This window comes from Lysinibacillus sp. EB106-09-02-XG168 (genome assembly GCF_058791475.1).
This window is the reverse complement of sequence record NZ_JBYTDN010000003.1, coordinates 2,247,966-2,363,308: the sequence shown is the minus strand read 5'-3', so window position 1 is coordinate 2,363,308 and position 115,343 is coordinate 2,247,966. Positions and strand designations below refer to the sequence as shown.

109 protein-coding genes, 6 pseudogenes, 2 riboswitches and 1 other annotated feature are annotated in these 115,343 nt (G+C 35.1%); of the genes and pseudogenes, 35 read left to right on the top strand and 80 right to left on the bottom strand.

Translation table 11 applies throughout. From position 1 onward, the window contains the following. Nucleotides 1-274: 274 nt before the first annotated feature. Both AC3WSO_RS12485 and AC3WSO_RS12480 read right to left on the bottom strand, forming a co-directional pair. A complete protein-coding gene (locus AC3WSO_RS12485) occupies nucleotides 275-424 on the bottom strand; it encodes a transcriptional regulator (RefSeq protein WP_492531168.1) in 150 nt (49 codons plus the stop codon). 138 nt (nucleotides 425-562) lie between these two features. Next, nucleotides 563-1,148 (bottom strand): annotated as a pseudogene (locus AC3WSO_RS12480) (Tn3 family transposase); the annotation flags it as partial. Between the two features lie 131 nt (nucleotides 1,149-1,279). On the opposite strand from AC3WSO_RS12480, the gene AC3WSO_RS12475 reads away from it, so the two are divergent. From AC3WSO_RS12475 to AC3WSO_RS12460, 4 genes and pseudogenes are all read left to right on the top strand, one after another. Continuing rightward, on the top strand, nucleotides 1,280-2,536 hold the full coding sequence (locus tag AC3WSO_RS12475) for an MFS transporter (RefSeq protein ID WP_492531167.1): 1,257 nt from the start codon (nucleotides 1,280-1,282) through the stop codon (nucleotides 2,534-2,536). Between the two features lie 428 nt (nucleotides 2,537-2,964). Continuing rightward, nucleotides 2,965-3,142 (top strand): annotated as a pseudogene (locus AC3WSO_RS12470) (helix-turn-helix domain-containing protein); the annotation flags it as partial. Nucleotides 3,143-3,205: 63 nt separating this feature from the next. Further along, a complete protein-coding gene (locus AC3WSO_RS12465; RefSeq protein ID WP_492531165.1) occupies nucleotides 3,206-4,168 on the top strand; it encodes a helix-turn-helix transcriptional regulator in 963 nt (320 codons plus the stop codon). A 74-nt stretch (nucleotides 4,169-4,242) separates the two neighbouring features. Then, complete coding sequence (locus tag AC3WSO_RS12460) at nucleotides 4,243-4,875, top strand: type 1 glutamine amidotransferase family protein (RefSeq protein WP_492531163.1); 633 nt, start codon at nucleotides 4,243-4,245, stop codon at nucleotides 4,873-4,875. Nucleotides 4,876-5,082: 207 nt separating this feature from the next. On the opposite strand, the gene AC3WSO_RS12455 is transcribed toward AC3WSO_RS12460, so the two are convergent. The 4 genes from AC3WSO_RS12455 to AC3WSO_RS12440 form a co-directional block, all read right to left on the bottom strand. After that, nucleotides 5,083-5,337 (bottom strand): hypothetical protein, encoded by a 255-nt coding sequence (locus AC3WSO_RS12455; RefSeq protein WP_492531161.1) that lies wholly within the window; start codon nucleotides 5,335-5,337, stop codon nucleotides 5,083-5,085. A gap of 639 nt (nucleotides 5,338-5,976) precedes the next feature. Then, the gene (locus AC3WSO_RS12450; RefSeq protein WP_492534341.1) at nucleotides 5,977-6,279 is read right to left on the bottom strand and encodes an NUDIX domain-containing protein; all 303 of its coding nucleotides are present in this window, start codon (nucleotides 6,277-6,279) and stop codon (nucleotides 5,977-5,979) included. A 259-nt stretch (nucleotides 6,280-6,538) separates the two neighbouring features. Further along, a complete protein-coding gene (locus AC3WSO_RS12445; protein WP_492531159.1) occupies nucleotides 6,539-7,039 on the bottom strand; it encodes a DinB family protein in 501 nt (166 codons plus the stop codon). A 78-nt stretch (nucleotides 7,040-7,117) separates the two neighbouring features. Beyond that, on the bottom strand, nucleotides 7,118-8,221 hold the full coding sequence (locus AC3WSO_RS12440; protein WP_492531157.1) for a Gfo/Idh/MocA family protein: 1,104 nt from the start codon (nucleotides 8,219-8,221) through the stop codon (nucleotides 7,118-7,120). Between the two features lie 242 nt (nucleotides 8,222-8,463). On the opposite strand from AC3WSO_RS12440, the gene AC3WSO_RS12435 reads away from it, so the two are divergent. Next, nucleotides 8,464-9,330 (top strand): LysR family transcriptional regulator, encoded by an 867-nt coding sequence (locus AC3WSO_RS12435; protein WP_492531156.1) that lies wholly within the window; start codon nucleotides 8,464-8,466, stop codon nucleotides 9,328-9,330. Nucleotides 9,331-9,391: 61 nt separating this feature from the next. Here the strand turns inward: AC3WSO_RS12435 and AC3WSO_RS12430 are convergent, their stop codons facing one another. Next, on the bottom strand, nucleotides 9,392-10,369 hold the full coding sequence (locus AC3WSO_RS12430; protein WP_492531154.1) for a tyrosine recombinase XerC: 978 nt from the start codon (nucleotides 10,367-10,369) through the stop codon (nucleotides 9,392-9,394). Nucleotides 10,370-10,729: 360 nt separating this feature from the next. Beyond that, on the bottom strand, nucleotides 10,730-11,143 hold the full coding sequence (locus tag AC3WSO_RS12425) for a hypothetical protein (RefSeq protein ID WP_492531153.1): 414 nt from the start codon (nucleotides 11,141-11,143) through the stop codon (nucleotides 10,730-10,732). 168 nt (nucleotides 11,144-11,311) lie between these two features. Here AC3WSO_RS12425 and AC3WSO_RS12420 point away from each other — a divergent pair, with 168 nt between their 5' ends. From AC3WSO_RS12420 to AC3WSO_RS12410, 3 genes are all read left to right on the top strand, one after another. Beyond that, complete coding sequence (locus AC3WSO_RS12420; protein WP_492531152.1) at nucleotides 11,312-12,802, top strand: circularly permuted type 2 ATP-grasp protein; 1,491 nt, start codon at nucleotides 11,312-11,314, stop codon at nucleotides 12,800-12,802. Continuing rightward, entirely contained in the window at nucleotides 12,756-13,721 is a 966-nt protein-coding gene (locus AC3WSO_RS12415) for an alpha-E domain-containing protein (RefSeq protein WP_492531150.1), read from the top strand. The genes AC3WSO_RS12420 and AC3WSO_RS12415 overlap by 47 nt, the downstream gene beginning before the upstream one ends. Before the next feature lie 61 nt (nucleotides 13,722-13,782). Continuing rightward, nucleotides 13,783-14,637: a transglutaminase family protein gene (locus tag AC3WSO_RS12410; RefSeq protein WP_427484036.1), complete on the top strand. Its 855-nt coding sequence runs from the start codon at nucleotides 13,783-13,785 to the stop codon at nucleotides 14,635-14,637. Nucleotides 14,638-14,795: 158 nt separating this feature from the next. Here the strand turns inward: AC3WSO_RS12410 and bioF are convergent, their stop codons facing one another. The 11 genes from bioF to metK form a co-directional block, all read right to left on the bottom strand. Further along, nucleotides 14,796-15,965, bottom strand: a complete 1,170-nt coding sequence (gene bioF, locus AC3WSO_RS12405; protein ID WP_492531149.1) for an 8-amino-7-oxononanoate synthase — start codon at nucleotides 15,963-15,965, stop codon at nucleotides 14,796-14,798. Nucleotides 15,966-15,968: 3 nt separating this feature from the next. Continuing rightward, nucleotides 15,969-16,700, bottom strand: a complete 732-nt coding sequence (gene bioW / locus AC3WSO_RS12400) for a 6-carboxyhexanoate--CoA ligase (RefSeq protein WP_492531147.1) — start codon at nucleotides 16,698-16,700, stop codon at nucleotides 15,969-15,971. Next, nucleotides 16,681-17,184: a hypothetical protein gene (locus tag AC3WSO_RS12395; protein WP_492531145.1), complete on the bottom strand. Its 504-nt coding sequence runs from the start codon at nucleotides 17,182-17,184 to the stop codon at nucleotides 16,681-16,683. Before AC3WSO_RS12395 ends, bioW begins: the two co-directional genes overlap by 20 nt. Before the next feature lie 322 nt (nucleotides 17,185-17,506). Next, nucleotides 17,507-18,055 carry a GNAT family N-acetyltransferase gene (locus AC3WSO_RS12390; protein WP_492531143.1) on the bottom strand — a complete coding sequence of 183 codons (549 nt, stop codon included), beginning with the start codon at nucleotides 18,053-18,055 and terminating at the stop codon, nucleotides 17,507-17,509. A gap of 104 nt (nucleotides 18,056-18,159) precedes the next feature. Further along, complete coding sequence (gene queE, locus AC3WSO_RS12385; RefSeq protein WP_492531142.1) at nucleotides 18,160-18,888, bottom strand: 7-carboxy-7-deazaguanine synthase QueE; 729 nt, start codon at nucleotides 18,886-18,888, stop codon at nucleotides 18,160-18,162. After that, the gene (gene queD, locus AC3WSO_RS12380; protein WP_492531140.1) at nucleotides 18,881-19,354 is read right to left on the bottom strand and encodes a 6-carboxytetrahydropterin synthase QueD; all 474 of its coding nucleotides are present in this window, start codon (nucleotides 19,352-19,354) and stop codon (nucleotides 18,881-18,883) included. The genes queE and queD overlap by 8 nt, the downstream gene beginning before the upstream one ends. 3 nt (nucleotides 19,355-19,357) lie before the next feature. Continuing rightward, entirely contained in the window at nucleotides 19,358-20,017 is a 660-nt protein-coding gene (queC, locus tag AC3WSO_RS12375; RefSeq protein WP_492531138.1) for a 7-cyano-7-deazaguanine synthase QueC, read from the bottom strand. A gap of 348 nt (nucleotides 20,018-20,365) precedes the next feature. Then, nucleotides 20,366-20,412: riboswitch (PreQ1 riboswitch) on the bottom strand. A 377-nt stretch (nucleotides 20,413-20,789) separates the two neighbouring features. Next, complete coding sequence (gene speE, locus AC3WSO_RS12370; RefSeq protein ID WP_492531136.1) at nucleotides 20,790-21,644, bottom strand: polyamine aminopropyltransferase; 855 nt, start codon at nucleotides 21,642-21,644, stop codon at nucleotides 20,790-20,792. Beyond that, entirely contained in the window at nucleotides 21,644-22,078 is a 435-nt protein-coding gene (speD, locus tag AC3WSO_RS12365) for an adenosylmethionine decarboxylase (RefSeq protein ID WP_082172725.1), read from the bottom strand. The genes speE and speD overlap by 1 nt, the downstream gene beginning before the upstream one ends. Continuing rightward, nucleotides 22,075-23,571 carry an aminotransferase class I/II-fold pyridoxal phosphate-dependent enzyme gene (locus AC3WSO_RS12360; protein ID WP_492531134.1) on the bottom strand — a complete coding sequence of 499 codons (1,497 nt, stop codon included), beginning with the start codon at nucleotides 23,569-23,571 and terminating at the stop codon, nucleotides 22,075-22,077. The genes speD and AC3WSO_RS12360 overlap by 4 nt, the downstream gene beginning before the upstream one ends. Beyond that, complete coding sequence (gene metK / locus AC3WSO_RS12355; RefSeq protein ID WP_492531132.1) at nucleotides 23,571-24,746, bottom strand: methionine adenosyltransferase; 1,176 nt, start codon at nucleotides 24,744-24,746, stop codon at nucleotides 23,571-23,573. The genes AC3WSO_RS12360 and metK overlap by 1 nt, the downstream gene beginning before the upstream one ends. Before the next feature lie 981 nt (nucleotides 24,747-25,727). Between metK and AC3WSO_RS12350 the strand changes: the two genes are divergently transcribed. Together AC3WSO_RS12350 and AC3WSO_RS12345 are read left to right on the top strand one after the other, a co-directional pair. Then, nucleotides 25,728-26,411 (top strand): GntR family transcriptional regulator, encoded by a 684-nt coding sequence (locus AC3WSO_RS12350; RefSeq protein ID WP_492531130.1) that lies wholly within the window; start codon nucleotides 25,728-25,730, stop codon nucleotides 26,409-26,411. 21 nt (nucleotides 26,412-26,432) lie between these two features. After that, nucleotides 26,433-27,050: a sterol desaturase family protein gene (locus AC3WSO_RS12345; RefSeq protein ID WP_492531128.1), complete on the top strand. Its 618-nt coding sequence runs from the start codon at nucleotides 26,433-26,435 to the stop codon at nucleotides 27,048-27,050. Between the two features lie 199 nt (nucleotides 27,051-27,249). Here AC3WSO_RS12345 and AC3WSO_RS12340 read toward each other — a convergent pair. The 4 genes and pseudogenes from AC3WSO_RS12340 to AC3WSO_RS12325 all read right to left on the bottom strand — a co-directional run. Then, nucleotides 27,250-27,375: pseudogene (locus AC3WSO_RS12340) on the bottom strand (HTH domain-containing protein); the annotation flags it as partial. 99 nt (nucleotides 27,376-27,474) lie between these two features. Beyond that, nucleotides 27,475-27,795 (bottom strand): annotated as a pseudogene (locus AC3WSO_RS12335) (helix-turn-helix domain-containing protein); the annotation flags it as partial. 79 nt (nucleotides 27,796-27,874) lie between these two features. Beyond that, the gene (locus AC3WSO_RS12330; protein WP_492531127.1) at nucleotides 27,875-29,671 is read right to left on the bottom strand and encodes a M3 family oligoendopeptidase; all 1,797 of its coding nucleotides are present in this window, start codon (nucleotides 29,669-29,671) and stop codon (nucleotides 27,875-27,877) included. Nucleotides 29,672-30,526: 855 nt separating this feature from the next. After that, on the bottom strand, nucleotides 30,527-31,402 hold the full coding sequence (locus AC3WSO_RS12325) for a tyrosine-type recombinase/integrase (RefSeq protein ID WP_492531125.1): 876 nt from the start codon (nucleotides 31,400-31,402) through the stop codon (nucleotides 30,527-30,529). Nucleotides 31,403-31,769: 367 nt separating this feature from the next. On the opposite strand from AC3WSO_RS12325, the gene AC3WSO_RS12320 reads away from it, so the two are divergent. Continuing rightward, a complete protein-coding gene (locus tag AC3WSO_RS12320; RefSeq protein ID WP_492531123.1) occupies nucleotides 31,770-32,564 on the top strand; it encodes an enoyl-CoA hydratase/isomerase family protein in 795 nt (264 codons plus the stop codon). 46 nt (nucleotides 32,565-32,610) lie between these two features. Here the strand turns inward: AC3WSO_RS12320 and AC3WSO_RS12315 are convergent, their stop codons facing one another. Next, nucleotides 32,611-33,426 carry a hypothetical protein gene (locus AC3WSO_RS12315; RefSeq protein ID WP_492531121.1) on the bottom strand — a complete coding sequence of 272 codons (816 nt, stop codon included), beginning with the start codon at nucleotides 33,424-33,426 and terminating at the stop codon, nucleotides 32,611-32,613. A 221-nt stretch (nucleotides 33,427-33,647) separates the two neighbouring features. Here AC3WSO_RS12315 and AC3WSO_RS12310 point away from each other — a divergent pair, with 221 nt between their 5' ends. Next, on the top strand, nucleotides 33,648-34,823 hold the full coding sequence (locus AC3WSO_RS12310; RefSeq protein WP_492531119.1) for an aminotransferase class I/II-fold pyridoxal phosphate-dependent enzyme: 1,176 nt from the start codon (nucleotides 33,648-33,650) through the stop codon (nucleotides 34,821-34,823). Nucleotides 34,824-34,854: 31 nt separating this feature from the next. On the opposite strand, the gene AC3WSO_RS12305 is transcribed toward AC3WSO_RS12310, so the two are convergent. The 8 genes and pseudogenes from AC3WSO_RS12305 to AC3WSO_RS12270 form a co-directional block, all read right to left on the bottom strand. Then, nucleotides 34,855-35,322 carry an NUDIX hydrolase gene (locus AC3WSO_RS12305; RefSeq protein ID WP_492531117.1) on the bottom strand — a complete coding sequence of 156 codons (468 nt, stop codon included), beginning with the start codon at nucleotides 35,320-35,322 and terminating at the stop codon, nucleotides 34,855-34,857. Between the two features lie 27 nt (nucleotides 35,323-35,349). Beyond that, complete coding sequence (locus AC3WSO_RS12300) at nucleotides 35,350-35,550, bottom strand: hypothetical protein (RefSeq protein ID WP_492531116.1); 201 nt, start codon at nucleotides 35,548-35,550, stop codon at nucleotides 35,350-35,352. Between the two features lie 624 nt (nucleotides 35,551-36,174). After that, the gene (locus tag AC3WSO_RS12295) at nucleotides 36,175-36,414 is read right to left on the bottom strand and encodes a DUF2798 domain-containing protein (protein WP_492531114.1); all 240 of its coding nucleotides are present in this window, start codon (nucleotides 36,412-36,414) and stop codon (nucleotides 36,175-36,177) included. A 284-nt stretch (nucleotides 36,415-36,698) separates the two neighbouring features. Then, a pseudogene (locus tag AC3WSO_RS12290) lies at nucleotides 36,699-36,993 on the bottom strand (YunG family protein). Nucleotides 36,994-37,347: 354 nt separating this feature from the next. Further along, nucleotides 37,348-38,559: an MFS transporter gene (locus tag AC3WSO_RS12285; protein ID WP_492531112.1), complete on the bottom strand. Its 1,212-nt coding sequence runs from the start codon at nucleotides 38,557-38,559 to the stop codon at nucleotides 37,348-37,350. 73 nt (nucleotides 38,560-38,632) lie between these two features. Next, entirely contained in the window at nucleotides 38,633-39,160 is a 528-nt protein-coding gene (locus AC3WSO_RS12280; RefSeq protein WP_492531110.1) for a TetR/AcrR family transcriptional regulator, read from the bottom strand. Between the two features lie 273 nt (nucleotides 39,161-39,433). Next, entirely contained in the window at nucleotides 39,434-40,633 is a 1,200-nt protein-coding gene (locus AC3WSO_RS12275) for an AI-2E family transporter (protein WP_492531108.1), read from the bottom strand. 64 nt (nucleotides 40,634-40,697) lie between these two features. Then, nucleotides 40,698-41,648 carry an LCP family protein gene (locus AC3WSO_RS12270; RefSeq protein WP_492531106.1) on the bottom strand — a complete coding sequence of 317 codons (951 nt, stop codon included), beginning with the start codon at nucleotides 41,646-41,648 and terminating at the stop codon, nucleotides 40,698-40,700. 175 nt (nucleotides 41,649-41,823) lie between these two features. On the opposite strand from AC3WSO_RS12270, the gene msrA reads away from it, so the two are divergent. Both msrA and AC3WSO_RS12260 read left to right on the top strand, forming a co-directional pair. Next, on the top strand, nucleotides 41,824-42,345 hold the full coding sequence (gene msrA, locus AC3WSO_RS12265; RefSeq protein ID WP_492531104.1) for a peptide-methionine (S)-S-oxide reductase MsrA: 522 nt from the start codon (nucleotides 41,824-41,826) through the stop codon (nucleotides 42,343-42,345). 862 nt (nucleotides 42,346-43,207) lie between these two features. Continuing rightward, nucleotides 43,208-43,555, top strand: a complete 348-nt coding sequence (locus tag AC3WSO_RS12260; RefSeq protein WP_492531102.1) for a VOC family protein — start codon at nucleotides 43,208-43,210, stop codon at nucleotides 43,553-43,555. A 166-nt stretch (nucleotides 43,556-43,721) separates the two neighbouring features. Here the strand turns inward: AC3WSO_RS12260 and AC3WSO_RS12255 are convergent, their stop codons facing one another. The 3 genes from AC3WSO_RS12255 to AC3WSO_RS12245 all read right to left on the bottom strand — a co-directional run bounded on the left by AC3WSO_RS12255 (nucleotide 43,722) and on the right by AC3WSO_RS12245 (nucleotide 47,319). Then, a complete protein-coding gene (locus tag AC3WSO_RS12255; protein WP_492531101.1) occupies nucleotides 43,722-44,231 on the bottom strand; it encodes a hypothetical protein in 510 nt (169 codons plus the stop codon). A gap of 182 nt (nucleotides 44,232-44,413) precedes the next feature. Continuing rightward, the gene (gene recQ / locus AC3WSO_RS12250; protein ID WP_492531099.1) at nucleotides 44,414-46,183 is read right to left on the bottom strand and encodes a DNA helicase RecQ; all 1,770 of its coding nucleotides are present in this window, start codon (nucleotides 46,181-46,183) and stop codon (nucleotides 44,414-44,416) included. Between the two features lie 8 nt (nucleotides 46,184-46,191). Then, a complete protein-coding gene (locus tag AC3WSO_RS12245; RefSeq protein ID WP_492531097.1) occupies nucleotides 46,192-47,319 on the bottom strand; it encodes a TcaA NTF2-like domain-containing protein in 1,128 nt (375 codons plus the stop codon). 397 nt (nucleotides 47,320-47,716) lie between these two features. Between AC3WSO_RS12245 and AC3WSO_RS12240 the strand changes: the two genes are divergently transcribed. The 3 genes from AC3WSO_RS12240 (at nucleotide 47,717) to AC3WSO_RS12230 (ending at nucleotide 48,867) form a co-directional block, all read left to right on the top strand. Continuing rightward, on the top strand, nucleotides 47,717-48,058 hold the full coding sequence (locus AC3WSO_RS12240; protein WP_492531095.1) for a hypothetical protein: 342 nt from the start codon (nucleotides 47,717-47,719) through the stop codon (nucleotides 48,056-48,058). Nucleotides 48,059-48,178: 120 nt separating this feature from the next. Continuing rightward, complete coding sequence (locus tag AC3WSO_RS12235; RefSeq protein WP_492531093.1) at nucleotides 48,179-48,442, top strand: hypothetical protein; 264 nt, start codon at nucleotides 48,179-48,181, stop codon at nucleotides 48,440-48,442. Nucleotides 48,443-48,471: 29 nt separating this feature from the next. Continuing rightward, nucleotides 48,472-48,867, top strand: coding sequence for a hypothetical protein (locus tag AC3WSO_RS12230; RefSeq protein ID WP_492531092.1), 396 nt, complete (start codon nucleotides 48,472-48,474; stop codon nucleotides 48,865-48,867). A gap of 351 nt (nucleotides 48,868-49,218) precedes the next feature. Here the strand turns inward: AC3WSO_RS12230 and ybiA are convergent, their stop codons facing one another. The 6 genes from ybiA to AC3WSO_RS12200 all read right to left on the bottom strand — a co-directional run bounded on the left by ybiA (nucleotide 49,219) and on the right by AC3WSO_RS12200 (nucleotide 55,326). Further along, nucleotides 49,219-49,698 carry a riboflavin biosynthesis intermediates N-glycosidase gene (gene ybiA, locus AC3WSO_RS12225; RefSeq protein ID WP_492531090.1) on the bottom strand — a complete coding sequence of 160 codons (480 nt, stop codon included), beginning with the start codon at nucleotides 49,696-49,698 and terminating at the stop codon, nucleotides 49,219-49,221. 193 nt (nucleotides 49,699-49,891) lie between these two features. Further along, nucleotides 49,892-50,458 (bottom strand): DUF6434 domain-containing protein, encoded by a 567-nt coding sequence (locus AC3WSO_RS12220; RefSeq protein ID WP_492531088.1) that lies wholly within the window; start codon nucleotides 50,456-50,458, stop codon nucleotides 49,892-49,894. 116 nt (nucleotides 50,459-50,574) lie between these two features. Further along, nucleotides 50,575-51,246: an MFS transporter gene (locus AC3WSO_RS12215; RefSeq protein ID WP_492531086.1), complete on the bottom strand. Its 672-nt coding sequence runs from the start codon at nucleotides 51,244-51,246 to the stop codon at nucleotides 50,575-50,577. 10 nt (nucleotides 51,247-51,256) lie between these two features. Next, a complete protein-coding gene (locus tag AC3WSO_RS12210; RefSeq protein ID WP_492531084.1) occupies nucleotides 51,257-51,745 on the bottom strand; it encodes an MFS transporter in 489 nt (162 codons plus the stop codon). A gap of 147 nt (nucleotides 51,746-51,892) precedes the next feature. Continuing rightward, nucleotides 51,893-53,566 carry an arginine--tRNA ligase gene (gene argS / locus AC3WSO_RS12205; protein WP_492531082.1) on the bottom strand — a complete coding sequence of 558 codons (1,674 nt, stop codon included), beginning with the start codon at nucleotides 53,564-53,566 and terminating at the stop codon, nucleotides 51,893-51,895. A gap of 118 nt (nucleotides 53,567-53,684) precedes the next feature. Beyond that, nucleotides 53,685-53,904 (bottom strand) — a binding site (T-box leader). A 567-nt stretch (nucleotides 53,905-54,471) separates the two neighbouring features. Further along, nucleotides 54,472-55,326, bottom strand: a complete 855-nt coding sequence (locus tag AC3WSO_RS12200) for an excalibur calcium-binding domain-containing protein (protein ID WP_492531080.1) — start codon at nucleotides 55,324-55,326, stop codon at nucleotides 54,472-54,474. A gap of 513 nt (nucleotides 55,327-55,839) precedes the next feature. Between AC3WSO_RS12200 and AC3WSO_RS12195 the strand changes: the two genes are divergently transcribed. Next, a complete protein-coding gene (locus AC3WSO_RS12195; protein WP_492534339.1) occupies nucleotides 55,840-56,193 on the top strand; it encodes an FtsW/RodA/SpoVE family cell cycle protein in 354 nt (117 codons plus the stop codon). 299 nt (nucleotides 56,194-56,492) lie between these two features. On the opposite strand, the gene AC3WSO_RS12190 is transcribed toward AC3WSO_RS12195, so the two are convergent. Both AC3WSO_RS12190 and AC3WSO_RS12185 read right to left on the bottom strand, forming a co-directional pair. Further along, nucleotides 56,493-57,179: an SH3 domain-containing protein gene (locus AC3WSO_RS12190; RefSeq protein WP_492531078.1), complete on the bottom strand. Its 687-nt coding sequence runs from the start codon at nucleotides 57,177-57,179 to the stop codon at nucleotides 56,493-56,495. 500 nt (nucleotides 57,180-57,679) lie between these two features. Then, nucleotides 57,680-58,000 (bottom strand): hypothetical protein, encoded by a 321-nt coding sequence (locus AC3WSO_RS12185; RefSeq protein WP_492531077.1) that lies wholly within the window; start codon nucleotides 57,998-58,000, stop codon nucleotides 57,680-57,682. A 467-nt stretch (nucleotides 58,001-58,467) separates the two neighbouring features. On the opposite strand from AC3WSO_RS12185, the gene AC3WSO_RS12180 reads away from it, so the two are divergent. The 3 genes from AC3WSO_RS12180 (at nucleotide 58,468) to AC3WSO_RS12170 (ending at nucleotide 61,234) form a co-directional block, all read left to right on the top strand. Further along, entirely contained in the window at nucleotides 58,468-58,962 is a 495-nt protein-coding gene (locus AC3WSO_RS12180; protein WP_492531075.1) for a serine hydrolase domain-containing protein, read from the top strand. 139 nt (nucleotides 58,963-59,101) lie between these two features. Continuing rightward, nucleotides 59,102-59,356 carry a serine hydrolase gene (locus AC3WSO_RS12175; protein WP_492531074.1) on the top strand — a complete coding sequence of 85 codons (255 nt, stop codon included), beginning with the start codon at nucleotides 59,102-59,104 and terminating at the stop codon, nucleotides 59,354-59,356. Between the two features lie 273 nt (nucleotides 59,357-59,629). Continuing rightward, complete coding sequence (locus AC3WSO_RS12170; protein ID WP_197140750.1) at nucleotides 59,630-61,234, top strand: ABC-F family ATP-binding cassette domain-containing protein; 1,605 nt, start codon at nucleotides 59,630-59,632, stop codon at nucleotides 61,232-61,234. A gap of 92 nt (nucleotides 61,235-61,326) precedes the next feature. Here the strand turns inward: AC3WSO_RS12170 and AC3WSO_RS12165 are convergent, their stop codons facing one another. Together AC3WSO_RS12165 and AC3WSO_RS12160 are read right to left on the bottom strand one after the other, a co-directional pair. Further along, a complete protein-coding gene (locus AC3WSO_RS12165; protein WP_492531072.1) occupies nucleotides 61,327-62,670 on the bottom strand; it encodes an MFS transporter in 1,344 nt (447 codons plus the stop codon). A gap of 43 nt (nucleotides 62,671-62,713) precedes the next feature. Further along, nucleotides 62,714-64,273, bottom strand: a complete 1,560-nt coding sequence (locus AC3WSO_RS12160; RefSeq protein ID WP_492531071.1) for an AMP-binding protein — start codon at nucleotides 64,271-64,273, stop codon at nucleotides 62,714-62,716. A gap of 169 nt (nucleotides 64,274-64,442) precedes the next feature. On the opposite strand from AC3WSO_RS12160, the gene AC3WSO_RS12155 reads away from it, so the two are divergent. Continuing rightward, on the top strand, nucleotides 64,443-65,048 hold the full coding sequence (locus AC3WSO_RS12155; RefSeq protein WP_492531069.1) for a TetR/AcrR family transcriptional regulator: 606 nt from the start codon (nucleotides 64,443-64,445) through the stop codon (nucleotides 65,046-65,048). Nucleotides 65,049-65,193: 145 nt separating this feature from the next. Here AC3WSO_RS12155 and AC3WSO_RS12150 read toward each other — a convergent pair whose 3' ends face one another. After that, nucleotides 65,194-65,667: a DinB family protein gene (locus AC3WSO_RS12150; protein ID WP_492531068.1), complete on the bottom strand. Its 474-nt coding sequence runs from the start codon at nucleotides 65,665-65,667 to the stop codon at nucleotides 65,194-65,196. A 477-nt stretch (nucleotides 65,668-66,144) separates the two neighbouring features. Between AC3WSO_RS12150 and AC3WSO_RS12145 the strand changes: the two genes are divergently transcribed. Then, nucleotides 66,145-66,951 carry a S1C family serine protease gene (locus tag AC3WSO_RS12145; protein ID WP_492531066.1) on the top strand — a complete coding sequence of 269 codons (807 nt, stop codon included), beginning with the start codon at nucleotides 66,145-66,147 and terminating at the stop codon, nucleotides 66,949-66,951. A gap of 341 nt (nucleotides 66,952-67,292) precedes the next feature. Here AC3WSO_RS12145 and AC3WSO_RS12140 read toward each other — a convergent pair whose 3' ends face one another. Next, on the bottom strand, nucleotides 67,293-67,493 hold the full coding sequence (locus AC3WSO_RS12140; protein ID WP_004230088.1) for a cold-shock protein: 201 nt from the start codon (nucleotides 67,491-67,493) through the stop codon (nucleotides 67,293-67,295). A gap of 224 nt (nucleotides 67,494-67,717) precedes the next feature. Next, a complete protein-coding gene (locus AC3WSO_RS12135; RefSeq protein WP_492531064.1) occupies nucleotides 67,718-67,999 on the bottom strand; it encodes a DUF1033 family protein in 282 nt (93 codons plus the stop codon). 127 nt (nucleotides 68,000-68,126) lie between these two features. Here AC3WSO_RS12135 and AC3WSO_RS12130 point away from each other — a divergent pair, with 127 nt between their 5' ends. The 3 genes from AC3WSO_RS12130 to AC3WSO_RS12120 all read left to right on the top strand — a co-directional run bounded on the left by AC3WSO_RS12130 (nucleotide 68,127) and on the right by AC3WSO_RS12120 (nucleotide 71,355). Beyond that, nucleotides 68,127-69,854: a methyl-accepting chemotaxis protein gene (locus AC3WSO_RS12130; RefSeq protein ID WP_492531062.1), complete on the top strand. Its 1,728-nt coding sequence runs from the start codon at nucleotides 68,127-68,129 to the stop codon at nucleotides 69,852-69,854. 41 nt (nucleotides 69,855-69,895) lie between these two features. After that, a complete protein-coding gene (locus AC3WSO_RS12125; protein ID WP_197140733.1) occupies nucleotides 69,896-70,177 on the top strand; it encodes an acylphosphatase in 282 nt (93 codons plus the stop codon). Between the two features lie 470 nt (nucleotides 70,178-70,647). After that, the gene (locus tag AC3WSO_RS12120; protein WP_492531060.1) at nucleotides 70,648-71,355 is read left to right on the top strand and encodes a hypothetical protein; all 708 of its coding nucleotides are present in this window, start codon (nucleotides 70,648-70,650) and stop codon (nucleotides 71,353-71,355) included. 1,011 nt (nucleotides 71,356-72,366) lie between these two features. On the opposite strand, the gene AC3WSO_RS12115 is transcribed toward AC3WSO_RS12120, so the two are convergent. Together AC3WSO_RS12115 and AC3WSO_RS12110 are read right to left on the bottom strand one after the other, a co-directional pair. After that, the gene (locus AC3WSO_RS12115) at nucleotides 72,367-73,074 is read right to left on the bottom strand and encodes a DNA alkylation repair protein (RefSeq protein WP_492531058.1); all 708 of its coding nucleotides are present in this window, start codon (nucleotides 73,072-73,074) and stop codon (nucleotides 72,367-72,369) included. Nucleotides 73,075-73,146: 72 nt separating this feature from the next. Beyond that, a pseudogene (locus AC3WSO_RS12110) lies at nucleotides 73,147-73,296 on the bottom strand (MBL fold metallo-hydrolase); the annotation flags it as partial. 388 nt (nucleotides 73,297-73,684) lie between these two features. Between AC3WSO_RS12110 and AC3WSO_RS12105 the strand changes: the two are divergent. After that, complete coding sequence (locus AC3WSO_RS12105; protein ID WP_079562266.1) at nucleotides 73,685-73,807, top strand: YjcZ family sporulation protein; 123 nt, start codon at nucleotides 73,685-73,687, stop codon at nucleotides 73,805-73,807. Between the two features lie 420 nt (nucleotides 73,808-74,227). On the opposite strand, the gene AC3WSO_RS12100 is transcribed toward AC3WSO_RS12105, so the two are convergent. Next, nucleotides 74,228-74,461 (bottom strand): hypothetical protein, encoded by a 234-nt coding sequence (locus tag AC3WSO_RS12100; protein ID WP_492531056.1) that lies wholly within the window; start codon nucleotides 74,459-74,461, stop codon nucleotides 74,228-74,230. A gap of 264 nt (nucleotides 74,462-74,725) precedes the next feature. Here AC3WSO_RS12100 and AC3WSO_RS12095 point away from each other — a divergent pair, with 264 nt between their 5' ends. Then, nucleotides 74,726-75,034, top strand: a complete 309-nt coding sequence (locus AC3WSO_RS12095; protein ID WP_492531054.1) for a hypothetical protein — start codon at nucleotides 74,726-74,728, stop codon at nucleotides 75,032-75,034. 133 nt (nucleotides 75,035-75,167) lie between these two features. On the opposite strand, the gene AC3WSO_RS12090 is transcribed toward AC3WSO_RS12095, so the two are convergent. The 4 genes from AC3WSO_RS12090 to AC3WSO_RS12075 form a co-directional block, all read right to left on the bottom strand. Further along, the gene (locus AC3WSO_RS12090; RefSeq protein WP_492531052.1) at nucleotides 75,168-75,950 is read right to left on the bottom strand and encodes an ABC transporter ATP-binding protein; all 783 of its coding nucleotides are present in this window, start codon (nucleotides 75,948-75,950) and stop codon (nucleotides 75,168-75,170) included. Nucleotides 75,951-75,967: 17 nt separating this feature from the next. Beyond that, nucleotides 75,968-76,951, bottom strand: coding sequence for a FecCD family ABC transporter permease (locus tag AC3WSO_RS12085; protein ID WP_492531050.1), 984 nt, complete (start codon nucleotides 76,949-76,951; stop codon nucleotides 75,968-75,970). Beyond that, nucleotides 76,948-77,955 (bottom strand): FecCD family ABC transporter permease, encoded by a 1,008-nt coding sequence (locus tag AC3WSO_RS12080; RefSeq protein WP_492534338.1) that lies wholly within the window; start codon nucleotides 77,953-77,955, stop codon nucleotides 76,948-76,950. Before AC3WSO_RS12080 ends, AC3WSO_RS12085 begins: the two co-directional genes overlap by 4 nt. Nucleotides 77,956-78,037: 82 nt before the next feature. Then, nucleotides 78,038-78,940 carry an ABC transporter substrate-binding protein gene (locus tag AC3WSO_RS12075; RefSeq protein ID WP_492534336.1) on the bottom strand — a complete coding sequence of 301 codons (903 nt, stop codon included), beginning with the start codon at nucleotides 78,938-78,940 and terminating at the stop codon, nucleotides 78,038-78,040. 620 nt (nucleotides 78,941-79,560) lie between these two features. On the opposite strand from AC3WSO_RS12075, the gene AC3WSO_RS12070 reads away from it, so the two are divergent. Together AC3WSO_RS12070 and AC3WSO_RS12065 are read left to right on the top strand one after the other, a co-directional pair. Continuing rightward, nucleotides 79,561-80,211: a 5-bromo-4-chloroindolyl phosphate hydrolysis family protein gene (locus tag AC3WSO_RS12070; protein ID WP_492531048.1), complete on the top strand. Its 651-nt coding sequence runs from the start codon at nucleotides 79,561-79,563 to the stop codon at nucleotides 80,209-80,211. Beyond that, entirely contained in the window at nucleotides 80,208-81,272 is a 1,065-nt protein-coding gene (locus AC3WSO_RS12065) for a toxic anion resistance protein (RefSeq protein ID WP_492531046.1), read from the top strand. Before AC3WSO_RS12070 ends, AC3WSO_RS12065 begins: the two co-directional genes overlap by 4 nt. 118 nt (nucleotides 81,273-81,390) lie before the next feature. Here the strand turns inward: AC3WSO_RS12065 and AC3WSO_RS12060 are convergent, their stop codons facing one another. The 9 genes from AC3WSO_RS12060 to AC3WSO_RS12020 all read right to left on the bottom strand — a co-directional run bounded on the left by AC3WSO_RS12060 (nucleotide 81,391) and on the right by AC3WSO_RS12020 (nucleotide 94,482). Continuing rightward, nucleotides 81,391-81,588, bottom strand: a complete 198-nt coding sequence (locus AC3WSO_RS12060) for a DUF6501 family protein (RefSeq protein ID WP_079562258.1) — start codon at nucleotides 81,586-81,588, stop codon at nucleotides 81,391-81,393. 818 nt (nucleotides 81,589-82,406) lie between these two features. Beyond that, entirely contained in the window at nucleotides 82,407-83,138 is a 732-nt protein-coding gene (locus AC3WSO_RS12055) for an amino acid ABC transporter ATP-binding protein (protein ID WP_492531045.1), read from the bottom strand. 12 nt (nucleotides 83,139-83,150) lie between these two features. Then, entirely contained in the window at nucleotides 83,151-83,876 is a 726-nt protein-coding gene (locus AC3WSO_RS12050) for an amino acid ABC transporter permease (RefSeq protein ID WP_492531043.1), read from the bottom strand. A 179-nt stretch (nucleotides 83,877-84,055) separates the two neighbouring features. Next, nucleotides 84,056-84,922, bottom strand: a complete 867-nt coding sequence (locus AC3WSO_RS12045) for a transporter substrate-binding domain-containing protein (RefSeq protein WP_492531041.1) — start codon at nucleotides 84,920-84,922, stop codon at nucleotides 84,056-84,058. A gap of 117 nt (nucleotides 84,923-85,039) precedes the next feature. Next, nucleotides 85,040-85,225, bottom strand: a riboswitch (Lysine riboswitch). 542 nt (nucleotides 85,226-85,767) lie between these two features. Continuing rightward, a complete protein-coding gene (odhB, locus tag AC3WSO_RS12040) occupies nucleotides 85,768-87,003 on the bottom strand; it encodes a 2-oxoglutarate dehydrogenase complex dihydrolipoyllysine-residue succinyltransferase (protein WP_492531039.1) in 1,236 nt (411 codons plus the stop codon). A 94-nt stretch (nucleotides 87,004-87,097) separates the two neighbouring features. Continuing rightward, nucleotides 87,098-89,920 (bottom strand): 2-oxoglutarate dehydrogenase E1 component, encoded by a 2,823-nt coding sequence (locus tag AC3WSO_RS12035; protein WP_492531037.1) that lies wholly within the window; start codon nucleotides 89,918-89,920, stop codon nucleotides 87,098-87,100. Nucleotides 89,921-90,152: 232 nt separating this feature from the next. After that, nucleotides 90,153-91,538 (bottom strand): HAMP domain-containing sensor histidine kinase, encoded by a 1,386-nt coding sequence (locus tag AC3WSO_RS12030; protein WP_492531035.1) that lies wholly within the window; start codon nucleotides 91,536-91,538, stop codon nucleotides 90,153-90,155. Continuing rightward, on the bottom strand, nucleotides 91,535-92,209 hold the full coding sequence (locus AC3WSO_RS12025; protein WP_492531034.1) for a response regulator transcription factor: 675 nt from the start codon (nucleotides 92,207-92,209) through the stop codon (nucleotides 91,535-91,537). The genes AC3WSO_RS12030 and AC3WSO_RS12025 overlap by 4 nt, the downstream gene beginning before the upstream one ends. Before the next feature lie 257 nt (nucleotides 92,210-92,466). Next, complete coding sequence (locus AC3WSO_RS12020) at nucleotides 92,467-94,482, bottom strand: diguanylate cyclase domain-containing protein (protein WP_492531032.1); 2,016 nt, start codon at nucleotides 94,480-94,482, stop codon at nucleotides 92,467-92,469. Between the two features lie 542 nt (nucleotides 94,483-95,024). Between AC3WSO_RS12020 and AC3WSO_RS12015 the strand changes: the two genes are divergently transcribed. Continuing rightward, nucleotides 95,025-95,573, top strand: a complete 549-nt coding sequence (locus AC3WSO_RS12015; RefSeq protein WP_492531031.1) for a GNAT family N-acetyltransferase — start codon at nucleotides 95,025-95,027, stop codon at nucleotides 95,571-95,573. Between the two features lie 223 nt (nucleotides 95,574-95,796). Here the strand turns inward: AC3WSO_RS12015 and murG are convergent, their stop codons facing one another. Next, nucleotides 95,797-96,873: an undecaprenyldiphospho-muramoylpentapeptide beta-N-acetylglucosaminyltransferase gene (murG, locus tag AC3WSO_RS12010; protein WP_492531029.1), complete on the bottom strand. Its 1,077-nt coding sequence runs from the start codon at nucleotides 96,871-96,873 to the stop codon at nucleotides 95,797-95,799. A gap of 473 nt (nucleotides 96,874-97,346) precedes the next feature. Here murG and AC3WSO_RS12005 point away from each other — a divergent pair, with 473 nt between their 5' ends. Beyond that, on the top strand, nucleotides 97,347-98,726 hold the full coding sequence (locus tag AC3WSO_RS12005; RefSeq protein ID WP_492531027.1) for an MATE family efflux transporter: 1,380 nt from the start codon (nucleotides 97,347-97,349) through the stop codon (nucleotides 98,724-98,726). A gap of 267 nt (nucleotides 98,727-98,993) precedes the next feature. Here the strand turns inward: AC3WSO_RS12005 and AC3WSO_RS12000 are convergent, their stop codons facing one another. The 4 genes from AC3WSO_RS12000 to AC3WSO_RS11985 form a co-directional block, all read right to left on the bottom strand. Then, a complete protein-coding gene (locus tag AC3WSO_RS12000; RefSeq protein WP_492531025.1) occupies nucleotides 98,994-99,671 on the bottom strand; it encodes a CAP domain-containing protein in 678 nt (225 codons plus the stop codon). A 348-nt stretch (nucleotides 99,672-100,019) separates the two neighbouring features. Further along, nucleotides 100,020-100,922 carry a CobW family GTP-binding protein gene (locus tag AC3WSO_RS11995; RefSeq protein WP_492531022.1) on the bottom strand — a complete coding sequence of 301 codons (903 nt, stop codon included), beginning with the start codon at nucleotides 100,920-100,922 and terminating at the stop codon, nucleotides 100,020-100,022. 81 nt (nucleotides 100,923-101,003) lie between these two features. Further along, nucleotides 101,004-102,515, bottom strand: a complete 1,512-nt coding sequence (locus AC3WSO_RS11990) for a lmo1851 family serine protease (protein WP_492531021.1) — start codon at nucleotides 102,513-102,515, stop codon at nucleotides 101,004-101,006. A 385-nt stretch (nucleotides 102,516-102,900) separates the two neighbouring features. Beyond that, on the bottom strand, nucleotides 102,901-103,662 hold the full coding sequence (locus tag AC3WSO_RS11985; protein WP_492531019.1) for a GNAT family N-acetyltransferase: 762 nt from the start codon (nucleotides 103,660-103,662) through the stop codon (nucleotides 102,901-102,903). Between the two features lie 322 nt (nucleotides 103,663-103,984). Between AC3WSO_RS11985 and AC3WSO_RS11980 the strand changes: the two genes are divergently transcribed. Then, nucleotides 103,985-104,137 (top strand): hypothetical protein, encoded by a 153-nt coding sequence (locus AC3WSO_RS11980; protein WP_492531017.1) that lies wholly within the window; start codon nucleotides 103,985-103,987, stop codon nucleotides 104,135-104,137. A 31-nt stretch (nucleotides 104,138-104,168) separates the two neighbouring features. On the opposite strand, the gene AC3WSO_RS11975 is transcribed toward AC3WSO_RS11980, so the two are convergent. The 8 genes from AC3WSO_RS11975 to fabZ form a co-directional block, all read right to left on the bottom strand. Then, a complete protein-coding gene (locus AC3WSO_RS11975) occupies nucleotides 104,169-104,909 on the bottom strand; it encodes a polysaccharide deacetylase family protein (protein ID WP_492531015.1) in 741 nt (246 codons plus the stop codon). Between the two features lie 721 nt (nucleotides 104,910-105,630). Beyond that, a complete protein-coding gene (locus AC3WSO_RS11970; RefSeq protein WP_492531014.1) occupies nucleotides 105,631-105,873 on the bottom strand; it encodes a hypothetical protein in 243 nt (80 codons plus the stop codon). Between the two features lie 11 nt (nucleotides 105,874-105,884). Further along, entirely contained in the window at nucleotides 105,885-106,358 is a 474-nt protein-coding gene (locus AC3WSO_RS11965) for a hydroxymyristoyl-ACP dehydratase (protein ID WP_240518308.1), read from the bottom strand. Nucleotides 106,359-106,533: 175 nt separating this feature from the next. Further along, on the bottom strand, nucleotides 106,534-107,454 hold the full coding sequence (locus AC3WSO_RS11960; protein WP_492531012.1) for a D-alanyl-D-alanine carboxypeptidase family protein: 921 nt from the start codon (nucleotides 107,452-107,454) through the stop codon (nucleotides 106,534-106,536). 88 nt (nucleotides 107,455-107,542) lie between these two features. Then, entirely contained in the window at nucleotides 107,543-108,634 is a 1,092-nt protein-coding gene (gene vanS, locus AC3WSO_RS11955; RefSeq protein WP_492534334.1) for a vancomycin resistance histidine kinase VanS, read from the bottom strand. A 25-nt stretch (nucleotides 108,635-108,659) separates the two neighbouring features. Beyond that, nucleotides 108,660-109,355 carry a VanR-ABDEGLN family response regulator transcription factor gene (gene vanR / locus AC3WSO_RS11950; protein ID WP_492531010.1) on the bottom strand — a complete coding sequence of 232 codons (696 nt, stop codon included), beginning with the start codon at nucleotides 109,353-109,355 and terminating at the stop codon, nucleotides 108,660-108,662. 209 nt (nucleotides 109,356-109,564) lie between these two features. After that, nucleotides 109,565-110,326, bottom strand: a complete 762-nt coding sequence (locus AC3WSO_RS11945; RefSeq protein WP_492531008.1) for a glycosyltransferase — start codon at nucleotides 110,324-110,326, stop codon at nucleotides 109,565-109,567. Nucleotides 110,327-110,850: 524 nt separating this feature from the next. Beyond that, complete coding sequence (gene fabZ / locus AC3WSO_RS11940) at nucleotides 110,851-111,276, bottom strand: 3-hydroxyacyl-ACP dehydratase FabZ (protein ID WP_492531006.1); 426 nt, start codon at nucleotides 111,274-111,276, stop codon at nucleotides 110,851-110,853. A 484-nt stretch (nucleotides 111,277-111,760) separates the two neighbouring features. On the opposite strand from fabZ, the gene AC3WSO_RS11935 reads away from it, so the two are divergent. Together AC3WSO_RS11935 and AC3WSO_RS11930 are read left to right on the top strand one after the other, a co-directional pair. Beyond that, a complete protein-coding gene (locus AC3WSO_RS11935; RefSeq protein WP_492531004.1) occupies nucleotides 111,761-112,381 on the top strand; it encodes a LysE family translocator in 621 nt (206 codons plus the stop codon). Between the two features lie 115 nt (nucleotides 112,382-112,496). After that, complete coding sequence (locus AC3WSO_RS11930; RefSeq protein ID WP_492531002.1) at nucleotides 112,497-112,649, top strand: hypothetical protein; 153 nt, start codon at nucleotides 112,497-112,499, stop codon at nucleotides 112,647-112,649. A gap of 483 nt (nucleotides 112,650-113,132) precedes the next feature. On the opposite strand, the gene AC3WSO_RS11925 is transcribed toward AC3WSO_RS11930, so the two are convergent. The 3 genes from AC3WSO_RS11925 to AC3WSO_RS11915 form a co-directional block, all read right to left on the bottom strand. Further along, nucleotides 113,133-113,675 (bottom strand): GNAT family N-acetyltransferase, encoded by a 543-nt coding sequence (locus AC3WSO_RS11925; protein ID WP_492531001.1) that lies wholly within the window; start codon nucleotides 113,673-113,675, stop codon nucleotides 113,133-113,135. Between the two features lie 77 nt (nucleotides 113,676-113,752). Continuing rightward, nucleotides 113,753-114,631, bottom strand: a complete 879-nt coding sequence (locus tag AC3WSO_RS11920) for a GNAT family N-acetyltransferase (protein ID WP_492530999.1) — start codon at nucleotides 114,629-114,631, stop codon at nucleotides 113,753-113,755. 539 nt (nucleotides 114,632-115,170) lie between these two features. Continuing rightward, a complete protein-coding gene (locus AC3WSO_RS11915) occupies nucleotides 115,171-115,341 on the bottom strand; it encodes a hypothetical protein (RefSeq protein WP_492530997.1) in 171 nt (56 codons plus the stop codon). Nucleotides 115,342-115,343: the final 2 nt, after the last annotated feature.

Sequence of the window (115,343 nt, the reverse complement as noted above, 5' to 3'; positions counted from 1 at the left end):
TATCAAATCTTCAAAGGTGAATGTCTTCTACTGAATGAAGAAAAAATTTCGTATCCAGTTTTATATAAAGAAATTCGCATCCCCTTTCCTTTGTTATATAACAGATTAATTATTTTTTAATAATATATAACAGTTTCTTTGGTACGTCAATAAATTATCTGATATTTCTTTCAAATAGTTGAAAGCCCAGTCCATTTTAATTAGTATGGCTGGGCTTTTCATAAAATATTCACGTCGGCGTCCGTTCTAATCACATCCTTTAATCTTAAACCTTTTAAATACCTAGTTGTTTTGCTTGCATATTATAAGCTGAAAGTTGCTGCTGTGATAACTTTAGCACATAATAGCGGAAAGAAATTGGCTCTAACCCATAACGTTCACACATCTCACAATAAAACTCATAACCATCACGATACTTTGACATTTGAATTCCTCCTAAAAACAAACTGTTTTATAACAGTTGTTATTATTTCTTTTTTAATATATAACAGATAATTCGTTTCGTCAAGCTTTACAATTTGGGGTACCTTCAGGAAAATGCGGATTTACAACGCTAAGCCTTTCTCTCTGGCATATAATCTTCGATTGATAAACTAACTGATAACCTCGTATTTCCCTTCGTTTGATTCCATGTATCCTCTGAAAACAAATATTTCTCAAAATCTCTTTATTGTCTACTGCCCACAATGGATACATCACCAGCCCGAACATGTTCCCTTAGTTCTGTTAAGACAGCCATTTCATAATAATGACGATTGATTGTACCGTCATCCTCATATAAGTGTTTTTCCAACGCTTTGAGATAAAGTCCACAGGTGAGTCGTCAGGTACTTTTCGCTTTCCAGATTTCCTCGGATAATCTCTACAGATTGTATAAGTGATTCATTTCCCTTTGTAGAATGAAATTCCAATACCTTTAATAGCGTTGGCGTGTATTTTCTAAGTGAATAAAATCGTTTTTGCAGTAAGTCTAAATAATCATAGTCGGCAGGACGTGAGAGCTTATGAGCTTCTTCTACCGAAAAGACAAAAGAATTCCATCCAATAACGAATTCTAAAACCTCAAATATGTCTAATTTTTCTTCTTTTACTTTGATTAAAGCTTGTCCGGTGTTCATAAAGTGTATAACCTTTCCACCCATCTTTTTACAGGTTTTGGAACATTTTATAGCTTGGTAAATATTAACGTGTTATCATTTGATTAAAAGGGAGTTATTTAATTTTGTTCGTCAATCGGGCCATTTTATCGAATAGCTTGCATATATAGGAGTACATCATTATGAGGTTAAATATTATTAATAAAGATTTCTCGTCAATGTGGTTATCTAATTTACTATCCATTTTGAATGGAAGATTCAGAGAACTAGTTATACCATTAATTGTGTTGGGTTTAACTAATTCCCCTTTAGTAACAGGACTGGTTGCACTTTCGCAACAGCTTGGAACAGTATTACTTGCGATTCCTATAGGCACATGGGTAGAGAAGAAAAACAAAGTCCGAGTAGCCAGAATTTGTCATATTATCTATGGCATTGGTATTTTCACACTTGCTTATTTGATAATATTAGAACAATTAAACGTTGCAGTAATCACCTTTGTTTTATTCTTTATGGGTATAGTATCTTTAATTAGTGGTACTGCTTTTTCGGCAATGATCCCTAGTGTTGCAGGAAGAAAAAAGTTATTAGAAGCCCATACGAGTTTAGAAGCTGCCGATGCGATTGTCACTTTAATTGGACCGGCAATTGGTGGTTTTTTATTAGCGAAAACAGGATCATTCATAACATTAAGTATCTGTGCTACGTTGTCCTTATTATCAGCACTCTTTATTTCGTTAGTTCGAAATAGAGAAATACAACCCCAACAAAGTATTGAAATGGCAACTAAAGAGAAAAAAGCAAACTTTTTCAGGCAAACGGTAGATGGACTGAAATACCTTATTGTTAATACGCAACAATTAATTAATACTATTGTTTTAAGTACGTTAGGCTTTTCTACAATATTTATTGTTCTAACTGTTCTACTCCATGCAAGGATATCTTTAAATTTTTCTGAAGAACTCATAGGTATTTTATTATCAAGTGCCGGTATTGGAAATATCATAGGTGTTTTAATAATGAAATGGTTTAAAAATAGGAATTGGCTATTACTACTGTGTTCATTTCTGATTATCTCTTCTGTTGGCGTTTTTGTTATTTTTTCAACAGAAAACTTTATATTAATGTGTTTAGGAATGATAATATTTGATGGTGCACTATCAATGGCATTTGTGGTCCAAGTATCTGTGCATCAAGGGATTACGCCAAATAACTATTTGGCGAGGGTAAAAAGCGCTACATATGTTATAGGTGGTCTATCTACAATGTTGGGAACGTTTTTAGCTGGTGCTATTCCAGAATTTTCATCATCAAGAATTGCACTAGGAATTGGAGTATTCGTACTAGCAATACCAGCATTGTATTTGCTTAAGTTTCGAAAACTTGGTGTGAAACTCAGTAAAATAAAAACGATTAGTATGAATAGTAATGTAGAATGATTTCACTAATTTAAAGTAATGAGATCATTTCTAGAAGAATCAAAAAAACGATTGGGCAAGTGGCCAATCGTTTTTTTGCCTATTATTCAGTTGTAACGATAAAATCGCCACGGCGAATTAATGCAAATAGAGTGCCAAGTCCTAACAAAGTTGCTACAAGGATAAATGCTACCTTGACATCCCAAAGCTCTGCAATTGCTCCGAAACTTAATGTTCAAATACCGAATAAGAGTGATATCATAGTACTTTGAACGGCGTAAATTTTAGGAAGCTCGTCAGTAATTGCAAATTTTTGAAGCATTGTCTCACTTACAATGCCTTTTAATTGTTGAACAACTCCGTTCAGAATAACAATTAGAATTGAAATCCACAGAATGGTTGTTACTCCGAAAAGAAGAGTAACACCGCTAATGCCAAATGATAACACAATACCTAAGAAAGAAGGAAAGTTTAAAGGTCGGTTAAAGAAGTACCATAAAAATCATGCAGGAATGAATTATGCAATAAAGCTTTATAAAGAGGAGATATGACTGAAAATCAATTTGTGAAATTACAAATCTGTCTAGGGCCTCATTATATAGAAAGCTATCGGAAAGGAACAGTTGATGAGTTATACCCAAAATCGGAAATATATAATAGAAAATAAATTTTATATAGAGGTGGAATTATATGCCTAAAATTGACAATATGTTAGCAATTCTATGGATGCTTCGTTCAGGTGAAAAAATTACTGCAAAACAAATTTCAGAAAAGTTAGAGATGAATATAAGGACTGTGTATCGTTATATTGATACAATTTCAACAAGTGGCGTACCTATAATTTCAGAACCAGGACATAACGGTGGATACACTTTATTGAACAATTTTATTGAGGCTCCTCTTTTTTTTGATTTTGAGGAGCAAACTGCATTATTTCACGCTGCTGTTTTTGCAGAAGAAGCGGGATATTATGGAGGTGAAGCACTAAATAGGGCTATTTCAAAACTAAGTAAATACTCAAATCAAGAGCAGGAAACAAAGATAAACCAACATTTAACTAGTCTTGAAGTAATAAGTCGATTAAGTTCACTCTCTATGGAACCTTTTTTGAAGGAGTTGGAGCATGCCGTAGCTGACGGGTACTCAGTAAAAATTCTTTACCTTAAAAGTGGCGAAAAGCAATTAAATTATAGATTGGTCGATCCGTATAGAATTATCTATTGGAATAATAAGTGGTATGTGATTGGATTTTGTCACCTTAGGAATGATATCCGTAGTTTTAGAGTAGATCGAATTGAAAGTCTAATGTTAACCGAAAATAAGTTTAACCGGCCAGAAAATTTTTCAGCACGTGACTTTTTTATAAAAGGTCTTCTTCCACCTATAGAAGATAAGGAAGGGATTATTTCTTTGGTTATTAATGGGGATAAAAATGTAATGGCTGATATTTGCCAACATTGGTTTTTAGGACATTATTTACAAGAACGGACTTCAAATCAAGCAGTTTTTCTTCTTGAAAAAGATATGATACATACATATGTACCTTATTTACTTTTACCATACAATAAATCTATTAAAGTTATTGAGCCAATAAGTCTTAAGAAAAGACTTATTGAAGTTCTGTCGGAATTAATAAAATTTCATCAAGTATGATAACTTCCCTGACGTTAACTGTCAGGGAAGTTATCTTATAATACCTATATCAATTGTGATTGGAGTGTTATTGGATGCAAACAAAAAGAGTTTTTCTATATGTATTTAATACAATGTCGGACTGGGAATATGGATATTTAATTGCTGAACTAAACTCAGGAAGATATTTCAAAAAAGATTTAGCACCTTTAAAAGTAATTACAGTAGGAGCTAATAAAGAAATAATTACTACTATGGGAGGACTGAGCATAAAACCAGATATTTCCCTTGATGAATGTACTCTTGAGAGTAAAGATCTTTTAATTTTACCAGGAGGGACTACTTGGAGTGAAGAAATTCATCAACCTATCTTGGAAAGAATTGGCCTAGCTTTAAAGCTTGGCACTATTGTTGCTGCAATTTGTGGTGCAACTGAGGGCCTCGCGAATATGGGATACTTAGATACTAGAAAGCATACAAGTAATAACTTAGAATATACTAAAATGGTATGTCCTAACTATAAAGGAGAAAAGTTCTATGAGTTGGGATCTGCGGTATCTGATGCGAATTTAGTTACTGCATCAGGAATAGCTCCTCTGGAATTTGCAATGGAAGTACTGAAAAAAATAGATGTATTTACACCGGATGCATTACATTCATGGTATAACCTAAATAAGACTCATAAACCTGAATACTTCTTCCAGTTAATGAATTCAATAAATAAGTAACTGAAAAGCTCTATTTCTCTATTTTGGTTTGGAGAGAAGTTGGGCTTTTTAATTTGGAATTTCCATGTCGTTGTAAATCCGCATTTTTCCTAACGCTACCCTAATTTTAAAATATCCTTGAAGTATTACTTTAATGGAATAATAAAAGCCATTGTTTTGAAAAAGATTAATCAAAACAATGGCTCTATTTAATGTTGAATATTTAATTCAGTCAAGTAACTCTACCGTTACTTTTAGTTTTATATCTACTGGATGCTCTTCCTCTATTACTCGGTAAGTTATGACATAAGCTCGTTTGGAGAATCCTTCAAATACCTTTTCAATACTTTCGTTACCGTTCAAAATACCATTTTCAATTTTCCACGTTTTGTATTTTGTAATAAAACCTTTTCGTTCCAGTATTTGATACGGACACTTTAACTGGAAAATCCACCTCATAAGTAAAATATGATTTACTTTCACCTAAGGGAGACGATACTTCTTCATTAATTACAAACCCTATTTATTTACCGCTTTTCTCCGTATTGGTGATATCTACGACACCAGGTTTATCGTCTTTTTCCTTTTGTGTGCTATCCAAAACAACAAGTTCATTTATTACAGCCTCTGAAGTTGCATTTTTAGAGGCTACTTCTGTTTTAGATGAAAATATAGTACACCCTTATAAGAGAATAATAGAAGTGCATATAATAACTAACTTATAAATTCTCACAACTTCTCCTAATCAAAAATTGGAAATAATACTAATTATACTATAAAGTCAGAAAAAGAAGGAAAGGCTTTTGCCCTTTCCTTCTTACTATGTGTCTATTTATGCTGTTTGCACGACATTGGACAATCTACTAAAAATTTTTCAATAGTCGGAAGATCATTTTAGGGATAAAAATTAAAATGTTCCAGATAATCTCTAAGGCGATTGAATTTTTAATTTCTACTAATATTTTTTTAATATAGTATCGTGTTTTGCTTTTTTTTATTCTTTGTATTAATTCTTTAATATAATTTCGAGCTTTGCTTTTTTTCATTCTTTGTATTTAGTCTCCAGGAAGTTCTTTAGCTCTTAGTAATTTGATCATTTTATATTCTTAAACAAATCATCCGTTAGTTAAAAGTAATAAAAAATGGATGTTTTTCTTTATCTAAACATATTAAAAGTTCCTCTTGATAAATTTTATTATTTATCATTTTTAATGCCTCTTCAATAATAAAAAATCCGACTTCCAAACTTTCTTTACTGGTTTTTAGTTTTTCAGTGACAGGCGTTCCCAACCACCATATATTACAGATATTATTACTTATTTCCTGCGAAACGCCGCAAAAACCAATAATGTCAATGTCTATTCCAGTTTCTTCTTTGACCTCTCTAATTACAGCATTTGGGACAGTTTCATTTTCTTCTACAATTCCACCTGGCAGTTCTCATCCTCGAACTGGATGCAACTTTAGCAAAATCATATTATGTTTATTTATAACGACAGCGCCTGATGTAATCGTATATTTACTCATTTAATCATACCTTATAATAATTCTTATAGTAGATTGTCAACAACAATTAATTTTAAAAAATAGCAAGTATCATACTATTTGGTGCATTTAAATCACCAATTTTCATTATTACATTTGATTTTCACTTTTATTTAAAATATTAAATCAAGTTTATAAACTACATCAATGCTTTGATTTCTTTTATTTGTTCAATATGTCGTTGTTCATGAATAGAAACTAGTTCTACCCATTGATCGAGGGGTAGATCGCCAAGAAAAGGATGTTTAAAGGATTTTTCTGCTAACAAAGATGGATCTTCAATTGTATCAAGGAAAGATGTAAATTTTCCTCTCGATTCGTCAAGTAACTCAATAATTTGTTGAACTGTAAAAAAGTCTTCAGCTGGTACAACAAATTCTGGTGCTGGGACTTTCTTTGTTCTATCTGCGATAATATGAATATTTTTACGTTCCGCTTGCTTACTATCTTCTTGTTTTAATGCCCACGCAATCAGTCTTATAAAAGATGCCTCTGTTAAAGTTAAGTGATGGCAAACCTGTGCTATACTCCAACTGTTTGCATCAGGCTTAGCGTTGAATTGACTATCACTTAATAGTTTGATCTCCTCTACTAAGTTAGTTCTTGTTTCACATAGTTGGTCGTTAATTAATTGACTCATATGATATCTCCTCCACTAAGTGTTTTTTTACTCCCTTTTCTGTATATGTTTAATACGATGTGAAGTATTCTATATTTTTTATATCATTATTCGCTTTCCGGTCCTTGCAGATTTTCGAACTGCATCTAACAATCGATGTAGTTTGACAGCGTCATTAAAATCCGGAATTTGCCTTGTACACTCAAATATATCTTTTGCCAACAGCGTATACGCTTGATTCACATAGCTTATAGCGCCATTATTTAGTTCTGATGGCATTTTTAGTTCTTCATATAAAACATCTTTAGAATTAAACAAATTATTAGGGTGTAACATTTTTTCAATGATAAGGTTACCAAATTGAACATGGCCATAGGAATTTTTTTGTGTTAAGCGAAATGCACCCTTTTCTCCCCTAATTTCTAATTGAAAAGCTGGATAAACTCCGCCTTGGATATGTACAGATGCTGAAGTACCATTAATGAGGGTCCCTTGTATCAATATTTGATCAGCTGTATTTTTTACGGTTGCCTTGCCTGTTTCTTGTATGAATGCTTCGTTATAGTGGTTATTCATTGTAGCGGATAGCTCTTCAAAATCACCTAAAATATAACAGAGTACATCTAGTGAATGTCCACCGTTAATGGACAGAAGGGTTGCTCCATTGTCTTCGTGTAAAAGATAGCGGCTTTTTTCATCTGTTACTCCCCCTTTTCCTTGTGTTGCTACTTGCATAGTACAGGAAATGACATTACCGATATCCCCCTGCCGAATTGCTTGTTTTAAATAATTTACTTCTGGAGATTGCCTTCCCTGAAGTCCGATTGCATGATGAATATTTCTTTCGTCTGCCAATTGAGCCATTTTTTCTGCTTGCTTCGTATTAATAGCTAGTGGCCATTCACAATAAATATGTTTATTTTCTTCTAATGCAGTCATCACAGCATCATAATGATGCGGGACCTTGATACTCACAACAACTAAGTCGACATCTTTCGTTTGAGCTAATTCCTTATAATCTGTAAAAGCAAGAGGAGCATTTAAGATTTTAGCACTTTCCTTGGCTGTGTCCAAATTCGAAGTACCAATTGCTGTTATTTTGAAATAAGGATTGTTCTTTAGTGCTGGAATATGTGTTTGACTTGCCCATTGATTATTCAAAGATCCACCTATAATCCCTACATTAATAATTCTATTTTCCATTAACTATTCCTCCAAAACATTATAAATACTTTTATCTAGCGTTCAGTAATAGTGAAATCGAAGCGGCATTTACAAGACCTCATTTCAATATATAAAGATGAACTGCTCGTAAAATCCTGATTAGTACCCCCGCTGTTGAAAGTTTCACTAAACCTTTATACAAAGTATAATGAAAAAGAGGCATCATATTAAATGTTTATTCGTGATGTTGCTATCACTTTTTTTGATGGATGTGAATGGAAATGGATATAGAAAACATGAAAGCGTTTGTGTCAGTTGCAGAATTGAAAAGTATATCTGCTGCTGCTAGTAAATTAAATCACCTACAATCGAATATGACGGCAAAAATAAAAAAAATTGAAAACCATTATAATCAAGAATTATTTATTAGAAATTCTAAAGGTGTAACATTAACGAAAGATGGAGAAAAATTATATCATCAATTTAAGAAAATATTATTTATTTGGGAAGAAACAGAAAATGTGATGAAAAAACATGATGAAACACTTCGAGTTGGAACGATGACTTCAATGGGAGGAGCTCAAATCTCACCAGCTTTAAATAAGCTTTATCAAACATATCCTAATTTATCGGTAACATTAAAAACGGGTTCAACAGAGTATATAGAAAGTCAAATTTTGCTAGGAAAAATTGATCTAGCATATACGATTGGGTCATTAAAGAATAACAAAATAAAGTATAAAAAAGTAGCTATAGAAGAAATGGTTGTCATTGGTCAAGGTATTAATCGGTGTACAATATTCGAGGATTATATAAGTGGAAAAAACATACTTGTCCTATCTGATAATTGTTTGTATCTTTCAATATTACAGAATATGTATAGAAGTTTAAATTTTACTCAAGGAGAAATAATTGAAGTGGGAGATCCACAAAGTTTATTACAATTTGCCATGATGGGTATGGGAATTTCTTTAGTTTCTAAACGTATAGCAAGAAGATACAACATTGAGCAATACTTAGATGTACCTTTACCATTTAGATTCGTTGATTTATATTTAATTACTCGTTTAAACCACGAATTTACGCCAATTGAAAGACAGTTTATTGAGCTAACAAACTCTATTGATGAAATGAAAGCTAACAACTGATAATAGTGCCAAAAAGCCGATTCCTACAAGTAAGCAAAATCGGCTTTTTTAGTTGCCTATTTTATTCAATGAATTGCTCTTTACTACGAACAATATTGAATGGATTGTTTTCGAGTACATGTTGCAGCTCTTCATTTTCAATATGTGTATAGATTTGTGTTGTTGCCACACTTGAGTGCCCCAGTATGTGCTGAAGACTTCTAATATCCGCTCCTGATTTATACATCATCGTTGCAGATGTATGTCGTAGCTTATGAGGTGTCAGTCGTTCTTTTTGGAGACCAGATTGTTGATTAATTCGTTTAACGATTTTAGCGACGGTTTGACGAGTAAATCGTGTTCCCTTTTGTGAGATAAATAGGGGCTCCTCTCCCTCACCTTTATATGTTGTCTTTCCGCTATTTTCATAATCTGCAAGTGCCTGTACACAGCTATCATTCAAATAAACAGTCCGTTCTTTATTCCCTTTCCCGACAACCGTTAAGTAGCGCCCTTGTATGGATGACTTATTTAACTGACAAAGCTCTGTCACACGAATTCCTAAATTTAAGAAAAACATCATCATACAATAGTTTCTTGGTGAAGCACGATTTGGCTGGATTCCATCGATAAATCGTGTGGCTTCCTCGATATTCATATAGATTGGTCTTTTTCGTCCAATTTTTGGTGTTTCTAATTCATCTGCCGGATTTTCTTCTATAAGACGACGTTTCCCTTTCAAGTATTTAAAAAATGACTTCAACGTTGCTACTTTACGCGCTCTCGCTGATGCAGAATTTCCACGCTGCACCTCGCAATATTCCATAAATAAATATAGATCTTCTAATGTCAACTCTCGAATTTCTTCTATTGAAATAGTAGAAATATCTATTCTCGTTAAATCTGATAGTTCATGATCATTCTGAATGGCTATGTAAAAACGGAAGAATAATGTCAAATCATATTCGTATTCTTTTCTAGTACGTTGAGACTTCCCTTTAATCGTCGTTAAATAAACTAAGAAATCTCTCATTATTTTTGGTAGCTTAGGCTTTTCCATTAAAATCACCTCTATTTGTTCTATTTTACCACGAAAAAACGTTCCCAAATATAAATTTGGGAACTTTATAGTGAAATATATGCCCTTTTTTATATTCTGGAACAAGCGTTCTATTTATGGACGATTAAAAAAGGTGATTCTCTTTTGAAGGAAAATCACCTTTTTTAAAAGTTTTTATGAAAGTTTCATTTTTTAGGCATAAAGTGCAAAAAAAATGAATATTTAAATCTAGTGGACTAAATGAACTATGCGCTGTGAGACGATTCGAAAAATGAAAAGATGGATAACTATACGTGTCGATTCTTCTCACAACGCGAATGGGATTATTTGTATTTTTGTCGATTTCGGTATAAAAACCGTTTACTTTACAAAAATACTATACGTCCCATCAACTTGTTTTGCTAGAGACCAGTTTGTTGAGAGCATATGTTGAAGTTTACCGATAACTTCCTCATCACAAGTCAAATTCTGGATTCCTGTTTCTAATAATTGATAATCCCTACCTTCTTCTAATTGGAAACGAAGATACAGTAAACGTTTAATGCCTGGCAAAGTTACATATTTGATTCTGTAATTACCATGCAGAGCGTCTAAAAATAATTGTTCCCCTTCTTGGTAAAGTGCCATTGTTTCGGAAAATTCATAGTTTGGTACTTTTTCCTGCCAAACTGATACATCCCCTGTTTGCAATGTGCACACAATTTCCTCATCTGTAAAATCTAATTTTGAAAGCTTGTCTAGTTCATAAGCTTGCATTAAATTAATGTTTGTCATTTTTACTAGCTCCTTTTATGTATTTATCTACATTCCTCTAAAAATGATGAGATAAATGCGAATGTAGTTCCTTTTCAATTGGTTTTACTACAATTTCGCCAAGACGAAATTGATTCTTACTAAGTGTAACACGTTTTCTCTACTACTTAAATTCGGAGGGCGATCCATATGATGAAGTTCTATGAATCTGGTATGTTTTTTGATGAGATGTTCGAAGGTAATCAACCGAAGCCTCATTATAGGTCTTTCCACCATAAGCTCAATGTTTTTACTAAGGAGCAATTAGATGAAAAATATCAGCAAGCACAATCAACATTCCTTAAACAAGGCATCACTTTTACCGTATATGGTGCACAAGGTGGAACAGAACGGACAATGCCCTTTGATTTTATACCCATTATTATTCCACATGAACAGTGGCGCGAAATAGAAGCTGGTATGAAGCAACGTGTAAAAGCGTTAAATTGTTTTCTACATGATGTTTATCATGAGCAATCTATTTTTGAGGATGGGCTTATTCCGAAAGAGCTCATTGAAAACAATCCGTATTATTATAAAGAAATGCTTGGTGTCAAAGTACCTATCGATAATCATATTTTTTTAGCTGGTATCGATTTGATTCGTGATGAAAATGGTGTTTATTACGTGTTAGAAGATAATTTACGCAATCCTTCAGGTATTTCCTATGTTTTTCAAAATCGATCTGTGATGAAAGAAGTGTATCCTGAATTTTTCTCTAAACATACGATCCAGTCACTCGACAAACAAATGGCCTTTATGAAGAAGGCACTTCTTGCTCACCGGCCACCTTGTATGGAACCAAATAGAGAACCTAAAGCTGTCCTTTTAACAGCCGGCATGCATAATTCGGCCTATTACGATCAAGTTTTTTTAGCACAGCAGCTCAATATTCAGCTTGTTGAAGGCCGTGATTTAGTGGTCCGAGATGATAAGGTGTACATGAAGACTATCTATGGGTTAAAGCAAATAGATATTATTTATCGTCGAATTGATGATGATTTCCTTGATCCTGTTGTTTTTCGTGAGGATTCTTTACTAGGAGTTCCGGATATTATGGATGCTTATAAAGCTGGAAATATTGCTATTTTAAATGCAGTTGGTAACGGTGTTGCTGATGATAAAGCGATGTATGCCTATGTACCAGATATGATTCGTTACTATTTGAATGAGGAACCTATTTTACGCAATGTGAAAACTTATCATCTAGCTGATGATCGTCAACTAGCTTGGGTTCTTGAGCATATAAGAAAGCTTGTTATAAAAAATGTTAGTGCATCTGGTGGCTATGATATGCTTATTGGTCCGCATGCGAGTGATGAAGAAATCGCTATTTATAAAGAGAAAATTATGGAAAACCCGCATCAATACATTGCACAGCCAACGATTAGTCTGTCTAGAGCACCAGCTTTCCAGGAAGGAAGATTCTATCCCTGTCATGTCGATTTGCGTGTATATGTGATGAAGGGTGAGGATATGTATGTGCTTCCTGGCGGTTTATCGCGTGTAGCATTAAAAGAAGGATCTTTAGTCGTAAATTCTTCACAAGGTGGAGGAGCAAAAGATACGTGGATTTTAAAGGAGGAATTGCAGTATGCTAAGTCGAGTAGCCGATGCACTATACTGGATGGCACGATATAGTGAACGCTCACAATCGAATGCACATATATTACAAGTACAGCTGTTGAATATGTTGGAGCAATCTGGCAAAGAAAATGAATACATCGATCATTGGGAAGCGGTGTTGAATATTTGCGCCTCGAAGGAAGAGTACTTGACCATATATGAGTCGATTCGAGTTAATCCACTTATCGAATATCTACTTTTTTCTACTAATAACTGTAACGCTCTTCATGTTACTTTATGTGCCGTTAGAGAAAATGCGCGTGTAACTCGAGATAGCATTCCCATTGAGCTTTGGGAATTGCAAAATGACTTTTATTTATCGTTACAGCAAGAACTATTGGAACGTGAAAGACCCATTCCACTTATCGTTCTTAACTCTTTTTTACAAAATGTTCGTAAAACCTCATTAACTGTGACAGGGCTTATCGAAGGCTCGATGAATCGGGATGTACCTTTTTATTTCATGCAAGTTGGGAAATGGTTAGAGCGTGCGGAAAAAACGATTCGTATGGCTTTAATTATACTGGAGCAACATAAGGAAATAACTATCTCCTTAGTAGAAGCGGACGGTTCGTTTTTACTTGATTTGTCGGAGGCGACGGAGTCTTATTTACAAAAGCATCGCCAACCTAACTTACTATGTGTGCTTCAATATTTATTACAAGATAAGCATTTTCCACGTTCAGTAATGTTTTGCTTACAAAAATTAGAGGAAGCATTTATTTATTTAGAAAACGATCCTCTTTCAGCTAGATTTTTAGAGCTTCATGCTCCATTAGAAAATTTATTGTTTGCCATCATGAATGTAGATGTTTGGAATAGTACCTTAGAAGAAACTATTTTATTAATGGAGGAAAAATTGTGTCAATGTATTGATTTAGGCAATACATTTTCAGCAATTTATCATTTATATGAACCCAGCGTACAACCTTGAAAAGAATCAACGACAGCTCCCTATCAACAAGCAAGTCAGTAATTCAAAGGAAGCGGACACTATGAAATTTGAAATTCAACATACTAATATTTTTCAATATGAGTCTGAAGTCGATCAAAGCTTAAATACAATCCGCTTAAAGCCAAGAGGCGATGAGCGTCAGCGCTTATTATCCTATCGCATTGCCATTACACCTTCATCTTTAACGCGTGAGCATACAGATATATGGGGCAATACGGTTGGCACTTTTTATATACCAGAGCAGCATCAAGAACTAGAAATTCAAACGACCTCTATTGTCAGCATTCAACGTGCACCATTTATTCATCGTATTCAATATTCACCAGAGATGCAGACGATTTTTCACTCGCAATTGTTTTATGAGCATTATTTGCCCTATTTAAAGTTTACACAATTTACGTATATGACAGAAAATCAGTTAGAGGAAGTTTATCATGCCATTGGCCATGCTGAAAATCCTGTACTATTTTCATTAAATTTAATGCAATATTTATATTCGACTTTTGAATATGATCCAGGTGCAACCGATGTGACGACAACGGCAAGTGAAGCCTTTGCCCTGAAGCGCGGTGTTTGTCAGGATTTCACACATGTCATGCTGGCTGTGCTCAGAGCTAAAGGAATACCAGCGCGCTATGTGAGCGGTTATTTATATGTGGATGAAAACTCCGCCTTAATCGGAGATATTGCAACCCATGCTTGGGTAGAAGTTATGATACCAGGAATCGGTTGGATTGGTCTAGATCCAACTAATAATGTTGAAGTATTAGAACATCACATTATTTTATGCATTGGCCGTGATTATTCCGATATAAGCCCGGTTGAAGGTGTTTATTCAGGTGGAAAGCATAATTTAACTGTTAAAGTGAGTGTCAAAGCATTGAATCATTTGTAATAAAAATGGGTATTGGTTTAAATTAAAACCCCTGATTTTTCTATCCTAAGTAGAAGAATTAGGGGTTTTGTTAGGAACTATTGTTTTGAAAATGAATAATCTCAGTAATCCTACGATTATTTCCATTTTTTCAATATTATTAAGTGTTATAAGACTTTTTATACAATACCCATTTCTTTTCCTATTTTCTTCATTTTATTTATAACTGTATTGAGCTGCTCCATTGTATGTGTAGCCATTACTGTAATCCGCAATCGGCTTGACCCTTTTGGCACAGTTGGTGGTCGAATCGCTGGAATAAAGACACCTTCATCCATAAGTTTCTCAGAAAATTGCACAGCTTCACGGGAATCTCCAATAAGAAGAGATATAATTGGTGTTTCCCCCTCATTAACTACAAAACCGGATTCCCCCAATTTTAAACGTAAGTACTTCGCATTATTCAGCAGCTGTTCCCTTCGTTCGGGCTCATTTTGAATAATGGATATCCCTTCTCGCCCGGCTTCAATCGCACTTGGAGATAAACCCGTTTGGAAAATAAATGATCTAGCGTTATTTAGTAAATAGTTCTTAGCAATTGCAGACGTCGCCACAAAACCACCCTCTGCACCAATCGCTTTACTCAACGTGCCCACTGTAAAATCAATCTCTTCTTTCAACCCAAAATAATCTGCAGTACCCCGACCATCAGTTCCTAAGACACCTGTCACATGCGCATCATCAATCATTATGTAAGCATTGTATTCCTTTGCTAGCGTAACTATTTCGGGAAGCGGAGCAATGTCACCATCCATACTAAAAACGCCATCCGTCACGATTAACTTCTTTCCATCTCCACGTGATTGCTTCAATTTATGCTCTAAATCCAACATATTCGCATGTTCATAAACAATTGTTTTTGCTTGACTAAGGCGACAACCATCTATAATACTTGCATGATTCCAAGCATCAGAAAATATAATATCCCCTGCCTTCATCACACTCGAAATCACGCCAATGTTCGCTAAATAACCACTGCTGAAAACAATGGCAGCTTCAGTTTTTTTCAAATCGGCAATTTCAGATTCAAGCTGTTCATGAATATCGAAATTTCCAGTTGTTAATCTCGAACCACCAGCTCCTGTACCGTATTTACTAATACCTTCAGATGCTTTCTTTTTCAACCGAAAATCTGTTGCAAGACCTAAATAGTTATTAGATGAAAAAAGCAAAAATTTCTTACCATTTATGATTACCTCGCTTTCATTGCCATTTGAAAACGAGCGTAACTTCCTTGTCAATCCTTTCTCTTCTATTAATTGTAGTTCCCGTTGAAACCAATGATCCATTTTTTAATCCCTCCTAATGAGAACTGGTACGGTTTCTAAATAGTTTAAAAAAGATTCAAGTTCAACTTCATCAGACACAAAATAAACACGACCTCCGCTTTCACAGCCCTCCCTTTTTAAAGGTGTAATTCTGACATAACCAATGCCACGATTACTTACATATCCAGTCACGTAATCAGGATCGTCAGACCAACATAATTCTACAATTGTAAATGGAGAATTTGCCACTTTCGACGCCAGAGCCAATGCTTCACGTACACGCTCATTAAGGTCTCCACCATCATCTTGCCAATCGATTCGTGATACACGAACACCCCTTTGTCCTCGAGCGTCAAGCCGTAAGCCAGTTTTACTATTTAGGATAATTGCCCCACGGAGATTTTGATTACTACTAAGTTGATGAAAGGCAACATCCAGTGCATGCTCTGAAACACCTAATGAGGTTAGTATCTTTCTAGCTTCACTACGGGCCTTTTCGATTGAAGCCGCCTCAACTGTTGTAATTTCTAATGGTGATATATACTGAATCAGATCAGGCGAAATCTTTTCAACGGTAATTTGAATAAAGTCAGCATCGCCACGTGAATGATTACTTGCTTTGTTCAATAACTGTTTTACAATTGGCTCTATCTGAGATTTACTTCCTATCCGTTCACCACCAGATATATGCTTTTCCCCTAGTTCAGGACTTCTTTCAGCCGCCCGCATTCGGATGCTATAACACGCTTTTAACATGATGATTACCTGCTACTTTCTTATTTATTGTATGTAACATTTTCGTTATGGGATAAACACTAACAGCTGTGATTACCATACCTGGAATAGCCAAAACTAATAACGGTAAAAATGGAGTCCCTAACGTAAAAGCCAAACCAAATCTAGCAATCGTTGTTCCAATTGGGCCTGCCAAAACAAGTACCGGAATTGAAGTCCCATATAAAACAATGAGTAGGCCTACAGTTAATCGAAAAATGAATGCGATCTCCACATTTAATATTGAGTGTATACCTAGTAAAAATAAGATTAAACTTGCAATGATCCCCGCTAGAAAATACCGCTTAAACCCAAACACCGCTGCAATCGCAACTGCAATGGGCGCTGATAATTGAAATTCAGACCCAGGAATACCTGTTGGAATTTTAAACATACCTGTAACGATAATAAGACATGCTAGCAATGAAATCTGAGCAAGATCATATGTAGAAAACTTTCGGATCATTTTATTCCTCCATCTTACCTTTTAAATTAACCTGTAATAACTTTATGTTATTTCCTCCTATTCATAATTTGTGTTAACTTATATTTATATTAAGTTAACACAATTCAAGGCTGAAAAGTAGATATAATGGTAGGATTTTTTATTATTTGTGAAAATGAGGTTTTATTAATTCTCAAACAAAAATGGGCAGTGGCTTAAATTAAAACCCCTGATTTTTCTACGTTAAGCAGAAGAATCAGGGGTTTTATTAATATTTATTGCTTTTTAATCTTCATAAGAGAATGTGTACAAGAAACATCATCCTTCTTGTCTACTTATAAACTTATTTTGCGTTTATAAAGTAAACTAGATGATCCGTCCATTTGTCGTCCTCGAATATGAATCCTTTCCTCGTGCATTCATACACCATTCCAACACTTTCTGCTAACTTTATGGATGCTATATTATCAAGGTTTATGTGTGCTTCTATTCGATGATAATTTAATTTTTTAAACGCTAGATCTAAAGCAGCTTTTACAGCCTCTCTCCCATAACCTTTTCTCCAAAACTGGTTATGAATTGTATATCCAAACCTGGCCCACTGAAATTCTTCCCTCGTAATTGTCGAAAAGTCTATAAAACCAATATGAGTATTATCTTCTTTTCTAAACACTCCAAATACATAGACCTTGTCATCTTCAGCCATTTGATGATGATGAGTAACTAAATCACGAAACCATTCTTTCGTACAGATGCTCATATCTAATTTACCTTGATCGTATTTATGTTGAGAAGGTAAACGATTTTCATATTGGGTTAGCCAAGAAATATAATCATCTTCCTCAAGTAATCGAATAACTAATCTGTCTGTTTCAGTTCTTATTTTATTCAATCGAACACCTCATCTAGAATTACTTCCTATTCTTATATAGATTATTCGACATAAGGTAATCATTTCCTTTCTATTAAAATCTTAAAGCCAGTTTTGTAATGGCACTATACCCCTCTTTTATTCCCCCAAACAAGGGCATGCAACTGTGGCAGTACTCTGACATCTCTGAAATCCTCATCCTTCATCACTCTATCAATCAGCGCATGATATTTATCCAATAAATGTAATATTAATCGTGAATTGTCAGTCGTCGTGAGATCATCATTACCGACTTGAAGATAAAAAGGAATCGTCGGATATCGATGATGAATTTGTTTAGCATACTCGTAATCCTCTTGATTAAAAACGACTAGTTTAAGGGATACATGATGATCACTGTTCCGATTTTTAAGTTTTTCGAAAATATCAGAGAGCACCGAATAGTCTGTAGTCATCCCGGAACTAGGGGGCTTTGGTGAGATTGTTAGTTCATCAATCTCATACATCCATTTTTGCCACCTACTTCCCTGTGTTTCCACGCCGACCTTTATACCGTTTTCATTTAGAATGGCAATGAGACCCTCCAAATTTTGGATAAGTGCAGGGTTGCCGCCTGAAATCGTAACAAATGAAAAGCCGCTGCCTCCGAGACGTTTCAACTCAGACCAAATTTCTACAGCTGTCATTTGGACAATAAGATGCTTTCCGCTGCCATCCCACGTAAACGATGAATCACACCAAGAGCAGGAATAATCACAGCCGGCTGTTCTCACAAACATTGTCTTTTGGCCAACTACCATTCCCTCACCTTGAATCGTCGGTCCAAAAATCTCGATAACAGGTATCTTACTCAACTTCCATCCACTCCCGTCTCGCTTCTGCATAGCTAGTCGGCGTTTCATATAACCGGATAAACTCAACACGCGCTCCGTTATATCTTTGTTCATCCAGCAAGGTCGCAGCCAACTTTTCGTAAATCCAAACAACAATATTCTCTGCCGTCGTATTCATTGGTGGAAGCGTTTCATTTAAATAACGGTGATCCAAATGAATCTCTATTTTTTCTTTCCATATTCTTTTTATATCCCCAAAATCAATCATTAAACCCCGTTCATCTGTGTATCCACTCAGTCCTAATACTACGCGATACGTATGACCGTGCAGATTTTTACATTTCCCCTCATAATTATGTAAATGATGAGCAGCATCGAAGGTAAATTCTTTGCTTACGAGAACGCGCTTTGCATGATAGTTTAATTGATTTCTTTGAATATCTACATCTAGTTTTTGGAGCTTATCGACAATTCTAAAATCTGACATGCCTTAAGACTCCTTCCTGTAGCTCAAATACTCATCAAGCCCTTTTTTTCGCAGTTTACATGCTGGACATTCCCCACAGCCATCTGCTATTACACCGTTATAGCAAGTCAACGTTTTTTCACGAACAAAATCAAGTGCTCCAAACTGATCAGCAAGTTCCCATGTCTGCGCCTTATTCAGCCACATCAACGGTGTATCAATCACAAAGGAATCATCCATCGATAAATTTAACGTTACATTCAAGGATTTAATAAAAACATCTCGACAATCCGGATATCCGCTAAAATCCGTTTCACAAACGCCAGTTACAATATGCTTAGCTCCTACTTGGCTCGCTAAAACGCCCGCAAATGAAAGGAAGAGAAGATTTCGACCAGGTACAAAAGTTGATGGAAGCTCACCATTTTCTCCGTCTTTTACCTTTATGTCTTGTCGTGTCAATGCATTCGGAGCAAGCTGATTCAGGAGTGACATATCAAGAATGTGATGCTTAACACCGAGCTCCTCTGCTATCGCCTTCGCACTTTCAATTTCAAGATGATGCCTTTGACCATAATCAAAAGTTACTGCCTCAACCTCTTGAAAACGTTCTTTTGCCCAGAACAAACAAGTTGTACTGTCCTGGCCTCCACTAAATACAACAATTGCTTTTTCCTGCTTCATGTGTAAAATCTCCTTTGTTTCAAGAAAACAGCATTATAAGAAAAAGTACTGCTTCTTCTTAGTTTTTTTTAGAGGGTAGCTAAATACCTCTTTCTTGATTGAACTATTCAAGCATTTATCGTTAATCCATTTTTTCCGGATTAATTTCGTGGCTCATTAAACAGCATATGAATAATGAGTACTTTTAATCTGTCAGACCTTCTTCATGGCTCCGGCCAGACATAAAAAAACCTCCTTGCAAAATGTTTCCCAACACTTTTCAAGAGAGGTATCACCAATCGTTCTATTAAAACATTAGTAAACACATAAAAAAAGCCACGTCCGATATGGACATGGCATAATTATCATGTTTCCATAGTTTTTTATAGAGGGTATCAGCTATGAACCTCTCCCGTTCTAGTCCGGGCATTCTTTTCTCCAATATAATACAAAAAATAGAACAAAACGTCAATTGGATTTTTAAAAAATCTTTACATAAATACTTCTCTTGAAAACCACTGTTATACTACACTAATCCAGACGAAGTACGTGCATTGCAAAGCAATTTCCTGGACGAAAACTAGTTGTAAAGGAAAAACGAATAATACGATTTCTGAATTAGAATAGTTACTTTCATGAGCTGAGGCAAAAGTGTGTCAACAAAAAACCGAACTATCCAATAAAACGCTCATGAAGTGTTTCGGAATCGTTCGGTTTTTTCTATTTATCTTGTGTTGTTAATCTAGAGATTATTCGGCTTTATAAAGGAATTATTTAGTTATGTCCCAGCCTCTTATTCATCACGATCAAGTGACTCTTTCACAAATGTAGGAAGTGCGAATGCACCTACGTGTAAATCTGTATTGTAATATTTCGTTTTCAGACCAAATTTGTCCCAAGCACCTACTTGAATATCTTTAGTTGGATGTAATGCTTTTGAAGCAAATCCGAATAGCCAGTGTCCCGATGGGTATGTTGGCATATGGAATTGATATACGCTCGCGATTGGGAAAATCCCTTTAATCTTTTTATGTGCTTTGCGCATGTTTTCTGCATACTCGGCAAAGTATGGAGATTCGTGTTGGTTAATTAAAATTCCTTTTTCATTTAATACACGGTAACATTCTTTATAGAAAGCTGTTGTAAATAAACCTTCACCGACTGAAATTGGGTCAGTAGAATCTACTAATATTAAATCGAATGATTGATCAGCAGCATTTTGAACATAAGCTAAGCCATCATCAAAAATCATTTCCATACGTGGATCTTCTTCAACACCAGCAGCTGTAATTGGAAGATATTTTTGGCTCAAACGGAATACTAACTCATCGATTTCTACCATTACTACCTTTTCTACTGATTCGTAACGTAGTACTTCGCGAGCAGTACCTCCATCACCACCACCGATAATTAATACCTTTTTTATATCTGGGTTAGTAGCGAATGCTGGGTGCGTAATCATATCGTGATAAACGAACTCATCTTTTTCATTAACCATCATCAAGCCGTCTAACGTGAAGAAAGTACCAAACTCTTCACTCTTATAAAAATCGATTTTTTGGAACGGAGATTGTTCACTATGAATCTCTTCGTTGTATCCGATTGAAAATTTACAGTTATCGCTCCATTGTTCTGTATACCATTTCATTAAATCACGTCCTCTAATACTTCTTGTTTCACTAGAATTGTATCAATTTCTTGTTCTGCAAATTGGCGAATTTTATCTGCCATTCCACGTGGTACTTCAAATGATTCTGTCTTTTTCGCTTGCAGTTTTTGTTCTAAATATTCTGCTGCCTTCCAAGGACTTACAGAGTCACCACAAGTGTAAACATCTACAGAAGCAAATCCGTATTCTGGCCATGTATGAATCGTTAAATGTGATTCAGCAATAATTACTGCACCCGATACACCATATGGGTTGAAATGATGGAAGCAAGATTCTACAATTGTTGCCCCAGAATAGTCAGCAGCTTCATTCATAAACTGCTCGATTAATGCATTTTGCTCAATAATTTCACTTGGGCAACCATAAAATTCAATTAATACGTGTCTTCCTAATGTTGATAATTCAATGCTCATTTATTTATCTCCCTTACGACTGTAATATAATTTTCTTCTTTCGTTTCGAATAGAACATTCCCAAAATTAAGAAAATAGAAGTTATATAATTCTACTACTTCCTCTGAAATAACTTCACCAGGGATAATTAGTGGTATTCCCGGTGGATAAATCATTAATGAATCTGCACTAATTCGACCTACCGCATCATAAATTAAAATAGTTTCTGTTTCAGCATTACACGCCTGTTGTGGTGTCATTGCTAATTTATTAATTTGATTCGCTGTCACATAAGCTGATTGAATCACATCTTTTTTTGCGTGATTAAGTTCAATATCTTTTAACGCATGTACTAATTTACAGATTGTTTCATTTGTATCAACATGACTAATGACTGCCATTATGACATATCCTTCAGCAAGTTCTAATTGAATGCCATACTGTTGTTTCAATATTGTGTAAACTTCGAAACCAGTTAAACCGAGATCGTTCACACGAATAACAAGTTTCGTCCAATCATAGGCTTGATTGAAATTTTGTTGTACATACTCAGCTTTTAGCACTTCATAACGTGAATTATTTTCAATTTCTTCAATTGCTGCATCAACAATTGACTGTAAATGGCTATAACGTTGTTGTCCATACAACACTAATTCTCTTCGTGCTACATCTAAAGAACTCATTAATAAATAATTTGCACTCGTCGTTTGAAGCATATTTAATACTTTTTGCAAATGCTTCGAATCGATTCGTTTTTCTTGTAGTAGTAGAAGCGAACTTTGTGTTAATGAACCGCCAGTTTTATGCATACTGACTGTTACTGCATCTGCACCAGCACTAATCGCATCGTTAGCATCAGGTAAAAATGTTAAATGCGCTCCGTGTGCACTATCAACAATAACTGTTACATTTTGTTCATGTGCGAGCTTACAAATTTCTTGCAGTTGATTCATCGACCCAAAATAGGTTGGATACGTTACAAGTAAAGCTTTCGCTTGTGGATTTTCTGCAAGTGCCGTTTTTACATTTTCAACTGAAATTCCGTGTGCAATACCAAAATGTTGATCAACTTCAGGTTGAATAAATACTGGTTTTGCTCCGCTTAATATAATGCCGTTCATAACTGATTTATGGCAGTTACGAGGTACAATCAATGTATCGCCCTGTTTACATGTCGCTAAAATCATCGCCAAAATTCCTACAGTAGTTCCATTTACCAAAAAGTAAGCGTAGTCTACATTAAATGCTTGTGCAGCTAATTGTTGAGCTTCTTTAATAACCGATTCCGGGTGACTTAATAAATCAAGCTCCTTCATCGAGTTTACGTCCATTCTTAATGTCATTTCGCCAAGCGTCCATTTTAATGGGTTTTCATGTAGCCCCATTTTATGTCCAGGTACATCAAAAGGCGTAACATCTTGTTTAGTATAATTGACTAAAGCTTCAAATAATGGCATGCGGTCTTGAGTGGCTAAAACTTCCTCAGTAGCCACTCGATTTTGCACGCATTGCATTATTGTCCCAAAGCAACTGTTAAGAGTTGCTCTAATTCCGAAACTTTGTCTGTTTTTTCCCAAGTTACGTTTACATCACTACGTCCAAAGTGACCATAAGCTGCAACTTGTTGATATTGTGGTTTACGTAGATTTAGCATGTTGATAATGCCATTTGGCGTTAAGTCGAATAATTGACGAATCGCTTTTAAAATTTCTTCTTTCGCTACTTTTTCTGTACCAAATGTTTCTAAAGCGATACTAATTGGTTCACTTACACCAATTGCATATGATAATTGGATTTCACATTTATCTGCCAAGCCTGCTGCAACAATATTTTTTGCAACGTATCGCGCTGCGTAAGCCGCTGAACGGTCAACTTTTGTACAGTCTTTACCAGAGAATGCGCCACCACCATGACGAGCTGCGCCGCCATAAGTATCAACAATAATCTTACGTCCTGTTAAACCTGCATCTCCGTGTGGTCCGCCTACTACGAAACGACCAGTAGGATTAATTAAAATGCGGAAGTCTTCATTCATACCAAATTGCTTCGCAACAGCTTGAATTACATTTTCTGTAACGTAATCAATGAATTCTACTCGGTCAAAATCATCATCATGTTGAATTGACATTAAAACAGTATCAATTTTAGGTTGCATACTATCCGTATAATCAATTGTTACTTGTGATTTCATATCTGGTCGAGCCCATTTGAATTGACCATTTTTACGTAACTCAGTTGCACGCTTTACAAGCATATGTGCCATTTCAATTGCTAAAGGCATATAGTTTTCAGTTTCATTAGTCGCAAAACCGAACATAATACCTTGGTCACCTGCACCAACTTCTTTTGTATCGCTTGAAGAATCAACACCCATTGCGATATCAGGAGATTGCGTGTGTACTAAAACTTGTACATTACAGTTATGACCATCAATACCGAACTTATCATCTGTGTAACCAATGCCGATTAGGGTATTACGGGCAATTTTTTCGATATCTAGTTCTGCTTTTGTAGTGATCTCTCCACCAACAATTACTGTGTTTGTAGTTGTGAATACTTCACACGCCACACGTGATAGTGGATCTTGCGATAATGCTGCGTCTAATACTGCATCTGAGATTTGGTCTGCGATTTTATCTGGATGTCCTTCCGATACAGACTCCGATGTGAATAATACTTTTTCTGACAATTTTAACTACCCCTAACAAATTATAGATTTTTAGGGCATAAAAAAAAGCTCACCCAATTTTAAGGAAAGCTTCGAATACTATCAGCTGCTGTTCCTCTTATTGTTCACAAAATTTAATTTTGTGCTCAGGTTCGGCCCACTGGATTCAGTTCATTATGAACTAAATTGTTTGGCCACCGTATCTTCGACCCCTCGTCTCAACGGTTATTAATAAGAGCTATATTATTATGCTGAGACTCATATTAAGTCATAAACTTTTGAGTGTCAATTTATTTTTTAATATTTTTTTATAATGAATCGCTATGAAAGTTAATTCATTTACCCTTTTGAACCAAAAAATACTAAGAGTAACATTATGCAAATGATTAATATTTATTATAAATCTTGAATAAAAATGCATACAAAGGTTTTTTATATTAACAATAGAAAGAACTCCTATTAAATTTGTAAATAGATGTGTCAAATTAACATATTGCTAGCAAATAATTTTTTAAATTACCAAAGAAAATATAGGTATTTTTAGCGTCTTTAATTTCATAGAAATCGCTTAAATTTCTATAATTCAGACTATTATTTTTGATCAATTCTAAGAAGACCATGACGATTCTATGGTTCAAACTTGGTATGTTGATTAACTAATTTTTATCATATTTATTAAACTGCTAGGTTAATTTCCCTTATGGAAACTTCCCCCATATCTTTCCTTATCTTTAAAATCACTATGGACATCAAAGCTATGAAATACGAAATTCATTTGCTTTGCGAAGGCTTATTTAATGCCTTTTCCCCTCTTTCTACCAATTGTTTAATTCAAATAATTTAAATTTATAATGCATTCTACTAAGCATTTTACGGCTTGTTTGATATTACTATTTATAAAATTCGCACATTAAATTGACAGAAAATTGAGAATTAGTATATAATTTTTGGTATTACCACTGTATTTAATTTGTATTACCACATAGTAAAGGGGACGAGGATTTGAAAGAAAAGGAACGCTCCTCAGATAAAATTGAGAATGAATTAATTAGATCAATAGTGGCTGGTGTTTATTCTGTAGGAAGTACTTTACCGCCTGAAAGAACGCTTGCAAAAGAATTTGGTGTTGGTCGTCCGACTATTCGGGAGGTACTTCAACGTTTAGGAAGGGGTGGATGGATAACAGGGAGAAAAGGAATGCCTGCAGTTGTTAATGATTATTGGCGCAATGGGAATTTAACGACACTTGTTAATATTATTGAGAATCATCATACCTTAACAGATGAATTTATCATGTACTTATTAGAATTAAGAAGTACTTTGGCTCCGACTTATATTCGTGATGCTGTCACGTTTAATCAACCTAAAGTGGTTGCTCTCCTTGCCAATCTAGAGCAACTCGAAGATACTGCAGAAGGCTATGCTGTATTTGATTGGGATTTGCAAAAAAGATGTGCTGGCCTTGCAGTCAATCCAATCTTCTTACTCATATTAAATAGCTTCGATTCTATTTATCTGGATATGGCAAAAAGATATTTTTCTATAAAAGAACATCGTCTGTTGTCCTTCGACTTTTACCACAGCTTATTAAATGCTGCATTAAATGGAGATGCAATGGAAACTGAAAGGTTATCTACGACAACAATGGCGAAAAGCTTAGCACTCTGGAAAGATAGAAAAAAATAAAGAGTACTGGAGGCGTGATAAATGAAGTTGAAATATATTAAAGAATATTTTTTCTACCCTGATATATTAATCATGACCTGTCTATTCCTTATTAGTTTTGTATTTATGATTCTACATTTAACCTTTATCGGAATTTTAGGTACTTTTTTTCTGGGAATGATTATGTATTCCTTAGCTGAGTATGTTACACATAGGTTTCTTTTTCATCTTAAACCACCAAAGAATGCATTTTTGTTACAAATGCTTAAACGCTTACATTATGACCACCATACAAATCCGAATGAATTGCATTTATTATTTTTACCCTTATGGTATAGTGTGCCAAACATTGCAATTGCAGCAGCCATTTTTTATTTTCTTTCATCTAGCTTAGTAATGACAAACGCATTTATTGCAGGTATCATGCTCTTTTTATTATTTTATGAGTGGAAGCATTATATCGCCCATCGTCCCCTTCAGCCAATATCTCCATGGGGTCGTTGGATGAAAAAGGTTCATTTATGGCATCATTTCAAAAATGAAAATTACTGGTATGGCGTTACGAACCCAGCCTATGATTTTCTCATGGGTACCTTTAAAAACCAAAAGGATGTTGACCAAAGTAAAACAGTTAAAAATCTAGAGAAACGTGACGACTAGAAAATATAATTATAAAAAATATGCCTTATAGGGGTACCGTCAGGAAAAATGCGTATTTACTGTATTTACAACGTTAAGGAATTTCCATTACTCCATAAGCATTTTTAAGTTATATTCAAAAACCATGCTTTGACATTGTCTAGAGCATGGTTTCATTTAAACTAATATAAATCTGCTAAGTTGATTTTTTCAGCTCATCTGGTTCTAAAATTATAGGTACGCCACTTGTTGAAATGGTATCAATATAACGATACACAGTCCTTATATTCATCTCTAACTTTTCTGAAATTTGTTTTGCAGTAATATTTTCACCTGAACGAAGCATTCATAAAATTGCTAACATATTAGCAATTTTAGGCATATAATTCCACCTCTATAAGGAATTTATTTTCTATTATATATTTCCGTTTTTTAGTATAACTCATCAACTGTTCCTTTCCGATAGCTTTCTATATAATGAGGCCCTAGACACATTTGTAATTTCACAAATTTGATTTACAGTCATATCTCCCTCTTTATAAAGCTTTACTGCATAATTCTACTTCTTTAACCGACCTTTAAACTTTCCTTCTTTCTTAGCCAGTTTAATCCCTTCACGCTGTCGCATACGGATAAGATCACGTTCTAATTGGTTTACACCCGCCATAACCGTAATTAAGAATAGGCTGTAGGGATTTTCTTCTGATAAATCTAGCCATGTAACTTTTAAGGATATTAAATTTGCCTTTTTACTCCGTATGTTATTCTGATATACTAACTACTAAAACAATCCCACTTTGTGTTATATTCCCTCCAGTATTTTATACTTCTTGAAACACTTTACTTTATGAAGAAGTTAATTTTATGAACTCATTAACGTCTTGAACACATAATTTTATCCCTTTTTCCCAAAAAGCTTCTAATGTGATATCTTCTCCTAAGTGTTTCATTACTAAATCTTCTGTTGACATACTTCCTGAATCCCGAAGCAATTTTAAATAGTCTTTTTCAAATTCTTTCCCTTTTTCTTTTGCGTTTGCAAATATACTTAATGCAAATAAATATCCAAATGTATACGGGAAATTGTAAAAAGGAGATTGTGTAATATAATAATGTGGGGTCCAGATCCAGGAATAGATTGAAGCCTTATCAAGCGAACCAGCATACCCTACATCTATTGCTTCTTGCATTATTTCATTTAAGCGTGATGATGAAACAATTCCCTTTTTTCGCTCCTCATAAAATTTCTTTTCAAATAAAAATCTAGAATGAATATTCATAAAATTCATGACGCTACGCTTTAATTTCTCATCAAGTAAAAACAATTTTTCATTAGTAGATCCCGCTTTTTTCATTGCAGCATCTAAAACAATCATTTCAGAAAATGTGGAAGCAGTTTCGGCAATACTCATTGGATACTGTTTATTTAAACCATTAATAGGTTTCATTGCATGATTATGAAAAGCATGACCTAACTCATGTACTAGTGTTAATAGATTTGTAAACGTACCGTCATAGGTCATAAAAACTCTTGATTCATTCGAAAGTGGAAACCCAGTACAAAAAGCAACAGCTGACTTATTAGAGCGATTTTCTGATTCTATCCAACCTTTATGGAAAGCCTGTTTTGCGAAATTCTCTAGTTCTGTTCCAAACTGACTAAAATGCTCCAATATGAAATCAACAGCATCTTCGTATTCTATTTTTTGATCACTCTTTGTAACAGGTGCCCAAAAGTTAAATGATTTCATTTTTTTATGACCATTCATTTTTGCTTTTTGATTTAAGTAGTTAGTGAAGGGGGTTTTGAATTTATTAACCGCAGACCACATTGCATTTAGCGTTTCCTCTTTCATACGATTTTTCATTAAGGGTTCTTCTATTACATTATCTAAGCCACAATTTTTGTAAACTTGTAATCGAAACCCTGCAATATGATTTAATATTTTCGCAAATAATTCTTCGTTTTCTTTCCACTTATTTTCTAAAGCTGTATGAGATTCTTTACGAACTTCTTCGTCAGGATGTGAACGTAAATTTATAGCTTGCCCCACTGATAATTCGTTTTGTTGACCATTTATTTGAACATTAACTCTAATATTGCTTATAAACGAATTATAAAATTGCCCCCAAGCATGAAATCCATCTACCATAAAGTCTGACATTAAATCTTGTTCTTCATCTGAAAGTTTCATTTTAGTATCTTTACGCCATTCATTTAGTATGAAGTTGTAATTTGCTAAAACATCAGTATTAAGTAAATCCACCCACAAATATTGATTCGTTTTTATTAAAGTATTTTTCACTTTTTTCAATGCAGATTCAAAACGAGTCTGTATTGTTGTTATTTTTCCTTTTAATGTTATTGCATGTTGATCCTTAGTATTTTGAGCAAGAAGACAGGTTATAAAAGAATTAGCTTGTGATATATATATTTGGATGTCTCCTATATAATCAAGTAGATCTGCAACTTCTTCTGAATCGTTTATGTTTCGCGGGGTATTAAAAAAATTTAGTTTGTCTTCAAATTTATTGACCTTAACATCTAAAACTTTTATATGTTCACTTAATAGGGATGATTCACTTCCACCTGGGAATAAATCATCTAAGTTCCAAACTTGTAGATATTTTGTTTCTTTCAATTGTTTCTCCCCCTTAAATTATAATAACCCCATAATAATCGAACGTACATTCTTAATCCTATCATATCATAGAGAGTTATTTCATTATTTTACGCATACATTTATTCATTATCTATTTAAGGAATGGATGAAACTGCATTTTATTGATTATGCCTCGGCATTATTTCTCTCCCATAATAAAATACCGCCGTCATCTGCAATTACAAAATAATTGCCACTAAATGAAAACCCATAGCAATACAAAAAACCTCTATAAATGCGGATACAATTTTTATTGTGCCCTTCGACCAAACAGCCCTCCAACGCAGGTTGATAAATTATATCTTCACAAGGGTACAGAGGAGTACTCTTTGTAAACAATCCCCGAATTTATTACTGACTGGTAGTAAGCTCTCACCATATTTGCCTGCCAATTTAATCGTTTATCTTTTAAAACGTCGAAGCCTTCACAAATTAACAATGTTTCATCTAAATCAAAGTCATCTGTATAATCTCTGGATATTTTTTTGCTCTTGCTAAATCTATAATTCCCCTACCAATACTTGATACGACAAGTAATAAATCGGATGATTCATCAAAAACGAAATATTCAAAACGGTCAATACTAAAATTACCCTTAAAAGTTCATCCAGCCGGACTTTTAGCAGAAGGAATTTGTTCTAATATGTTATATGTATCTTTTCTATGTTCCTCAAAAGCCTTACTTTTAAAGTAATTCATGATAACCTCCATTGTAGAACTGTTAAAAAATATACTAAAAAACTATTAATTAATTTATAAAAGCGTGCACAAATTTTCTATTGTTATTTATACACGCTTAATCACAATCCAATACAGACGAAAAACGATCTTTCTTTATTCAAAACGCTCCTGTCTTTCAGTCAGTACCCATTTTCGTACATAGCCCATTTTTTCCTGAATATTTTCGATTGTTTTTTCACTTTGAAACGCCTTTTGCATGACGGTATAGCGCAAATCCGTGGCTCTCACATTTGTGCCAATATCCTTTGATATCGTTTGGAAAATTCGCTCAATTGTTTTTGTAGAGATGGATTTAGATTGACTAGCCTCACTTACCCATACCCATTCTCCTAACTTTTCTTCATGCAATTCTTCGGTTGCTTCATTATAGTGTGCCAGCATGTTCATTAAAATTGAAGTCAGCTTTATTTCTCTACGCCTATTTTGATTAGCAATGTAAATAATCGATGAATCAAACTGAATATGTGACCATTTCATACGGACAAGTTCTGCTGGTTTACATCCTGTCTCCATAAGTAGTTGGACAATGCAGCCGTTTCGTCTTGCTAGCCAAGCATGCTCCATTGTTTTAGCGTATTGAAAATAAGTTGGCCAGACATTCGCAATTTGGATTAATTGCTTCTTTGTCAACAATGTCAAAGCTTCTTTTTGTCTCTTTTTAGGCTGTAAAATAACTTCATAGTCAAATGGATCCACCCATTCCCTTAAAAAGACAAAGTCAATAAAGCCCCGCAAAGTAGCAATTTTATGATTAAACGTGTTGACATTTGTGTAGGTCTCTTTTAAATAATTACTATATATAAATAACAATTCTTTTAAATGATGATCTACATTGAAGTAGTTGTTCTCATGAGCAAACGCTAAAAATTGTTGTCCATCTATATTGTATTGTTTTTTCGTAGCAGCACTTTTCTTCAATGAGTTCAAAAGTAAAAAATAGCTGTTCCATGCTTCCACTAGAGTGACCATCATACGACCTCCTTAATAACTGTGCGTGTTTTATTTAAGTTTACTATATTTTCGGGGCGTCAGTTTATAATTCATTTATATAAATCATAATGTCGGATAATCTGTTGTATACATACACTTTCCCGCTTCTATTATTCAAATGCTCCTTTCAAAATGAAGAAACAAATGATCCTATAGCAGTTTCCCACATCTTTTGTTTTCTTACAATAGTAATTTTCCGAACTTTGTTGTAATACAAATTCTTTACTATGCCTCTATTCTTGTATAACTAGGCTGATTTACATGAAAATTCGTATAATTTAGTGTTTATGTCCGTTTGTGTTATATAATAAGAGTAACAACTATAAATGTAGGGGGCTTTTCAAGTATGCAAGTAAAAACAACTCGACTTGAAGCAGAAGACGCAAAAATTATTTATCAAGAAACAGCTGGGCTAGCTATTATTACGATCCATCGCCCACAGGCTAAAAACGCGCTTACAGCAAATATGTGGGATCAATTAGCTAAAATTGCCTTACAAGTATTAGATAATCCGAAAAATAAAGTATTGATTTTACGCGGCTCTGGTGAAAACTTTACTGCTGGCTCAGATATTAAAGAATTCAACGCCATTTCTCTTGAAAAAGCCGAAGAAGCGTTTGTACATATGGAGAAAACGATTTCCACAATTGAGCGTTTACCAATTCCAACGATTGGCGTCATTAATGGTCCCGCAATGGGTGCTGGTTTAGAGCTTGCATTAGCCTGTGATATCCGCATCGGGTCTGAAAAAGCAAAGCTCGGTATTCCTGTCGGTAAATTAGGGATCACGTTAAATAACAAATTTGCACAACGTTTAGTTCAATTAGTAGGCCCTTCTACAACAAAGGATTTAGTATTTACGGGGCGCATGTTTAAAGCTGAAGAAGCCTTTAAGCTTGGCATGCTTAACTATTTAGTAACTGAAAAAGACTTAAATAAATACATGATTCGTATGGGTAAGCTTGTTGCAGGCATGTCCCCTGAATCTTTACTAGCTGTAAAGCAATCTGTTCAAGAATGTGTGGACAGTGTACCTTCATTATGGCAAGGTTTAACACCGTTTGTCGGAAAGGATTTTGCAGAAGGTTGCCGTGCCTTTGTTGAAAAACGTCAGCCACAATTTACACGTCAATCGAAATAGAAAACAGGTACTCCGCTCGCCCTCTTGGGAATGGAGTACCTGTTTTTTACGATTTTCGCTTTTGTACTACCGACTTAATTTGAAGATGAATTGCATCTAATTCATACCCAAAATGCTGGTGAAATTCCGCCTGTATCTTTTTTTGCAGTGCATACAATCGATCTGGTATGGAATAATTAATAGGTAGCTTTAGCTGTAAAGTAATCGTAGCTTGGACTAGATCGCCTAACGCGAACTGGACATGATCAACTTTGTGCACGATATCTTGCTTTGCACAGCAATACGTTAGTAGCTGCACATAAACATGCTTACCAATTTCAATATACTCTTGTTGAAAATCAGGACGGACAATCGTCGTCTCCCCTATTTTTTCACGCTTTGTAGAGAAAATCTCCTTCCCTTTTTGAACGAGTCGTTTAAAAAAGTTTTGCTCGACTTGTCGGTACGGGATTGGCATCACATGCTTCCCCTGCGTCTGTCGAATAAAGCGAGCTTTTGCAATTTCTTTTTGAGAACGTACATCCTCAACATAGTAATATGTATCGACTGGACCAAGCTCAAGCTGACGAGCGATCGTTTTAGTCATTTTATCGGACGTCCCAATTAGCAAAATCGACTGTACTTTATATGTATCAAGTGCTTTTTTTACTTCATTACGATGTGTATCATCTGTAAAAATGGCTCGACGAACGGCTGTAATCGTATTTTTCTCAAATTTCGCGGAAATTCCAGCTACTTTCACACCATTTACAATAAGAAGGCCATCATCAATTAGAGCCTCTACCCCGATTTTATGGGCGAAAACTAGTGCGCTTGTACTTTTCCCTGTTCCACTTGGACCACTCAAAGAATAAACATCCATGACTGACAGCTCCTTTCCATTTTATGATAGCAGAAACGTTACATTTTTTCCGTCAAAATTATCATTTCCAGTATAAGTTAATTTATTCCTGCTAGGCTATGCATTCATCTTCTCCATTATAGAAATATATTCTTTTTTCAGAATAACTTTCCCTTTATATGCTTTAGTATGATAAAATGTGAACTACTATTCTGTTATACAACTATAAGGAGTGTACTAGTTTGAAAATCGTACCATCTAAAAAAATGTCTTTATTTACAGCAGCAATTTTCGGAGATTTAAAAAATCATGCTAAGCAACAGGAAGCAAAAGGCATGAAAATGATTGATTTAAGCTTAGGTAGTCCTGACCTTCCTCCTCATGCTAAAATTCGCGAGCATTTATCGTATAGAGCGGGTTTAGCAGAATCCTACGGCTATACATTAACAGGCACGCAACGTTTTTATGAAGCCGTTAGTCGCTACTATAAACGTCGTAGTAATGTAGATTTAGATCCCGCTTCTGAAATCATTCAAACGATCGGCTCTCAAGAGGGATTAGTGCATTTACCAATTGCTTTTTGTGATCCAGGCGATATCGTACTATCCACAAATCCAGCTTACGTGGCCTATGATGCAGGAATTCATCTAGCAGGGGCAACTCCTTACTATATGCCTCAAACAGCTGATAACGATTATTTACCAGACTTAGATGCTGTTCCTGAAGAGATTGCGCAAAAAGCAAAACTATTAATTTTAAACTTACCAGGTAATCCTGTACCTGCAATGCCTTCAATCGCCTATTTTGAAAAAGTCATTGCCTTTGCAAAAAAATACAACATTATCGTACTACATGATGCGGCATACTCTGAGTTCTACTTTACTGGTGATGGCCCAATTAGCTTCCTAGCCACTCCTGGCGCAAAAGAAGTTGGGATGGAAATTAACTCATTATCGAAAAGCTTTAGCCTTGCTGGTACACGTATCGCTTATATCGCGGGTAACGCTGAGATGATTTCGATTTTAAAACAATTAAAATCAAATTTAGATTTCGGTATTTTCGAACCAATTCAAGATGCTGCGGTCGTAGCACTTGATAATGCAGAAGAAATTACTGCAGACCTACGTGCAACATTCTCAGAGCGCCATAAAACATTAATGAATGGCTTACATTCATTAGGATGGGATGCCGCTCCTTCTGAAGGTGGCATGTTCGTCTGGGCAAAATATCCGTACGATATTGACTGCACAGAGCTAGCCTTTAAACTAATTGAACAAGCTGGCATCGTGACAGTTCCTGGTACAGTATTTGGCTCGTCTGGACAAGGCTATTTACGTTTAGCGTTAGTACAACCGAAAGAAATGTTGCAAGAAGCAGTTGATCGCTTAGCACAAGTGCAACTAGCACCACAAAAATAATCATCTAAACAACATGAAGCCCCTTCTAACTTTAATCGTTGGAAGGGGTTTTATAGTTTATTATGTAATCCTCAAGTATCGGTTTATCAGGAGGACTAATATTTTGGGGTAAATCATCTAAAGAGAAAAACTGCAGCATTGTTGCCTCAATTTGATCATGAACAAGGTGGCCACTATATTCTTTACATTCAAATGCTGTAACAACATTATAAACTTCATCACCGTGCGGATATTGATAATAAAAATCTTGTCCAGAGTATGTATTGATCAATTTCAGATTTTTTGCCTTTAGTCCTGTTTCCTCAAATAATTCTCGATGGGCAACTTGCTCTACTGTTTCACCTAACTCCATTGATCCTCCAATTAACCCCCAACATCCATTATCAATTCGAAGCTGTAATAAAACCTGCTGACGATTATTAATGATTAAAACAGCGGCACCACACATAATTAATGGTCTAGTCCCAACTACTTTACGCAAATCCTTTATATATCCCATTAAGCCCTCCTTCATTTTAAAACGCTTTTACTCCTTAAAATTGGCGGGGATTTTCTCTAACACATAGTTTCCGGTCCACATTTGTGTTGACACAACCAAGCTTTCACCATGTCTTTCAAAGAAGAGTCCATTACAATCTTGTTGTTTGAAAGTCCAACCATTTTGATCAAGCATTTCTTTAATCATTTCACCAGCTGCGGATATATATTTCCCTTTATCACTTACCATTCTTGGTCGTTTTCGTTCGACAATTTAACCATTCGTGGCTCGGAATCATTTATTTTTTCTATAATTGTCTTTTTACTTATATGTTCTATTGGGAGTGTAGGGAGATAGAGTTTGTTGTTAAATACGAATGCTCCAACAAGGAAAATTATTATTCCGACTGTTAATAACACCTTTTTCATAAAACACACCCAGTTTGTTTTACATAAATACCCTAAATAACCCTATATGCCCTATTTTATACTAGATTTAAATTTGAATAAACACTGATTTAGCATTTCTTTCCAACGTTGTTCAAAACAGAGGGATTTTCTAGTAAAAGTTTATATAGCAATGTTTATCATACATTTTTAAAGAATTCTTTCTTGTTCATAATCTATAAAGCTATTCTCATACACTTTATTTTTTATTCTAACAATAGATAATTTGTTTTTAATATGTTGGGAGAGTAAGAATAAGCAGACTTTCATGGATCAACAATTTGTGCAGATCTATGAAAGTAGCATAAAGAAATTGATACGTGGAACCGATTTACATGATATGTTGTTCTTCTCAAGGATTGGGGGGACTAATGGGGGTTGGACAGTATACCTGATACTATATCCGACGTAGTATTTCACTTTATTCTTAAGCTTTATTCTCAACAAATATAAATATTCTCATTATTCTTTTAACTACAAAAGGTAGTAAGTTAGAAGCTACAAATGCAACTACAAATGCAATCCCCCATGCTTTCATCCATGATTTAAGGAAAAAAGCTGTATATCCAACATTCATTGAAGTCATAACGAAAGAGATAATACAGGATATACCCAAAATCATAAAGATACTAAAAATAAATGGTTCGAATTTTTTATTGATTTTCAAAAATAACACCTTTTCTATTTATTATACGCTATCAAATTTTATCAACATCTAATATTACTGTTTAATATCTAGGTTGTCCAGATTGATTTACTTGGAATCATTTACTACTATAATTGCTTTTCTGTAAATCCCCCTATTGTATATGTGAGTCATGATGTTAGTAAAAGGAATGGATGTATTTTAAGTCATAATTTTATTGATTTTAAAAAAGAATCAGGAAACGGGAAACGATGAATAACCTTGCAAAAAACCTCTGAATAAAAATATTCGAAGGAATGTAATTACTAATCATTTGTTATTTTTTCGTTTACTCTTTGCTTTAAATTATTATATTGTTTGTCATTTGTATCTGCAAAAGCTTCTTCTCTATTAGAAGAACATCCATGTATTCAATAGAACTAGGAAATTGGCTTTCTGTAAAATCATATCGTTTTCCATTGATTTCATTATAAAAATGCATCCTTCTTCAAGTTCTGTCTTTAATATTTCTCCTCCAAACAAATCATTTATCACTAGTGCAGTTACACCACATTGCCTCTTTGCAGGATTCTTTATACCCCACTTAATACTTGATTTTATTGACCAAGATTAATATAAAATATTTTGTATGCTTTCCCCTCCGAAAAATAGCATTCCCCCATCTCCTATTTTAAATATTTATTTCGGACCTTACTTGGTAAATTTCTTTGACTCATCTGTTGGCTTATAGGCAGTTCTATCTCTTCTAGAAACGAGAACGTATAAATAAACTTCATACGCAACTACAAAGCCAATTTTCCCCTAATTAGGTTAAACATGAAATAATCTATTTGAATAAAGATATTTTTGCTTGCCGCAAAAAATTAATCTTCTTAAATAAAATGTAAAATGGGCCATAAACTGATTTTTTCATCTACGACCCATTTTTATTGTGTATCATCATCTTTTCAACTATCAACACTCTTGTTCAATTACTTTTTTCTCCGTCGCATAATAAATCAACGCAATGGCAGGTAAAGCTATGCCAATCAATAATGCTGCTTTCCAGCCAGCCATGGCGTATGCCCATGCTCCTGTCGCAGAACCTATAGCACCGCCAGAAAAAAAAATGGCCATGTATAAACCATTAAGCCGGCTTCGAAACTCTGCGCCCAATGAGAAAATAGCGCGTTGACCAAGGACTAGATTAGCAGAAACCCCCATGTCTAAAAGAATGGCCGAAACTACCAATATTACTATTGCTAATGTCGAGCCGCTTTGAATCATAAGGGGTAGAATGACAGATATGATAACTAAAGCTAAAGCTAATCCTGTAGCTGGTCGAACCCGACCTTTATCAGCAAGACGACCTGCCACAGGTGCAGCAACGGCACCAGATACCCCTACCAATGCGAACAATGCAACTTCTTTTTGCGAAAAATTGAAAATCGGACTAGTCAATAACATAGGGACAGTTGTCCAGAACAAACTAAAAGTTCCGAACACACAAAAGTGATAGATTGCTCTACGTTGTAGGACTGGTGTCGTTTTAAGTAAATGCAACATAGATCTCAGCAGTGTTGGATATTGTGTTGTTGTCATTGGTTGCCTTGTAGGAAGTAACTTTACTAATACAAAAGCCAGAACAAAAATTATTACAGCGGAAATGACGAATATAGCGCGCCAACCAAAAAACTCCGCCACAATACTTGATATGGGACGAGCGAGCATGATACCAAGTAACAAACCACTCATAACATTACCCACATTGCGGCCGCGTGTGGCATCGGGTGAAAGATGAGCTGCATACGGTACTAGAACTTGAGCTGCTACTGAGCCTATCCCGATAAACAGTGAAGTTGTAAGAAATAGCGTAGCACTTTTAACCACTGCAGCAATCGCCAACACGACTGCGGTGAAGAACAATAAAGTAACAACAAGTTTTCTATTTTCCAGGATATCTCCCAACGGAACGATAAATAACAATCCGAGTCCGTAACCAATTTGAGTTAGCGTGACGATGAGACCAGCTGCCCCGGAAGATAATTCAAGTGTAGAACTGATGGGTCCTACTAAAGGTTGCGCATAATAGAGATTAGCAACAATCACGCCACAAGCTATGGCCAGAATTAGTATAATCCACGATGAAACGGGTTTCTCCATTTTTTGTTTTGCGATTAAACTCATCGAAACTCTCCTTCACTTTAATAAAGTCACATCTACTGGAATGATCATTCCGGTAATGTTAAAAAAAATTTGTCTATAGCATCTCAATTACAGTATTCATCATGTCATCAATAATTTTTTTGTTGTTTTTCACCTTGGATACTACTTTGATACTATGATTAAGGTTAAGCAAAAGATGTGATAAAGCCTTAATATCTTTCTGAGCGTCGATTTCTCCCGTCTGTTGCCCTTTGCTTAATAGTTCATAGAAAGACTGTTCTAATTCCTCAAAGCTGTCTCGTATCAATTTACTTAGTTGTTCATCCGGTGAATCCAAACCAATGCTTGCCTTAGTAATCAAACATCCTTTGGGCAAATCATCATCAAATGCAGAAGAAATATGCTGATCAAAATACTGCCGTATTCCAACTTTCGCAGACGGTGCATTTACCAAGAGATTGCGTTTATTTTGATTGAATTTTTTGTATTGCTGTATAGCCTCAATATAAAGTGTCTGTTTGTCCGTAAATGTTTCGTATAAACTTGATCTGCTTAATTCCATAGCTTCTAACAAATCCGGTATACTCGTTGCATCGTATCCTTTTTCCCAAAATACTAACATTGCCTCATGTAGTACGTGCTCCTTGTCAAACTCTTTTGAACGTCCGATGGTAAATTCCTCCTTTCAATAACAATAATATAATCTTTTCGGAACGAATAGTCCAGTATTATTTTTACAACTCAATATTGCGGGCTTCTCCACTTGCCCTATAGTCAATAAATTGCGGGTTTCTAGCACTGGTATCCTTACTCCTTTTGTTCTTTCGTTCTCACACATATATATCTAAGCTCATAAAAAAAACAGCTACTGCAATTTCGCAGTAACTGTCTCCTCTTACACATCATATTTTTGATTCATCTCATCCGTATAACGATTATAACGCTGTTTATATAGTTTAAATAAATGTGTTACTAGCACTTTTAAAATGGCATAACCTGGAATCCCTAAAACGACACCTGGTACGCCAAATAGAGAACCAGCCGTTAATAACACAAATATAATTGTAATTGGATGGATACTTAGTGATTTACCCATAATTTGTGGAGAAATAAACTTCCCTTCAATGAGCTGTACAACCGTCCATACAATGGCTAGTTTAATTAGCATGAATGGCGATGTTACAAGAGCGATAATGACCGCTGGTGTAATGGCGATGACTGGTCCTAAGTATGGAACCACACTCGTGATCATAGCAAGGAAGCCAAGCAATAAGGCGTATTTCATACCGATAATTAAAAAGCCGATTGTCACCATTGCACCTATACACATGGACACTAAAATTTGTCCTTGAATATAGGAACTAATTTGCTTGTCCATGTCATGTAAGATTTCTGTTACTTCTTTACGCATACGTGGCGGACAAATTTTTATAATAAAACTCGGAAGTTTTTTACCATCTTTAAGTAAGTAAAATAAAATAAATGGAACCGTCACTAATGATAGAACAATTCCAGTTAACGCTGAAACGAATCCAGTAATTCCAGATGCTACACCTTGCGCTAAATTCGCAGCCGTATCTTTTACCGTTTCCACCATATCTGTAGTAAAATTCTCTACCATTGAATCATAATTTAAATTAACTTTATCTAAGTACTCGTTGAGACGTGCATTATTGAGAAACTCAGCAATATTTTGTGTAAATGCCATAAAATATCCTGGGAATTCCTGTGCTAAATTAGTAAACTGGTCTCGTAAAAACGGATAGACAAGTACTACTAATAACGTAGTGATGCCAATCAAAATGATATATAGAAGAAAGATACCCCAAACCCTTGGGATCCGCCATCTTTCGAAAAGCCCCAATATCGGACGAAGTAAATAATACCCGATAATGGCTAATACCCCTGGTAGAATAACTACCTCAAATAAAACTTTTAGCGGGGTAAATATAAAGGAAACTTTTTGAAACATAAAAATAACGCACGCTAATAATAATAAAACAATCAATGTAAAAAATAAGTTTTTACCACCGATAAAGCGAATAAACTTCGTTGAAAAGAAATTTGAACGCTCATCTGATCTGTCTTTTTCCATCTAATCACCCCAATACCAATCCTATATCCTTATTTTACAAGATGATGTTGGATTTTGCGAAAAATCACTCTAAAGGAATTCCTAAAAATTTACGTAAAAATTCTTTGTTTTTCTCTACATCCAGAACAATTGAATCACCGACACCTCTAAAGCTTTGGAAATTATAACTACCTTCAATAGGAACTGTTGCTTTTTCTATATTGACTTTACCTTTCGACACCATTTTCAGCACTTGTTGAACCTCTTCTGCTGATGAATAGTCCGTCGTTATATATCCTTGCGCTGCTCCAACGAATTTTGGTAAGTTCAACATATTTTGAGGTGATAAAACTTCATTTTTTAAGGCTTCGATAACCTTTTGCTGACGTGCTACTCGACCAAAATCCCCTTCAGCATCGTGACGGAATCGAGCAAAGCCAAGTAATTCTTGACCATTTAAGTTATGAACACCTTGTTTTAATGAAACCCCGATTTTTTCGGACATATCTTTGTCTACATCGATTTCAACACCATTTGGCGCTAAAATATCTACAAGTGATTCGAAATTTTTAAAATCTATAATGGCATAATGATGAATCGGTAAGCCAAACATATTAGTAATCGTATCTTTTAATAATTGAACACCATCTAAATAGTACGCCGTGTTAAGCTTATAAGATTTATAACCAGGAATATCTGCATAAATATCACGCATGAGTGACACGAGCTTCATATCATTTGTTTTCTTATTCCACGATAATACCATCATTGTATCTGTACGTGATTTTTCTTCACCACGAGTATCGATCCCTAATAATAAATAGTTTTCCACATCGCCATTTACTGTATCGCCCTTGAAATCCTCTTCGGCTACCTTTGTATCACTTGCCAATTTCAGTCCACTTCGATATTGCATAATGGAATAACCTGCAATCACGATGACAAAAAGTAATAACAATGTGAAGAATGCTCGCCCTTTACGCAAACGTCGTTTTTGTGGGCGCTGCGAGCGTCTTGAATAATCTTGCTCTTCCATAACTGTTAACTCCTCTATTTTTTATAGTAATGTAACGATTCCATCTATAGAAAGGTTCATTTTATAGTATGTTGCGAATCCTTTCAATAACTTTTTAAAGGTTATTTTACACCCTTTTTGCCAGGAATGAACCAAATAATGCTATAATATTTTCACAACAGAAAGGATGATGTACATGATCGAGAAAGCTACGTTTGCTGGCGGTTGTTTTTGGTGCATGGTAAAGCCATTTGTTGAATGGGATGGTATACATAAGGTCACTTCTGGCTACATGGGTGGCCATATAGACAATCCTACTTATGAGGATGTCAAAAAAGGAACTTCTGGCCATTTAGAAGTAGTCGAAATTGAATTTGACTCTAGCGTTTTTAGTTATGAGCAGCTCCTTGATATTTACTGGATGCAAATCGACCCTACAGATGCATTTGGTCAATTCCATGACCGTGGTGAATCATATACGACTGCTATCTTTACTTATTCAGACGACCAAAAGCGCATTGCAAAAGCTTCCAAGGAAAAGCTAGCTAACAGTGGGCGCTTTGATAAACCTATTGTAACCACAATTCGCGATGCTAAGCACTTCTACCCTGCAGAAGATTATCATCAGGACTTTTATAAAAAAGAGTCGGAGCATTATCAGAAAGACCGAGCGCTTTCTGGCCGAGATCAGTTCATCACTGAGCATTGGGAGAAATAACTATGAAATTCCATTTTGATTGACGAATCCTCTATTTAACTCAAGGTATAACCGTTTTCGAAATGGATTTTTCTTTTTTTGTTTATGTGTATAAAAAATAACGAACGGTCTATACTATTAAAGATTTCACTTTCAAATCCAATGACAAGGAGGGTTAACCCGATGAGTGGGGCTGACCGGTAACTCAGAAGGACCATCAAAGCTGAATGAAGCTAAAGCACAGTTTCTTAAAAATTTTAAGATCAATGCGGAAGCGAGGCAGTGTGTCATGGAGCACTATAAGTAAGTGAATCAAGCCCGGAATAGTGATATTCCGGGTTATTTTTTTGGTATATCACCTCTTCTGCAGAACTAAGCACGAAGCTGATTCAGGACGCATTTCTGCCAGCGTATAATTGATCTCAAGGTATAGCCGTTGGATTTTTTCCTTTTTACAAACGTGTATAAAAAATATTGAACGGACCATACTATTAAAGATTTCACTTTCAAATCCAATGACAAGGAGGGTTAACCCGATGAGTGGGGCTGACCGGTAACTCAGAAGGACCATCAAAACTGAATGAAGCTAAAGCACAGTTGTCTTAAAAATTTTAAGATCAATGCGGAAGCGAGGCAGTGTGTCATGGAGCACTATAAGTAAGTGAGAATCAAGCCCGGAATATTAATATTCCGGGTTTTTTGTTTTTCTACTGTAGCTTCGAAAAATCCCCTCTTTAGTTATTTTTTGTGGTAATTCATTTAATGGAAATTTATGCTAAAAACAATGTTATGAAAAATTGTACTTAAACTATTCAAGCGGTATAGTTGAAGAAGGAAGTAAACATAAATTCGAAAATTAAAAGTCAGACAGGAGCTAGATACGATGATAAAAGGTTTCGGGGGAATATTTTGGAGAACTAACAATCTTGATGTTATCAAAAAATGGTACAGTGACGTGTTGAAGATGGAAATAGACAATTGGAATGGGACTGTGATTAAACACGAATTAGGAAATGAGACGATCTTTTCATTCTTCAAAGAAAATGACAGTTACTTTCCAATAGAACAACAAGTAATGTTAAATTTCCAAGTACATGATATAGACGAAGCTATTAAGCATCTCGAACATATTGGTGTTCCTCTTGAGAAGGAAATAGAAATAAGTGAATTTGGAAAGTTTATTTGGCTTAAAGATCCTGAAGGTCGACTGATCGAGCTTTGGGAGAAATAGCAGTTTGTAGTACTTTATAAAAAAGGCTGTTTTCTTAAAGATTGTTGCTAAACTAAATCTTGGAAGGACAACAAAAAACAGAGCTAATCTACAAAAAAGCGTAGAAAAAACTCTGTTTTTTATAGTTCTAAACTAAAGCATGCTTTAACCCAATATCAAATAAATGTTAATATAATGGGTATTTAATTTTTTCGTTTAATTTCTCTGTTTGATTTATAAAGGAATCCATATTTGGAGTTATAGTAATATTTAATCCTAATCCTACTTCACGAAGTGTATCCCGCAACTCTTCAAAATTCTTTTTATCCTCTTCGGTTAAATCTACAAATCTATATAATTCATCATTAGGATATTGATTTAATTTAGAATATAACTGTTCCAGAATGTCATTGTCACTTTTAGAAAGCATTCCTAATTGATTTCCAGTAGTCATACCAAGCCAAATCCCATTCAATACATCTCCTAATTCAGTTGTAACCAAATTGGGCTCTGACCAATTATCATCAATTTGATTTGCTATTAAACCTTCCAGTTCTACTAAATTACTCTGTACTTCCGTAACGAAAACTTGCTCTTTAACAAAATTCATTTTTATAATTCCCCAAGCTACAATTGCGATAAGAAATATGTTCAAACCTATGGAAATTCGAAATAGTAATTTTTTCTTTTTACTCAATTTCATCCTCCCCTCTAACAAAATTTCACCTTAAACACCCATAGTTGTTATCGAAGTTATATGAATAGCAACAGTATTTTTGAAAATAGCTTTCTGTTTTTAATGAAACCATTTTGGAGAAAACAAACATAAATAAAAAGGAAGTGCATAATTCTGTTGAATTAAGCACGCCATTTTTCTCTTTAAACTGTTTTCAAAAAAGTCTGCAGAGCGTCGAAGAAACGCTCGCCATATTTTTCAAATTTTACTTCACCAATCCCACTAACATGTCGTAAATCTTCTAGCTCATTCGGTTTTTTGTCACATAAATCACGTAATGTTTTATCAGAGAACACAACAAATGGTGGAACCTTTTCCTCATCTGCGATCTCTTTACGTAATAATCGTAAATGCTCAAATAACGGATCATTGTCTACAAGCTTACGTACTGTAACAGCTTCTTTTCTCATGACTTGTTGATTTCCGAGTAGAACTTCTTTGCCTTCCTCTGAAACATAAATGGTTGGAAACGTGCCATGTTTAACGGCAAGAACGCCCTCAGCAATTAAAAACTCAATAAAGGTAGAGACATCCTTTGAGGAATATTGTCCTTTTAATATGCCGTAGGTAGACAGCCTTGCAAAGCCAAATTCAGTGACCTTTTGATTTTTGGAGCCTATTAACACTTGGGCTACCATCGTCTTACCGAATTTTTGCCCCATCCTTACGACACAGGCTAATACTTTTTGTGCATCTACCGTCACATCTTTCACTTCTCGTCCATCATTACAGTTGCTACAACGACTACAAGGCTCCCCTGGTACTTCGCCAAAATACGTTAAGATGGCATTTTGTAAACAGCCTTCTGTATGGCAATAATCCACCATCGTTTGCAGCTTTCCTAATTCCTGTGCAATCCGTGTTTCATCCTGCGTCTGTTCAATTAAAAAGCGCTGTGTTTGAACATCACCTGATGCATACAGTAAAATACAAGCACTTGGTAAGCCGTCACGCCCTGCACGCCCCGCTTCCTGATAATAGCTCTCCATATTGCGTGGCATTTGATAATGAATGACAAAGCGTACATTACTCTTATCAATACCCATTCCAAATGCATTGGTAGCTACCATAATGCGCGCTTCATCTTTTAAAAAGCGCTCCTGCTCTGACATACGCATGTCCTCTGATAATCCCGCATGGTATTTTGCAACAGCTTCGCCAGAACGACTTAACAGCTCATAGATCGCGTCTACAGCCTTTCGTGTAGCCGCATAAATAATGCCCGCTTCATTTTTATTTTTCATTAAATAATTTTTAATGTAGCGCTCCTTATTTTCACCGATTAATACAGAGAATGCTAAATTGTCGCGTGAAAAACCGGTAATGACAGTAGATTGCTCGTCAATGTCTAATAATTGTCTAATGTCATCACAAACAGCTGGTGTAGCTGTGGCAGTAAGTGCTAAGACAGTTGGCTTTTGCGGCCACAACGTAAATAATTTTTGGATTGCTCGGTAGCTTGGTCTAAAATCATGCCCCCACTGAGATATACAGTGTGCTTCATCCACAGCAATCAAAGGTACAGATAAATTCGATAATACTTGTAAAAAACTTGCACTTTCTAATCGCTCTGGTGCTATATAAAGAAGCTTTAAATAACCCGCACTAGCCAGCTGGATCGTTTCATTCACTTCTTGCGCGGTTAAGGTACTATTAATATACGCCGCTGGAATATTTGCAGCACGTAATGCTTCTACTTGATCTTGCATCAAAGAAATCAAAGGGGATATGACGACTGTAAGGCCATCTAGCATGAGCGCCGGAATTTGATAACAAATTGATTTACCTCCGCCAGTTGGCATCACACAAAGACTTGATTGACCTCGTAATGTTTGTTCAATAATTGGTTCTTGTCCATTGCGAAATGAATCATAGCCAAAATGATGTTGTAGCATTTGTCTTGCTTGCTCCATCCAACTTTTCACTCCTCAGTTGTTAGACGAATAAGCTTATACTCGCCCTGTTCATTTTTATTTATTTCATATACCATCATAGAGTTTGCAAGTGCCTCTTGACCAGCAGAATTTGTTAGGACATATTCTGTTTTGGCACGAACAATAATATTTTGTCCTTCCATGCTGATATTTTTAATCGTCGTATCGGAAAAATATATTTGCGCTTTTTTGGAAGCGTAATAGGCAACCATATTATCCAGTGTGCTTTGTAAATCGTTTGACCCTATGAAAGATTTCATGACACTAGCATCTTGAACCTCAACAGCTGCTCTTAATTGCTTATGAAATGTATCTAAAAATAGCTTTATTTCATCGGTATTAAAAGCAAAAATGTTCTTTCCATATTGATCAATTGCTTGCTGAACGGCTTCCTTATTACCTTGTTCTATATAAGGATACAAGTTTTTGGCTTGGGTTAGCCTATTACTTGGATTCATGCCTCTTTCACACCATTCATCCAATAACATAACAATATCCTTAAATGGCAATACATACGGCTGTGATACACCGTTTTCCTTGCGTTTAAAATAGATGCCAACAAGTTTGCCATTTTCCGCTTCTAGAACAGGACTCCCTATACGTGTATTTTGATTTGCATCTATGTAATAAGCAGCTACATTGTCACTAAATTTTTGAATAGTGTGTGGTAAGCTATCGACATAAACAGCTAACTGATCTAATTCCCCATTAAAAACGGTCGGTACCTTTACCGATACGTTATAGGAAACTTCTAAAATGGCTATATTATTAGCTGTTGATAAATAGTGAACTTCGGCTTCTTTCAGTTTATCATTATTAAATTGTACAAGCGCAGTTGGCTTTGAAGCCACGAGCGCCCCATTTGTCACAATATAAAGTTTACCGTCCTCTTTTTTAACAATAATCCCTGCACCGATTCCGTTCTCCCCAACTACTTTTACTTCCGGCACTATTTTTTCTTGCTGCTTCGTCACAGCCTTTTCCGATTTCACATCGGTCTTTTTACTTTGAACTACCTCTGCCAATGTATCATTGCCACAGCCAGTTAAAAGTAAAGTTGTCGCTCCAAGAATGAGCATCTTTTTCCACATACGTTCACCAAAACTTTCTATCATTCAACTATGCCTTGGAAATTGCGTCCGAAGGCTTTAACTTCTTTCTGTGGACGTGCTAAAAAAATAGCTTCAACCCGTATTCATCTCATCACCTATAGAGGTGGCAAGTTTCATTATTGAAAGTAAGTTAAACATCTTTCTATTCTATCATAAACAAGGTTACGCTACGTTTCAAGTTTACATAATAATATTATTGTTTTTTATGTATTATTAAAATAAAGTTCTTGCCATTTGTTCAATTCGTTCTACCTATAAAAAACGACTCTTTATTATCTTTGATATAAGAATGACTTATCATTTGTGGTTAAAATGATATAAAAAAAAAGACAGGCTTCTCGCTCAAGCAACCTCTTATTATTACATAGACAATGCATTGTCTAATAGAAAGGAAATCTTTATGAACAAAGAATTATTTCTAATGCAACAAATCTATTCAGCCCTTTTTTCTATTGGAAATAAAATCCAAGTACAATCAGATCAATATATAGAAAAATTAACGTCAAGACAATATATGGTCGTTTTAACTATTGCTCATTTACCAGAAGATCAAACAACATTCAACAATATTGCAAAAAAGCTAGGGACTACTAAGCAAAATGTGAAACAAATAGTCACTACGATGAAGGATATGTTGACATTACACCTAGTCCAAATGATAAACGTGCTGTCAACATTACAATTACTGAACGTGGGAAACAAGTTTCGTTCGAGGCAGCTAAAAAAGGAATATATTTTTTAACAGACCTTTTTAAAGATTTCTCTACAAGTGAACTGTAGAAATTGTGGAGTCTATTACTGAAGTTATATCGTTTTGATGGTGATGAACAGGATGGTTTTGAAGAAAACATTCAATTAAATAGTGATGAAAAATAAATTCGAGAAGTTAATTAATATTGAGGAATTTGTCTCGGTTAATGGTGCAGATCATTATTTATTTCATTCTGGTATTAACTATGATAACTCACTATTACTTTATTTACATGGTGGTCCCGGTAGCGTTGAATCGCTTTTTGCCCATGCATTTCAAAATAAGTTAGAAGGATTTTATACGATTGTTCATTGGGATCAGCGTGGTGCCGGAAAAACGCATATTAAAAACCTAGAAAAATATCCGACAATATGAAAAACTGAAGGAACAAATCATGCAAGCGGATGATAAAAAAGCTTGAAACTATCGGAGATTATCCCGGAGAAAAAATTAAATTTGATCGAGCGTTTTTGAAGAAATGTATGAAAATACGTAAACTCCAAACGAAATATGGTTTAGCTGGTAAGAGTGATCTTCCTATATTTATGACTGCCTGTAAAAGACCTATTTTTAAATTTTCGGATCTTCTGGCGCTTTTTAATATAATGAAAGCAAACAGAAACGTACATGAATTTTTAGAAGACTTTGACCTACTGGCTGAACCAGCAGATTATCAAGTCCCCATCTATTATATTTTAGGTGAAAATGACTGGCAGGCTCCCTATAGCATTGCCAAAGAATATTTTAATACCATCAATGCACCCCATTCTGTTTACGGATGCATTATTGCATATTTATAATAATGAGCATCGTATACTCATTTTATAATTGGCTCATTATAGACTTCTTTTCTTCCCAACAACTGACATTTGAATATGGTGGATCTGTAGTAAAATATTCTTTAGCAGTTTTTATCAACTTTTCCATCCAATCTAACTGCTTTAAATTTCACTTTTTTGATTGATTCAATTAAATCATATAGACTATCAAAATCAACTGGTTTCGGTTTCTCATTCAATGTATTCTCCTTACTTTGAACATCACTTCAAAACTTAAATACTATTTACAGTTATACCGCTCTTTTAGCCTGTCATTTATCTCAGACTGACATCTCTCACCACTCTTATCTTCCTTTTATTAATAGATTCCTATTATTTAATACTTTCTCTAACTTTTTCTAGAGTTTTACCTAGTAGATTTAACCCCTTCCATTTTAAAGGATTCGTGGCATCTGGATGATTACAATCTACACCAATACCCCATATCTTATCGTAAGGACTAGCTTCTGCTATTGTTTTATTTTCCGTATTTAATAATACTTGCTTTAATTTCGGGTTTGAAAATTTGTCAACTAATACTTCAAAGTACACCTTTTCACGATTTCGCACCCAAACCTTTTCATCAAATGGAATTTGCCTACTACGACCTAATTTTTTACACTCGTCTGGTGTTTGTGCTCGCATTATTTGCAAGGCGATTTTATCTGCTCCAAACAATTTAGCTTTACGATACATTACAGCTTGTTCACTCCATTTAAAGAGTTGTCCTTGATGCTTAAATGGTGAGTAATAAAAGTTTGAAAATGCATCCTGTTTTCCCCAGAAAAATACAAAGTCTTTAGTTTCTTTCATAATTAATTCCTCCATTTTGTGTACTTTTAATAATATATCTCTTTTATGTAATTATTTGTATCATTCAATTAGTTTAAATCCTTAATAAAAAGCATTTTTGCTTTTGAATTATCAATATATTAACCACGAATATCGTACGTAAAAGATCATATTATAAAATTCTACTGCAATAGAAATTTAAAGATGTAATCAACTAATTATTAGATTTATATTTATTGTTGCCGGGTAGTTTCTTGATTGTATTCCATGCTTCAATCGCTTCTTCACGACTTTTCCCTTGGTTTTTCGGGTCAGAAAAAAAGTCACGAATGAACTGATTATATTCAAATTGGGGTGCAATGTTTTTCTTGTATGAAGGGGCTTTCTTTCGTTCCTCCTCTTTATTCCAAGCGTCTACAACATCACGATAAGTTTTTCCGACGTTGTTTTTAAAATAGTTTTGGATATACGTTGAAAAATGAAATTTTGGGAGTACTGTCTTAAAAAACGCCCTTACATTTTGACTACAACGATGATTTTCGGTAATGACTGTATCAAGACTTAAGTCTACTTGCTGTTCTATTTTCTTCGCTTTTGATTTTCTGACAGGATTCTTAATCTCTCCTGTCTTCAGAAATGTTTCAATCCTATTGGAAATCTCTATTTTAGAACCAGAAGCACTTATTCCGTTTTTTCTACAAAATGATTGCAATTCTTCCTTTAACCAATAAAAATCGTTAAAACTATCTACACTTATATCTTTCGTTAGTTTAGGTCTCATAAAATATACCTCCATTTTACTCCTTCCACATTATAGAACAATAGTTCCTATTTGGCAAAATTAATCACGAAAACAGCATAAAAAAACATGCGCGTACATTCGCGCATGTTTCCACATTATTTTTTCTTAAGAAAAATGATAGTAGCTATAATACCTAGCAGTAATGTGATAAAAATTGCATAAGTAAATGTATGGTTACCTGTCACATCATAGCAATAGCCGATCAGTACTGGGATAATGGCGCTTATCATGAAGCCGCCTGAAAGCACCATAGATGACCAGCTATTTGCTTCCTCGTCATTTCTTGCCTCATCCAATGGTAGTAATAAACCGATTGGAAATAAGCCGCTTAATACAATTCCTATAATGAATACCGCAATCCATAACAAAGTCCCTGAGCCTACCCATAGCAACAGAAAGCCAATAATGCCAAAGACCCCTAAAGAGAAGAGCCAGCCGATTCGACTCGACCATTTTTCCATTAATATAGGGACCAAAATATTCCCAATCATTTGTACAATAGACATAAATGTTAGCATAGAGCTTGCAGCGCCAAGGGAAAAGCCCTTATCCTGTAACATCGGTGCTAACCAGGACATCATGGAAAAGAACAAAGATGTTTGTAAGCCAAAGTAAATTAAAATGGTCCAAGCACGGACATTTTTCCACGGATTTCGTGCTACTTTTTCTGTAAATACAGCTGTCTCTGGTAGCTCTTGATTTTGTATTGTCAGGATCCATATACAAAGAGCAAAAATAGCAAGTATTGCCCAAGAGCCAAGGGCCATCGTCCAGCTCTCATGAATGATTATATAATGGTAATGTTAGTGCTGCACTCAATGTTGCCCCTGTTCCTATTCCAAATGAATAAATACCTACCACCGTAGTAAAACGGCTCGGGAATTTTTTCTTGATATAGGCATTTAATATAGGCCCTATCAGTGCAATGGCAAATCCTGCTGCAAAGCTTGTGACTACAAGTAGTACATAACTTTCTTTTAAAAAGCGAAGGCCATTTGCTGTTGTTAGGATGATTATTAAGAGCGAAATAGCTGTTTTTGTTCCGAGTTTTCTTTGTAATGGGACTGCGAATGGTGCAAAGAGTCCCATACAAAACACCGGAATAGATGTTAAAAAGCTCATTTTCGTATTTGATATATGGAGTGATTCTAAAAGTACATTAAATAGTGGTCCTATTCCTGTGACTGCTGGGCGCATATTGAGCGCAACCAAGAAGATACAAACAACCACAAGTACCATGGAAACACGCCTTTGCTTTTTCTCCATACTTTCTAAGAACCTTCTCTCTATTTATGCGGTTAAAAATTTAACGAAATTTTATAAGACCATTGAATTCTCACTATACCCTTTTACCATTTTTTCTAGTAATGGTCAATTGTAGCTAGCACGATGTTGTAGACACACTTATCGTTCTTACATATTTTTAGGTGCGGCAATTCCTAATAGTGCTAACGACTCTTTTAACACAATGGATACACATAGACAAAATGCTAATCTTGATTTTATTTGGCTGTCATTGATCAATACTTTATTTTGGGCATAATATTTATTAAATTGACGCGCTAATTGTAAGGCGTATTTAGCAATTTGTGATGGATCTACTTGTTCAAAGGCGTTAGCAATTACTTTCGGAAACTGTTCGAGTAATAAAATAACAGGCCATGCTTGCTCACCTAATGTTTCGAGCGATACTTCATAACTTTGTGCATCTGCTTTTGCCAAAATAGATGCGATACGTGCATACGTATATTGAATATATGGCCCTGTTTCACCTTCAAAATTCATCATGTGCTCAATAGAAAACTCAATATCATGAAGACGATCATTTTTTAAATCATTAAAAATGACCGCTCCTACACCAACCTGTTGCGCGATACTCTCTTTATGCAATAGATTTGGATTTTTTTCCTCGATATTTCGCTTCGCTGTAGCAATTGCTTCTGTTAGTACATCTGTTAATAGAATAATCTTTCCTTTACGCGTCGACATTTTTTTACCCTCTTTTAAAATCATCCCAAAAGGTACATGCTGCAAGTCATTTGCCCAATCATACCCCATCTTCTCAATGACCTTAAATAATTGGCTAAAATGAAGTGATTGTTCATGCCCTACAACATAAAATGATTTTATAGGGTCATATTGTTGTTTACGATAAAAAGCAGCTGCTAAATCACGGGTAGCGTAGAGCGTAGCACCATCAGTTTTGGTTATTAAGCATGGAGGCATATTGTCTATTTCAACAACATGAGCACCCTCGGATTTCACAAGCAATTCTTTTTCTTCCAGCTCCTTGACAACAGCAGCCATTTTGTCATTATAGAATGCTTCCCCAGCGAATGAATCAAAGTCAATTCCAAGCAATTCGTAAATGTTTTTGAATTCTTCGAGTGATGCATCTCTGAACCACTGCCAAAGAGCTAACGTCTTTTCATCCCCATCTTCTAATGCTTTAAATGCGGTGCGTGCCTGTTCATTCAGTGAATCATCCTGCTCCGCTTCTACATGGAATTTCACATAAATTTTTAGCAGTTCCTCTATTGGGGCAGCCTCAATCGTCTTTTGATCTCCCCATTGTTGATAGGCGACGATTAATTTACCAAATTGTGTTCCCCAGTCACCCAAATGATTAATGCGAATTGCTTTGTAGCCGTTTTTCTCGGCGATATTGGCCAAAGCATTACCGATCACCGTTGATCGTAAATGGCCCATAGAAAACGGCTTCGCTATATTTGGTGAAGAAAAATCTAGCACTATATTCCCTTTTGACTCTTGTTGAGTCCCATATAAATTTTTCTCTTTTACAATTTTGCTAAGAACTTGTTGAGTAATCGTTGGCTGATGATAAAAAATATTGACATAACCACCTACTACTTGAACTTCTTGTATACAATCGCAGCTTATATTATTTTTTATGTCGAACGCTATAGAGTGAGGGGATCTTCTTAATTTTTTGGCTAACGTAAAGCACGGAAATGCCAAATCCCCTAAGTCCAATTTTTTTGGTTTCTCCAGTAAATGTTGAATTTCAATAACGGACAGCTCATTATTTAATGCTTTAGCTATACTTTTTGCAATTTGTGTATTCATATTCATTCCCCTCTCTATACATAAATCCATTTTCTTGTAGACAAACAAAATGCCCTGATTTTGAGTTGTGCCGCGCACGATTCATACTAAATGAAGATAAAAAAACCCTCGTCTCTAAAATAGAGACGAGAGCATAGTTATCCCGTGGTACCACTCTAGTTGCCATATAATATGACCACTTTCCATTGTTAACGGGGTGACTCCCCGATATTCTCTACTATTAATTCGAGAACCTTCTCCAAAGTGCGTTTCATTTATGGCTCCTGCATTAGGCTCACACCATCCCTAATTCGCTTTCCGGTTGCTCCATAAACTACTCTCTTTTTCATCGAATTTAACTGTAATTTCAAAATATTCTACATGAGCTGCAATTTAAAGTCAATAGTCTAATTACAATCATAGTGCAACACTTGAACTTGTTAATGACTATTTAGTTTCTTCTTCTCTTAACTAACTTCCAGTAGTTTATTATTATATGCAGTTGTTAACTGTTTCGTTCGATTAGTGTTAAAGTCATTTTCAAATAATCGATGGTTTTTAGATAATAAAAGTAAAACCAGACCGAATAAATTTCATGTTGTACAAATAAGTAATAACGAGGAAACTGAAGTCATGGTTACAGACAATCGATTTACCGCACCTACACAACCTGGAGTTTATTATTATTCTTATAGCGTTTGGTGAATGGATGAAAAGGAAGCGAATTTATCTCATGGTGACGCTTTCTTTTGCCTTCGTTTTAGTAGTTGATTAACTATTCCATTGAATGGCAAGGTATTTTCACTTAAACTTTACTTTTAATGAATAAAAAATCTTACTCATCAGAAAAACGCGAGAAATCAACATTTCTAAAATTGATTTCTCGCGCTTTTTAAGGTTTTGGCCAGTTATGTCCCAGCCTTTTTCTATCTTTCACAAGCCCATCCATCGCCATCACGATCATGCTTTTTTTCATACGCTGGGTGATCGCTACCTACTCCATTTGGATAATCTTTACGAAGCTCTGTACAATTTTTATATTTTGACTTACTTCCGCTTGAAGGTTTTGATGAGTTACTTGACCCATTACTAGTTTTAGCTAACGGATTTTGAGAAGTTAAATGTGAATCTATTACATAACCTCCGTACAGTGGAGTTGTTACAAATGACCATCCAGCAATTGTAGAATGCACTAAAACTTCTTCGTTTTTCGAAAGCTCGCCGATATTATCTCCAGAAGGACTAGCGATATTTCTAACAACAAGACCCTGTGTTAATACATATTTAGTTGTTGGTTTAGATACACTCATAAAACTTGTAGTCGCATAACCAATGACATTACCGTATTGTACCAATGACCAACCGTTTCCAACAGAACCGAAGTCTTTCACAACCATTTTATGTTGTAAAGTCGCAACTGTTTTTCCTTTTAATGATGGTGTTTGTTTCACTACCAAACCACTTTTAGAACTAGCTATCTGAATTCCGTACAAAGCATCATCTAATGCAACATCTTTTATATAGCCTTCTATTATTTTCCCATCACTATTTAGATAGGATATACGTGAAAATGAAACATTATGTCCCTCGCTGATTTGTGTTACAAGTGTTCCTTCTTTTACAGTTCCTAATATTTTAGAAGACGCATCGGGTTTTTCATATACTTCTATTGATGAACTTGTAATAACTTTTACTTCTTTAAATGTGCTCGCATCGGCTACCTCTAAATTAAATGCTAAAAGTAACATAATGAATAATGCTGCGATTGTTTTTAGTCTCATTTTATCCTCCAATTATATATAATCTTGAAATCTTCTTTTTGAGTCTGCTTGAAAATAATGTAAAAATACTTATAATTACAACTATATGTATTTCGAAATGAAGTAACTCAGCTATTTTTCACAAGCCAATCCATTTACAATTACAGTCAGACTTTTGTTAAAATTCCCCTCCTTCACATTTATTATACATAAAAAATCCTATAATTGGTTAATCAAGTCACATTTTACAAGAACAAGGACAAATCATTAATTTACGATAAGTGTTGATAAAGGTAACGACATCCATCTTATCCCCAAGCTCTTTCATTTTCTCTGGAATAACACGTTGAACTCCCTCTTTTAGCATCGCAATTATGTTGTTGTGACCAAAGTTTGCTCTAAAGATAAAATCATCAATAGTTATATAACGCTTTCTTCATGTAATATTCTATATGCAGGATTTCTATCTGTATTATGGGAAACAAGAAAGTTATTAAAGTCTCCCTTAATTTCCCGATACCCACACCAACTTGAATATCATCTCCAACTACTTTAACACTTAAAATAAAAGTTAAAATATTACTCACGATTTTACAAACGTATGGGATTATTACAGGGGTTATCGTTGTATGCATTCTTGGCTTCATCTTTTTCCGTATAGCACACATACTAGGTTTCATTCATAACGAATACGGACGTTTATTGATTATAGGTTGCCTTACCTATGTCACAACGCAAATTGTATATCACCTACTTATGCTTTTCGGACTTGTACCCTTTATGTCAATGACAATCCCATTTATTAGCTATGGTGTTTTCCCAATGCTGCTCGGAAGCGTTGCTATCGGCTTGACGCTTAGTATTTATCGTAGAAAACCCTATGTTTAGTGATGAAACATTAAATGTTTTTTAAACAATTTAAAGTGACCTTTTAACAGTCTATCTCATAAAAGGTTACTTTATTTTATAGAAAATATTTTCCCCTTAACTATATGTATCTGAATTAAATGAGAATTTATCAAAAAAAGCTACCCAATTACAGGTAGCTAAAATTTTTTATATTTCACAAGCTCATCCATTTCCATATTGATCATACCTTTATTCATAAGCCTGGTGATTCCGACCTACTTCATTCGGATATTATTTACAGAACTTTGTACAGTTTTTATGTGAAGAAGGATTCGTTTTTAATTTCTTTGAGAAGTTAATTGTGAAGCTTCGACATAACCCTCATAAAACAAAGATGTTATGTAAGACCAACCAGCAATAGTAGAGTGTACTGAAACTTTATCGTCTTTAAAAAGTTCTCCAACTCTAGCTCCAGAAGTACTAGCGATATTTCTTACAACAAGCCCGGTTTTTGATGCATATTTAGTTATTGGCTTAGAGTCACTCATAAAATTTGAAACAGCATAACCAATGACATTCCCATATTGTACATAAGACCATCCATTTCCAACAGAACCAAAGTCTCTCACAACCATATTATGTTGAAGTGTCGCAACTGTCTTTCCATCCAATGAAGGTGTTTGTTTAACTACTAAACCACCATTAGAACTAGCTACCTTAATATCATGTTTAGAATTACCAAGGTAGTAACTATGAATATAGCCATCAATAATTTCCCCCTCATTATCAAGGCAGATTATACGAGAATAGAAAGTATTATGCCAATCACTAATAAATGTTACAAATGTTCCTAATTTTACAGTTCCTAGTACTTTAGATTTCGAATCAGGGCTTTCATATACTTCGACTGGAGATGATGTATTTTGAACAATTTTAACTTCTTTAAATGTGCTAGCTTCAGCTACATCCAATTTGAATGCTAAAAGTAACATTATGAATAATCCTGCGATTGTTTTCAGTTTCATATATTATCCTCCTAATATATATGTCTAGTTAAAATTTTTGGCTATCATTCTTTTTGCGTCTGTTTGATAATATTGTAAGAATACTCATAGGAACAACTATACGTATTTCGAAATAAAGTGACTTATCTATTACTCACAAGCTACCCTGTTTGCCACTACAGTCAGACCGTTTTATTCCCCCTCCTTCTATTATTATACATAAGGTATTCCTTAATTTGTGTAATATAACAATATTTACCGAAAAAAATAGAGATAACCATTATTTAAAAGAATATGATAAACGTTGGTTTTACAATATGTATCAAACATCTTCAAAATATACTGTTTAATTCACACAAAATAACACTAACAATAATTGAAAATCAGATATTTCAATTGTTGAAAAAAATATCTAGAAAACTAATTGGGGATGAAATTCTCAAAATCTTTCCCTTTAAAATGTCAGGACTATATTTCTTCCATAAAAAATCCCTCCTCAAAACACAGTGGAAGGCAAAGACTTATTTTTTATTTTCTAAATAATTACAGAAAGGACAAAGATGATCTCTATTAATATAAATAGCACTGTACATATCTGACCATTGAATATCGTCAGTACAACTTTCGCATTTATCAACATAATTATAAGTTTTCAAACCATTTTCTATTAAGATATGCCATTGTTCATCTGATAATCTTTCAGGTCCGCTTTTTATGGCAAGTATCGATATTCCCAACGCTTCACCATCTTCAAATCTATTTGTTTTAATTAGTTTATCCACATAAGAAATGAATTCAGATTGCTCACTTAAAATTTTTTGTTTTAGCTTTTCCCAATGCATATAACTCCTCTTTTCCTGTACTTTCATTCGACAAAAAGAAAATATTTCCTTTTAGAAATGGCAATAAAAAATATTATAGCATTATTCACATAATTGTGTGTTTACTAAATTAGCCCTCTTGCGTATTCCCAAAAATATATCGCGGATTCACGTTGTATATAAATGCATATTTTATATTTTTTTGGTTTTTATGTATAATTTTATAATATGATTCAAGTGTTTAATAAGCGGTAAATAAATAGATTGTGAGTTATAAATATGAAAAAAACGTTAAAAATTTTCTCTATTACTATTCTTATTATTGTAGTCGTAGCTATAGTAGGTTTGCTATTATTTGGACGTAACAACCATAGTAATTTATCTGGAAGCGTTTCTGAAAAAATCGATCAATATTTGATAAATGAAAATTTCAGGGTACCGTCCTGATCGCAAAGGAAGATGAAGTTTTATTTACAAAAGGTTACGGATTGGCTGCCACTGATTTACCTAATAGCCCAAGCACGCTCTATCAGATTGCTTCATTATCTAAACCATTCACTGCAGTAGCAGTCATGCAACTAGTAGAAAAGGATCTTCTAAACTTAGATCATCCAATTTCGCAATACTTTCCTGACTTTCCGAATGGAGAAACTATTACAATAAGTCATCTACTAAGTCATAGCTCAGGAATTCCGGACTATCTAAAGGGAAACTTTGATTACAGCAAAGAATGGAATCCAATTGATATTGTAAATACCGTTAGTGATTCTGGATTAGAATTCACCCCAGGCACAAGCTTTCATTATAGTAATACTAGCTATGTGATGTTAGGACTTATAATTGAAAAAGTCAGCGGACAGCCATATGCAAATTATATAGAAGAGCATATTTTTGAGCCGAGCAAGATGATTAATTCTTGTTTACAGTTCCGGATGATTTACCGAAAGCGGAAGGACATATTGAGGGTAAAGTCGGACCATTAATGCATAATTCTGCAGCGTATGCAGCTGGGGATATCATTTCTACAGCTGAAGATTTATACCTGTTTGACCGAGCCTTGCGTAATAATGTATTGATAAGCAAAGGATCTTCAGAGCTGATGGATCTTCAGAGCTGATGATTATGACTCATGCTAAAAAGTTTCCGAATCAATATGGATATGGTTGGTATACTCAAGATGTCATGGGGAAAAATGCTGTTGGGCATCCTGGAGGATATCCAAGTGGTTTCCGTCATTATGTTACACGGCTAAATGACAAGGAAATAACAGTGATTGTTCTTAGTAATGAGATGACGACGAATTCAAAAAGAATCAACCGTCACCTTACATCCATCGTTCTTCAGCAGCCAATTTGGATATGGGAAGAGAAACTTTAATTATAGAAGACTTTTCTCAAGTTTGATTTAAAATAATTTAGTGAAATAAAGCCCTTTCACTAGAGAGGGCTTTCATAAAACCTGTTCTTTACAATTGAGACGATTAAATACATAAAAAAGTATATGTATTCACTTTTTTTTAACATTATCCCCTCTCTTATCCCGCTCAAATATTTGACAACACATAACCAAACGTTGATTTAATAATGTTTATAGACTATGGTACATATTTCATGATATACTAGTGCCATTGTGAAAAAAGGAGGAACTTGCATGATTCAAGTAAGTAATGTAGGTCTTCGCTATGGCGATCGTAAACTATTTGAAGACGTAAATATAAAATTCACACCAGGGAACTGCTACGGTTTAATCGGAGCAAACGGTGCTGGTAAATCAACATTTTTAAAAATTCTTTCTGGTGAAATTGAAGCGCAAGAAGGACATGTATCAATGGGTAAGGACGAACGTTTATCAGTTCTTAAACAAAACCATTTTGAATACGATGAATTCAATGTATTAGATACTGTTGTTATGGGGAACAAACGTCTTTGGGAAGTAAAATCTGAAAAAGATGCTATCTACGCTAAAGAAGACTTTTCTGATGAGGATGGCATGCGTGCTGCTGAATTAGAAGGTGAATTCGCTGACCTAAATGGTTGGGAAGCTGACTCAGAAGCAGCAACATTATTAAACGGGTTAGGAATTGGCGACGAGCTTCACTATATGCTAATGGCTGATCTTGAAGGTTCTGACAAAGTCAAAGTATTATTAGCACAAGCTCTATTTGGTAAACCAGACGTTCTATTACTAGATGAGCCTACCAACCACCTTGACTTAAAAGCAATTCAATGGTTAGAAGAATTCTTAATTAACTTTGAAAATACGGTTATTGTCGTATCCCATGACCGTCACTTCTTAAATAAAGTATGTACGCATATCGCGGATTTAGACTTCTCTAAAATCCAATTATATGTTGGTAACTATGACTTCTGGTATGAGTCTAGTCAATTAGCACAAAAAATGATGGCAGACCAAAACAAGAAGAAAGAAGAAAAAATAAAAGAGCTACAAGCATTCGTTGCTCGTTTCTCTGCGAACGCTTCGAAATCAAGCCAAGCGACTTCTCGTAAGAAAATGTTGGATAAAATCGAGCTTGACGACATTAAACCTTCTAGCCGTAAATATCCATTCATCAACTTCCAAACTGGACGTGAGATCGGTAATGATGTTTTAACAGTGGAAGGTCTTACAGCAAGCAATGAAGGCGAAACACTATTTAAAGATATTCGCTTTTCAATGAACAAAGAAGATAAAATCATTTTACTTGGTAATCCAATGGCCAAAACAGCTCTTCTTGATATTTTAATGGATGAAAGAAAAGCAGATGCTGGTACGTTCAAATGGGGCGTAACAACTTCTCAAAGTTACTTTGAAAATGATCACGATAAATACTTCGAAGGTTCAGAGAAATCATTAGTTGAATGGTTACGCCAATACTCTCCTGATGATGAAACAGAAAGCTTCTTACGCGGCTTCTTAGGTCGTATGTTATTCTCTGGTGAGGAAGTAAAAAAATCACCTTCTGTACTTTCAGGGGGAGAAAAAGTACGTTGTATGCTATCTAAAATGATGCTTGCTACAGCAAACGTTGTTTTACTAGATGAACCAACGAACCACCTTGACCTTGAATCTATTCAAGCACTAAACGAAGGGCTTATGCGCTTCAAAGGTGCGATGCTGTTCACATCTCATGACCATCAGTTCATCCAAACAATTGCGAACCGTGTCATCGAAATCCGTGAAGACGGTACAATTTTAGATAAACTATTAACTTATGATGAATTTCTTGAGTGGAAAGATAGCCAAGGCTTAAGCTAATATTAAAGGGGTTCTCCTATTGAAAAAGGAGAACCCCTTTTTTATTGCTATAAAGAGCACTTTTGCTTTCCTTGTAAAAATAATGTCCACAATTACTTTGTCGATGTTGTCATTGCCACTTCCACTTGAGGATCTGACAGCCGTTCATTTCTTTGTACTTTCTCGACAGTTTCTTCATATTGAGTGATTATCCGTGTATCAGGCGAAAATACTGCAAGTAGCAGTGATATTAGAAGCCCGGCTATCATCAATCCACCAAATAAATATGGTGAAGCCCCATACTCTGTTGCTAAAGAAGTCCATAGCATGGGTCCAAAACCGACGATTGCTGCCGCGATTTGATAGCCAAAGGATAGCCCCGTATAGCGAACATTCGCTGGGAATAATTCTGAAAAGAACGTACCTTGCGTCGCGAAAATGGCTGCCCATACGACACCAAGTAATACGACTTGTAACATAAAGAAATACGTTGAACTGATTGGAATCATAACGAAATAAGGAATAGCTAGCAGTAACATTGTGATAAGGCCACCGATATAAATTTTCTTACGTCCTATAAAGTCTGAAAAATAACCCACTAGTGGAATTGTTACAATCATTGTTGCGCAGCTTATTGTTAGAGCAAATAATGCAACATCCCTTGTGTAGCCAATATAGGTCGTCGCATACACTAAAATAAATGACATTAAAAATACATTAAAGAATCCGTCCCCTATTTTTAATCCAATAATACGGAAAATGTCTTTTTTGTTATATTTAAATACTTGGACAATTGGTATCTTCGCTAGTTCACCATTGTCTTTTTTACGTTTAAATTCAGGTGTTTCTTCAATCCCGCTTCGAATCCATATCGCTAATACGATTAAAACTGCACTAAATAGAAATGGTAAACGCCATCCCCATGCCATAAATTGTGCTTCAGTCGTTAATGAAGAAATAAGTGTAAAACTAAATGTCCCTAAAACTAAACCGATTGGAACACCAAGCTGCGGAATAGAACCAAAAAAGCCACGCACACCTTTTGTAGCCGATTCGGTAGCTAGTAACACAGCACCTCCCCATTCACCCCCAAGTGCAATCCCTTGAATAAGTCGCAAAATGACTAATAGCGTTGGCGCGAGTAACCCTACTTGCGCATAGGTAGGTAATAAACCGATCAAAAAAGAACTACCGCCCATTCCAATTAACGTGAGCATAAGCGAGGCTTTCCTTCCGACACGATCTCCCATATGTCCAAAGATTAAACTTCCAATTGGTCGTGCCGCATAGCCAGCTCCAAACGTAGCAAATGCAATTAAAATCGAAATTGCTGGATTGCTCGAAGGGAAAAATAGCGTTGTAAAAACTAATCCTGTTGCAGTTCCATATAAATAAAAATCGTACCATTCAATGATTGAGCCTGCTAAACTTGCTAATAATACTTTCACATTTTTCATATAGCCCCTTCTCTCTACAGTCAAATTTTTTATATCATTCGCTTTAACTAAAAATAGCGTTACGTAAAACATGCTTTTGGATTTTGCCGACTGGTGTGCGAGGGAAATCTGTCACAAATTCAATACAATCTGGCACTTTAAATTTTGCGAGACGTTCCTGACAATGTGCAATCAATGCCTCTTCACTAATTGCAGCGCCAGTCTGTAAAATAACATATGCTTTAATAGCTTCATCACGAATATCATCTGGTACACCGATGACTGCTGTTTCAAATACAAATGGATGCTCAGCTAATACACGCTCCACTTCATTGGCTGCCACATTTTCACCTGAACGTTTAATCATATCCTTTATACGATCAACAAAATAAAAATAGCCATCTTCATCTATTCTGGCGTTATCCCCAGTCATTAACCAGTTGTCTTTATACGTTTCGTTTGTCGCTTGCTCGTTCTTAAAATAGCCTTTCATTAACGTTCTACCTAGGATCCCTTTTACGGCAATTTGACCAATCTCTCCTTGATTTACGGGGACTCCATGTTCATTGACAAGCTGAACCTCATAACCAATGCTTGGTCTCCCAATACTCATATTTTTTCGTGTTCCAAATACAGGATTTATTAGTGGAATCCCAACAGTCTCGGTCAAACCATATAGTTGCAATAACTTCACATCAAATTGTTCTTCGAATTGTATTAATTGGTGTTCTGCTACTGACTGTGCAAAAAGGATAAGTCGTAGCGGATTATCCTTTGCCTCTTTTTCATAATCTTTTGCTAAAATCATACGAATAGGTGCGGCAAATAAAGAGCCAACTGTTCCACCTAAAGCCTTTGCTTGTTTAAAATAACGCGAAGCACTAAATTTCTCCGTAACTGCAATGCCTGCTTCTACCATAATGGCAGACATCGTGGAGTAATATTGCGCATTTCCATGGAAAAGAGGTAGGACAATAAATGTTCGATCTTCAGGTGTTAAAGCGATTGAACGTGCCATTAACTCTCCTGTGTAAATATAATTAGCATGTGTCACTTGAACTCCTTTTGGTTTGGATGTAGTCCCAGATGTATAAAGTAATGCCACAATATCTTCTGTGGAAACCTTTGGGAAATGCATGTAGTTATCGCTCTCATCTTTTATGAGCTCAGAGAAATATAAGACACCATCAGCGTTTTCTTGTTGTCTCGTAATAATAATATTTCGTAAAGTTGGTGTTTGAGACTGTATACTAACAAACTTTTCGATATAATCCTCTTCCGTAATAATAAGAACAGCTTCAGAATGAGCTATAATATAAGTCATCTCATCCGCCGGAGATAAAATATTAGTTGGCACCATGATGCCACCAATTTCAGAAAGAGCGAACCATGCTGTAAAAAACTCCATATTGTTAGGTAAATGCAACACAACATGATCCCCTTTTTTAATGCCAAGTTTAAGAAGTGCATTACTGAAGCACATAACTTCCTGATAAAAATCCCCATAACTTTTTTCGAAATAAATTCCGTTTCGATCCTCAAACCGAATAAAACTTTTTTCAGGCTGTTGCGCAACTCTCTTCCTTAAAACCGAACGCAATGTTCTATTTCCAATTAGATCCATGATCTACACCCCTTTCGAAATAGTTTCATAGACTATAGTCTGTATATTAATCGTCAATGCAAATATTTGTCAATATTATTTCTAAAAATTCTGAAAATAAGCCGGTGACATGAACGACTATTATGCTAAAGTTAAATAGCAAATCTAGTGGAAATTAGGTGATGTAGAAATGAAAATGACAAGAAAACAGCAAGCTCAGGAAACGAAGAAACATATATATTTAACAGCGCTTACATTATTCCAAACGAAAGGCTTTGATCAAGTAACGGTTGATGAAATTGTTCAGCAAAGCAACAGCTCAAAAGGAGCATTTTATGGTCATTTCTCTTCAAAGTACGATATTTTCCTAGAAAAATTTAAAGAAATTGATCATTTTTATGAAGAATTTACGACTACACTGCCCGTACATCTTTCCTTTAAGGAAAAGGTAATTTCATTAATTGATGCACAAATGACATATTTAAAAGATGATTTAGGAATGGATTTAATGCGGTCTGTTTACAAAAGTGGCTTAATTGAAAACGAAAAAAATTTCTTTTCTAATTCTGAACGCAAATTGTATAAAATCTTACATTCATTCATACAAAAAGCAATTAAGGATGGAGAATTATCTGTACAAATAAATGTGCAAGAAACTGTGATTTACATTACTCGTTGTATGCGAGGTTCTTTATATGACTGGTTAGTTTTTGGAAAAGATTTTAATTTGTTGCAAGAAAGTAAAGGCTTTATTGCAATATTTTTAGATGGTTTGCTATTAAATAAGGAACGTTAAAAATTTGAAGCCTAAAACCAACTCTACTTTAAACAAAAATAGGCACTTCCAATTAGGATTGCCTATTTTCTCATTATTTGTAATTGCTTTTCATTTTCACAAAAAATAAAAAAAGACAGATACATTGAGTATCTGCCTAATACGTCTACTTTTGCATTTCTTTCGTTGGTCCCATTACGCCTGGTACTGGTAAGCCTGCTTGACGTAGTAGCACCGTCATTTGTCCACGGTGATGTGTTTGATGATCGATTAGTACACGTAATAATGCACCTCTAGCAATTGGACCAGTGAAGCCTTTTACTTCTTCTAGCAAGTCTTCATCTGATAGCTTTGCCGCTTCCTCTTTCACACCATTTGCTAGTTTTTCGTAAGCAGCTACAATTTCAGCTGCTGTAGATGGAATTGGGTCCTCTTGACGAATCATAGGCACCTGTAAACCTGCTAAATAACTGAAATAACCAGCAGCACCAACTAAATGCCACCCTAACCAGCCTAATGAACTGTGACCTTCTACGATGCTTTGCTCTAGCTTTTCATCTTTTATAGCTTTTAATACTTGAATAGTACCTTGTGCTGATGCTGACCACTCATTTAAAAAATCATCTACTTGTCGATACATCTAAACGCCCCCCATTTTCGTAAATTCATCTCTATCATATTAAATAAGAAACTCTCTTACAAGTTTCCAGCATTAAGTTTACATAATATAATTATTATAATAATTGCCTTTGTCCTGTATACCGAGCAATATTTTTTGTGATTGGCTCCATGCGTCTAGCAAATAGATTATTTTGTAAACGGGTTTTCATAATATTCGTATAACCTATAGACTTCACGTATAATGAAAGTAAAGAACTGAAGAAGTCTCTAAGTGAAATAGCAAATAGCTTGAACTATTCAATCACCGCTGACTTCTTTTAGATTACACGCTCTAAAGGGTACAATGACCACACAACGACATACCCCGTATAGAAAAAATGATGTTGACACTAATATGAAACCGTTTGGCATTAAACCTACCCTACAAAAATTGAATAAGAATTACTTCACAGGCGTCCTGCTTGGGCGCTTTTCATTTTGAGTAAGGAGGGCTTTTATGAGTGACATACATAGAACAACAGATGAAGAACTGACGGAAGAACAATTGATTGAACTTGTCCTCGCTGAACAGGAAAAGGCGTTAGCACAAGAACAAGAAGAACGCCTCAAAGGTAAAAAGCCTAAAAAGCAAAGACCGGTTGTCAAATGGATTGTCTGGAGTATGGCATTTGTGTTATTTTTGAATACATTTGCTCTTATCTTTCAAATTTACTCCATTCCAGCGATTGAATTTTTGAAAGTGTCTGCTCGATTATCAGCACAAGAAGATATAAAAACATATAAAAAGGCTGTTGTAGAGATCTCTACAGGTTCTAGTAAAGGTACTGGTTTTGTGATTTCTTCAGATGGACTTATCGTAACCAATGCACACGTTGTAGAAGATGCACAATCATTACTCGTTGTTTTCCCTGAGGAAGGATTAATGGCGGCCAAAATAGTAGAAAGTTACCCTGAGGTAGATTTAGCATTATTGCAAGTATCCGGTGATGATCTACCTTCCCTTTCACTTGCTAATAATCCGAGCTATAGCAAAAATGAGCATGTGTATTTCATTGGTAATCCACTAGCCTTTACGGGCATCGCAAATAAAGGAACATTACTGGAATCAACATACCTAGAGGATTGGCAGGAACCTGTAATGATGATGGATGCCCCTGTTTATCGAGGAAATAGTGGGAGTCCTGTCATAAATGCTGATGGCGAGGTTATCGGGATTGTCTTTGCAACGACGAAAAAAGATCCATATGGTCGTGTCGGTTTGTTTATTCCGGTTCAAGTGTTACAGCGTGTATTAAGTAAATAATGTTCCGTAGAGTTGCTTATACGAACGATATAAGCAACTTTTTTTATTCAAAATTATTATCTTTTACATTATGCTTGTTCAACAATTTGAGTAAAATTCAACACTTCTACCTTGGCATTATTCTCAGTTAATTGTTGAATAGAATGAGAGCTTATCGTCTCTCTGTCCAACTCTTATAGTAACTTTTGCTTTGTAATTATGGTAGTAACTAAACTCTTTCATATACAAAATCACTAGTATTCATATGTTGTAACTCTCAAATGTTCAAAGCACACAAAAAAAGACATCCTATATAAATAGGATGCCTTAAGTTTAACGGAAGTAATTTTAATTACTGAGAATTAAAGTTTAGTTACGTTAGCAGCTTGTGGTCCGCGGTTGCCATCTACAACTTCGAATTCCACTTTTTGACCTTCGTCAAGAGTTTTGAAACCTTCGCCTTGGATAGCTGAGAAGTGTACGAATACGTCGTTTTCGCCTTCAACTTCGATGAATCCAAAACCTTTTTCTGAGTTAAACCATTTTACTGTACCTTGTTTCATTTAAGAAAACCTCCAAAAAAATAAAAGTGAACAATATGTAATTTCTTCAGCGAATGGAAAAATTCACATATTACAAAGAGTACCGTACTAACGCGATCACTTTTTGTAATATGTGAATTCATGTTTCCGGTGAAGCAATTAAATTGTTATCCTAAGTATAACCATCATTCATAATTTTGTCAAATAAAGAAAAATGTTTTTTTTAAAATGTCAAAATTTTATTTCTATGACTCAGATTTCAAAGCGATAATACCGTGATAAATTTGTACATCATCATCACACGCTTCGCAAAAAGCACTTTCATCCTCTGACCAAAAAGCCCAAAATCCCCCTTCTTTCGTTACTTCATTGTCATAAGTTGATCGGAAGTGTTGCAATTTTCTTTGTAAAGCTGACTCAAATTGCTCTTCTGTTTCGAAGGTTTCATTTGATTGAATAAAAGCCTCCCAGCCCTCAAACTTCCACCAAGGCTCATAATCAGCTTTCATGTAAATGATTGTATACATATTTGCCACATTCCCTGCTGTAATAAGATATTTTCATTTTAGCAAAGACATTTGAAATGTCTATTAAAACACACTTTTATATGCTATTATTACCTTATTATTCATAATTTTTGGAGGTATTTTTTTTATGTTTTCAAGTATTCGACCTAAGGCCGAACTCGATGAATTATTAAAGCGTGGTACAAATTTAAATGCAACGGGCCGTTTTAATAAAACACTAGCATTTAACCATTTCAACTCTCAAGATGAAGAAAATTTAAAAACTCTTTATAAAAAATTAAATGATATCACGCCTTCAATGAACGCTATTTTTAATAACTATTTAAGTGAAATCTCTCTCTCCACTGAGCAAACGATTAGTGAAGAATATATTAATCGATACTTAACTCAATTTTTCTTAGCTACTCGTGATGATGAATATGTAGATGAAACCGTTAAATTTTTCAATTTATTCAGAAAAAACCAATATGAGCCTGGTAAGTTAATCGTCGTCTTCAATCAATTTGCATTTTATATTACTACATACATACTACATAATTTTGGTTTGAAACCTAATAAAGCCTTTGAATACATGAAATCGTTCCAATCTGCAGTCAATGTTGATCAGGAATTGCTCGTTGAAGTATTAACAGAACGTACAATTGAAAATGTAGTTGCTGAAATTTCTTCTTTAATGGATGTTAACGCAAAAATCATGTATATGAAAGATTTAGTTTTTAGCTTAGATAAGCAAAATGAAGAAATTCAATCCTCTACCGCAGCAACTGAAGAAATTGCCGCTTCTATTAATGAGGTTGCACGAATGTCTTCACGTATTTCAGAAAAAACAACTGAATCTGTTGATCACGCCATACAAGGTAAAAATGCCATTGAGCATGCCCTTTCTGAAATCTTTAAAACGGAAGAGACATTTACAACGATTGTTGAGTCCTTTACAGAATTGCAAAAGCGGGTAAATGATATTGAAAATGTTGTATCGTTAATCAACCAAATTGCCGATCAGACGAATTTACTTGCTTTGAACGCTTCTATTGAGGCAGCACGAGCAGGTGAACATGGTAAAGGCTTCGCCGTAGTTGCACAGGAAGTTCGTAAGCTCGCTGAGGGCACAGTATCAGCGCTTAATGAAGTATCTACAAATGTACATCATTTAAAGAGCTATTCAAATGATGTGTCGGTCTCGATTACGGAAACGACAGAGATTATAAGAGAAGCAACCGTTGAAGCTAAAGAATCGTTACCATTATTAAATGCGATTGTTAGTGCCATTGAGGGTATTAATCTGGATGTTACAAATACAGCGGCGATATCAGAGGAGCAAGCAGCAGCTATTGATGAAGTATCCGCAAGAATGATTGAAATTTCTAGTCTTCAAGATGATATTCGTGATTATAGCCATAACACATCTAGTGATATTCACGCATTAGGGAAAGAAATTAACCGATTCCGAAATGACATTATTGCGAATAATAATGTTCAGCTATCGTCTATAGCACTATTACAATTATCAAAAGCCGACCATATTTTATGGAAATGGCGAATTTATAATATGTTCCTCGGTCTTGAAAACGTCCAACCAAGTGATGTTTCATCGCATACAGATTGTCGTCTCGGTAAATGGTATACATCTGCTCGCTCTGTAGAACGTTTTGGGCACTTGCAGGATTATCGTGATTTAGACGCATATCATTTACATGTCCATAAATCAGCGAAGTTAGCAACGGAAGCTTATAAGGTTGGAAATATCGAACAAGCTGAAGTTCATTTAAAAGAAGTAGATCAAGCTTCTAAGCAGGTTCTACATTATATCAATAACTTAATTGCCTATTTAGAACAAGAACGTGTTATGCACTAAGCACAAAGGGGGTACTTTCCCCTTCACTAGGAGGTGTAAGCTTGAATAAGCGAGCGCTAATTAAATTTTTCGGTGACGTATATGGGACTGGCTACCGCTTTTTCATTAAACAAAAAGCAATTGAGCTAGGATTAAAAGGTTACTGTAAACTTAATGATCAAGAACAAATTGAGGTTGAAGTAGAAGGTTCTAAAAAAGCGATAGATGAATTTTTAGTCTTTGTTCAAAAGGGTGTTAGCCCTCAAGCAGATTCCAATTCATTTGCATTAGAGCTTTTTGATGATTTAAAAGGCTATGCACGCATGGACTCAGACATTGTTTAATCTGGCTACTCCTTTTTTGTAGCGTCATTATGGCTAGCTATTGTTGCCAATGAATGAAATCAGTGACGTTGCGGGCTCAAAGTTTATATTTTATTAATTAGGATTGGGGATAATACCCCAGTCCTTTTTATTTTTCTCTTCCATTAAAACCGTTGATGATTCATTGATTCCACCCTATTTCGATTCCTCTTACATTTTTAATACCTAATTTCTAATTATTGTTTTGACTTCTTTTGATATATCTTTTAATAACGGAAAGCATGCACCATCAAGCATTAATTTCTAAAGTGGGTGCATACGCCCCTTCCCTGTTCTGCTGCCCTAATGTATTGGAATTCGTTTTTAGCTGTTCTTTATGATTTTTCATAAATTCTCTTGATTCATCATAAAATAGAAAATATTTGAACAAAAGAGAGAAAATGCAATAAACGTATTTCATGGATAATAACAGAAAGAACGGGGTGATTTACATGAAATTCATAAAAAAATTATGTGTGATCGGACTGTCAGTATGTATATTAAGTATCGTCTTTTCATCTGCCAGCATGGCAACAAAAATCGTTACAGATGAGCACCTGAATTCAGTAAACGAAAAAAACAAAAATGATATTCATAATTACAAAAACGACTCCGCCAAAATTTTAGCACAAGAAACAAAAACGGTGCTGATCAAAACAACAAGAGAAGATAAATCATTATTAGAGAAAAAAACAAAAGAATTTGAAGAAAAAATGAAAATGGAACAAATAGCCTTAATAGAAGAGGGATTGAAAAAAGCAACATCGCTGCAAGATGTAGAAAAAGTAAAAAGTGAAGCAGCTAACTTATTAAAAAAAGAAAAAGAATTGTTTAAAGAAGAAAGTAAAAACTATGTAAAAAAAGTGACTGATACGGAAAAAGTGAACTTAGCGATGATTTCAAGTTCATATAAAACGATTAATGATGACTTTTTCACCTTTAACAAACACAGATTTTATTACTATGATGTAGATAAAAATGAACTGCTTCCAAATGATAAAGTAAATACCATAGAAGAGGTAAGAGCATTTGAAAAAAAACATAAAGAAGATACAACTGTAAAAGATAATCCAATCAACACTTTAATTCTGTTCATTCTCCTAGGATCGTTATGTATCATTCCTCTTATCATAAGCAATAGACAAAAAAACAAAGCATGAGCTTTGTTTTTTTATTTGACCGTATTCGTTTTATTGGGAAATTAACACGTCATTTAAATGATTGTATTTATACTGAATCACTCTCGCACTCGCATTAAAACCATTGAGTCTCAAATTTCTGCAGCTATATGAAGGGATATCACCTTTAGAGTGATTTCATTAAATTTATCCATTAAATGAGATGTTGTCAATTAGACAACTCTTAATTGATTATTTGTGCAGATAAACTATAAACATTGTTATTACTTTCTAGCACCGATTGCTATTTCTATTTCTTGTTCTATTTGTTGCTACATGTTCTCATTCTTCTTTTTATCTATGTTTTATTTAGTCGCTACCGCATTTAAAAGTAATTGTTTGTTGTGATCAGACATAACACGCCATTCTTTAACCGTTACTTTCATTTGCCTCCACATCCTTTCAAATGTTTGCTTCCAAACACTGTATGCAATTGTTGCCGCATGTAGGACACTTTCATATTGATTTATATGCTGTGGTATTTCATAATGTGCTAGGTGAGCACCCATCACAGGGAACAAGAATGGCTTGACTGGTAAGCCAGCTCTTAATATAGATGAGGTCTAGCCTATCTAATCATGTGAGTTAGGCTCTTGCTATCATGCAATTACTCACACACTTGTATAGAAAAGTAGTTAATCATCATCGAAAATGTACATTGTTATTTTGACATTTACAGTGATATTCAATTTTGTCCAACTTCTTTCTCCTAGATTTTCTTAAATTCGAGAAAAACGAAAGCAGATTCTATATTCTAATTATTTTCCATTTTATTCACATTCGCCATTCTAGCAAATAATCTATATGAGATCTACTAATTTAACCATTATAAAACGACAAGACATTCTCTATGCATTTGTCCCTTACTATTCATAGTTCTACCCGCAAATTCCGTTCACTACATCCTCCGTTGGACATTGTAATCACAATAAAAAGCCACACCTTGTTAGATGTGACTTTGGATGTTTTTCGTTCGTCAAAGCAAAGCTAATTTTAACACCTTACATACTTGCGTTTGAAACCGATTCTTCCTCTATCCATTTCTTTTTGAATATTTTCGTAAGCATTTAAAAAACTTGTTTTTTTGTTGTCCCTTTTGAGTTCTACTATACCTGTTTCCTTTGCGGTCTCAATCGCATTTTCATGTAGTGGCAAATACGAAATTCCCACTGTAGATAGGAAATTATTCATAGCAGATTTTGTTCTTCCTGGTGAATCATGAATAGAATTTTTCACCATATCGAGCATACTGGAAATCTTGCTTTCGGAAAATTCATTGTCTTTGCGATTCCCTAAAAGCCAGCAATAGCAACTCCAACCCGCTGACATTCTTAGCTCGTCACCGCTTGCAATCCATTTATCAGCAACGTCTTGGGCAATATCTGACTCTGATAATGTTACTGCCACGACATAATCAGATAGCATATAAAAATACGCACCATCCATCCAACGATCAAAATCCGACGCAGTCATTGCTTTTGGATCTGCAATAATACCTGCAAAATACATTGCATCATAGTTACCTGTAGCATAAAGCTCTTCAGCTAACTGTTGATTTTTTTTTATTTTCTTTGCAATGGGTTTCATAGCACCTGTAGCAACACCAAAAAGTGGCTCATGCGCACCATTGGATATATACATTTTTTTAGTTCGTTCCTTACCAAGGGCTTCAAGCTCCTGCATAACAGTTTCGAAATCCATAATTTTGTACTTCCCTTCTTATCACTCTATGCTTCTCAAGTATACAGAGTGGCCTTATTACGAATCAATTAACTAAGTTTCTGAAATTACTTTTTGAATCTGCTCATTAATTTTATCCTTACTCAGTCCTCCATGGTAACAAATCACAGATTCAATGTCGAGTTCTAGGTATTTTTTCAATGAATGTCGAGCTTCATTTATATCAAGTACTGTCGGTGCATGAAAAACTTCCTTCAGTAAGTGAGTTACCTAGCGAAAGCAAAGCGTCAGCGATGTTGACAACACACGACTGAGTGACCAACATACGTTTGTTTCAAATCCTCTAGCGGATGTCACTCATAAGGAGTAAAGTATGAAGTTCTTGTACTATTTTTTGTCAACTGCAAACAATAAATGCTTAGTCATTATTAATTATTTATCTACCTACAATGAATTCCGAAAGTAAACTCCCACGGATATTGCTTGCTTCGCGAGTATTTACCCTCCTTCTGCGAGTAGTTGGATACTCGCGGAAGCAAGATAAATCTTTTTCTAAGACAACCTATGATAGATATCTCACCCCCCATTTAAAACTATACATATTATAAATTACAGAAAGGAGGGAATTATTATGTCTCAATCTTATGGTAATGGTGGATCTGGTTCTGGCTACGGTTCAGCATTTGCGCTACTTGTTGTTCTATTTATTCTCCTAATTATTATCGGTGCAGCGTTTTTGTATAATTCGTATTAACGTACCTAACATATATCACAGATATTTAATCCATAATATTACAATGATGAACTTCAAACCTCTAATGAATTTTACAAAATAATATATCCTTTTTTCTTTCTAAGGGTCACTACCCTTCGGTGGCCCTTTTAATGAGGCAATAACATGCAAAATAAAAAGCCACTACTCGTTGTGAGTGTGGCTCTTGAAATAGGTCCTAAATTGGACAAATTTTCCTCTCATGAGATTAGATATCCAATGCTCTTTCCAGTTAGAAACTGTTGTTACTAGTCTAAGTCATTATGTAGTCTAGCTTCTTTATTATTGCACGCTAGTAATAACGCACTTCTTGAATCTATCTCCCTCAGAATATGTAACAATCGAAAGTATGAAGCATATTTTAAACCTAAATCAAATTGGATGTGACTTGGTATCACTATTTTATTCAGTTATTGATGTCACAATAGTATTATTGTTATTACAGTTTAGATTATTAGCTTTATATCTTATACTCGTTGAAAGCAACTGCAACATATTTAATTCGTTTGCTAGCTTTTCTAATTCAACTAAACCTTCACTTTGCAAATGACTAACTTCCAACTCTAGTTGGTTTAATGATTTTTGAATTGATTCTATATTTTCCTTATATCTCTCTAAAATAATTTTAGTTTCCAATATCTCAACCTTCTTGTTTGTGTTCTTTAGCATATGGCAGACTCCCTTTCTTCTACATGAAAGCATCTCAAGAATTGGATATAATTAACACTATTATAATGTTGTTTATCTTATTTAACAATCTTAATCTCTTTTAAATGAAATTAAAAAACTATACATAGTTAGATGTGACTATATGAAATATAAAGGACTATCTATAATCGACAAGATAATATAATAATTATTAGAAACGAAATTAGGCAGAACTGTTTAGGGTGATGGCGAATGAAAAAAATTTTGATTGTTGGGATAATCATTATGTTGCTTGCACCATTTTGTACAGTACATATCAAAAAGCGTCTATATGAAAAAAGAATCGAAAACTATTTGATCGAAGATATGTCGTATCGGAAGGAAGCTATCCAACTTATTGAATGGTATTGGCACTTTGCAGGTCTCCCTAGTTATTGGGCGAATGTTATTTTTTCTGGTGAAACAAATGTCGTCTATATTTATTTTGCTTATGATAAAGACCATATAGGGCAAATGAGTACTATACAATTGATGGATCAACTCTTTCACCAAAACAATTAAAGCATTTTAAGCCTTACGATTAAGCTTATCAAAGGCGTGATGTGTATTCAAAGACGCTTTTTCAAAAAGCAAAAAAATAAAAAGATTGAAAACGACTGCTTCAATCTTTTTATTTCAAATGAAACTATTTAATTTAAATAACACCTATTGGGATGCAAATGGGGGCTTGATTAACAGGGCTTTCGATAATTTTTGAATTGAGTCCAAATACATGTTGAATCATTTCTTCTGTAAAAATATCATTAGGCGTTCCCTCTTGATATATTTCACCATCCGCTATACTAATTAAATAATCTGCATAGCTCGCTGCTTGGTTTAAGTCATGAAGCACCATTATTATAGTGTTTTTGTGCTTCTGATTTAATGCACGAAGTAATTCAAGTACTTCTATTTGATGTGCTAAATCTAAGTATGTTGTTGGCTCATCAAGTAGTAATATATCTGTTTCTTGCGCTAACGCCATAGCAATCCATGCGCGTTGTCTTTGACCACCAGATAATGCATCTAATGTGCGATCTTTTAATAAGTCCATTTTTGTAGCTTTTAACGCTTCTTCCACTACTGCCTTATCTTTATCTGAATGCCGTGCAAACAAGCTTTTGTGTGGGTGACGTCCATACAGACATAATTCCTCTACTGTTAAATCTTCCAGTATTTCTGGTGACTGCGCTAAAAAGGCCAGTTGCTTTGCTACTTCTTTTGGAGAATATTGATGAATGTTTTTCCCATTTAGATAGACACTACCTTGTTTAGGTTTCATCAAACGACCTAAGGCATGAAGAATAGTCGATTTTCCACAACCGTTCGCCCCAATGATGATCGTTATTTTCCCTTTTGGAATATTCAAATTGATTCTATCTATAATCGTATTTGTTTCATAAGTCAGTGTTAATTCTTCTGCTGAAAGTTGTGTCATAAAAGTCGATTATCCTTTCACTTATTTTTTTCACGTCTAAGTAAATAAAGAAAATACGGCGCACCAATGAGAGCTGTAACGATTCCAGCTGGAATTTCTACTGGTGGCATAAGTCCTTTTCCTATCGTATCAGCCACTAATAAAAATAAGGCTCCTAAAATAGCTGACATTGTTATAAATCTACGTGCGTTTGTATCAACAAGCCTTTTAGAAAGATGTGGCACTACTAATCCTATGAAGCCTATTGATCCGACAACTGCTACAGAAACACCTGTTAAAATTACACTAACAGAAAGAAAACTATAACGTAATAATTGCACATTTTCACCTAGGCTTGCCGCCACCTTATCACCCAGTCCCAAAATCTCTAATTTTCGAGCAAATACTAGCATGATCGGTAACAAAATAAGGCAAGGGATTAAGAACATGATTTCGTTCCAGCTACGTCCCCATAAACTTCCAGTAAGCCAAAGCAATGTTGTATTAACATTATCAGGGAATTTAACGATAAAAAATTGAATACCCGCTTGGCATATCGCGCTTAGTGCTATTCCTATTAAAGCAAAGGAGTGTGTTTTTGCGCCTTGCTTATAAGCAAAAACTAATAGAATTGTTGCTACAGTGATCGCTCCTAAAAGTGCTGATATAGGTAACATGATTGTCAAAGCATTGGGTAGTAAAATCATAGAAGCAACTGCAAATAAGCTAGCTCCCTTTGTGACACCAACAACATCCGGAGAAGCTAGTGGATTCTTTAATATTATTTGTAAAATTGCACCTGCAACTGCCAAAGATGCTCCCACAATAATCGCAATAACCATACGAGGTAAACGATAGTTAAACAAAATAAAAGAATTACCACTAGAATGTCCTATTAATGTATAAAAAATATCGATAGGTGATATTGATATAGATCCAATTCCTAAACTAATAAAAGAAAACGCGAGCAAAATTATTCCACAAATGCTAATAAGTAAATTAGGCTTTTTCTTTCTAATCATTGCTTTATAAGTCGCTCCTTCCTTACTAAATACAAGAAAAATGAAGCGCCTATTAGAGCAGTAACAATTCCCACCGGTGACTCATAAGGATATACGATAAAATGAGATAAAATATCTGCATATAATAATAAAGTTGCCCCTAAAAGTGCCGAAATTGGGATGACACGGCTATAGTCTGGACCGACAAGTTTACGTGTAATATGAGGTACAATTAAACCAATAAAACTAATTGGACCTACCACTGCAACCGAAGAGCCGGCCAACATAATAACTAGTAACCCTCCAATTAGGCGTATCAACTGGACTCTTTCACCTAAACTAGACGCCATACTTTCTCCCAATGATAATATGGAAAATGAACGCGAGAGTAAAAAGGCAATTGCCAGTCCTATAATGATCCAGGGCGATGCAACTTGTACATGTGTCCAGTCTTTTCCATTCAGAGATCCAACAAGCCAGTAAAGCACATCAGTTGCGCGTTCATTTAAAATAACGATAGCTTGTGTAATGGAAGAAAAGAAAAGATGAATCGCTGTTCCAGCAAGTGCTAGTTTGACATGTGTCATTTTCCTTCCAGAGGCGAATACATATACTGTTAAACCTCCAAGTAATGCACCAATAAACGCTGCATATACGGTCATTGATGGACTCAGAGTTGCAAATAGCAGTGTAGCAGATGCTACTGCTAATGAGGCACCCGCGTTGACACCAAAGATTTCTGGAGAAGCAAGTGCATTTCGTGTAATAGCTTGCATCAGTGCTCCTGCTACTGCTAATGCAGCCCCTACCATCACCGTAAGTATTGTTCGAGGTAAACGTAGTGTTTGAATAATCGTTGTTTCTCTTGATTGATCTATTTGAAAGATTGCATTAAAAATTGTATGGATGTTCATAATAGTCGAACCAACACTAAGGTGTAAAAATAAACCAATTAAAAGTAAAGATAGACTTATAATTGCAACGACCCATATATTCAATGTTCGTTTAGAACCCATTGTTTGTATCACACCTTTAACTGAAAACATATCTAAAAATAAGTAATGCGAGAATGTTGTTTTATCAACACTCTCGCTTTTAGTAAAGAAATTAATCTTTTAATTGTTTAACAAGGTCATCACCAATTGCTTCAGATGAAATAACCCCTCGATAACGAGTCCATAAATCACGATCTACTACAAAAATTTTGTTTTCTTTCACAGCTTTTAAATTTTTCCAAAGAGGATTTGACTTCCAATCATCAATCACCAATTTCCCTTCATTCTGCGCTAACACTAAAATATCAGGGTCGATTGTTGAAAGTTGCTCTAAGTTGATTTCCACATAAGCTTCATTACTTTTTGCAGCAATTTCAAAGCCTAAATTCTCTAAAAGTTCACCATCATAAGAAGAAGCAGTATGTCCTTGGAAAGAAGTATCACGAACAACTGCTGTTAAAATACTTTTTCCTTTTTCATCAGCTAACTCAGCTTTTAAAGCATCCAATTTCTTATCGTGTTCTTTAAGACGTTTCTCAGCTTCAGCCTCTTTATTTACAGCTTTCGCAATTGTTTTGAATGAATCAATATTTTCTGTATATGTTGACTCACGACTTTTCAATTCAATCGTTGGCGCTATTTTTTGTAAGTCCTCATAAATGTTTTTATGACGTTGTACATCCGCAATAATTAAATCTGGTTGAAGTGAGCTAATAACTTCCAAGTTTGGCTGTTCACGAGTACCAACAGAAGTATAGTTTATTTTATCGCCTACAAGCTTCTCAATCATATCCATTTTATTATCATCTGCAATACCAATTGGTGTAATACCAACACCTTGTAAGGCATCCACAAAAGAAAGTTCTAAAACAACTATCTTTTTAGCATTTGTCGGAACTTCTGTCGTCCCCATTTCATGTTTGATACTGTTTGATTCGGTTACATCTTTTGCATCTTTATTTGACGCCTCTTTTGAATTGCAACCTACTAATAAGAAAAGTAATGAAACTACCATTAGTAAGCCAATCGTTTTTTTGTTACATCTAAAAAACACTTGAAAGCCTCCATCAATTCATTTGATAACAATTATCATTCTCTTTTTATAACACCATATTCACTATGTGTAAATAGTTTTATATAAAAAATATTTTTTTACTTAACAATCCCCGAAATATCAATTTTTAACAAAATTTTATTATTTATACTTTATTTTTTAAGTTCGATCCTCATCTCTCACAAAAAATTAGCTAAGAAACATTTCACTAACACAAAATGACATTCAAACTATTGAGAATTCATTACGTTAAAATATGTGCGAAAGTGAAGCAAGACAAACAATTTGCGAATAATATGAATAGCTACGATTTGATTATGCAATAATAAAAAATCTTTAATAGTTAAAGTTTTCAACCTCTCCATGAATATCTGGAACTAGCGATGGCGATTTTTGTTTGGTCCGACTTCTTTCCACTGTGCCTATTAAAAAGATAAGGAAATTCCCTGTTCTAAAGTAATATTATTGAGAAACTTTATAAATAGCAGTAAAATTTATGTAAGCTTTATTTTTCATTGAAACTTTATGTCGATTATTTCGTATAAGAAGATAGACATATTTAAATGCTAGGAGGAAGAAACATGCTCAGTGTCGGACAGTTTTTCTCTAGACATACCGCTAGCCTCTTATTTTCTCTCACAACTGTTTCTATCGCAGCATTTGCGGCAACACCAGGATACTTACTTGGTAGTTTATTGTTCGCTGGAACATACGCGTCAAGTACGACGCTGTTGAAACATAGACAGAAAAAGAACTTCATGCAATTAGCCGGTATAACAAAAGAAGAATACAAACATATTGAAACTCAACTTAAAGCAGCCAATAAAAACATACAAACATTAAGTCAAAACTACTTACGTGTACGTTCTATTTCTGCATTTAAGCAATTACTTGAAATGACACGTATTTCAAAAAATATCGTGAAAATTGTCAAAACAGATCCACGAAAATTTTATAATGTTGAACAGTTTTTTTATGCACATCTCCCATCCGCTGTTGAATTAACGGATAAATATACGATGTTATCAAGGCAGCCTGTGAAAGATAAGGAAATCCAAATTACATTATCTAAAACAAGAGAAACACTAACAGATTTAAATGATACGATTCAAATTGATTTAAAGGATGCGCTTTCCAACGACATCGACCATCTTCAAATGGAAATCGAATTTGCGAATCGTTCCAATGTACGACGAAAAGAACAATTGGAGTGGCGAGGCGATGATAAGTGACGGCAAATGAACACGCATTTCAACTAAATACAATACAAGGTATTTCCCCTCTTGTGCAATCTTATTTAGAGACTACAAATAATGAGACGATGGCGACGTATGAAACGCTATCGCCTCTTGCACAAAGTCGTGCACTTTTATATGCTAGTCAGCTTGACCTGACAAACTTCGAATCAGTCCTGTCCTTAGGGCAAGATTCGCAACGATCACTTTCACAATTTGCTGATCGAATGCTTGCACAAGTAAAACAAAAAGACGTCACAAAAATTGGCCAAATGCTAGACTCGTTAATGCATACATTAGACCGAGTGGACCCTAACGCATTAGAACCAAAAAAACAGTCCTTTTTAAAAAAAATGTTTGGTAAAGTTGAGCCTACTATTAAGCAAACATTAACGGAGTTTGAACGTACTAGTATCCAAGTAGAGCGAATTGGTGTTCAGCTTGAACGTGCACAGCTTCAAATGATTAAAGATGTAGAAATGCTAGAAGAACTGTATGCTCATAATAGAGGATACTTTGAAGAGTTAGCGACTGCTATAGCAGCTGGACAAATGAAGAAGCAGCAAGCCATTGAAGTAGAACTTCCAGAAAAAGTGACAAGTGTACAGGCATCAAAACAGCCACTAGCTGTCCAACAGCTTAATGATTTTGCCGCTCAAATCGAACGTCTAGATCAACGTATTTATGACTTACAAGTTTCTCAGCAAGTTGCCTTACAAACTGCGCCACAAATACGCATGATCCAACAGTCCAATCAAACACTAGCGGAAAAAATAGAATTTTCAATCGTTACACTTATTCCACTTTGGAAAAATCAGTTAGCTATCATGTTGTCTATGCATATGGATCATCGCTACGCGCAGCTAGAGGAAAAATTATCTCGTGCAAATGATCGTTTTACGAGCCCTTCCTTTGCACAGCAAGTATCAAAATTCAAAGAAACACAGCTTGAGCTGAAGTCAGCTATCCAAGATGTATTCGCCCTTCATACAGCTACAGAGCAGGAAAAAGAGCATCTACAAGAAGTTGCTGAATTAAAAACCTTTAAGCAGGGATAATTAAGTTTAATCAACAAAAAAGGGTGGCTCAGAAATCATCTGAACCACCTTTTGGTTTTCATTCAAACCGATTGAATGAAAACTCGGACTCAATTACGCCAAGGCGAAATTGATTTGCTTATTCAAAATAATCTTTATAGTAGCCACCAATATTACCAGTGTTATCGATAATAAAAACGAACTCTTCTGTTTCATTTTTTACATCATATTGTTGCCCTACTGTTAATACGTTTGAAACTAAATATTTTGATGCATTTGTATGCTTACAAGTAACTGTACGTACCGTTGGAGCATCTTTCCATTTTAAATGTAACATAATCTCTCTACCTCTCTTTACTAGCACGAAGCTAATGTATACAGCTTATTTTATAATATTTTTGTACGCTTGTGGAGAAAAAAACCATAGATGACCATATTTTCTCCGTAACTATCCATTTTTTTAACCATATTAATTTCTCATTGGCGTAATAGGTGCTGTCGCACAGATAAACAATTCGTCTGAGGACATGTCTTAATTCAGTAGATATTTCACTGTAGCTCTCATCCCAATACATGCAAAGATGGGGGTCTGAATGAATGGAGATTACTAATAAAAAAATTTACTTCGAGGTGTTAACATGAGCTTTGGTGGTGTACCGCAATGGTTTTTTATCCTGGCCGTTGCATTTGCAATTTGCTTTATTTTATACGCAGAATGGAATTCTAGAAAATAACTCGGTAAACAAATTAAAAATGTACATTACTAAATTCAATTTTAGTAGTGTACATTTTTTGTCATTCAATTATTATAAGAATTAGACGGACTGCAGCTCAAAAAGTAAGCCTTTCTATCGCTGAATCAATAATTTCTTGACTTTGTGTTGATGAATCCCATACGTTATAGCTTTTTTCTTGCTAACATCCAAGTAATAGAACACTAATTACGGTAAATAGAATACATAATTTTTTCAAAATACTACCTCCATAACTGCATAAATTGACGCTATCAGTGGAAGAAAGTTCCTAGATTGAAGTAGCCCTGATTATATCTAAATCACAAATAAAATACATTGTTACAAATTATATATTGACTATTAATAAAATTCGTTTGGACTCACTTTTTTTAGTTATTCATTACCAAACGCGTAAACTTTTTTATCTTAATGTCCGTTTTAAAAACGCCTTTGTCCGTTCATGCTGAGGGTTTACTAAAACCTGTGTTGGAGGCCCTTCCTCTACAATAACACCTTTATCCATAAAGACAACGCGATCCGCTACTTCTTTGGCAAATTCCATTTCATGTGTAACGATTAACATCGTATTGCCGGAATCCGCTAGCTGCCGCATTACCTTTAAGACTTCACCCACCATTTCTGGGTCAAGGGCTGACGTCGGTTCATCAAACAGCATTACTTCTGGACTCATTGACAATGCTCGTGCAATCGCTACACGCTGTTTTTGACCACCAGATAGCTGTCGTGGCTTCGCATTGACATATTGATCCATACCAACAATTTGCAAATATTTTTGGGCAACTTCATCGGCTTCTGCCTTCGAACGCTTTAATACTTTCATTTGACCAACTGTGCAATTTTTTAAGACATTATGATTATTGAATAAGTTAAATTGCTGGAATACCATACCTAAATGTGTACGGTATTCTTGGATATTATGCTTTTCATCTAAAATATTTTCACCTTTGTATATAATTTGACCGCCACTTGGTGTTTCCAGTAAATTAATGCAGCGTAGTAATGTTGATTTGCCAGAACCTGAAGAGCCGATTAAGCAGACAACCTCGCCCTTTTCTACTTGGAAATTTACATCCTTTAACACTTCGTTACGCCCAAATGATTTACTTAAATGCTCTATTTTAATAACTGTCATTTATTAGCCCCCCTATACTGCTTCTTTCTGTTCTTTTTGGTAGGCATCTGGTCCATCCAGCCGTTTTTCTATATACAGTAAAATTCTTGATGCTGTGAATGTCATGATGAAATAAAGGACACATGCTACGAAGAAAGATTCGAAGTAGCGGAAGTTATTACCTGCAATCGACTTTGTTTGGAAAAATAATTCCGTAACTCCAATAACGTTTAAAACTGCTGTATCTTTAATATTCATAATTAATTGGTTACCTGTAGCAGGCAAAATATTTCGGGCAACTTGTGGTAATACAACATGTAGCATGATTTGAACATGATTCATACCAATAGCCGATGCAGCCTCGTACTGCCCTTGATCAATGGAAACAATTCCACCTCGTACGATTTCTGCCATATAAGCGCCTGTATTTAATGAAACAACTAAAATACCTGCCGTAATAAAGTGCATATTAATACCAAATGCTATATCTAAGCCGAAAAATACAACCATTGCTTGTACAATCATTGGTGTACCACGGAAGAATTCGACATAGCAAGTTAGTATAAAATTAATGAATTTCAAGCTATAAAATTTTACTCCCTTTTTACGAACTTTGATGGTATGCATAATTCCAATGAAAAATCCGATAAGTGCACCAATAATTGTACTAATAATCGAAATAAGTAATGTATAATACGCACCTCGTAAAAACATTTGCCAGTTGTTCTCAACAATAGAAATAATCCATTCAAGACTCATGATGTTCCCCCTAACAACGTCGTGTTGCTTTTTCGTTCAATCGTCTTAGCTATCTACCATTTTCAGTGGGACCCTGTTTCTTTTATCATATGAAACAAGTAGCTTAGACATTATTATTATTTAGAAAGTTTCTATTATATTGATATTGCACGGACTAGTAGCTAGCCCGCGCAATCATATTATTGTGCTGCTGGTTGTTGGTGAATGGCTTCTTCCATAATTTTTTGACGATCATCTTCAGAAATACCTTTTAAGATTTCATTTATCTTCTCAAGGTTTGCATCACCTTTACGTAAACCAACTGCGATCGATGTATTTGAAATGTCTGTATCGAAGCCCTCTTCAAATTTTACATATGCTAATTTATCGTTTGCAGCAGCAGCGGAAATACCTTCTGGACGTTCTGCTACATAACCATCAATTTTTCCAGCTTCTAATGCTACTCGCATTGCTGGGAAGCTATCCATAGCTGTCTGTTTTTTTACATCTTTGATTTGATCAATAACAGTGTAGTTAGATGTATTTAACTGTGAGGTGATTTTAGCACCAGAGAAATCTTGGATAGATGTTACTTTTTCATATTTACTACCTTTTTTAATTACCATTACAAAATCAGACGTATAGTAGTTTTCTGTGAAGTCGATCGTTTGTTTACGTTCTTCAGTAGGTGACATACCTGCAATGATAGCATCGATTTTATTTGATTGTAGAGCTGGTACTAATCCATCCCATTCCAATTTTACGATAACCAATTCTTTTCCTAAGCCTTCAGCTATTTTTTTCGCCATTTGTACATCATAACCGCCTGCATATTCTGCATTATCAGCAATTTTTACTGCGCCATTTGCATCACCTTGCTGCGTCCAGTTAAACGGAGCATAACTAGCTTCCATCCCGATACGGAATTCGCCACCAGCTTCCTCGTTATTCGTATTGCCCCCCTCATTACTAGATGACGACGGCTCCTTCTTGTCACTAGTACCACATGCAGCTAACAAAATTGCAGTCACTACGGTCAACATTACTACTAACCAATTTCTTTTCATGTAAAACTCCCCCTTTTTCTGTAAAAAAAATAAGACAACTGTACTAAAAAAGCCTAAGCTCTGAACTTAGGTCTTACTTTTTCAACAGTTGCCCAAATCCTCACTATAATTCCATCATTCCGAGATAGCACAACCTAGTAAACCTGGAAAAAATCTACTAGGACAGTCCTGCACTTATTCACTGCAGGCCCAGCATAAAAGTACGAGCTCCTTTTACACTTCGGCGATAGTTCCTTCTTCATTGCGTCTTCGCTTGCTTGTACTCAACAATGAACTAATAAATACCGCGCCTCTACCTCACAATGAAAAAACGTGAGGTTTGAATATTTAATTGATTATTAAGATACTACTATAAAACTAACTTATTCGTCAAGATAATTTCATTACTTTTCTGACTAATTACAATATTAGGGTTTTTTATCCTTTTTAAAGAAAATCCGCAAATAATTAATACATAACTTCTTTTTTAATATTTTAGAGAAATTGTAGTTCTGTACAAATAATAGTTTTGTACTATATACATTATTATAGGGAAGCTTTCGCAAAAGTTGGGGTAAGCGATCCGTCGGTTTGGCTTTTTTATACGTCGTTTGGGCTCTTCTTTCCATCATTTCGGACCTTCTATCCGTTGCTTGACTTCCTTTCCACCACTTCGGCTCTTTTATCCGTCGTTTCAGCTGCTTTATCCGTCGCTTGACTTCCTTTCCGTCACTTCACCCTTTTTATCCGTCGTTTCAGCCCTTCTTTCCGTCACTCTGATTACTTTAACCTTCACTTCCTCAAATAATCCACAAAAGAAAAAAACCTTGCGAAACAATGTTCGCAAGGTTTTAGAAACTCAGGAATTAAGAATTTAATAATAAATCTTCTGGGTTTTCAAGTAGTTCTTTAACAGTTTTAAGGAAGCCTACAGAATCTTTACCATCGATAATACGGTGGTCATAAGAAAGTGCTAAGTACATCATTGGGCGAATTTCTACTTCACCATTCACTTCAACTGGACGTTTTTTGATAGTATGCATACCAAGGATACCAGCTTGTGTACCATTCATGATAGGTGTAGACATTAATGAACCGAATACCCCACCATTTGTAATTGTGAATGAGCCACCTTGAAGATCAGCTAAACCTAATTTTTTGTCGCGTGCTTTTTTCGCTAAGTCTGCAATTGAATCTTCAATTTCTGCAAAGTTTTTGCGGTCAGCGTCACGTACAACTGGTACTACTAAGCCTTCTTCTGTTGATACGGCTACACCGATATCGAAGAAGTTGTTTAAGTGAATTTCATCACCAACGATTTGTGCATTCACATATGGGTATTTTTTAAGTGCTGCAACTACAGCTTTTGTGAAGAATGACATGAAACCAAGTTTAGAGCCAGTTGACTCGAAGAATTGGTCTTTTTTACGAGAACGTAAAGCCATAACGTTTGTCATATCTACTTCGTTGAATGTTGTTAACATTGCTGTAGATTGTTTTACTTCAAGTAAGCGTTTTGCAATTGTTTGGCGACGACGGCTCATTTTTTCAATTGTCACACGTGAATCATCAACAGCTGCTACTGCTTTAGGTGCTGCTGGAGCTGCTTGTGGCGCTGCTACTGGAGCTGTACCATGAGCTGCAACGTCTTGTACACGTACACGGCCTTGCGGATCTACTGGAGATACAGCAGCAAGGTCAATACCTTTTTCACGAGCAAGTTTACGTGCTGCTGGAGACGCGATTACACGCTCACCAGAAGTTTCTACTACAACTGGAGCTGCTGCAACTGGAGCAGGTGCTGCTTGTGGTGCTGCTGGAGCTGGAGCTGCTTCAACTGGAGCTGCTGGAGCAGGTGCTGCACCTTCGCCAGCTTCTACAACTGCGATTACTTGACCTACAAGTACAGTATCTCCTTCTTCAGCTAAAATTTGAGTTAAAACTCCTGCTTCTTCAGAAATGATTTCAGCGTTTACTTTATCTGTTTCAAGTTCAACGATGAATTCACCCTTTTCAACGCGATCGCCCACTTTTTTTACCCACTGTGCGATACTACCTTCTGTAATCGATTCTGCTAATTCAGGGACTTTAATTTCAGCCACTTTCATTTCCTCCTTTAATTAACGTGCATTGGTGCACATCAATGGGCTACTGCCTAAGCAAGTAGCCCGGCTCTCAAAAATATTTAATATGTGATTATTTAACCTTTACAGGCTCAGCAACTGCTTCTTCTACAAGTGCGGCTTGAGCTGCTTTATGAGAATCTGCATCACCTTCAGAAGTTGAGCTCATTGCAGGACGGCCTACATAACGTAGCTTTTTACCTTCTGAAAGGTCGTGTAATGTTTCTAATGCATAATTCCAAGAACCTTGGTTTTTAGGCTCTTCTTGTACCCAAACGATTTCTTTTACATTAGGATACTTAGCAATAATACCAGCAACTTGCTCTTTTGGGAATGGGTAAAGTTGTTCTACACGAGCAATGTGTAGGTGATCGAAGCCTTCACCGTCTTTAATACGGTCTGCGATATCGATCATGACTTTACCTGAACCTAAAACAATGCGCTCTACAGCTTCAGGTTTTGAACCTAGGCCTGGTTGTTCAATTACTTCTTGGAATGAACCATTTGCTAATTGATCAGCATTTGCTGCAGCTAATGGGTGACGAAGTAAGTACTTAGGTGAAACAACCACAAGTGGACGAACGCCTTCTGTACCTAATAATGCTGCTTGACGACGTAATAAGTGGTAGTAGTTACCTGCGTTTGAACAGTTTGCTACGAACCAGTTATTTTCAGCTGACATTTGTAAGTAACGTTCCATACGGCTTGAAGAGTGTTCTGGACCTTGACCTTCATAACCATGTGGTAAAAGGATTACTAAACCAGATTTTTGACCCCATTTAGCACGTGCACCTGAAATAAAGTTATCGAACATAACTTGTGCCATGTTAGCAAAGTCACCAAATTGAGCTTCCCATACTGATAATACATGGCCGTTTTCTAAATTGTAACCATATTCAAAGCCCACTACCCCAGCTTCTGTAAGTGGAGAGTTGTGTACTGTAAATGATGCATTTGCACCTGAAATATGGTGAAGTGGCGTAAATAAATTACCATTGTTTTTGTCATGTAACACTAAGTGACGTTGAGAGAACGTACCACGTTGTGCATCTTGACCTGTAAAACGTACTGGTGTCCCATCTTGAATAATTGTTGCATATGCTAAAGTTTCTGCATGACCCCAGTCGATTTTTGCAGAAGCAAATGCATCACGGCGTTTTTCTAAAATTTTGCCAAGTTTTTTCTGTGGTTCAAAGTTTTCTTCAAACACTAAAAGCTCTTCATTAATTTTTCCTAGACGTTCCACACCAACTGCTGTATCAATTTGTGGGAATTCTACTTTTAATTCTTCTGGCATTTCTAAATGTTTATGTTCATCTTTATCTGCCATTTCTTTTACATGATCATAAGCTGCTTGCATTTCTGCATAAATAGCTTTATCTAATGCAGCTACTTCTTCAGCAGAAACTACACCCTCAGCTACTAATTGAGCACCATATAAAGCACGAATTGGTTCATGTTTAGAAACTAATTTATACGTTTCAGGGTTTGTTACAGTTGGATCATCCGTTTCATTGTGACCATGACGGCGGTAACCCATAAGGTCAACGATAATATCTTTACCGAATTTTTGACGGTAGCTAGCTGCGAAACGACCAACTAAAGCTACAGATTCAGGGCTATCTGCATTTACATGCACGACTGGTACTTCGTAACCTTTTGCAGGGTCTGAAGAGTACACAGATGAACGAGAATCATGTAATTCAGTTGTAAATCCAATCATGTTGTTAGCAATGATGTGGATTGTACCACCAGTAGTGAACCCTTCAGTTTTTGCAAAGTTTAATACTTCTGTTACGATCCCTTGACCTGGGAACGCAGCATCACCATGCACAAGAATTCCTAATCCTTTTGTGCGGTTATGAATAGCTTGCCCTGGTTTAGAAGTGTCATCTTGTGCAGCACGTGCAGTACCTAAAACAACCGGATTTCCTACTTCTAAGTGAGATGGGTTGTAAGCAAGTTTAACATTCATACCAGATTCGCGGTTGTAAGAAGCACCCATGTGGTATTTTACATCACCAGTCCAGCCTTTAGTAATTTCAAGGCGACCATCTTTTGGCATAAATAATTCATTAGAAACATGTGCGAAATCAGAGAACATCATGTCGTATGGTTTATTTAAAATGTGTGTTAACACATTTAAACGACCACGGTGGGCCATACCAATACGTACATTTTCAACGCTATTTGTTTCAGCTGTTTTCAAAATTTCATCGAATAGAACGATTTGAGTATCTAAACCTTCACCAGAGAAACGCTTTTGACCTACAAAAGTTTTATGAATGAACTTCTCGAAGTTTTCAACACGAGTTAAACGGTCTAATAAAGCTTTTTTCTCATTAGAAGCTAATGCTTGTTTAAATGAACCTGTTTCAATTTGTGCTTGAATCCAATCACGTTCTTCTGTTGCTACTACGTGATTATATTCAAATGCTACTTTATCTGTATAAACAGATTTTAAGTAATCGATTGCATCCTTACCATTTTTCACGTTTGCTGGCACATCTTTGAAGAAGACAGCTGCAGGAATTTCAGCTAAATCTGCAGCGCTTAAGTTGAACGCGCTTTCTTCAATTTGAGCTGTTTGTAGTTCACGGTTTTTCAAAGGATAAATATCTGCTGCTAAATGACCGTTTGTACGGATTGCATCTGCTAATTTCACAGCCGCTAACACTTTCTTGTAATCGCCAGCAGGAGCTGCTGCATTACTAGCTACAGCTACTTCACCTTCTACTACTACTGGTGCACCAAATTGTTGGAATAATAATACTAACTCCGGTTCTACTTCTTCAGGAGACTGTAAGAATAAGTCGTATTGCTCCATCACATATCCTAGGTTAGGACCAGAGAAAGCTGACCATGGAGAACTTACAGTTGTAACGTTGTTCGACATGAAAAATGACCTCCAAATTTTGCCTTTCGGCAGTTCCATTAATTAAATTACAATTAATTATATAATATTTTCCCGCTCTTTAAAAGGATGTTTAACACAACATACCCATAAATTAAAGAACGTTTTTTCCATCTCAATCTTACTACTCTTCACAAAAAATACAACTCTTTTTAGCAAATTAAGCAATTTTTTTCCCAAAGGATAGAATAATGAAATAAAGCGTGTATTTTTCTCAATATTTTAGCGGGAATTTCATGAAGAAAACGGTTCCAACATTTTTTCTACTCTTGACTTCTACAGAGCCATTGTATTTTTCAAGTAACATTTTTGTAATACTAAGCCCTAAACCTGTTCCTCCGATTTGACGGTTTCTTGCCTCGTCGACCCGATAGAAACGATCAAAAATAAATGGAATATTTTCTTCCGCTATACCAATCCCATTATCTTCCACACTCATCAATACTTCCTTCCCCGAAACAGCAACTGAAATTTGAATTTCAGGAACTATTTCACAATAACGAATAGCATTTTCTATTATATTGCGAACAATTTGGCTAAGTGCATTTTCTGTTATAAATATCCTCCCTATTTCGCCTTCTTTCGACAGCATTATTCGAGCTTCTGGGTGAAGGAGTCTTATCTCCTCTATAACCGCTTCTATAACAGCAACTGCATCAGCTTCACTATCGATATCTTTTTCCTCACGACGAGCAAGTTCTAGTAATTCTTCGATCATTTTTCGCATGCGTGCAATTTCCGTTAGCGAAGTATCAATAGATTCTTCTAAAATTTCCGGATCATCCTTCCCCCATCTTTTCAAAAGGGATAGATGCCCTTCAATTGCCTGAATAGGCGTTCGTAACTCATGAGAGGCGTCTGCAACAAATTGCTGCTGCTGTGCAAATGATATTTGCAATTCATTCATCATCGCATTGTACATTTTCAATAAATCACCTATCTCATCATGAGACGTGTAAGTTAATTGAATCGGTTCATTAAACCCTTTATCCATAACGGTTTTCATCGATGAACGTAACGAACGTAATGGTTTCATCAAATAATTGGCAAGATAATAGCCAATAGATGCAGATATCAATAATGCTCCTATACCCGCTATTAACATTGTCGTCAATAAATAATGCATCAATGACTTGAACTTTGATAATGGATGAATCACTTGAATATATCCTTGAAAGAAACCAAGTTGAATCGGTTCATTAATGACAAAGACATCTTTTTTATCAATTGTCATTTTAATAGTTTCCCCCATTGAGGAAAGAGGCGCAGCCTGAGAAGTATCATTAATAGCAAAAATCGGAACACCATCTGAATTAAATATTCTAATCGTCTGATTACGATCAGAAATAGAACCTATAAGACCTTTATTTTGCAGAATTTCTTGAATGGTAAGATTGGGTCCTTGTGACTCTAAAAAATACACCAAATCATCGCTTGTCCGTTTGATTTTACTATCCTCGTCATTCGATAGCCATGTATGAAGTGAAATATATACGACAATACATATAATAGTATAGCTAAAAAATATAACAAGAGTAGATGTTAGCATCCATTTTCTTTGCAATGACTGATTGACTAAATAATCTCTCCATTTTTTCATTCACGCATCACATACCCAACCCCACGAACGGTTTCAATATAAGCATTCGTATCACCCGGTAGTTTTGTTCGCAAATGCCGAATATATACATCTACGACATTTGTCTCTATATCCGTATCATACCCCCAAACAGAGGTTAAAATTAGCTCCCGTGTACAAACTTTGTTTTTATGTTCTATTAATAATTTTAGTAGATCATATTCTGTTTTCGTTAAATCAAGCTTATCCCCTTGTACAAAAACTTCATAGGCCGCGATATCCATTTCGATATCTCGAAAATGTAATGATCCCCCCATTTTTTCATCCGGTGTCACCCGACGTAAAATAGTACGAATTCTAGCTAATAGTTCTTCAATAGCGAATGGTTTTACTATGTAGTCGTCTGCACCAGCATCCAAGCCAGCTACACGGTCCATCACAGCATCTCGTGCCGTTAACAATATAATAGGTACCTGTGACTGCGAACGTATCCGACGGCAAATTTCAATTCCATTGATTCCCGGAAGCATCACATCTAATAACAACACATCAAAATTTTCAGATGCAGCTAGCGAAAGTCCTTCACGTCCATCAAAAGCTACAATTACATCATAGCCTTCATGCTTTAATTCTAGCTCTACAAAACGAGCAATATGCTTCTCATCTTCCACCAAAAGTATTTTTTTAGGCATTTCATCACCTTCTATTCCAAATTAACGATAAGGTTTTCCTTAATACGGTTATAGCATACCATCAAACAAAAAGTCTGTACCACAAGCAACTACTTGTAATACAGACTTTTTTTAATTTCTAAAAGAATTTAAAGCCTTCGCGATGTCACGAAGGCGGACAGGAGTTTTTTTGCACAAGCACAAAGCAGATTTCGGACGCATTGTTTATTTGTAGCGAAAGCAAAGCGGCAGCTACAATTATGCCGAGGCATAGTTGATTAAATGTCAGTAATATAGTAATTATTTTTTCCGATTTCCTTTGCTTTATACAAAGCTTGATCTGCTAATTCTAGCAATCCATTTAATGTTTGACAGTGATCCGGATAATAAGCGATACCAATGGACGCAGTTGGAGAAAAATGATGTTTTTCAATCGTCCAACCTTTTTTTAGTTCATTACGAATGCGATTAATAATATCCATCATTTGAGTATCCCTCGTCTTACCATCCCGAGTTAAGCCTGTTAAGACGACAATGAATTCATCGCCACCCATTCGAATCACTAAATCGTGATTACGTACCGCGGTAATTAATACTTGGCCAAACTTTCGGATAAAATCATCCCCTGTGTCATGGCCATGCTGATCATTTACAGTCTTAAAGTCATCCCCATCGATATAGAGCATAGCTAAACACTCATTATGTTCTTTTGCTTCTGCCAATATTTTTGGGAACTCCTTGTTTAAAAAACGGCGATTCGGTAATTGTGTTAATGTATCATGATAGGCTAAATATAATAGATCATTTTCTCGTTCTTTACGATGAGTAATCTCACGAGATACCATCATAATTTGTGAAACTTTTTCACGCTTTGGATCATGAACAACTGTTACGTTCCCTTCAGTCCAAACAGGCGTTCCGTCCTTCGCTTTTAGTAGAAGCTCAAATTGTGTTTCCGTTTGACCCGAAAAATTATTTAGAAACGTTTGCCAATCCTCCTTACTTTGTTCATCTACAATATTATTGTAAAACTGACCTTGTAATTCTGCATTTTCGTAGCCTAAATACATCTCATAAGAGGGCGAAGCATAAATAATGATGCCATCTTCGTTTGTAATGACAATTAAATCATTTGTATTTTCTGTAATTAGACGGAAAGTGCGTTCAATATTTTTCAATTCTGTTAACATTCTTTTCTTGTCCGTAATATTATAGTTAATGGATAAATATTGTTCTGTCTCTCCAAATTCATTTTTCAATGGAACTACAGTTGATTCTACCCAACAATCAGCATGGAATTTTGTACGATAGCATAGCTCCCCTCTCCAAACAATCCCCTTCCTAAGTAATTGTACTAACTCTTTAGTATCGTTACGAGGCTCGATTAATTCTAAAGAAGATTGGCCTATTAGCTCTTCAGCAATGTAGCCTGTTGCATTTAAAAACAAATCATTCACTTCTATAATTTTTGCATTTCTATCTAGAACAGCAATGGAAGCTGCAGAATTGAGAGCGGCCTTGAACACCTCAAAACCATGGGATTTTGTGCGTAACTCTGCCTTTTGTTCGGTGAATTGTGTGAAATCCTGCATGATAAGAAAAATAGCAAAAGAGTTATCCCCCTGCATAACTGGGGATAGTGATACTAAGTACTTGCGTTCTTTTTTATCCAGTGTATGAAGCTTAATGAGTTTTTCGCCAATATTTTTGCCCATAGCTGCTTTTTGTAAATAGTTCTGTATATTTTCCACTTCATCTTTAGGAACAATTGGTAAATCAATGAATAATTGCTGTTTAACCGTTTCAGTATCTAATTCAAAGTCTTCTGTAAAGCTGGAATTCACTTCAAAAATAGTCCCTTCAGCTGATAAGATGACCGTAGAAAAGAAGGCATGATCAAACATAGAGCGCAAAAATAAAAACTTATCTTCGATGCTACGATCATAGAGAATCTCTTTAGTTATAGCTAAAATATAGTCTTCTTTATTATGTTTAAGCGGACGAACAGATGTCTCATATTTACGAACCTCTGATTTATAATAGGCATAATCCACATAATCAACTTGACTATGCATTTCAATCGCTCGATTGTAATTTTCTTGAATTGTAGTGAAATTACGACTTTGGGTAAGGGAAGAAAGCATTTTCCCAATCGCCTCTTGTGGAAAGAAAGCTCTAGCTGCTTGATTTAAGCGAATATATTGATAATCGTCTCCCACTTTTTTCATTAAAAAGACAAAATCTGTGCCAATAAATAATTCATTAAATAAGACTTCGCTTAAAAGATATTTCATGCTGTCACCCCATAAGTCGTTAATAGTAATATAGAATTTTCATATAGTTTTTGTTCATACAAAAAAATCAATACGACTATTATAACATAATTTAAAAGAACTACCCTTCTCGAATCGGAAAATTTATATCCTTTTTAGGGTAATATTTGATATTTTACCTCTTTTGAAGAAATAATATAATCCTAAAGAAACACTATTTTGTTCAAAAATTGATATTATAGACTTAATACTATACAAAATTATACATTAACAGTTTTTAACTATCTACCCGATTACCTATTTTTCAGAATCTTCTGATATAGAAACTTATTTTTTGTTTTAGCGAGGAAAATGATTGCATAAAGCAGTGTGATTGTTATATTATATTAAAAAAACTAGCCTTTTTTCGGTATGGTCGAAAAATCAGTAAGACAGCGGGAGATTATGGTTATCATAGTTTGAACGTCTAGTTCTTTGGGTTTTAATTCCAGTACGAATTTTAGTTTTCTTCTTTATGTTTTAAAGGAATTGTTTTAACTACCCTAGTAAAGGAGGCGTTTCGTATGCTTAAACATCGAGACCTACATGAATGTACAGAGCTTTATGAGCTATTATCACACCCTTCTGTATTCCCTTTTGTCCGTCAAAAAGCCACATCCGCTGATGAATATTGGTTTATGACAAAACAACTGATTGAAGAAGAAGCGAAGGGACTCGCTATTTCAAGGACAATTACTGATGATTGGGGTCAACCGATCGGCACCATTAGCATTCATGATGTGGAGGATGGTGCAGGCTTTTTAGGAACGTGGATCGGACTCCCTTATCAAGGTTTAGGTTATAACCAAAAAGCAAAAATGCTTTTTTTGAATGAACTATTTTTTGATTATAATTTCCATACGGTATTTCTCCGTATTCGAGTTGAAAATATAAAATCACAGCGTGCAGCCTTAAAGCTACCCTATGTTATAAGCGCAAATGAAAGTCATCCAACATTATTAGCACAAGTTAACAGAGGCGAGGCGCAATTTAATTTATTTAAAATTCCAAAAGACTTATTCTACCTTACAACTGCCAATCAAGTGGCAGAAGGCGAAGAACAAGCGATGTAATTTCATAAAGCGAAACTATAATCAGCGTGGGTTTACTTCAGCCACCGCTGATTATTTGTCTTTCCCAGTTTTACTTTCGGTAAAGATTAATTACTGCCCGTTCATCTCGGATAAAAAAAAGCTATGTGCTCCGTCTTCATGACAGACACATAGCTTATTTTTTAGCTTTGTTTCATTTTATTACTATAATTGCGTTTTAGTTAAAGGCTGTGATAACGAAAAACTACTTTTTATAATGTAAAATCAATTTCGCCATTTCTTCAGGAGTTTTCGGTCTTTGCGTTTTTTCCATCGTTGAAACCATTTCCGCTTTGCGCTCTGTTAACACATGAACTGATCTTTCAAACGATTCCTTCGTTAACTCTTCCTCTTGTAACACTTCTGCATAGCCCTGTCTTTTAAATAAGTTTGCATTTAATATTTGGTCACCACGACTTTTTTGTGCAGATAACGGCACTAGCAACATCGGCTTGTGCAGTGCTAAAAATTCAAAAATCGAATTGGAGCCAGCACGTGAGACGATAAAGTCTGCAGCGTGTAATAGATCCGGTAATTCCGTTGTCACATATTCAAACTGTTTGTACCCAGACATTGATTCAAATGATTCGTCGTAATTCCCTTTACCGCACAAATGAATGATTTGAAACTGCTTCACAAGATCTGGTAAATTTTGACGAAGTGCATCATTCAAGACAACTGATCCTAGACTGCCGCCCATCACAAGAAGAACAGGTTTTAATGTCGTAAAGCCACAAAGAGATAACCCTTTTGCTCGATCTCCTATAAATAACTCTTCGCGAATAATGGAGCCTGTGCATGTCGCCTTTTCTTTCGGCAGATGCTGTAATGTTTCCTCAAAAATCGTAAAGATGTGTGATGCAAATGGTAGTGCAATTTTATTGGCTAAGCCAGGTGTAACATCTGATTCATGAATGACTACTGGAACACCAGCAAATTTCGCAGCCATGACAACAGGTACAGAAACAAATCCGCCCTTAGAAAAAATGACTTGTGGTTTCACTTTTTTAATTATACGAAAAGCCTGCATCATTCCAGCAAGCACTTTAAATGGATCAGTAAAATTTTTCATTGAGAAATAACGGCGCAATTTCCCACTTGAAATACCGTAAAACGGAACATTAGGAAACGCCTCGCCTATTAATTCTTTCTCAATGCCTTGGTCTGAGCCAATATAATGGACATCATAACCTAGTTCTTGTAAAGACGGGAGTATCGCTTGATTGAGCGATACGTGACCAGCTGTCCCTCCACCGGTTAAAATGATTGATTGTTGATTCACATTAATTCTCCTATTCCATCAATTATGCGCCGGCATAATTGTTACTGTCACTTCGCTTTCGTACAGATAAACAATGCGTCCGAAATCGGCTTTGTGTTAACAAAGAACTACTTTCCGATTCCGTGACATCCGCCGGAGGCTTTTACTTCTTTCAGTGGATGCTTGGACACGCACTAAAAAGGAACTTAAACTCGGATTCATCTCGTCACCTATATAGGTGGTGACTTTCGCTGAAAGAAGTTAAAAGCCATTGTAACCATACTACTTTTGTATACAGTCTTCTATTGTACTATATGCGAACTAAAAGATACAGGTGAAGCTTTAAACTTCTTTTAGCTGGTGTCCAATCATTTACTGAAAGAACGGAACTCAGTCTGATGCAATATGCCGGGGCATAATTGATTTTTACATCTTTATTCTATTTTAGTATGCTATACTAATTTAATTATGATAATAAAGGAAGATTATTCACTATGAATCAAACATCTACGTTAAAAGAAAAATATGTATTAATCTTAAAAATTATCGTACCTATTTTAGTATCGCAAGTAGCTATTTATCTTATTTCTTTCTTCGATATTTTAATGTCAAGTCGGTACGGTACTACCGATCTAGCTGGAGTGTCAATCGGCTCCTCTATTTGGATGCCTATTTACATAGGGCTATCTGGAATTCTCCTTGCGATCACACCTATTGTCTCACAGCTTGTTGGAGCTAAAAATGAGTTTGCAGCTAAAAGAGCTGTTCAACAAGGCATCTATGTAGCCATCGTTCTTGCAGCACTTATTTTTATTTTATTAATAGTCGGTATAGATTGGATTCTTGGCAAAATGGATTTAGAAGCCTCTGTACATTCTATTGCCAAATCTTATATTCAATCGATGTGCGCTGGACTTATACCACTGTTTTTATTTTTTGTCATGCGCTGTTTTATCGATGCGCTTGGACAAACTCGCGTTACAATGATTATTACATTACTTACAACACCTATTAATATTGCGTTGAATTATATTTTTATATTCGGCAAATTTGGTGCACCAGAGCTCGGCGGAGTAGGCGCCGGTGTTGCAACAGCGATTACATACTGGCTTGTTTTCATGATTACAGTTTGGATTATTGCTAAACGTAAGCCTTTTGAACGTTTCAACCTATTTAATGACTGGCCAAAATTAGAATGGCTTCGTTGGAAAGAAATTTTAGTCATTGGCGTGCCAATAGGAATATCCTTATTTGCAGAAACGAGTATTTTTTCTGCTGTAACAATGATGATGAGTAGCTTTAGTACAGAAATCATCGCAGCTCATCAAATAGCATTAAATTTCACTAGTTTGTTGTATATGGTACCGCTCAGCATTTCGATGGGTGTAACGATATTAGTAGGATTTGAAATTGGTGCTGGCCGTATGCACGATGCTAGACTCTATAGCTATTTGTGTGTAGCGACCGCGATATTATTTAGCTTTGTTTCAGCTTGTATTCTTTTTATCCTTCGCGAACCCGTTGCAAATATGTATACAACTGATGGAAAAGTACTAGAGTACGCCGTTCATTTTTTAATATTTGCAGCCATTTTCCAGCTATCTGATGCTATCCAAGCACCTGTACAAGGAGCTTTAAGAGGGTACAAGGATGTTACAGTAACCTTTATTATGGCCATCATTTCGTATTGGGTGATCGGCTTGCCTGTCGGTTATGTACTGGCCACTCATACAGACTTCGGGCCGTTTGGTTACTGGATTGGACTAGTAGCAGGTCTGACAACAGGCGCGATTACTTTATTAATACGTTTATTACTTGTTCAAAAAAGATTTACAAATACGACTAAAACAACAATGAGGCTGGGACATAACTAGCTTCAATTAGTGAGAAATCCGAATTTGAAATCATTCAAATTCGGATTTCTCTATTTTTTATGTTGTCTCCACATAGCTCTTAATAAATGGCTGTGAATTTTCTTAAATTCACGGCCATTTATGCGAGGCCCATTGCGCCCAGCCGGAACGGAAATCAACCTTCGTTTTGCCAAAGAACCATGCATTTTTGCATAAAAAAATGTCCACTAAGCTTTTTATAACTTAGTGGACATCCTATTATTCAATGTAGCTATTCAATTTATACGATTACTTTTGGATAAATTGTTGAGTCCAGTAGTTACCTGTTTTCACATAGCCAACACCAATATGCGTAAATTTCGCATTTAAAATATTCGCACGGTGACCTGGAGAATCCATCCAAGCTTGTACTACTTCTTGAGGTGTACGTTGACCTTGTGCAATATTTTCACCTGCACTCTTATACGTAATACCTAAAGCTTTCATACGATCAAATGGTGAACCAAATGTTGGGCTTGTATGTGAAAAATAGTTTTTAGATTGCATATCTTGTGATTTTTCACGAGCAGCTGCCATCAATTTATCATCAGTTTTAAATGGTGCTAAACCAGCTTTTGTACGTTCTGCATTTGTTAGTTTTACAACCTCTTGTTCAAAAGCATTCACATCTGAAGTAGATGTTGCTGGTTTTGTTTGAGATGGTGTAGTTGTTGTATTATCTTTTTGAGTCGTTTGTGAATTGTTATTTGTTGGTTGATTATTTTCTGGTACTTGTACTTCTTTTGATGGTGCTTGTGTTTGTGGTTGTTTAACTACCCACTTATGATTTGACCATTTATAAGAATAAACAACTTTATTACAGTCTGTAGTTGTGTTCCCCTCTGTAGTATTTTCTGCAGCGGAAGCCATTTGAATTGGAGCTGCTAATAAAAATGTTGCACAAATTGCAGTTAGTGTTTTTTTCATTTTTGCAATTCCTCCTTCTCTGCAAACAATCGTAAAGTACGATTTTAATAAATTTCTTACCAGCATCTTCTAGCAACACCATCCAAGAAATAGATTCGCGTTAAATAGAGGGTTATTGGCTTTAATTTTTAGCAGGTTTCACCAGTCTATGAAATACTTACGTTTTAAATAGGGTTGACACTTCTTAAAAACTATTAAGTATTTTCAATATTCAAATAGATATTCATGCGCATTCACACAAAAAAACTACCAAAATCTCTACTTTGAGAAAGACGAAATGAACTAAGCTTTCGTCTGACAAGTAGAATTTGGCAGTTTTAGGATTTCTATTTTAACTAGCTTTAGCGTTTACTCAATACCAATGACGTTTAATCTACTTACATCTTCACCAATGATCACGAGTTTTGCGGGCATTTTTACGTACTCTGGAAGCCATTGGACCATTCCATATGCATATTGAAACAGCATAGGATTTTTTATACCTTCAATTGGCACGTATCCTTTCATTCGATACACAGTTTCAGGCAATGTTCGTACCCAATCCTCAAATTGTTCTTGTGTAAAGTTAACGTCTTTAAATTCAACTAATCGTGAGCCTAGATGCATCGATGCTATAGGAGCTTTCACAATATCTTCTTTATCCACCTGAGCTGTTGCCTTTAAATCATCTAATAAACGTAATGGCACGCGTCCATTTGTAGTTTGCAAAATAAAGGCATGTGGATTAAAGCCTTGTAGCTCATAAACAACTTGTGCCTGCTCAGCTTCGGTTAGTAAATCTGTTTTATTGGCCAGTAATAAATGTGCGTGACGGATTTGTTCCATAAATAAAGAGCGCACTTGCGGGGTTAATGTTTCTCGGTTCAACCACAGCTTTGAATCAGCAACCGTGACTATTCCTTTGACATTTAGCTTTTCGGCAAATAACGGTGAGTAAACAGCGTCTAATGCTTCCACAGGATGTGCTGCACCAGTTGTTTCAATGATCAGGACATCAAAGTCACTATCTAATAGAAGAGATTGAATTTGCGCTTCTGTTTTTTCGGCGCCAGAGCAGCAAATACAGCCCTCTAGCATTTCCTTTAACGGAATATCCTTTTCTACAGCCTGTGAGTCAAATGGTAGCTTTCCAAGCTCATTCATAATGACAGCGGGCTTTAAATTTTTTTCCTTTAGTTGACGAATAACATCAGTTAGCATGGATGTTTTTCCACTACCTAAAAATCCACTAAATAAATATACGTCCTTCACTATTTTTCCTCCTATTAAAAAAGCTGTCGCAAGAGGCCATTAGAGACGCCTACTGCGACAGCTACTTTGTTAGTTTGTAGTTTACTCAGTTTTTGCTGGTGTACCAGTTAGTAGTTCTTTCGCTTTTAACAATTGAGGATCCTCTGCTTTTATTTTAGCGCGTAACGCATCCATTAAAGCAAACGTAGTATCGCCAGTTAAAACACCAGTTTCTTCAAAACCATTTGCAGCTTGCAGTTTTTTCACTGCACTTTCTGTATTTTGTTCAAAAATACCGTCTGCCTTTCCAGGTTTATATCCTAGAACTTCTAGCATCTCTTGTGCCGCTTTTACAGAGTTAGATTGCACGCCCATTTTCATTTCCATAGCTGGATCTAAGTATGGTAATGATGCATAAGGTGGGTATGACACTTTTACATCTGGAGCTATGCCTTTTTCGTTAATCCAGTTACCATTTGGTGTTAACCATTTTCCTGTTGTGAATTTAAGGTTAGAGCCATCTTTTAATGGTGCGACATTTTGCACTGTACCTTTACCAAACGATGTTTCTCCAACAATTTTAGCACCAACAGATTCTTTTAATGCACCAGCTAAAATTTCAGAAGCAGAAGCACTGCCGCTATCGACCAGTACTGTCAATGGAACATTATATTTTTTACCAGAAACAGCTGTTGTAATTTTTGGCTCCTCGTCTTTTTGTTGCACTTGTACAATCGTTTTACCTTCAGGAACGAATAAATTCGAAATCTCTACCGCAGCATCTAGGTAGCCCCCGGGATTTTGACGTAAATCTAATACGATGCCTTTTGCTTTTCCTTCATAATCTGCAAGAATCTTCTCAAATTCTTTTGCTGTATTTTCACTAAATGACGTAATTTGAATATGGGCAATGTCCCCTTCAAGCATTTCACCGTAAACCGTTTCAACCGGAATTTCGTCACGGACAATCGTCATATTAATAGGCTCAGCATTTGTTCCCCGTTTCACGGTTAATTTTACAGGCGTTCCCTTTTCGCCGCGAATACGCGCTACCGCTTCAGAAGCAGTAAATCCTTGCACGCTTTTTCCATCCACAGTTAAGATAATATCTTTTGGTAATAACCCCGCCTTTTCAGCAGGTGAGTTTTTAATAGGTGACACAACAGTAATAAAACCATTACGTTCTTGAATCTCAGCCCCAATTCCTTGGAAACTAGAAGACAGTCCAGATTGAAATTGTTCTGCTTCGTCCTTTACCATAAAATCAGAATACGGATCATCTAATGCGTCGAACATGCCGTTAATTGCGCCGTCGACCACTTTACCATCGTCGATATCTTTGTAATACTTGTTTTTAAGTAAATCGTAGGCTTCATATAATTTTGTAAATTCTGCACGCCCACTCGGTACTTTCACTTCAACTACTTTCTTTTCACCGAATGTTAACGCAAAGATCGTTAAGCCTGCAGTAATAAGGATTGTAAAGAACATCAGCATGATAAATTTAAACGGTTTCATTTGTACAAATCGTACTGCTGGTTTTATTTCAGCAGGGGATGTTTGTTCTGGCTGTTCTGGCTGCTGTTCTATACTATCTTTTTTCTGTTCATCCATCTTGATTGTCACCACTCTCATATACACTAACTTGTTGTCACACTATTACCATCTTAACAGGTTATAGAGAAGACGAAAAGAAAAAGACTGTCAAAATTTCATGACAAATCTTGTCCCACAACAATCTTCCTTAAATCCATCATTTCTAATCACTTCATTAAAAGCTCTATATTCTATGTAGGTCATACTTGTAGCCTTAGTATAAGTAAAGAAACATAAGAAGTACTTTCTAAAGACACTCCAGTTATCTGCTAAGTTGTAGGTATATAATGGTACTGCTTTTCTATTTTACTCGTTTCCTCGAAGCAGTCAACTAAAATCCTCATAGAATATTAAAAATTACATGTCCACTTATGCATGTTCAATAACATATGAACTGTTGTTATTACATAAGCTCTCTTAATTTTTTTATCACCGAATGTATTGTTAACCTATGAAACGTCAGAAGCTGGCCCTTATAAATGACAGAAAAAATACCATAAGGGGTTGGAGCCAGTTCCATCAACGCTTTTCTATCTTTGAGATCAATAATTTCCACTGGTATATTCAATGTACTTGCACCAGCTATAATATTTTCTGTTGCAATTTCGACATAAGGACATTGAAATGAACGTAAAATCGTCAAATTGTTAAATTTTTTTAATCTCTCCTCCCAATCATTCGGAAAATATGGTTGTTCCGCTTCGCTGCTCAAAGGGTAGACAAGTAATTCAAAATCATATGGAGCCGCATCAATAAGTTGAAAATCGATTTTCAAAAAAATATCTTTACTTGGCGCCCAAGACGTTGTTGAATTCGTAATAACAACAACTCCTTTTTTTCCTAGTTTTTTTGCATCTTCTAAACATTTATTAATTAATCGAGCACCGTATCCTTTTCCAACTTCACTTACCCATAAACAATGAATAACTAAATAACCATCAGCATGAAGCACTCTAGATGTATTTTCTGCTTCTGTATATTCAATAAACCCTACTTGTTTTTTATTGGCGATTACTTGCACATATTTCAAGCCTTCTTCAAATCGATTATTCAGCCATTTATTCTTATTTATATAGCCATTTGATCTCTTCTTACTTCTAAGACAATAGCTCCCAATTCCCTCTAAAAGTTCAGCATTAAATTCCACCAATTCAACCTTTCTCAATGCCAATTCCCCCTAATCATTATGGTAATTATACCCTATCAAGGTGTTGAAAGTACGCATAGGAACATAAAAATCAGGCTAATTTATATTTTAGCCTGATTTCGACAAAAGGAAGAAATTTAATATGTTTATGTGCTTTACATAGGACTAATCATTGTCGATATTTCATACAAATGATAAATGAGTAATGATTTGAACTATTTAAGGAGGGTTTAAATATTGGATAGGAATAAGAATACATTTAAAAATCAATCTACTGATTCACTGGATATTTTCGCTGCTAAGCTCACCTACATCGGAGCATCTATTTCTACATTAGGTGATGGCATACAGGGCAGTTGCAGCAGGTCTTGCCTTAGAAGCATTACAAAATTCCAAAAATGACAATTCAAATGATCAGGCAAAACAAAATGCAAACATGAAAGAACAAATTGATTATTTAATTTCTGAGTTACAGCAAATAAAAAAATTTTAAAATAACATAAAGCTTCAATCATTACGGATACTTATTTGTTTGTGCTTTTTTTACTCTGCTCATCGAGTAATTCAGAAACTGTGACAAATCGATATCCTTGATTTTCAAGTTCAGCTAATATTTTTCCCATCGCTTTCACAGTTTGATGGCGATTGCCGCCTCCATCATGAAAAAGAACGATATTACCTTCTTTAACACCATTTAACACAGTATTCACAATTCTATTCGTTCCTGGACTTCTCCAATCTAATGTATCTAAATGCCATGACCACATCACCACTTTATATCCTTCTTTTGCAATCGCTTCAATCATTGCATCTGAATACTGGCCTTCAACAGGTCGGAACAAAGTAGGTTTAGTTCCAGTGATGTTCTGAATAGTGTCATCTGTTTGTTTTATCTCCTTAAGTAAATTCGGGACATTCGTCCTTAAGGGATGCGTAAATGTATGGTTAGCTAGTTCATGGCCTTCCTTATACATTCTTGATATCACCTCAGGATTTTTTTGTGCATTTTGGCCAACAATAAAAAAAGTTGCTTTCGCATTGTATTTTGATAATAAGTCTAAAATCTCAGATGTGTACTTTCGATGTGGCCCATCATCAAAGGTTAGAGCAACAATTTTTTCGTCCGTTTTGATCTCCCAAACAATTTGTCCTGCTTCTTCATAATACCTTCTTCCTTTGTTTTCATATGTTGCTGCGCCAACTTTTAGATAAAAAAAGGAGACCGTTAAAAGACAAACAGGTATTAAAAACCACAATTTTTTCAAATCTTCACTTCCTCAACTAAAAATATTTAGACTTATTATTTGAGGAATAATAAAAAAAATGCTCTTTTTTAATTTTTTATTGGTGTATATTTGAAGCAAAAACTGATTGAAGTTAGAGGTTGCCTCTAGGGTTTGTTAAATACATTTTTCGACAACTAATTTGCAGCAAAGTGTTAAAAAGCTAACGCTGTAATTAATTACGCCTCGGTTACGGTATTATTGCGCCCGTTAATCGACTTTGTGCTTAGGACTGTAGATGTTTTTTGTGCGAAAGCGTAGCACTAACGTAGAGGCAGCAACGTGTTTTTGTCTCTGTGAAAGCGTGTTGTTGTTGTTGCTGTTGTTGTTGTTGTTGCTGTTGTTGTTGTTGTTGTTGTTGTTGCTTCGCTTTCGCACAGATAAAACCGTGTTGTTTTCGTTTCGCTTTCGCACACATAAATTGTCACAGAGCGTGGCGTTCTTAGACAGAGTTCCTCTATTTCAGTGAGTGTTTGGAAACCCGCTAAAAGAAAATCTGTTTTTTTATATGGTGTTCCATATGTTCTAGGTAGTCTTGGATAAGCCACTGTAGAGTCATGAGTTCATTACTTCCAATATCACATTGGAGGGCTAGCTCTTCATCGGGGATATTCTTAATAACATTTAGTATTTTTTTGTTTAAGCTCACCCATAAATCCAATATTATATCAATTGATAACTCTTGATACCCTTGGATTTTTACTCATTCAACTTGATTATATGGTGTTAGTACAAAGGGTTCCTTTTCATATTGTATTTTAATGAACCTTTGCATATTATTGATAGCAGAGTCACATAAATGGCCTAACACCTCTTTTTTCGACCACTTTTGAGGCGCTGGTCGTTGTGAAACCTCTAATTCGGACATTTGCCGGAACTCTATCGGCACTTTATTTATCCAACAATTTAATTGATCAATTAAATTTTGATCAATTAAATTTTGCATAATTCCCACCCCTACTTATAAAAGCTTAAATAATAATCGATTAATTTTATGACTTCATATATCTTTTTATATTCTTTTTCTATTTTATAGGAAATAAACAATACAGCTACATTGAAACTTAATACTGCGAGAGCAACTATTTGAACAAATGAGATTCCAATCATCAACTTTGTATTAATGGCAGAGGCAATGATTGTAATTAACGATAATAGCACACCACATAATGTAATAAAAATCGGCTTTGATCTAATAATTTCATTTGCTTGCAATTTCAAAACATCTAGTAAATATTGAATTTCTTTTAATGTATACTTTTGATCAAAAATCACGAAATATGACATATAAACATCGTTTGCTATATTTTCATTTAGAATATTTTTATGGATTTTTTTCACTAATCGATCACAAAAATCTTTATCTAATGCTTTTTTAGGTATGAATAGTTCCTCTTTATTTTCAAAAACATTTGTGCCGGGATGCTTCAAACCCCTCATCCTCTCATACTGGTTTACCAGATTTAATGACCTTATTAAAAATAGAAAACATGTTTATAGTCACCCAAATCTTTCAGATAATTAAAGTATATGAAAGGACGGAAAGGTTGTATGTTATTTTCGACAAAATTTTATAGTAATCTGATTTACATTTATACAGTCTTAATTAGTTTAGTTGTCGATAGACAGCTAATGCATCTGTAATATTGAACTGCTCTGTTCGTGAGTCACCCTCCGCACCTACAGTTACTAGAATATACTCTTCGCTATTAATTGACGCTAGACTCGCTAAACATAAGCCTGCTTGCTCTGTGTAGCCAGTTTTGCCGCCAATTATTTCACCTCTCGTATTTTCAATAGCGTTCAAATTTTTAAACATTCGACTCGTCACCGTCATTCCCTCTGGATGAAGATTTGTTGACTTTATTGCGTATCTTTCCGCGGTATAGATATCCCGAAAGGTGTTATTGGTTAAAGCATATTGTAAAAGTATCGAAATATCTTTCACACTCGTATAATGATCAGGATGATGGAGTCCTGTTGTATTCATAAAATGTGTGTTTTTCATCCCTAGCTGTTTAGCTTTTTCGTTCATTAGCTTTACAAATTTTCTCTCCGACCCAGCAATGTAATCGGCTAACCCAATAGAAGCATCTGCACCAGAAGGTAGCATTGCACCATAAAGTAAATCCTCTGCTGTTACCTCCTCATTAGGAAGAAAGCCTGCCATAGAAGCATTTTCTTCATACAAATCCTTAAATATACTTTTAGGAAGCAATATCTTTTCTTGTAAATTCGGGATATTTTCAATTGCAACTAGAACTGTCATAATCTTCGTCAAAGAAGCGGGGTAAATAATTTCATCACTACTTTTGTCCAATAAAATCTTATTTGTGTCTAAGTTCACTAAAATAGCATTTGAGCTATGTAAATTCACATCAAGATTTATATCACTTTTCTTTGGCATTTCCAGTTGAGGATAATCAACTATTTCTAGCTTTGAATCTTGGAATTCTTTTACAAACATGTACCCCAGAAAAATAATCATCAGTAATATAAGACTATAAAACCTTTTTCTTTTAAACATAAAAACAACTCCTTCTCTCAATGCCTCTATTGAAACATAAAAGAAGGAGCCCTTTTTTAATTATCTATTATAGAATTCTTAAGTTTTCTTAAGAAAGTGTTGGAAGCATAACGGTGAAAACTGTTTTTTCATCATTACTTGAAGCTGTTATCGTTCCTCCATGAGCATGTACTATTTCATTAGCAATTGCAAGACCAAGCCCCGCCCCACCTGATTGAGTCGATCTGGCAGAATCTAAACGATAAAATTTTTCAAAAATCATCTTTAATTTTTCTGGTGGAATTGTTTTCCCCTTATTTGTAAATGAAATTAATGTCTGGTCATTTTGATGGTGTGCACTAATATGAATTAAACTGTTGTCATCACTATATGCTATGGCATTTTTTAAAATATTATTGAATACCCTCGCTAATTTATTAGCATCCGCAAAAACCTTCATTTCTCCCTCGATATTCACAATTGCTTGCTGCCCTTTAGGGGCCAATAAAGGATAAAATTCATCGGCCAATTGCATTAACATGTAATTTAAATTAATGGATTCTTTATCTAAAATAATGGACTGTAAGTTAAATCTTGTGATTTCAAAAAATTCATTAATCAACTGCTCTAGCCTATATGATTTTTCTAATGAAATCTTCACATACTTTTCTTTTTGGTCTACAGGCATATCCTTTGCCTCATCCAACAGACTTAAGTAACCAATCATAGATGTCAGCGGTGTTTTTATATCATGCGCTAGGTAAACTACGAGATCATTTTTGCGCTGCTCAGCCTCTTGTGCATCCTTTGCCCGTTTTTCTAATTTATTTTTAGCATCATTTAATTTTTTCTCCATAAAATCTAACTCAGAAGGAAGACTTATTTCCCGATTTGATTCCTCCGAAAGCATATTAACACCTATGGCAATTTGGTTAAAATACTTTGTAAACCGAGAAAGTGCAAAATAAAAAATTACTAATAGCAAAATAATTAAGCCTATCGCTAACCAAAGAGATTTATTTTGTTGGAATAATATACCATAGGCTCTCTGTGCCGAATAATAGTCAAGCTGTAGCACGTTTTCACAAAATCGAATAAACCAATCCGCGAAAGGGGCTTGTAAGACACCATCAATAAACACATAGCTTATGAAATAACCGACTAACAATGCTATTACTAAAATCAGCAAAATTTGAAGCATGATTGTTCTTTTTAGTTTTCCAAAATCATTTTTCAATGGTATATCCCACTCCCCAGACAGTTTTTATGAATTTAGGGTTCTCGGCGGAATCATTCATCTTTTCTCGTAAATGCCTAATGTGAACCATTACCGTATTGTTACTGCTATAATATTTCTCCCCCCACACTTCTTGAAATAATTCTTCTGATGAAACGACACGCCCTCGATTTTCACATAAAAACCACAATATGGAGAACTCTGTAGGAGTAAGAGACAGCTGTTTTTCATTTAACATACATTTTCGGGTTTTTTGCTCTAAAATTAAACCTGAAAAATCAATAATCGGATCATTATGTATTGTCCCCTGATGATTGTACTTTGTAGATCTGCGAATTTGAGCCTTAACCCTCGCAATAACCTCCAATGGACGAAATGGTTTAGTTATGTAGTCATCAGCCCCTAATGTAAGCCCCGTTATTTTATCTATTTCGTCTTCCTTCGCTGTTAACATTATCACTGGAAAATGAAATTGTTCCCGAATTCTTCGGCAAATTTCAAAACCATCGATTTCAGGCATCATTACATCAAGAATAGCAAGATCCAACTTGATCGAGTCTATACACGCTAACGCTTCATGAGCATCGTAAAATTTATAAACATTAAAATTCTCATTTTTTAAATAAAGCTCAATTAAATCCGCAATTTCCTTTTCATCATCAACTACAAGAATATTTATATCCATGCTCATAACCACCTTTATTCAAATAACTTCATCTTTGTTTAAAACATTGATTTAAATCATCCAACATCATATCATTCCGTTAAACTTACTGTCATGCAAAGTCTTATTATTTAAGAAAATCTAAAGAATTACACATAAAAAGACCACTCGTTTACAACGAAGTGGTCTAAAAAATTTTCATGCCGAAATTACATATTAAGGAGATTTCATTACCTTGCTTGATCATCATAATAGGCTTCATTTGCAGCCTTTTTATTCGTACCTCTGAGATAAGCCAAAACTATATCTGGACGTTTCAGTAACATCCAGTCGCCATAATGGTCGAATCGTCTACAAGAAGTTATCATCCCATTTTTAATTGTCCCATATTTTTTTCCGTTCTTCTTGCCCCATACTTTTAAACGCTTAGCAAAATCAGCATCCTCTGCCATTAGCATATTTTCATTAAAACCGTTTACTTTCTGAAAGTCTTTTTTGTAGCACCAAAAGATCCCCACAGAGATAAATCCGTACTTGAACAGTATAGGAACAATTAGCATCATGCTAGAAACAACGATACCTAAGGACATTCTTTCAAAATTACCATTCACGCCTCCTCCAATGTATTGATTAGATGCTAAATGCTTTTCAACTTCAGATAATAAGTGTTCTGTCATTCGAGTATCAGCATCAATTGTAATCAGAAATTCGCCTTTTGCTAACGCAGCCCCAGCATTTCTAATTTTGGCTAAGTTTTTATCGTTATTTTCCAATGTCACGCAATTGTAAGACTGTGCAATTTCTTTCGTTTTATCCGTACAACGATTTAGAACTACGATAACTTCAACTTGATCTTTATAAGGTTGTGCAGACTTTGCAATAGACTCTAAACACTCACCGATATATTTTTCTTCATTATGAGCAGGTATGATTACAGAAAATTTCAAATTTTCATCAGGAACATCTTTTATAAATGGTGTACTTAACGACATATAAAATCTCCCCTTCATAATTAGTTCTCATTATTTTAATTTAAGTATACAATTATCCTTCCCCCTTAAATATTTAATTTTTGGATTTTTATGTCTATTTTGTAGCTGAATGAATTAAATTCCTCTTTAGATACTACATGCGATATTCAACTTAAAAGAACAAGCTTCTACTTTGCAGACCTTGTTTCTGAAATTGTTATATCGCGCCGCTTAGCCATATTTCTAAAGAAAGGCCTACTACCTCGTTCAGTGACTTTGGATAGTTGGATGTTGTGCTAGTCACTAGAGCTTCTCTTTATTGGTCTGCTTGACATGAAAAGAGTAATATTTGTGAGGATGATCAATTGCTTGATACAATTGGCTATATAATGAGCTACTGGATAGTTCATGTAACCACCTGCATTTAAAAGTCATTCATTTACTATATTATTCAATATAATTTTAAATACACTTTTGACACAGCACACAAAAAAAAGCACTGCAATGATTTTTGCAGCACTTTTATTAATCGAATTGACTTAGACTTAGTTTCCGAATGCGAAAATAAGCTCTGTTTCACAAGCTATTTCTCCGTCTACTGTTGCAACCCCGCGTCCTTTACCAATGGCACCCTTTAAGCGTGTAATTTCCACTTCAAGACGCAATTGATCACCAGGTTTCACTTGTTTTTTAAAGCGACAGTTATCAATACCTGCCAGTAATCCAAGTCTTCCTTGGTTCCCTTCTTTTGTAAGCATAATAATTGCGCTCACTTGCGCTAATGCTTCAACAATTAATACACCTGGCATTACTGGGTAATTAGGAAAATGGCCATTAAAGAACTCTTCATTTATCGTGACGTTTTTAATGGCTACTGCTCTCTTCCCCTCTTCTAATTCTAATACTCTATCCACTAACAAAAAAGGATAACGATGTAGTAAAACCTCTTGTATTTGTTGAATATTTAGCATCAAAAAACCTCCAATAATTTTATCACCTAATTCTAGCATTAATTATTAGTAGTTGGTACTATTTTTTTGTTTGAATTTCAAAATAAAAGCCACATCCTAATATACATGTGACTGTACTATTTTGTATTAGTAGTTTTCCTTATTGAGTGACTAAGTATGAGCAGGGACATTTTCATATGGGAAGTTTCTCAAATAATTTGAGACTGCTCCTCGTGTATCCGCATAAATAATATCTCCCTATTGGTTTGAATGTAAGTTTCGTTTTGAAAAAATGATTTTGTCTGCTCGCTTCACTATAATTCAATAATATATATCATTATACAAATACTACTGATTATTTTCTGATTTTTATAAATAGTTAGTTCACTTCTTTTTTTATCGACAGTTATATAGAAGATAGCATATAATATTTTTTGCATTCATTAAATGAATCTTATTATTGTCTTACTTGAATGTTTAGTTTATTAGAATAGGATGGGTTAATATGTTATCTTTTATTGCAATAGTTCTTCTCTTATTTTTAATTCCTGGCCCTGCTGTTATTATTACCATTACGCAAACGCTAAAAGGTGGTAAAAAGAACGGTATTTTCACTGCATTAGGCATTGGATTAGGTGACTTAGTCCATACGTTAGCAGCTGTCTTAGGGTTATCTGCCATTTTAATGAAATCTGCCACTGCGTTTGAAGTAGTGAAATATATTGGTGTAGCCTATCTTGTTTATTTAGGTATTCAAATGCTACTAACAAAACCACAAAAAATAGAAAAACCAACTGTTGAACAAAGCTCGGCTAGTACTTCATTCCGACAAGGTTTTTTAGCAGAGATTTTAAATCCAAAAACTGCATTATTTTTCTTAGCTTTTTTACCACAGTTTGTTCAACATAATGGCCAATCCATCACTGTACAATTATTGATTTTAGGCATTACTTTTGTTGTGATGAGCGCTTTGTATACTATTTTGTTAGCTATTATTACAAGCTTTATTGGTGAAAAAATCTTTACGAAAACAACAAATAATGGTTCACGTTGGCTTGAAAAGGCTGTTGGTTTCGTTTATATAGGACTCGGCGTTAAATTAGCACTTCAAACTCAAAGTAGATAATAGTTTCTTAGGGAGAACACGATTATAAACGTGTTCTCTCTTTTTTATTTCTTTAAAGAGAAATTTAGGTAATTTTATCCAATAATTATTAAAAAAAGAGCTAAGGAGAATTTAAATGAAGCCACGTCATCAAATTCTATTTCATCAGTTGGATAGTTATCGGAGTGAAGTATTACTAGTATTAGAAACCTTAACGGAAGACACCGCCGACATTATAACATCTGAAAAGTTTCCTACTGGCTTAATATTGCTGAAGATCATTGTATAGTGTGATACCGGAAAATACTTACTTTGAGAAGTGGTTGATTGGAGTGTAGTCTGGGCGAACCCTTGGGGATCAGCGATAAAGGAACGATGGCTAAAAGTATCACATCCTGTGATAACGCCTTCGTGACCAACATCGTGCTGTTGTTGTTGCTGTCGCTGCGCTTTCGCGCAGTCCAAAACCTTTTGCTGTCGCACAATCAAAACCAAAACCCTCTGCTGCCGCTTCGTTGACACTACGCTTTCGCGCAAAAAACATCTGTTGGTCCAAGACCCTGGAGCGAGCATCGCGAGTGAAGTGGCTCATCGGACGCCCCCAGGAAGCTCTGCTCTACGCGAAAGTGAAGCGGCAGCAACAACAAATGTTTTATCTGTGCGAAAGCGAAGCGGCAACTACAAAGCGCCCAGCCGAAACGGAAATCATCCCCTCGTTTTGCTGAAGAAGTCTGACTTTATTCAAGTCACTTTCATTCTCTTTTTTCGAAAATTACGATTCAAGTACAAGCCCCATTTCAATCCTTACTTCCCTTTTTTCAATATCTTTATTGGAGTAACTTATTAGGTCACTTCCAATAAGTTGAAATCCATGTTTTCTGTAAAACTGTATAGCAGGATAATTAGACGTTTGTGTTTCTAAAACGATTGCCCTCACCCCAATTTCTGCTGCTCGCTTTTTAACTAAAGCCATGAGCTTACTACCAATACCTTGCTGTTGGTAGGCTTGATCTATATGAATATCATTAATTCTTAACACATGATGCCACTTCTCATGATTAAAACTAACAATTCCCGCTTCTTCTCCATTTAACTCAGCAATATAACATTCAATATCCTCTATATGATCCTCAAAAATTTCTCCTTCCAAATACTTGTGAAATGGCGTATCAAAATGTTTTAACGTAAAATCAACTGCCCAGCCATTTTCTCGTTCTTTAAAGGAAACATCATAATAATTATTGGAGCTGTATTGATAGATAATTTTTTTCCCTTGTGGGAAATTTTCTTTATATATCCTTTTTATTTGTATCAAGTTGAATCACCCTTTTCACTTATTCTTATAATAGAAAAAACTCGATAATTTAACTGAACTCAAACATTTAACTGGCTTTACGAATGCGATGTTAATGGAAATAACGGTCGTTCTGTCCCGAATTTAATCATCGGACGAATAAACAATACATCGTCCTCAGTTTCAATTACTTCATACTCTAAATCATGACAATCAGGAATAAAATGAAAAATAATTCTTTTTATATCCGATGTAGTAATGTAGCTTAATACCTCTATAACATCAATTTCACTACGACTAACAACATCAAAAAGATGTAATTCCTCATCCTCTTCTTCGAATAATACTATAATGTCTTGGTCTTCGATAAAATAAATTGAATTAGGAAATGCAATAAGAAAATAGAACATAAGTAAACTTTCATTATCTTTCACATCTAAAACCGACGACAATGGGATTCTTTCCTTCGCATACAATTTCAATAAAGATACATCTTTGATATTTTCAACATTTAATTTTCGGTTCGTCATGTTTGACTTTTTCTGTAAACCATCAGCATTTATGAAATATCTACTTTCTTGTACTCGTGAAAACCCAAATTTCGGATAGAAATCTAAGACTGTTTCATTCGCAAATAAATAGATGAAATCGTATTGTTTCTCATATTTATCAATAATGTTATTCATTAATTTTTTTGCTAAACCTTTATGACGATAATCTGGATGCGTCATAACTGTACCAACTTGTATAGCTCTAAAATCCTTACCGTTTACAGCAACAGTCATTTTACTTATTGATGCATTTGCAATTACTTTTTCTCCATCGATATATGAATAACAACTATATTGATCGTTCCAGCAGCCTTTTTCATACCATTGGCTAAAATCTAATCCAAAAACTAGCTTTGCTAATTCATTGAAACTTTCTCTATATTTTTGATTGTCCTTGTAATCATAAATTAATTGATAATTTGTCATTTTTACGCCTCACTTCTCTATTTTATTAATTCAAAGTAAGTAATTGAGACATTACCATTTTGCACACCCCCAAAAAGACATAAAAAAACTATAAGAAGAAATCCTTCTCATAGTCAGATTAAAATTCAATATAATTAATACTCCTCAGTGTAATTTTAGCTGTCATTTCGCTGGACTTAAGCTTCTGTACAAATAAACTATACGTCCGGATTTTGACTTAACCCTGCTAGAGGCTTATAGGAGATATTAAAAATATATGATTTGAATAGATATGATGACTTCTAATCGCTATTGTGCAAATGGGCGAACAAAAAGAATTAAGATATAAACCTTAATTTTCTTTATTGCACTATAAAATTTTTTAAAATTTTATTAGCCATTAATAAGTTTCATCATAAATAATCAAAACCCCATTTCACCATATATTTAACACAACTATACATTTTTCTGGATACTTTTGTAAAGAATAAAATGAGCTTTCATTTTTTATGTAGAAGCTTATAGACCTTTACAGTGTCTATAAGCTTGAAGTACATTATTTATTGTTTTGGTGTATTTGCGGTAAGTGGATTACTGTTTGCAACTAATTGTACCGGCGTCGTGCCCTCCTGAGACGATGTCATTTGCTGTGCATTGTCTGACATTGCTTGGCGTTTCATTACGCCAAAAATAGCTGCGGCACCTAAAAGTCCCCATGCAAAAAATCTCACTG

Bases quoted from the DNA above. Each gene is read 5' to 3' on its own strand.
- AC3WSO_RS12445 (WP_492531159.1), bottom strand. From the start codon at position 7,039: ATGAGTCAATTAATTAACGACCAACTATGTGAAACAAGAACTAACTTA.
- AC3WSO_RS12430 (WP_492531154.1), bottom strand. From the start codon at position 10,369: ATGGAAAAGCCTAAGCTACCAAAAATAATGAGAGATTTCTTAGTTTAT.
- msrA (WP_492531104.1), top strand. From the start codon at position 41,824: ATGATCGAGAAAGCTACGTTTGCTGGCGGTTGTTTTTGGTGCATGGTA.
- speE (WP_492531136.1), bottom strand. From the start codon at position 21,644: ATGAAATGGTATACAGAACAATGGAGCGATAACTGTAAATTTTCAATC.
- AC3WSO_RS11990 (WP_492531021.1), bottom strand. From the start codon at position 102,515: ATGGATGAACAGAAAAAAGATAGTATAGAACAGCAGCCAGAACAGCCA.
- AC3WSO_RS12025 (WP_492531034.1), bottom strand. From the start codon at position 92,209: ATGCCTAAAAAAATACTTTTGGTGGAAGATGAGAAGCATATTGCTCGT.
- AC3WSO_RS12435 (WP_492531156.1), top strand. From the start codon at position 8,464: ATGGATATAGAAAACATGAAAGCGTTTGTGTCAGTTGCAGAATTGAAA.
- AC3WSO_RS12395 (WP_492531145.1), bottom strand. From the start codon at position 17,184: ATGATCCGAAAGTTTTCTACATATGATCTTGCTCAGATTTCATTGCTA.
- AC3WSO_RS12270 (WP_492531106.1), bottom strand. From the start codon at position 41,648: ATGGAAGAGCAAGATTATTCAAGACGCTCGCAGCGCCCACAAAAACGA.
- bioW (WP_492531147.1), bottom strand. From the start codon at position 16,700: ATGTTAAAAGCGTGTTATAGCATCCGAATGCGGGCGGCTGAAAGAAGT.
- AC3WSO_RS12045 (WP_492531041.1), bottom strand. From the start codon at position 84,922: ATGAAAAGAAATTGGTTAGTAGTAATGTTGACCGTAGTGACTGCAATT.
- AC3WSO_RS12360 (WP_492531134.1), bottom strand. From the start codon at position 23,571: ATGCAATGCGTGCAAAATCGAGTGGCTACTGAGGAAGTTTTAGCCACT.
- AC3WSO_RS11970 (WP_492531014.1), bottom strand. From the start codon at position 105,873: ATGCAAAATTTAATTGATCAAAATTTAATTGATCAATTAAATTGTTGG.
- AC3WSO_RS12035 (WP_492531037.1), bottom strand. From the start codon at position 89,920: ATGTCGAACAACGTTACAACTGTAAGTTCTCCATGGTCAGCTTTCTCT.
- AC3WSO_RS12155 (WP_492531069.1), top strand. From the start codon at position 64,443: ATGAAAATGACAAGAAAACAGCAAGCTCAGGAAACGAAGAAACATATA.
- AC3WSO_RS12165 (WP_492531072.1), bottom strand. From the start codon at position 62,670: ATGAAAAATGTGAAAGTATTATTAGCAAGTTTAGCAGGCTCAATCATT.
- AC3WSO_RS12150 (WP_492531068.1), bottom strand. From the start codon at position 65,667: ATGTATCGACAAGTAGATGATTTTTTAAATGAGTGGTCAGCATCAGCA.
- AC3WSO_RS12325 (WP_492531125.1), bottom strand. From the start codon at position 31,402: ATGGTCACTCTAGTGGAAGCATGGAACAGCTATTTTTTACTTTTGAAC.
- AC3WSO_RS12070 (WP_492531048.1), top strand. From the start codon at position 79,561: ATGCTCAGTGTCGGACAGTTTTTCTCTAGACATACCGCTAGCCTCTTA.
- AC3WSO_RS12415 (WP_492531150.1), top strand. From the start codon at position 12,756: ATGCTAAGTCGAGTAGCCGATGCACTATACTGGATGGCACGATATAGT.
- AC3WSO_RS12315 (WP_492531121.1), bottom strand. From the start codon at position 33,426: ATGGATGTTTATTCTTTGAGTGGTCCAAGTGGAACAGGGAAAAGTACA.
- AC3WSO_RS12215 (WP_492531086.1), bottom strand. From the start codon at position 51,246: ATGGCCCTTGGCTCTTGGGCAATACTTGCTATTTTTGCTCTTTGTATA.
- AC3WSO_RS12220 (WP_492531088.1), bottom strand. From the start codon at position 50,458: ATGAGACCTAAACTAACGAAAGATATAAGTGTAGATAGTTTTAACGAT.
- AC3WSO_RS12185 (WP_492531077.1), bottom strand. From the start codon at position 58,000: ATGCATTGGGAAAAGCTAAAACAAAAAATTTTAAGTGAGCAATCTGAA.
- AC3WSO_RS12120 (WP_492531060.1), top strand. From the start codon at position 70,648: ATGAAATTCATAAAAAAATTATGTGTGATCGGACTGTCAGTATGTATA.
- AC3WSO_RS12345 (WP_492531128.1), top strand. From the start codon at position 26,433: ATGAAGTTGAAATATATTAAAGAATATTTTTTCTACCCTGATATATTA.
- AC3WSO_RS12260 (WP_492531102.1), top strand. From the start codon at position 43,208: ATGATAAAAGGTTTCGGGGGAATATTTTGGAGAACTAACAATCTTGAT.
- AC3WSO_RS12075 (WP_492534336.1), bottom strand. From the start codon at position 78,940: ATGGTAGTTTCATTACTTTTCTTATTAGTAGGTTGCAATTCAAAAGAG.
- AC3WSO_RS12130 (WP_492531062.1), top strand. From the start codon at position 68,127: ATGTTTTCAAGTATTCGACCTAAGGCCGAACTCGATGAATTATTAAAG.
- AC3WSO_RS12485 (WP_492531168.1), bottom strand. From the start codon at position 424: ATGTCAAAGTATCGTGATGGTTATGAGTTTTATTGTGAGATGTGTGAA.
- AC3WSO_RS12320 (WP_492531123.1), top strand. From the start codon at position 31,770: ATGCAAGTAAAAACAACTCGACTTGAAGCAGAAGACGCAAAAATTATT.
- AC3WSO_RS12285 (WP_492531112.1), bottom strand. From the start codon at position 38,559: ATGAGTTTAATCGCAAAACAAAAAATGGAGAAACCCGTTTCATCGTGG.
- AC3WSO_RS12135 (WP_492531064.1), bottom strand. From the start codon at position 67,999: ATGTATACAATCATTTACATGAAAGCTGATTATGAGCCTTGGTGGAAG.
- AC3WSO_RS12085 (WP_492531050.1), bottom strand. From the start codon at position 76,951: ATGATTAGAAAGAAAAAGCCTAATTTACTTATTAGCATTTGTGGAATA.
- AC3WSO_RS12115 (WP_492531058.1), bottom strand. From the start codon at position 73,074: ATGGATTTCGAAACTGTTATGCAGGAGCTTGAAGCCCTTGGTAAGGAA.
- AC3WSO_RS12030 (WP_492531035.1), bottom strand. From the start codon at position 91,538: ATGAAAAAATGGAGAGATTATTTAGTCAATCAGTCATTGCAAAGAAAA.
- AC3WSO_RS12300 (WP_492531116.1), bottom strand. From the start codon at position 35,550: ATGGTAAGTGATAAAGGGAAATATATATCCGCAGCTGGTGAAATGATT.
- vanS (WP_492534334.1), bottom strand. From the start codon at position 108,634: ATGCTTCAAATTTTGCTGATTTTAGTAATAGCATTGTTAGTCGGTTAT.
- AC3WSO_RS12305 (WP_492531117.1), bottom strand. From the start codon at position 35,322: ATGGGATATATAAAGGATTTGCGTAAAGTAGTTGGGACTAGACCATTA.
- AC3WSO_RS12095 (WP_492531054.1), top strand. From the start codon at position 74,726: ATGAAAAAAATTTTGATTGTTGGGATAATCATTATGTTGCTTGCACCA.
- AC3WSO_RS11960 (WP_492531012.1), bottom strand. From the start codon at position 107,454: ATGTTTAAAAGAAAAAGGTTTTATAGTCTTATATTACTGATGATTATT.
- queC (WP_492531138.1), bottom strand. From the start codon at position 20,017: ATGAAGCAGGAAAAAGCAATTGTTGTATTTAGTGGAGGCCAGGACAGT.
- AC3WSO_RS12105 (WP_079562266.1), top strand. From the start codon at position 73,685: ATGTCTCAATCTTATGGTAATGGTGGATCTGGTTCTGGCTACGGTTCA.
- recQ (WP_492531099.1), bottom strand. From the start codon at position 46,183: ATGGAGCAAGCAAGACAAATGCTACAACATCATTTTGGCTATGATTCA.
- AC3WSO_RS12055 (WP_492531045.1), bottom strand. From the start codon at position 83,138: ATGACAGTTATTAAAATAGAGCATTTAAGTAAATCATTTGGGCGTAAC.
- AC3WSO_RS12245 (WP_492531097.1), bottom strand. From the start codon at position 47,319: ATGATAGAAAGTTTTGGTGAACGTATGTGGAAAAAGATGCTCATTCTT.
- AC3WSO_RS11935 (WP_492531004.1), top strand. From the start codon at position 111,761: ATGTTATCTTTTATTGCAATAGTTCTTCTCTTATTTTTAATTCCTGGC.
- AC3WSO_RS12230 (WP_492531092.1), top strand. From the start codon at position 48,472: ATGATAAAAAAGCTTGAAACTATCGGAGATTATCCCGGAGAAAAAATT.
- fabZ (WP_492531006.1), bottom strand. From the start codon at position 111,276: ATGCTAAATATTCAACAAATACAAGAGGTTTTACTACATCGTTATCCT.
- AC3WSO_RS12160 (WP_492531071.1), bottom strand. From the start codon at position 64,273: ATGGATCTAATTGGAAATAGAACATTGCGTTCGGTTTTAAGGAAGAGA.
- AC3WSO_RS12090 (WP_492531052.1), bottom strand. From the start codon at position 75,950: ATGACACAACTTTCAGCAGAAGAATTAACACTGACTTATGAAACAAAT.
- AC3WSO_RS12000 (WP_492531025.1), bottom strand. From the start codon at position 99,671: ATGAAAAAAACACTAACTGCAATTTGTGCAACATTTTTATTAGCAGCT.
- AC3WSO_RS12420 (WP_492531152.1), top strand. From the start codon at position 11,312: ATGATGAAGTTCTATGAATCTGGTATGTTTTTTGATGAGATGTTCGAA.
- bioF (WP_492531149.1), bottom strand. From the start codon at position 15,965: ATGGATCATTGGTTTCAACGGGAACTACAATTAATAGAAGAGAAAGGA.
- AC3WSO_RS12145 (WP_492531066.1), top strand. From the start codon at position 66,145: ATGAGTGACATACATAGAACAACAGATGAAGAACTGACGGAAGAACAA.
- argS (WP_492531082.1), bottom strand. From the start codon at position 53,566: ATGAATACACAAATTGCAAAAAGTATAGCTAAAGCATTAAATAATGAG.
- AC3WSO_RS12440 (WP_492531157.1), bottom strand. From the start codon at position 8,221: ATGGAAAATAGAATTATTAATGTAGGGATTATAGGTGGATCTTTGAAT.
- AC3WSO_RS12020 (WP_492531032.1), bottom strand. From the start codon at position 94,482: ATGAAATATCTTTTAAGCGAAGTCTTATTTAATGAATTATTTATTGGC.
- queD (WP_492531140.1), bottom strand. From the start codon at position 19,354: ATGTCAGATTTTAGAATTGTCGATAAGCTCCAAAAACTAGATGTAGAT.
- AC3WSO_RS11930 (WP_492531002.1), top strand. From the start codon at position 112,497: ATGAAGCCACGTCATCAAATTCTATTTCATCAGTTGGATAGTTATCGG.
- AC3WSO_RS12465 (WP_492531165.1), top strand. From the start codon at position 3,206: ATGCCTAAAATTGACAATATGTTAGCAATTCTATGGATGCTTCGTTCA.
- AC3WSO_RS12275 (WP_492531108.1), bottom strand. From the start codon at position 40,633: ATGGAAAAAGACAGATCAGATGAGCGTTCAAATTTCTTTTCAACGAAG.
- AC3WSO_RS11920 (WP_492530999.1), bottom strand. From the start codon at position 114,631: ATGACAAATTATCAATTAATTTATGATTACAAGGACAATCAAAAATAT.
- AC3WSO_RS12140 (WP_004230088.1), bottom strand. From the start codon at position 67,493: ATGAAACAAGGTACAGTAAAATGGTTTAACTCAGAAAAAGGTTTTGGA.
- AC3WSO_RS12170 (WP_197140750.1), top strand. From the start codon at position 59,630: ATGATTCAAGTAAGTAATGTAGGTCTTCGCTATGGCGATCGTAAACTA.
- AC3WSO_RS12425 (WP_492531153.1), bottom strand. From the start codon at position 11,143: ATGACAAACATTAATTTAATGCAAGCTTATGAACTAGACAAGCTTTCA.
- AC3WSO_RS12210 (WP_492531084.1), bottom strand. From the start codon at position 51,745: ATGGAGAAAAAGCAAAGGCGTGTTTCCATGGTACTTGTGGTTGTTTGT.
- ybiA (WP_492531090.1), bottom strand. From the start codon at position 49,698: ATGAAAGAAACTAAAGACTTTGTATTTTTCTGGGGAAAACAGGATGCA.
- AC3WSO_RS12060 (WP_079562258.1), bottom strand. From the start codon at position 81,588: ATGTTACATTTAAAATGGAAAGATGCTCCAACGGTACGTACAGTTACT.
- AC3WSO_RS12475 (WP_492531167.1), top strand. From the start codon at position 1,280: ATGAGGTTAAATATTATTAATAAAGATTTCTCGTCAATGTGGTTATCT.
- AC3WSO_RS11945 (WP_492531008.1), bottom strand. From the start codon at position 110,326: ATGTCGTTAAGTACACCATTTATAAAAGATGTTCCTGATGAAAATTTG.
- AC3WSO_RS12050 (WP_492531043.1), bottom strand. From the start codon at position 83,876: ATGAGTCTTGAATGGATTATTTCTATTGTTGAGAACAACTGGCAAATG.
- AC3WSO_RS12015 (WP_492531031.1), top strand. From the start codon at position 95,025: ATGCTTAAACATCGAGACCTACATGAATGTACAGAGCTTTATGAGCTA.
- AC3WSO_RS11980 (WP_492531017.1), top strand. From the start codon at position 103,985: ATGGCATACAGGGCAGTTGCAGCAGGTCTTGCCTTAGAAGCATTACAA.
- AC3WSO_RS12410 (WP_427484036.1), top strand. From the start codon at position 13,783: ATGAAATTTGAAATTCAACATACTAATATTTTTCAATATGAGTCTGAA.
- speD (WP_082172725.1), bottom strand. From the start codon at position 22,078: ATGAGCATTGAATTATCAACATTAGGAAGACACGTATTAATTGAATTT.
- AC3WSO_RS12460 (WP_492531163.1), top strand. From the start codon at position 4,243: ATGCAAACAAAAAGAGTTTTTCTATATGTATTTAATACAATGTCGGAC.
- AC3WSO_RS12175 (WP_492531074.1), top strand. From the start codon at position 59,102: ATGACTCATGCTAAAAAGTTTCCGAATCAATATGGATATGGTTGGTAT.
- AC3WSO_RS12200 (WP_492531080.1), bottom strand. From the start codon at position 55,326: ATGAGACTAAAAACAATCGCAGCATTATTCATTATGTTACTTTTAGCA.
- AC3WSO_RS12005 (WP_492531027.1), top strand. From the start codon at position 97,347: ATGAATCAAACATCTACGTTAAAAGAAAAATATGTATTAATCTTAAAA.
- vanR (WP_492531010.1), bottom strand. From the start codon at position 109,355: ATGGATATAAATATTCTTGTAGTTGATGATGAAAAGGAAATTGCGGAT.
- AC3WSO_RS12280 (WP_492531110.1), bottom strand. From the start codon at position 39,160: ATGTTAGTATTTTGGGAAAAAGGATACGATGCAACGAGTATACCGGAT.
- AC3WSO_RS12240 (WP_492531095.1), top strand. From the start codon at position 47,717: ATGAACAAAGAATTATTTCTAATGCAACAAATCTATTCAGCCCTTTTT.
- AC3WSO_RS12190 (WP_492531078.1), bottom strand. From the start codon at position 57,179: ATGAAACTGAAAACAATCGCAGGATTATTCATAATGTTACTTTTAGCA.